The sequence below is a fragment of the Chitinophaga agrisoli genome, from assembly GCF_008386695.1.
Classification (GTDB): domain Bacteria; phylum Bacteroidota; class Bacteroidia; order Chitinophagales; family Chitinophagaceae; genus Chitinophaga; species Chitinophaga agrisoli.
On the sequence record NZ_VUOC01000004.1, the window covers coordinates 1,712,629 to 1,827,971 of the forward strand.

Annotated in this window: 98 protein-coding genes (2 of these 98 only partly in view); 35 read left to right on the plus strand and 63 right to left on the minus strand. The window is 48.7% G+C overall.

What is annotated here, in order from left to right; translation table 11 throughout:
- From F0L74_RS25940 to F0L74_RS25975, 8 genes are all read left to right on the plus strand, one after another.
- Positions 1 to 2,240, plus strand: partial view of a TonB-dependent receptor gene (locus F0L74_RS25940; protein ID WP_149840814.1) — the 3' portion only. Its footprint begins 142 nt before the window's first position; only the last 2,240 of its 2,382 coding nucleotides appear in the window; the start codon falls outside the window, past its left edge; the stop codon is at positions 2,238 to 2,240.
- Between the two features lie 24 nt (positions 2,241 to 2,264).
- Positions 2,265 to 3,134: a DUF4249 family protein gene (locus F0L74_RS25945; protein WP_149840815.1), complete on the plus strand. Its 870-nt coding sequence runs from the start codon at positions 2,265 to 2,267 to the stop codon at positions 3,132 to 3,134.
- Between the two features lie 123 nt (positions 3,135 to 3,257).
- Positions 3,258 to 3,908 carry an outer membrane beta-barrel protein gene (locus tag F0L74_RS25950; RefSeq protein WP_149840816.1) on the plus strand — a complete coding sequence of 217 codons (651 nt, stop codon included), beginning with the start codon at positions 3,258 to 3,260 and terminating at the stop codon, positions 3,906 to 3,908.
- Between the two features lie 103 nt (positions 3,909 to 4,011).
- Positions 4,012 to 4,881 carry a sterol desaturase family protein gene (locus F0L74_RS25955; protein WP_149840817.1) on the plus strand — a complete coding sequence of 290 codons (870 nt, stop codon included), beginning with the start codon at positions 4,012 to 4,014 and terminating at the stop codon, positions 4,879 to 4,881.
- Positions 4,882 to 4,959: 78 nt separating this feature from the next.
- Positions 4,960 to 5,919, plus strand: a complete 960-nt coding sequence (locus F0L74_RS25960) for a DUF5996 family protein (protein WP_149840818.1) — start codon at positions 4,960 to 4,962, stop codon at positions 5,917 to 5,919.
- Between the two features lie 450 nt (positions 5,920 to 6,369).
- Positions 6,370 to 6,762 (plus strand): BlaI/MecI/CopY family transcriptional regulator, encoded by a 393-nt coding sequence (locus tag F0L74_RS25965; protein WP_149840819.1) that lies wholly within the window; start codon positions 6,370 to 6,372, stop codon positions 6,760 to 6,762.
- Between the two features lie 49 nt (positions 6,763 to 6,811).
- Complete coding sequence (locus tag F0L74_RS25970) at positions 6,812 to 8,908, plus strand: M56 family metallopeptidase (protein WP_149840820.1); 2,097 nt, start codon at positions 6,812 to 6,814, stop codon at positions 8,906 to 8,908.
- A gap of 109 nt (positions 8,909 to 9,017) precedes the next feature.
- On the plus strand, positions 9,018 to 10,130 hold the full coding sequence (locus F0L74_RS25975; protein ID WP_149840821.1) for a C1 family peptidase: 1,113 nt from the start codon (positions 9,018 to 9,020) through the stop codon (positions 10,128 to 10,130).
- A 95-nt stretch (positions 10,131 to 10,225) separates the two neighbouring features.
- Here the strand turns inward: F0L74_RS25975 and F0L74_RS25980 are convergent, their stop codons facing one another.
- The 16 genes from F0L74_RS25980 to F0L74_RS26055 form a co-directional block, all read right to left on the minus strand.
- The gene (locus F0L74_RS25980; protein ID WP_149840822.1) at positions 10,226 to 10,501 is read right to left on the minus strand and encodes an acylphosphatase; all 276 of its coding nucleotides are present in this window, start codon (positions 10,499 to 10,501) and stop codon (positions 10,226 to 10,228) included.
- A gap of 376 nt (positions 10,502 to 10,877) precedes the next feature.
- Positions 10,878 to 12,029, minus strand: a complete 1,152-nt coding sequence (locus F0L74_RS25985) for a serine hydrolase domain-containing protein (protein ID WP_149840823.1) — start codon at positions 12,027 to 12,029, stop codon at positions 10,878 to 10,880.
- Positions 12,030 to 12,073: 44 nt separating this feature from the next.
- Positions 12,074 to 12,874 carry a 3-keto-disaccharide hydrolase gene (locus F0L74_RS25990; protein ID WP_149840824.1) on the minus strand — a complete coding sequence of 267 codons (801 nt, stop codon included), beginning with the start codon at positions 12,872 to 12,874 and terminating at the stop codon, positions 12,074 to 12,076.
- 1,075 nt (positions 12,875 to 13,949) lie between these two features.
- A complete protein-coding gene (locus F0L74_RS25995) occupies positions 13,950 to 14,555 on the minus strand; it encodes a 2'-5' RNA ligase family protein (RefSeq protein WP_149840825.1) in 606 nt (201 codons plus the stop codon).
- 125 nt (positions 14,556 to 14,680) lie between these two features.
- On the minus strand, positions 14,681 to 15,442 hold the full coding sequence (gene tpiA / locus F0L74_RS26000) for a triose-phosphate isomerase (protein WP_149840826.1): 762 nt from the start codon (positions 15,440 to 15,442) through the stop codon (positions 14,681 to 14,683).
- A 63-nt stretch (positions 15,443 to 15,505) separates the two neighbouring features.
- Complete coding sequence (locus F0L74_RS26005; protein ID WP_149840827.1) at positions 15,506 to 16,702, minus strand: putative sugar nucleotidyl transferase; 1,197 nt, start codon at positions 16,700 to 16,702, stop codon at positions 15,506 to 15,508.
- Between the two features lie 70 nt (positions 16,703 to 16,772).
- Positions 16,773 to 17,027 (minus strand): type B 50S ribosomal protein L31, encoded by a 255-nt coding sequence (locus F0L74_RS26010; RefSeq protein WP_149840828.1) that lies wholly within the window; start codon positions 17,025 to 17,027, stop codon positions 16,773 to 16,775.
- A 180-nt stretch (positions 17,028 to 17,207) separates the two neighbouring features.
- Entirely contained in the window at positions 17,208 to 17,699 is a 492-nt protein-coding gene (locus F0L74_RS26015; RefSeq protein ID WP_149840829.1) for a YajQ family cyclic di-GMP-binding protein, read from the minus strand.
- 155 nt (positions 17,700 to 17,854) lie between these two features.
- Entirely contained in the window at positions 17,855 to 18,580 is a 726-nt protein-coding gene (locus F0L74_RS26020; RefSeq protein ID WP_149840830.1) for a head GIN domain-containing protein, read from the minus strand.
- Positions 18,581 to 18,649: 69 nt separating this feature from the next.
- Positions 18,650 to 19,741, minus strand: coding sequence for a hypothetical protein (locus tag F0L74_RS26025; protein WP_149840831.1), 1,092 nt, complete (start codon positions 19,739 to 19,741; stop codon positions 18,650 to 18,652).
- Positions 19,725 to 20,282: a hypothetical protein gene (locus tag F0L74_RS26030; protein ID WP_149840832.1), complete on the minus strand. Its 558-nt coding sequence runs from the start codon at positions 20,280 to 20,282 to the stop codon at positions 19,725 to 19,727. Before F0L74_RS26030 ends, F0L74_RS26025 begins: the two co-directional genes overlap by 17 nt.
- Positions 20,283 to 20,293: 11 nt before the next feature.
- Complete coding sequence (locus F0L74_RS26035) at positions 20,294 to 20,830, minus strand: RNA polymerase sigma factor (RefSeq protein ID WP_188316164.1); 537 nt, start codon at positions 20,828 to 20,830, stop codon at positions 20,294 to 20,296.
- A gap of 212 nt (positions 20,831 to 21,042) precedes the next feature.
- Positions 21,043 to 23,514, minus strand: coding sequence for a TonB-dependent receptor (locus F0L74_RS26040; RefSeq protein ID WP_149840834.1), 2,472 nt, complete (start codon positions 23,512 to 23,514; stop codon positions 21,043 to 21,045).
- A gap of 546 nt (positions 23,515 to 24,060) precedes the next feature.
- Positions 24,061 to 24,489: a hemerythrin domain-containing protein gene (locus F0L74_RS26045; RefSeq protein WP_149840835.1), complete on the minus strand. Its 429-nt coding sequence runs from the start codon at positions 24,487 to 24,489 to the stop codon at positions 24,061 to 24,063.
- A 6-nt stretch (positions 24,490 to 24,495) separates the two neighbouring features.
- Positions 24,496 to 25,656 carry a prolipoprotein diacylglyceryl transferase gene (locus tag F0L74_RS26050; RefSeq protein WP_149840836.1) on the minus strand — a complete coding sequence of 387 codons (1,161 nt, stop codon included), beginning with the start codon at positions 25,654 to 25,656 and terminating at the stop codon, positions 24,496 to 24,498.
- A gap of 135 nt (positions 25,657 to 25,791) precedes the next feature.
- Positions 25,792 to 26,205, minus strand: coding sequence for a BrxA/BrxB family bacilliredoxin (locus tag F0L74_RS26055; protein WP_149840837.1), 414 nt, complete (start codon positions 26,203 to 26,205; stop codon positions 25,792 to 25,794).
- Positions 26,206 to 26,461: 256 nt separating this feature from the next.
- On the opposite strand from F0L74_RS26055, the gene F0L74_RS26060 reads away from it, so the two are divergent.
- From F0L74_RS26060 to F0L74_RS26070, 3 genes are all read left to right on the plus strand, one after another.
- The gene (locus F0L74_RS26060; protein WP_149840838.1) at positions 26,462 to 26,911 is read left to right on the plus strand and encodes an Hsp20/alpha crystallin family protein; all 450 of its coding nucleotides are present in this window, start codon (positions 26,462 to 26,464) and stop codon (positions 26,909 to 26,911) included.
- Positions 26,912 to 27,072: 161 nt separating this feature from the next.
- Positions 27,073 to 27,933, plus strand: coding sequence for a hypothetical protein (locus tag F0L74_RS26065; protein ID WP_149840839.1), 861 nt, complete (start codon positions 27,073 to 27,075; stop codon positions 27,931 to 27,933).
- Between the two features lie 171 nt (positions 27,934 to 28,104).
- The gene (locus F0L74_RS26070) at positions 28,105 to 28,584 is read left to right on the plus strand and encodes a nuclear transport factor 2 family protein (protein WP_149840840.1); all 480 of its coding nucleotides are present in this window, start codon (positions 28,105 to 28,107) and stop codon (positions 28,582 to 28,584) included.
- A gap of 158 nt (positions 28,585 to 28,742) precedes the next feature.
- Here F0L74_RS26070 and F0L74_RS26075 read toward each other — a convergent pair whose 3' ends face one another.
- Together F0L74_RS26075 and F0L74_RS26080 are read right to left on the minus strand one after the other, a co-directional pair.
- The gene (locus F0L74_RS26075) at positions 28,743 to 30,140 is read right to left on the minus strand and encodes a type III PLP-dependent enzyme domain-containing protein (protein ID WP_149840841.1); all 1,398 of its coding nucleotides are present in this window, start codon (positions 30,138 to 30,140) and stop codon (positions 28,743 to 28,745) included.
- Between the two features lie 591 nt (positions 30,141 to 30,731).
- Positions 30,732 to 31,382 (minus strand): WbqC family protein, encoded by a 651-nt coding sequence (locus F0L74_RS26080; RefSeq protein WP_149840842.1) that lies wholly within the window; start codon positions 31,380 to 31,382, stop codon positions 30,732 to 30,734.
- Between the two features lie 1,426 nt (positions 31,383 to 32,808).
- Between F0L74_RS26080 and F0L74_RS26085 the strand changes: the two genes are divergently transcribed.
- On the plus strand, positions 32,809 to 33,267 hold the full coding sequence (locus F0L74_RS26085) for an LEA/WHy family protein (RefSeq protein WP_149840843.1): 459 nt from the start codon (positions 32,809 to 32,811) through the stop codon (positions 33,265 to 33,267).
- 200 nt (positions 33,268 to 33,467) lie between these two features.
- Here the strand turns inward: F0L74_RS26085 and F0L74_RS26090 are convergent, their stop codons facing one another.
- The 3 genes from F0L74_RS26090 to pyrE all read right to left on the minus strand — a co-directional run bounded on the left by F0L74_RS26090 (position 33,468) and on the right by pyrE (position 35,328).
- Complete coding sequence (locus tag F0L74_RS26090; RefSeq protein WP_149840844.1) at positions 33,468 to 34,034, minus strand: hypothetical protein; 567 nt, start codon at positions 34,032 to 34,034, stop codon at positions 33,468 to 33,470.
- A gap of 200 nt (positions 34,035 to 34,234) precedes the next feature.
- Complete coding sequence (locus tag F0L74_RS26095; protein ID WP_149840845.1) at positions 34,235 to 34,606, minus strand: heavy-metal-associated domain-containing protein; 372 nt, start codon at positions 34,604 to 34,606, stop codon at positions 34,235 to 34,237.
- An 86-nt stretch (positions 34,607 to 34,692) separates the two neighbouring features.
- Positions 34,693 to 35,328, minus strand: coding sequence for an orotate phosphoribosyltransferase (gene pyrE, locus F0L74_RS26100; RefSeq protein ID WP_149840846.1), 636 nt, complete (start codon positions 35,326 to 35,328; stop codon positions 34,693 to 34,695).
- Between the two features lie 675 nt (positions 35,329 to 36,003).
- Between pyrE and F0L74_RS26105 the strand changes: the two genes are divergently transcribed.
- Positions 36,004 to 36,630 (plus strand): NUDIX hydrolase, encoded by a 627-nt coding sequence (locus F0L74_RS26105; protein ID WP_149840847.1) that lies wholly within the window; start codon positions 36,004 to 36,006, stop codon positions 36,628 to 36,630.
- A gap of 50 nt (positions 36,631 to 36,680) precedes the next feature.
- On the opposite strand, the gene F0L74_RS26110 is transcribed toward F0L74_RS26105, so the two are convergent.
- The 9 genes from F0L74_RS26110 to F0L74_RS26150 all read right to left on the minus strand — a co-directional run bounded on the left by F0L74_RS26110 (position 36,681) and on the right by F0L74_RS26150 (position 44,179).
- Positions 36,681 to 37,115: a hotdog fold thioesterase gene (locus tag F0L74_RS26110; RefSeq protein WP_149840848.1), complete on the minus strand. Its 435-nt coding sequence runs from the start codon at positions 37,113 to 37,115 to the stop codon at positions 36,681 to 36,683.
- Positions 37,116 to 37,243: 128 nt separating this feature from the next.
- Complete coding sequence (coaD, locus tag F0L74_RS26115) at positions 37,244 to 37,735, minus strand: pantetheine-phosphate adenylyltransferase (RefSeq protein WP_188316165.1); 492 nt, start codon at positions 37,733 to 37,735, stop codon at positions 37,244 to 37,246.
- Positions 37,736 to 37,789: 54 nt separating this feature from the next.
- A complete protein-coding gene (locus F0L74_RS26120) occupies positions 37,790 to 38,350 on the minus strand; it encodes an RsmD family RNA methyltransferase (RefSeq protein WP_149840850.1) in 561 nt (186 codons plus the stop codon).
- Positions 38,341 to 39,219: a DUF3822 family protein gene (locus F0L74_RS26125; RefSeq protein ID WP_149840851.1), complete on the minus strand. Its 879-nt coding sequence runs from the start codon at positions 39,217 to 39,219 to the stop codon at positions 38,341 to 38,343. Before F0L74_RS26125 ends, F0L74_RS26120 begins: the two co-directional genes overlap by 10 nt.
- Positions 39,220 to 39,281: 62 nt before the next feature.
- A complete protein-coding gene (locus F0L74_RS26130; protein ID WP_149840852.1) occupies positions 39,282 to 40,040 on the minus strand; it encodes a tetratricopeptide repeat protein in 759 nt (252 codons plus the stop codon).
- Between the two features lie 465 nt (positions 40,041 to 40,505).
- Positions 40,506 to 40,856, minus strand: coding sequence for a dihydroneopterin aldolase (folB, locus tag F0L74_RS26135; RefSeq protein ID WP_149840853.1), 351 nt, complete (start codon positions 40,854 to 40,856; stop codon positions 40,506 to 40,508).
- A gap of 394 nt (positions 40,857 to 41,250) precedes the next feature.
- A complete protein-coding gene (gene trxB, locus F0L74_RS26140; protein WP_149840854.1) occupies positions 41,251 to 42,225 on the minus strand; it encodes a thioredoxin-disulfide reductase in 975 nt (324 codons plus the stop codon).
- A gap of 110 nt (positions 42,226 to 42,335) precedes the next feature.
- Entirely contained in the window at positions 42,336 to 43,208 is an 873-nt protein-coding gene (locus F0L74_RS26145) for a DUF4249 domain-containing protein (RefSeq protein WP_188316166.1), read from the minus strand.
- Positions 43,209 to 43,321: 113 nt separating this feature from the next.
- A complete protein-coding gene (locus F0L74_RS26150; protein ID WP_089914758.1) occupies positions 43,322 to 44,179 on the minus strand; it encodes a sigma-70 family RNA polymerase sigma factor in 858 nt (285 codons plus the stop codon).
- A 313-nt stretch (positions 44,180 to 44,492) separates the two neighbouring features.
- On the opposite strand from F0L74_RS26150, the gene F0L74_RS26155 reads away from it, so the two are divergent.
- Positions 44,493 to 45,515: a threonine aldolase family protein gene (locus F0L74_RS26155; RefSeq protein WP_149840856.1), complete on the plus strand. Its 1,023-nt coding sequence runs from the start codon at positions 44,493 to 44,495 to the stop codon at positions 45,513 to 45,515.
- Positions 45,516 to 46,069: 554 nt separating this feature from the next.
- Here the strand turns inward: F0L74_RS26155 and F0L74_RS26160 are convergent.
- Together F0L74_RS26160 and F0L74_RS26165 are read right to left on the minus strand one after the other, a co-directional pair.
- Entirely contained in the window at positions 46,070 to 48,184 is a 2,115-nt protein-coding gene (locus tag F0L74_RS26160) for a M64 family metallopeptidase (protein ID WP_149840857.1), read from the minus strand.
- 150 nt (positions 48,185 to 48,334) lie between these two features.
- A complete protein-coding gene (locus tag F0L74_RS26165) occupies positions 48,335 to 49,624 on the minus strand; it encodes a hypothetical protein (protein ID WP_149840858.1) in 1,290 nt (429 codons plus the stop codon).
- Positions 49,625 to 49,902: 278 nt separating this feature from the next.
- Here F0L74_RS26165 and F0L74_RS26170 point away from each other — a divergent pair, with 278 nt between their 5' ends.
- From F0L74_RS26170 to F0L74_RS26180, 3 genes are all read left to right on the plus strand, one after another.
- Complete coding sequence (locus tag F0L74_RS26170; RefSeq protein WP_149840859.1) at positions 49,903 to 52,551, plus strand: valine--tRNA ligase; 2,649 nt, start codon at positions 49,903 to 49,905, stop codon at positions 52,549 to 52,551.
- A gap of 199 nt (positions 52,552 to 52,750) precedes the next feature.
- Entirely contained in the window at positions 52,751 to 53,221 is a 471-nt protein-coding gene (locus F0L74_RS26175) for a hypothetical protein (RefSeq protein ID WP_149840860.1), read from the plus strand.
- Between the two features lie 84 nt (positions 53,222 to 53,305).
- Positions 53,306 to 54,238 carry an Abi family protein gene (locus F0L74_RS26180; RefSeq protein ID WP_149840861.1) on the plus strand — a complete coding sequence of 311 codons (933 nt, stop codon included), beginning with the start codon at positions 53,306 to 53,308 and terminating at the stop codon, positions 54,236 to 54,238.
- A 2-nt stretch (positions 54,239 to 54,240) separates the two neighbouring features.
- Here the strand turns inward: F0L74_RS26180 and F0L74_RS26185 are convergent, their stop codons facing one another.
- The 5 genes from F0L74_RS26185 to F0L74_RS26205 form a co-directional block, all read right to left on the minus strand.
- Positions 54,241 to 57,183: a TolB-like translocation protein gene (locus F0L74_RS26185; protein ID WP_149840862.1), complete on the minus strand. Its 2,943-nt coding sequence runs from the start codon at positions 57,181 to 57,183 to the stop codon at positions 54,241 to 54,243.
- Between the two features lie 72 nt (positions 57,184 to 57,255).
- Positions 57,256 to 58,686, minus strand: coding sequence for an L-serine ammonia-lyase (locus F0L74_RS26190; RefSeq protein WP_149840863.1), 1,431 nt, complete (start codon positions 58,684 to 58,686; stop codon positions 57,256 to 57,258).
- A 43-nt stretch (positions 58,687 to 58,729) separates the two neighbouring features.
- Positions 58,730 to 59,230 carry an FKBP-type peptidyl-prolyl cis-trans isomerase gene (locus tag F0L74_RS26195; protein WP_149840864.1) on the minus strand — a complete coding sequence of 167 codons (501 nt, stop codon included), beginning with the start codon at positions 59,228 to 59,230 and terminating at the stop codon, positions 58,730 to 58,732.
- Positions 59,231 to 59,381: 151 nt separating this feature from the next.
- The gene (gene groL / locus F0L74_RS26200) at positions 59,382 to 61,019 is read right to left on the minus strand and encodes a chaperonin GroEL (RefSeq protein ID WP_149840865.1); all 1,638 of its coding nucleotides are present in this window, start codon (positions 61,017 to 61,019) and stop codon (positions 59,382 to 59,384) included.
- 135 nt (positions 61,020 to 61,154) lie between these two features.
- Entirely contained in the window at positions 61,155 to 61,436 is a 282-nt protein-coding gene (locus tag F0L74_RS26205) for a co-chaperone GroES (protein WP_089915754.1), read from the minus strand.
- A 412-nt stretch (positions 61,437 to 61,848) separates the two neighbouring features.
- Here F0L74_RS26205 and nusB point away from each other — a divergent pair, with 412 nt between their 5' ends.
- From nusB to F0L74_RS26235, 6 genes are all read left to right on the plus strand, one after another.
- On the plus strand, positions 61,849 to 62,778 hold the full coding sequence (gene nusB, locus F0L74_RS26210; RefSeq protein WP_149840866.1) for a transcription antitermination factor NusB: 930 nt from the start codon (positions 61,849 to 61,851) through the stop codon (positions 62,776 to 62,778).
- A 54-nt stretch (positions 62,779 to 62,832) separates the two neighbouring features.
- A complete protein-coding gene (locus F0L74_RS26215) occupies positions 62,833 to 63,270 on the plus strand; it encodes a DUF1573 domain-containing protein (protein WP_149840867.1) in 438 nt (145 codons plus the stop codon).
- 61 nt (positions 63,271 to 63,331) lie between these two features.
- Complete coding sequence (gene yajC, locus F0L74_RS26220) at positions 63,332 to 63,679, plus strand: preprotein translocase subunit YajC (RefSeq protein WP_149840868.1); 348 nt, start codon at positions 63,332 to 63,334, stop codon at positions 63,677 to 63,679.
- Between the two features lie 137 nt (positions 63,680 to 63,816).
- Complete coding sequence (gene coaE / locus F0L74_RS26225) at positions 63,817 to 64,437, plus strand: dephospho-CoA kinase (protein ID WP_149840869.1); 621 nt, start codon at positions 63,817 to 63,819, stop codon at positions 64,435 to 64,437.
- A gap of 12 nt (positions 64,438 to 64,449) precedes the next feature.
- Positions 64,450 to 67,347 (plus strand): DEAD/DEAH box helicase, encoded by a 2,898-nt coding sequence (locus F0L74_RS26230; RefSeq protein WP_149840870.1) that lies wholly within the window; start codon positions 64,450 to 64,452, stop codon positions 67,345 to 67,347.
- A gap of 278 nt (positions 67,348 to 67,625) precedes the next feature.
- Complete coding sequence (locus F0L74_RS26235) at positions 67,626 to 68,738, plus strand: glycoside hydrolase family 5 protein (RefSeq protein WP_213087083.1); 1,113 nt, start codon at positions 67,626 to 67,628, stop codon at positions 68,736 to 68,738.
- Positions 68,739 to 68,828: 90 nt separating this feature from the next.
- On the opposite strand, the gene F0L74_RS26240 is transcribed toward F0L74_RS26235, so the two are convergent.
- From F0L74_RS26240 to secDF, 4 genes are all read right to left on the minus strand, one after another.
- On the minus strand, positions 68,829 to 69,266 hold the full coding sequence (locus F0L74_RS26240) for a DUF4890 domain-containing protein (protein WP_149840871.1): 438 nt from the start codon (positions 69,264 to 69,266) through the stop codon (positions 68,829 to 68,831).
- A gap of 286 nt (positions 69,267 to 69,552) precedes the next feature.
- Entirely contained in the window at positions 69,553 to 70,326 is a 774-nt protein-coding gene (locus F0L74_RS26245; protein WP_188316167.1) for a LytR/AlgR family response regulator transcription factor, read from the minus strand.
- 39 nt (positions 70,327 to 70,365) lie between these two features.
- Positions 70,366 to 71,412, minus strand: a complete 1,047-nt coding sequence (locus F0L74_RS26250; protein WP_149840873.1) for a sensor histidine kinase — start codon at positions 71,410 to 71,412, stop codon at positions 70,366 to 70,368.
- A gap of 144 nt (positions 71,413 to 71,556) precedes the next feature.
- Positions 71,557 to 74,772 carry a protein translocase subunit SecDF gene (secDF, locus tag F0L74_RS26255; protein ID WP_149840874.1) on the minus strand — a complete coding sequence of 1,072 codons (3,216 nt, stop codon included), beginning with the start codon at positions 74,770 to 74,772 and terminating at the stop codon, positions 71,557 to 71,559.
- A 179-nt stretch (positions 74,773 to 74,951) separates the two neighbouring features.
- Here secDF and F0L74_RS26260 point away from each other — a divergent pair, with 179 nt between their 5' ends.
- The 4 genes from F0L74_RS26260 (at position 74,952) to F0L74_RS26275 (ending at position 78,853) form a co-directional block, all read left to right on the plus strand.
- Positions 74,952 to 76,154, plus strand: a complete 1,203-nt coding sequence (locus F0L74_RS26260; RefSeq protein WP_188316168.1) for a serine hydrolase — start codon at positions 74,952 to 74,954, stop codon at positions 76,152 to 76,154.
- Positions 76,155 to 76,197: 43 nt separating this feature from the next.
- A complete protein-coding gene (locus F0L74_RS26265; protein WP_246197914.1) occupies positions 76,198 to 76,905 on the plus strand; it encodes a DUF4397 domain-containing protein in 708 nt (235 codons plus the stop codon).
- A 216-nt stretch (positions 76,906 to 77,121) separates the two neighbouring features.
- Complete coding sequence (locus F0L74_RS26270) at positions 77,122 to 78,261, plus strand: pyridoxal phosphate-dependent aminotransferase (RefSeq protein WP_213087084.1); 1,140 nt, start codon at positions 77,122 to 77,124, stop codon at positions 78,259 to 78,261.
- Positions 78,262 to 78,322: 61 nt separating this feature from the next.
- Complete coding sequence (locus F0L74_RS26275; RefSeq protein WP_149840878.1) at positions 78,323 to 78,853, plus strand: DUF7935 family protein; 531 nt, start codon at positions 78,323 to 78,325, stop codon at positions 78,851 to 78,853.
- Between the two features lie 173 nt (positions 78,854 to 79,026).
- On the opposite strand, the gene F0L74_RS26280 is transcribed toward F0L74_RS26275, so the two are convergent.
- The gene (locus F0L74_RS26280) at positions 79,027 to 79,899 is read right to left on the minus strand and encodes a M23 family metallopeptidase (RefSeq protein WP_188316169.1); all 873 of its coding nucleotides are present in this window, start codon (positions 79,897 to 79,899) and stop codon (positions 79,027 to 79,029) included.
- A 223-nt stretch (positions 79,900 to 80,122) separates the two neighbouring features.
- On the opposite strand from F0L74_RS26280, the gene F0L74_RS26285 reads away from it, so the two are divergent.
- Entirely contained in the window at positions 80,123 to 81,667 is a 1,545-nt protein-coding gene (locus F0L74_RS26285; protein ID WP_149840880.1) for an acyl-CoA mutase large subunit family protein, read from the plus strand.
- A gap of 148 nt (positions 81,668 to 81,815) precedes the next feature.
- Positions 81,816 to 82,715, plus strand: coding sequence for a class I SAM-dependent methyltransferase (locus F0L74_RS26290; RefSeq protein ID WP_149840881.1), 900 nt, complete (start codon positions 81,816 to 81,818; stop codon positions 82,713 to 82,715).
- Positions 82,716 to 82,794: 79 nt separating this feature from the next.
- Here F0L74_RS26290 and F0L74_RS26295 read toward each other — a convergent pair whose 3' ends face one another.
- The gene (locus tag F0L74_RS26295) at positions 82,795 to 83,634 is read right to left on the minus strand and encodes a M57 family metalloprotease (RefSeq protein ID WP_149840882.1); all 840 of its coding nucleotides are present in this window, start codon (positions 83,632 to 83,634) and stop codon (positions 82,795 to 82,797) included.
- A 473-nt stretch (positions 83,635 to 84,107) separates the two neighbouring features.
- Here F0L74_RS26295 and F0L74_RS26300 point away from each other — a divergent pair, with 473 nt between their 5' ends.
- Positions 84,108 to 86,930, plus strand: coding sequence for a S8 family peptidase (locus F0L74_RS26300; protein ID WP_188316170.1), 2,823 nt, complete (start codon positions 84,108 to 84,110; stop codon positions 86,928 to 86,930).
- 141 nt (positions 86,931 to 87,071) lie between these two features.
- Here F0L74_RS26300 and lpdA read toward each other — a convergent pair whose 3' ends face one another.
- From lpdA to F0L74_RS26335, 7 genes are all read right to left on the minus strand, one after another.
- Positions 87,072 to 88,478, minus strand: a complete 1,407-nt coding sequence (lpdA, locus tag F0L74_RS26305) for a dihydrolipoyl dehydrogenase (RefSeq protein ID WP_149840884.1) — start codon at positions 88,476 to 88,478, stop codon at positions 87,072 to 87,074.
- A 187-nt stretch (positions 88,479 to 88,665) separates the two neighbouring features.
- Positions 88,666 to 89,334 carry an outer membrane lipoprotein periplasmic chaperone LolA1 gene (gene lolA1 / locus F0L74_RS26310; RefSeq protein ID WP_149840885.1) on the minus strand — a complete coding sequence of 223 codons (669 nt, stop codon included), beginning with the start codon at positions 89,332 to 89,334 and terminating at the stop codon, positions 88,666 to 88,668.
- Between the two features lie 129 nt (positions 89,335 to 89,463).
- Positions 89,464 to 92,052, minus strand: a complete 2,589-nt coding sequence (locus F0L74_RS26315; protein WP_149840886.1) for an FtsK/SpoIIIE family DNA translocase — start codon at positions 92,050 to 92,052, stop codon at positions 89,464 to 89,466.
- 255 nt (positions 92,053 to 92,307) lie between these two features.
- The gene (locus F0L74_RS26320) at positions 92,308 to 93,747 is read right to left on the minus strand and encodes an alpha/beta hydrolase family protein (RefSeq protein WP_149840887.1); all 1,440 of its coding nucleotides are present in this window, start codon (positions 93,745 to 93,747) and stop codon (positions 92,308 to 92,310) included.
- A gap of 34 nt (positions 93,748 to 93,781) precedes the next feature.
- Positions 93,782 to 94,168 (minus strand): DUF423 domain-containing protein, encoded by a 387-nt coding sequence (locus F0L74_RS26325; RefSeq protein ID WP_149840888.1) that lies wholly within the window; start codon positions 94,166 to 94,168, stop codon positions 93,782 to 93,784.
- The gene (locus F0L74_RS26330; RefSeq protein WP_149840889.1) at positions 94,161 to 94,664 is read right to left on the minus strand and encodes a shikimate kinase; all 504 of its coding nucleotides are present in this window, start codon (positions 94,662 to 94,664) and stop codon (positions 94,161 to 94,163) included. The genes F0L74_RS26325 and F0L74_RS26330 overlap by 8 nt, the downstream gene beginning before the upstream one ends.
- Before the next feature lie 148 nt (positions 94,665 to 94,812).
- The gene (locus F0L74_RS26335) at positions 94,813 to 95,433 is read right to left on the minus strand and encodes a 4'-phosphopantetheinyl transferase family protein (protein ID WP_188316171.1); all 621 of its coding nucleotides are present in this window, start codon (positions 95,431 to 95,433) and stop codon (positions 94,813 to 94,815) included.
- A 147-nt stretch (positions 95,434 to 95,580) separates the two neighbouring features.
- Between F0L74_RS26335 and dcd the strand changes: the two genes are divergently transcribed.
- Positions 95,581 to 96,117 (plus strand): dCTP deaminase, encoded by a 537-nt coding sequence (gene dcd / locus F0L74_RS26340; RefSeq protein WP_149840891.1) that lies wholly within the window; start codon positions 95,581 to 95,583, stop codon positions 96,115 to 96,117.
- Here the strand turns inward: dcd and F0L74_RS26345 are convergent.
- From F0L74_RS26345 to F0L74_RS26395, 11 genes are all read right to left on the minus strand, one after another.
- On the minus strand, positions 96,114 to 96,503 hold the full coding sequence (locus F0L74_RS26345; protein ID WP_149840892.1) for a VOC family protein: 390 nt from the start codon (positions 96,501 to 96,503) through the stop codon (positions 96,114 to 96,116). The genes dcd and F0L74_RS26345 overlap by 4 nt on opposite strands.
- Positions 96,504 to 96,615: 112 nt before the next feature.
- The gene (locus tag F0L74_RS26350) at positions 96,616 to 97,542 is read right to left on the minus strand and encodes a hypothetical protein (protein WP_149840893.1); all 927 of its coding nucleotides are present in this window, start codon (positions 97,540 to 97,542) and stop codon (positions 96,616 to 96,618) included.
- 294 nt (positions 97,543 to 97,836) lie between these two features.
- The gene (locus F0L74_RS26355) at positions 97,837 to 98,778 is read right to left on the minus strand and encodes a glycerophosphodiester phosphodiesterase family protein (RefSeq protein WP_149840894.1); all 942 of its coding nucleotides are present in this window, start codon (positions 98,776 to 98,778) and stop codon (positions 97,837 to 97,839) included.
- A 63-nt stretch (positions 98,779 to 98,841) separates the two neighbouring features.
- On the minus strand, positions 98,842 to 99,339 hold the full coding sequence (locus F0L74_RS26360) for a hypothetical protein (RefSeq protein ID WP_149840895.1): 498 nt from the start codon (positions 99,337 to 99,339) through the stop codon (positions 98,842 to 98,844).
- Positions 99,340 to 99,360: 21 nt separating this feature from the next.
- Positions 99,361 to 102,675, minus strand: a complete 3,315-nt coding sequence (locus F0L74_RS26365; protein ID WP_149840896.1) for a TonB-dependent receptor — start codon at positions 102,673 to 102,675, stop codon at positions 99,361 to 99,363.
- A gap of 260 nt (positions 102,676 to 102,935) precedes the next feature.
- Positions 102,936 to 103,520 (minus strand): Crp/Fnr family transcriptional regulator, encoded by a 585-nt coding sequence (locus tag F0L74_RS26370; RefSeq protein ID WP_149840897.1) that lies wholly within the window; start codon positions 103,518 to 103,520, stop codon positions 102,936 to 102,938.
- Between the two features lie 87 nt (positions 103,521 to 103,607).
- The gene (locus F0L74_RS26375; protein ID WP_149840898.1) at positions 103,608 to 104,294 is read right to left on the minus strand and encodes an RloB family protein; all 687 of its coding nucleotides are present in this window, start codon (positions 104,292 to 104,294) and stop codon (positions 103,608 to 103,610) included.
- 2 nt (positions 104,295 to 104,296) lie between these two features.
- Entirely contained in the window at positions 104,297 to 105,559 is a 1,263-nt protein-coding gene (locus F0L74_RS26380) for an AAA family ATPase (protein ID WP_149840899.1), read from the minus strand.
- Between the two features lie 121 nt (positions 105,560 to 105,680).
- Positions 105,681 to 105,884, minus strand: a complete 204-nt coding sequence (xseB, locus tag F0L74_RS26385) for an exodeoxyribonuclease VII small subunit (protein ID WP_149840900.1) — start codon at positions 105,882 to 105,884, stop codon at positions 105,681 to 105,683.
- The gene (xseA, locus tag F0L74_RS26390; protein ID WP_149840901.1) at positions 105,862 to 107,301 is read right to left on the minus strand and encodes an exodeoxyribonuclease VII large subunit; all 1,440 of its coding nucleotides are present in this window, start codon (positions 107,299 to 107,301) and stop codon (positions 105,862 to 105,864) included. Before xseA ends, xseB begins: the two co-directional genes overlap by 23 nt.
- A 45-nt stretch (positions 107,302 to 107,346) precedes the next feature.
- Complete coding sequence (locus F0L74_RS26395) at positions 107,347 to 107,718, minus strand: LexA family protein (protein ID WP_149840902.1); 372 nt, start codon at positions 107,716 to 107,718, stop codon at positions 107,347 to 107,349.
- A gap of 581 nt (positions 107,719 to 108,299) precedes the next feature.
- Here F0L74_RS26395 and F0L74_RS26400 point away from each other — a divergent pair.
- The 4 genes from F0L74_RS26400 (at position 108,300) to F0L74_RS26420 (ending at position 113,738) form a co-directional block, all read left to right on the plus strand.
- Positions 108,300 to 108,863 (plus strand): hypothetical protein, encoded by a 564-nt coding sequence (locus tag F0L74_RS26400; protein WP_149840903.1) that lies wholly within the window; start codon positions 108,300 to 108,302, stop codon positions 108,861 to 108,863.
- A gap of 627 nt (positions 108,864 to 109,490) precedes the next feature.
- Entirely contained in the window at positions 109,491 to 109,892 is a 402-nt protein-coding gene (locus F0L74_RS26405) for a helix-turn-helix transcriptional regulator (RefSeq protein ID WP_149840904.1), read from the plus strand.
- 567 nt (positions 109,893 to 110,459) lie between these two features.
- Positions 110,460 to 111,236, plus strand: a complete 777-nt coding sequence (locus tag F0L74_RS26410) for a hypothetical protein (RefSeq protein WP_149840905.1) — start codon at positions 110,460 to 110,462, stop codon at positions 111,234 to 111,236.
- 351 nt (positions 111,237 to 111,587) lie between these two features.
- Complete coding sequence (locus tag F0L74_RS26420) at positions 111,588 to 113,738, plus strand: lanthionine synthetase LanC family protein (protein ID WP_149840907.1); 2,151 nt, start codon at positions 111,588 to 111,590, stop codon at positions 113,736 to 113,738.
- Positions 113,739 to 113,985: 247 nt separating this feature from the next.
- Here the strand turns inward: F0L74_RS26420 and F0L74_RS26425 are convergent, their stop codons facing one another.
- Together F0L74_RS26425 and F0L74_RS26430 are read right to left on the minus strand one after the other, a co-directional pair.
- A complete protein-coding gene (locus tag F0L74_RS26425) occupies positions 113,986 to 114,900 on the minus strand; it encodes a metallophosphoesterase (RefSeq protein ID WP_149840908.1) in 915 nt (304 codons plus the stop codon).
- 61 nt (positions 114,901 to 114,961) lie between these two features.
- On the minus strand, positions 114,962 to 115,343 hold the 3' portion of the coding sequence (locus F0L74_RS26430) for a hypothetical protein (RefSeq protein ID WP_149840909.1). The gene runs 170 nt beyond the window's last position; 382 of the gene's 552 nt are visible here — the last part of the coding sequence; its start codon lies off the right edge, out of view — the gene reads right to left on this strand; the stop codon is at positions 114,962 to 114,964.

Genomic DNA, 115,343 nt, shown 5'->3' on the forward strand with positions numbered 1-115,343 from the left:
CCAAAGCGGGTACCAGTCTGGGAACCGTTACCAATGAATATGGCTTTTATTCCCTTACCCTGCCGGCCGGGGAGCACGAGATCCAGTTCTCCTACATCGGCTATACACCCATCAAACAAACGGTGAAGCTGACCAGCAACCAGCACCTGGATATTAAGCTGGAAAAATCCAGCAGCCAGCTGAGCGAAGTAGTGGTAAGCGGCAAGCAGGAGAAAGCAGTTAACACATTAAATACCAGCATCAATCGCCTGGATATCGCACAAATGAAGAAATTGCCCACTTTCCTGGGCGAGGTGGATGTGCTGCGCTCTATACAGACCTTACCCGGCGTAACCACCGTAGGCGAGGGCGCCAATGGTTTTAACGTACGCGGTGGCGCTACAGACGAAAACCTCATTCTGCTGGATGAAGCCCCCCTGTACAACTCTACGCATATGCTGGGTTTCTTCTCCGTATTTAACCCGGATGCCGTAAAAAGCCTCAACCTTATCAAAGGCGGCTTTCCGGCAGAATACGGCGGCCGTACCTCCTCCGTGCTGGATATCCGCATGAAAGACGGTGATAACCAACGGCTGGGCGCTACCGGTGGTATCGGTAACATCTTCAGCCGCCTGGCGATAGAAGGGCCTATTAAAAAAGATGAATCCTCTTTTATAATAGCAGGCCGCAGATCTTACGTAGACGTATTGGCGAAACCCTTCCTGAAAGGAGACAATGCGGATACCAAGCTGTATTTCTATGACCTCACAGCCAAAGCTAACTTCAAACTCAATAAGAATAATACCATCTTCCTGAGCGGTTACCTGGGTCGTGATGTGTTTGGATTTGGGGGCGATGTGAACATGAGCTGGGGCAACTCCACCGGTACGGTACGTTGGAACCACGTGTTTACGAACCGCCTGTTCATGAACCTGACCACCTTCTATAGCAAATATGATTACAGCCTGGATTTTACCAATGAATCAGATAAGGATAAAGACCCAACTGCGCCTACGCAGAATTCCAACTGGTCATCCAATATCATCAACTACGGCGTAAAACCCTCCTTCACTTACTACCTCAGTGCCAAAAACAGCCTGCACTTTGGTGTACAGGGGATCTACTACACCTTTAAGCCTGGTAAGGGCGTAGGCAACCAGGATGGCGAAAAAAGCGAGATCGTCCTGAACGACCAGCACGCACTGGAATCCGCCGTGTACCTGGATCATGAATATAAACCCAGCAGCAAATTTGGTATACAGTATGGCCTCCGCTTCTCTGCCTATCAATACCTGGGTAAAGGCACCGCTTATTACTATGCCGATACCGTTCCAGGCATCCGCAAAAGGCTGGCCGGTTCAAAGGAATATGAAAACAATGCGGTGATCAAAGCCTACCCTTACTTAGAGCCCAGGGTCAGCGCCAAATATAGCATCACTGACAACCATGCCGTAAAAGTAGCTTATGCACGTACTACCCAGTTCATGCACCAGCTATCCAATACCGCCTCTCCCACCCCGCTGGATATCTGGACGCCCAGCACCAATAACATAAAACCGCAGGTGGCAGATCAATATACATTAGGGTATTTCTATGATTCGCCCTCTGGTATCCTGGAGTTATCCGGTGAACTGTTCTACAAAAAGATGAATAACCAGGTGGATTACATTGATAACGCCAACCTGCAGCTGAACCAATACATAGAGGCTGACCTGCTGCCCTCCAAAGGACGCGCCTACGGTGTGGAACTGATGGCTAAGAAAGAAGTGGGTAGCACCACCGGCTGGGTTAGCTATACGCTGTCCCGCACAGAAAGGAAAACAGACGGTATCAGCAATAACGAATGGTTCCTGAACCGCTACGACCGTACCCACAACCTGAACGTAGTGGTAACTCACGACTTTACGAAACGCAGCACGCTTTCTGCCAACTTCGTTTATGCATCCGGTACACCGGGCACTTTTGCAGATAGCCGCCTGGAATTCCAGGACTGGGACATCCCGTACAACAGCACCGGCGATCGTAACAACTACCGCTTACCGGCCTTCCATCGCCTGGACCTGTCCTTTACCCGTAAAGGCAAACAGCATAAACGCTGGCAGGGCGAATGGGTATTCTCACTGTACAACGTGTATGCCCGCAGGAATGCCTATACCATCTATTTCCAGCAGAACGAAGATGACCGTACCCAGCGGGAAGCCAAACGTTTATCTATCATAGGCTCCATTCTGCCCGGTATCACTTACAACTTCAAATTCTGATCTTAACAGCAAAAAGAACAACTCATGAAAAATATACGACTCGGCATATTGATAGGCATTGTGGCCGGTTTCAGCGCCTGTGAAGATACTATAGACCTGAAGGTGCCGGATGGAAAGGTATACCCGGTGCTGGACGCCTGGATCACCAACCAGGCAGGCCCGCAGCAGTTCCGCCTCACCCAGTCAGTACCTTCCTATACAGACAATACGCCCGCCAGCGTGATCTCCGATGCACAGATCACCCTGCAGGACATGACCGCGAATAAAACTTATGACTTTGCCTTCAGCAACGGCGCCTACTCCTACGATCCGGGCGACGATCAGACCATAGGTGTTATCGGCCACGTATACAAGCTTACGGTACAATATAAAGGCGAAACCTTTGAAGCCACAGACACCATTAAGAGAGTGCCGCAGATCGATTCTATCTCCTACGAGTTTAAGACCAAGGAAGATGCACGTAGCGGCAAGGAAGGTTATTATGCAAGGATGCATGCCACGGACATCGCAGGTGCAGACGATTATTACTGGATCCGCTCTTACCGTAATGACATGGCCCACTACAACATGGACCAGTATGCCATCAACGGTGCTTTCAATGAAGGTGTGGCAGATGGATGGGTATTCATAGATCCGCTGCAGGAAAATATCACAGACTACGACAAGCCTTATCAGAAAGGCGAGAAGGTGATCGCGCGGATCTACTCCCTCTCCCACACCAGCTACTACTTTATTCAGCAGGTGATAGACCAGCTGGAAGCCGGCGGCCTCTTTGCCAAAGTACTGGAGAACGTAAGGCCTAACCTGGTGAACGTAACGCCCAATGGTAAACAGAAGATACTAGGCTGGTTTGGCGCTTCCGCTGCCAGCTTCAAAGAAAGGACCATCGAATAAAAGCATTCATGAAGAATGAATAATTAATTATTCATTCTTCATCCCTGATATTTTTTTACTCCTCATAAACCAACAGTCTTACATAAATTCTTCCGGACTGTAAAGATTTAAAACCTTAATAAGATGAAAAAAATAGTACTGGCGCTGCTGGTGCTGATTACAGCACAGCAGGCATGGGCGCAGCATGCCCAGATGGAAACACTCTTCAGCCCTAAAACGGCAGGAGAAAAAAAAGGTGTCAGCGTAGGCGGTTATGGTACCGCAGTAGGTAAACTTACCCCGCTGAATGGTAAATTGGGCGTGCTTACCGGCCTGCAGGGCGGTGTGCTGCTGAACCACAAATGGATGCTGGGCGCCGGCGGATATGGCCTGGTGAACAGGATAGATGCCCCGCGGCCCAATGTAGCGAATGATAATGATCAATCCCTTCAAATGTGGTATACTGGCCTGATGACCGAATATACCCATAACCCGCAGAAGCTAATCCACTGGTCTGTAGGCGCACTGGTAGGCGGTGGCGGCGTAGGCAGGGATAATTGGCACGACCGCTGGCATGATGACGACGACAACGACCGTGACCACGGCTGGCATGATGGCAGTGGCTTTTTTGTAGCAGAGCCTTTTGCCGGCGTAGAAATGAACATCACCCGTTTCCTCCGGCTGAACCTGAGCGGCAGCTACCGCTTCATCCACGGCTCCGGCACCCCAGGTATCTCAGACAGTGACCTCAGCGGCGCTACCTTTAGCCTGGGTATTAAAGCCGGGTGCTTCTAACAACCTCTTCGTCCGCCGTAAGCTTGCAGACCTGCCAGGTGTAAAACCAGGCAGGTCTGCGGGCGTGTAAGGCCAATTGCGTTTTTTTACTTAAATTAGGTACATGCTCCCTAACCTCATTCATTACGCAATTCCTGGCTTCGTACTGCTCCTGCTGGCAGAGGTGATCTTTGCCACCATCGAAAAAAAGGACCTCTACGAAACAAAAGACGCCTTTAGCAGCATTGCCATGGGATTGGGGAATGTGTTCCTGGGACTGTTCACCAAGGCCGTTATTTTTGGCGTATATACCTTTGTATACCAGTTCCGCCTGTTTACGCTGGGTTTTGTATGGTGGGCCTGGGTGCTTTGTTTTTTTGCCGATGATCTTAGCTATTACTGGTTCCACCGCATTAGCCATACGATCCGCTTTTTCTGGGCCTCACATGTCATCCACCACTCTTCCCGCAAATACAACCTGGCCACCGCCCTCCGTCAAAACTGGACCGGTAATTTTACCGGCACCTTCCTGTTCTGGGCCTGGATGCCATTCCTGGGCTTCCATCCTGCCATGATCCTGAGCATGCAGGCCATCAGCCTCATTTACCAGTTCTGGATCCATACAGAGGCCATCCACAAACTGCCGGGTTGGGTAGAAGCCGTATTCAATACCCCCTCCCATCACCGTGTACACCACGCCTCAGATATCAAATACCTGGACCGGAACCATGCCGGCGTACTCATTATATGGGACCGCCTCTTCGGCACCTTTACCCCGGAAACAGAGCGGCCCATCTATGGCCTTACCTCAAACATCCACACCTATAATCCCCTCCGCATTGCTACCCACGAATGGGTTGATATCTGGAAAGACCTTCGCCGCAGCCGCTCCTTTAAGGACGCCTGGCACTATCTCTTTGACGCCCCCGGCTGGAGCCACGACGGCAGCCGCAAAACTACCCGCCAGCTAAGGAAAGAAGGCCTGCAGGGCTAATAAACTTAAGGGATCAACCCTGACTCGCTCATTTTTGTTATATTACTATTCGATTCCTTATTATTTCAATCGCTAGCCATGCCTGATACTATCTCAAAACAAGCCTCCTGGCCTGTAATAAAATTTAATGACTGGAAAGATACACTGGCCACCGTTCATCTATGGACGCAGATCGTAGGCAAGATCCGTTTACGGAAAATGCCCTGGCTAAATCATTCCTGGCATGTTACACTCTACATAAGCCCTTATGGGCTAAGCACCGGCAGTATGCCTTACCAGCATGGCATTTTCCAGATAGACTTTGACTTTATACGCCATCAATTGCTGATCACCACTAGTAACGGAGGCAAAGAAATACTGGAGCTACGGCCCATGTCAGTATCCGACTTCTATAAAGCCCTATTCGAAAAATTGCAGCTGTTAGACATTGATGTAGCCATTTATACAGTACCAAGCGAGATGGAAGCCGCTATTCGTTTTGAGGATGACCAGATCCATAAATCTTATGATCCACAGCAGATTGAGAATTTCTGGCAGGCGCTCATAAAGATCCACAATGTATTTATCCGTTTCAGGGCCCGCTTTATAGGAAAATGCAGCCCTGTCCATTTCTTCTGGGGCGCCTTTGACCTGGCGGTTACCCGGTTCTCCGGAAGGGATGCCCCCAAACATCCGGGGACTGCTCCTAATATGCCGGCCATTGTTATGCAGGAGGCGTACTCCAAGGAAGTTAGCTCCTGCGGTTTCTGGCCGGGCAACGAACAATATCCGCACGCCTCTTTTTATGCCTATTGTTATCCGGCTTCGCCCGCTTTCGGCGAGCAAAAAGTTCAGCCCGATAGCGCTTTCTACAGCCCTGAAATGGGCGAGTTCCTGCTGCCCTATGACTTAGTACAACAGGCCGCTAACCCGGAGGAAACATTGTTAGCTTTTCTGCAGTCCACCTATGAAGCCGCTGCCAATACCGGTAATTGGGACCGCAAAGCATTAGAATGTGATCTTTCTTTGTATGAGAATGAATATGGGTGTTTTAAGTAAGCGATAGCCTGGTCATCATTCCAATAGCACGATGCTTTAGGAAACATCAAGGGATCATGCAACACTTCACCTACCCCTCCCCGGACATCATGCTAGACGCTGTGGTGTGGCGGCGGTATCGTAATTCCCCTGATATAAAACGGATAATACTGGTCATGCACATCCTTACAACCTCAATGAGCAAATGGCTTTGTTCTTTATTGTAGCTTCTCCACAACCCTTTATCCCTAACTTTCTCCTTACCATCTATGTCTTTATAATACACCGCCTTATCCCCGTCAGCAATTCTCTTTCCACTTTTCCCTCCCCAACCATTCATCCTTTTCCTCTCCTGTTCCAAACCACAAATCAACCGCCCTACCGCTCCATCTCAACTTTTATTTTTCATTTACGAAAACTATCGTACATTTGTTTACGAAGGTATTCGTATATTCATTGAAAGCATTGATTATGAGCGCAACAGGCAAGCATATTAAACCTACAGAAAGTGAATTAGAGATATTGCGCGTACTCTGGGAAAAAGGCCCCAGCACGGTGCGCGAAGTGCACGAAATATTGGAACAAAGCAAAGACGCGGGCTACACCACCACCCTTAAACTCATGCAGATCATGCACGAGAAAGGGCTGCTGCAAAGGGATGCCAGTAGCAAAACGCATATATATGCGTCTGCTGTCTCCCAGGAAAACACCCAGCGTCAGTTGTTGGATAAAATGATAGATACCGTATTCAATGGCTCTGCCTCACAGCTGGTGCTGCAGGCATTGGGTAATCATAAATCTTCAAAGGAAGAGCTGGAGAAGATCAAACAGTATCTGGATGAGATCGAAAAACAACAAAGATAATTGATCATTTGAGGCGGCTTTATGCCTCTATTTTCAAACAGAAATTATCATGGCTCCAATGTTCCTGCCCTACACTACGGATCTGGTTACAGCCCTCGGCTGGACGATCCTGCACTCTCTCTGGCAAGCCCTGGTGGTATTTGCCTGCCTGCGCATTGTTCTTAAGCTGTGGCCCGGCGCTACTGCCAGCACAAAATATAATCTTTCATTCCTTTCGCTGGCGGGTATCTTCGGCTGGTTTGTAGTAACACTATATCAACAGCTGGACGCGATGAAACAGCTACACGCAGCGCCTTCCCTGCTTATTACGGGAAACGGTGCAAATGCCATGATCATCGACATGCCGGTAGTATACCAAAACCAGCAGGAATTAACAGGTATGTTCCCCAGTCTGGAAATATGCTTCCCCGTACTCGTAGGGCTCTATGTAGCCGGTGTAGGGGTGATGTGTATCAAACTGGTGGCAGACCTGGCACAACTGCAACAGATCAGGAAAAAACAGGTTCTCCCTGTAGATCCTGCCTGGGAGCAGTACCTGATGAAACTGGCACAGCAACTACACGTGCCTGCCCGGGTAAAACTGCTGATATCACAGCATATCCAGGTGCCCGTCATGATGGGCTTTCTGAAACCTATTATCCTGTTGCCTATCGCCATGTTCAATAACCTGAGCGCAGAACAGCTGGAGGCCATCCTCCTGCACGAACTGGCCCATGTCAAACGCAATGATTACATACTGAATATCTTCCAATCCATTGTGGAAACAGCCCTCTTCTTTAACCCATTTGTATGGTGGATCTCTAAGTATATCCGCCTCGAAAGGGAACATTGCTGCGACGATATGGTAATAGCCCATACCGCCCAGCCTCTGCACTATGCCAAAGCACTGGTAGTATTGGAGGAATACCGGTTCACCAACAATCCCATGGCGATGGCAGCGGCAGATAACAAACAACATTTGTTTTACCGCATTAAACGAATTATGGAAATGAAGACCTCCCATCTTAATTATAGTCAGAAGTTCATGGCCGTTGTCATTATCGCTACCGGCCTGACAGCTATCGCCTGGATCACTCCTTCCGCCAAGCAGGGTAATGCGGGCATAGCCACAGAGGAAACAGCTGCGCCATCGCTGGTCGCTATCAACGCCGCAGCTCCGCAGCCTGCGCCTTCCGCTAACCCCAGTCCTTTAGACACTGTTCCGCCTGACACCACGCCTGCAGCGCAGCCCAGCGGCGACAAATTTGAAAACAAGGAGGCCGATCCGGGCACAGCCACTCAGGATGACAAATACACTGACGAAGAAAAATCATCCCAGGACCAATGGAAATCGGCAGACCAGGATCAATGGAAGTCAATGAAAGAGGCCCAAAAGCAGGCGAAAGTTGCCCAGGAAGCCGCCCAAAAAGCCATGAAGGAAGCGATGAAAAATATAGACTGGAAAGCCATTAACGAGCAAACGGCCAAAGCCCTTAAAGCCGTTGACTGGAACCAGATCAATAAAGAGATCAGCGCGTCCATGAAGGCCATTGACTGGAACCAGATCAATAAGGATGTGGAAAATGGCCTGAAAGAAAGCAAAAACCAGGTAGACCCTGAAATGATCAGACAAAGCGTGGAAATGGGCCTCAAAAGCGCCCAGACCGCCCTGGCGAACATCGATATCCAGAACATCATCCAGCAGAGCATGATGCAGGCACAACGCGGCCTGAATGGCGAAGAGCGCGAAGCTATGCGTAAGGATATGGTGAAAGCCCGTGAAGAACAGCGCAAAGCCATGGCAGAAACCCGGGACCAAATACGGATAGCACAGAAACAGGCGCGCGATGCCCAGCAGGAAGCTATGGCACAGGCCCGGGATAAAGCGCGGGAATCTGCCACACAAGCCCGCGATGCCCAGCGCAAAGTGGAAGAACAGTCACGCGCCAGCAACGACAAATACCAGCGGCTTATCAAGCAACTCCAGGAAGATAAGCTGATTGAAGCCGGTAAGCCGTTCACCATTGAAAAGAAAAACAACGATCTGTATATCAATGGTACTAAACAACCTGCTGCTATAATGGATAAATACCGCTCCTACCTGGATGGAAAGACTATAACCATTAAGGGAGGGAACGATAACCTGGATGTAAACGTAAACAATTAAACCGCTACCATTACCCGCCCATATTAGCCGCTACTGCCGTTCATACAGCAGTAGCGGTTTTGTTTTAGAGTTCCTGTATCTTTAGGTATAAACCAATCCCGTTTCTCACATGCGTGTATACGTGCTCATTCTGGCCATACTGTGTATAGTAAAAGCAAATGCCCAGACCAATGAAATAGCCATTCAAAAGAAGAATGCGGCCACCCCGGTAAAGAACCAGGCGCAAACAGGTACCTGCTGGTGTTTCTCCGTTACCTCCCTGGTAGAATCGGAGTGTGAGCGCAAAGGAGGCGCCGGTCCCGATATTTCGGAGATGTTTACCGTTCGCAATATTTACATGGAAAAGGCCCAAAACTATATCCGCCGCCAGGGCGCCGCACGCTTTGACGAGGGCGGACTGGGCCACGATGCCATCCATGCCATGGCTGCCTATGGCATTATGCCGGAGAGCGCCTACAGTGGCCTTACCGGCGGCCGTACCCAGCATAATCATTCGCAGCTGGTAAGCGAACTACGAAGCTATCTGGACAGCCTCTTGAAGGCCCCCCGTCCCCTGCCGGATAACTGGGAACAACATGTCACCGCCCTGCTGGACCAATACCTGGGCAAGCCACCGGCTACCTTTGAGTACGATGGGCGCTCTTATACCCCGCAGACCTTTGCCCGGGATGTTATCAAGTTCAGTCCGTCAGACTATGTATATTTCACCTCCTTCACACACCACCCTTTTTACCAGTCATTTGTAGTAGAGGTGCCGGATAACTTCTCCAATGGGGCATACTACAATATCCCCATCAATGAGCTGATCGCCATCACCAAAACGGCTGTACAGAACGGATATACCGTAATGTGGGATACCGACGTAAGCAATAGTGGCTGGATGCCCGCTACCGGCTATGCCCTGGCCCCAGCAAACGACGGTCCGGCTGCTGCTCCTGGTATTGATCCTGATCTGCAGGAAAAACCAAACTCCCAGGATTACCGGCAGCGTTTGTACGAGGAGCTGGTTACGCAGGATGATCACCTGATGCACATCACCGGCCTGGGTAAAAGCAAAAAAGGGAAAGAATTCTTTGTTGTTAAAAATTCATGGGGCGCCCGCGGGCCTTTTGAAGGCTATGTAAATGTATCAGAATCTTACTTTGCCATCAATACTATTACTATCGTGGTACCCAAGGCTGCACTGGAAAAATCCGTAAAGGATAAGCTGGCGAAAAATTGAGTGAAGACGTTATCTGATTCAATGAGAATATAAATAGAACAGCCCTGGTTTAAACAAAACCAGGGCTGTTGTGCTTAACAATAATATTTTCTCCGTTACCGGACCACTTCAAAGCCCTCATAATGTTCTAATGGGGCATCTTTCAGCTGTAATTCACTTACCTCTGCCCTGGATGGCCCTTGCCTGCACCACGCTATAAACGCTTCCATCGTTGTCTCGTCGCCTTCTGCAGCTATCCATACGCTTCCGTCTGGCAGGTTCCTGACTTGCCCGGCAATACCAAGCGCATCTGCCGCTTGTTTGGTACTGGCCCTGAAGAAAACACCCTGTACCTTCCCTTTTACGATGATCTCTTTATGAACTTTAACCATAAGATTGCTTTTTACAATCAACTAAGCCTAATATACCAATACACTTCCTTCATAAAGGATTCATTCTACTCCTATCCTTGCCTATACACACCATTCTGCCTAAGACCCTCGCGCCTACAGCTACGAGCTTCATTTATCACGTTATCAAATCTACAACAACCCGATGGAATATAAAACCAGGTACGTACTCTCCCTTCACAGCAGCAGCAGCGGCTTGCAGGATGCGAACCTGCCACAGTACCCTCCAAAACGGCGGGTGGAGATGCGCCACGTATAACCCCATTCCACATTAGCTCCAAACTTACATTTTTCCTACCTTCACTACACTTGTCGTTAAACAAGCCGGATAAAGTCATAGTTTACGGAAAGTTTGTTATTAGCTATGTTTTATTAGCCCTGCGGATATGAGCGCTTCAAATATTTTATCTGCCGTACCCACAAGTTCACCTTGTGAAGTCATATCAAACTCATTGGAAAGTAATATAATACCTGTGTTAAAATCCGGATAAAGAACGCAGTAACTCGAAAAACCGAAAGTACCACCTGTATGCCAGATTTTCCGGATTGAAGGCGTTATCCTGTTTATTCGCCAGAATAAACCAATAGCTGTACTATCTGTATAAACTTGCGTAGCAGTATGTGAAAACCTCACCAGGCCATTTTCTTCTTTTAGCTGAAACCGGACATAGCGTAGCATGTCAGACAACGATGAATAAATACCACCGGAAGGTCCCATTAGCGCGGGCATATAGGGCATAATAACTCCATTGGCGTCATAGCCCTTCGCTAGTTCCGCAAACCCAGCTTTATTGACAGCGTGTGTTCGCTTCATGTCCAAAGGAGCAGTTATGTATTCTTGTACCAGCTGCTCAAAAGTTTTATGATAAACATTCTCTAAAATAAAGCCGAGCAACTGACCTCCTGTGTTAGAATACTTGTATTTAAACCCTGGGATTGTATCGGGCCGTATGCCGTGAAGATCCTTAAGAAATTGCTCTTTTGTATAACTTTTGTGGAGATCGGCAAGCAAAAATGGAATTGAATCTTTGGAATGTTGAAATATATCCGGCCTGTCGGGCAAAAACGGTGGCAATCCAGACGTATGATTGGCGAGGTGAATGATCTTTACTGGCTGGCCTTTGTAGTCCAGGTTAGGATATGGAGCCTGAAGATACTTAGTAACATCATCGTCCAGGCTTATTTTTTTATCGGCTATTGCCTTGGCGAGCAACAAGCCAGTAAACGTTTTTGAGATGGAGCCAATTTCGTAAATTGTATTATCCGTAGGTCGGGAGTCTTTACCTTTTTGGCTGGAACCGTAGTGAAACGTATAGGCTCTACCATCATGATATATTCCTATTGAGAGCCCAACCCTTGCGCTATCTTTCATAAAGTCCAAAGCGGCGCTTTGGACAATTGAATTTATTAAAGTTGTCGGATAAGGAGCTGTTCCGGTTGGTTGACTAGTTTGTGCCCCCGCCGTGAATGAAAAGCACAAAATCAGTGACACTGTGAATAAACCTTTCATCTTTTGTAAAAGTTATTTTGCTGTTCTATCCGGATACTTTCCGGCTATTTCCCCATCCTATCCTCCAGGTTCAATATCATTATATTTCTGAAATCTACAGGCTGCCCTTCGCTCTGCAGCGCTATATACCCTTTTGACAACAACTTGCCATCCTGCTTCTGCTTTGGATCAAACCCGTTTACCACAGGCCCTCCTATTTGAGGTTTAGAATACCGGAGAACGGTATCGCCGTTGATAATATGCGTGATCAGTGAATCTCCCAATACGATCAACTCTGCCTGTACCCATTCATCCTTACCATAGGTTTTAGAGCTGGAATTAATACAATGGCGGGTATCCAGTTTACCTTCATACACAATATGCGTACCCGGAGAGCACATGTTACCGGTAGGACGGGGCTTCCCATCTCCTAAACCTGCCAGCAGCTGCATTTCAATAGAAATAGGCCAGTCCTGCTCTTTAGGCATGGTACGAGGATCCTGCGAATGATACATTACGCCGCTGTTGAGTATTGTATAGGAAGGCGCTGTTTTACACCATTCTCCCACAAAACGGTATTCGAACTTAAGATGGTAATAAGAAAAGGGTATTTTATAATACAAATGACCAAACTGGTCGTTAAAATCGCCGTATTGATCATATCGGACCTGAATAATGCTATCCTGTACCCGGAAAGTATTGCCGAAGTTATCGCCAACATCATGATGGTGAATCTTTACGAACCAGTCATTAATATCCTTTCCATTAAACAGTGGTATCCATTGCCCCTGAGCCCGGGCTGAATGCTGGAGAGTAACGGCCAGCAACAATATTGCCAGCGCTCGTAGAAAGTATTTGTTTGCCATAACGTTGAATAAGTGATCAGCTTAAATATAGCTAGAAATTATTGCTTTTTTCTTTCCGTCTGGCATCTTCCTCCGCCGCTCTAATCTCAGGACAATCAAAGCGGTGTATATCGTTAACAGTTTATTGGTTCAGGTACAATTATTTGGGGTTGCCCAAGAAGCCTATCTTCTTTATTAGGAGTTACCAAAGAAGTTTACCTCTTTTGTCAATGAAAAGCCTGCCGGCCAAACCAGGTAACCATTTTCTACTGCCACCCAGGCTTTGCTTTACATGCAATAGTATCACCTTCACATGGTAGTTGCAAAACACAGCGGCAGCTGCCTACACAGCGGCGGACCGTGAGACATTGTAATGTGTTACCTGGTATTGACTGCTTATTACGCGGCAAGCAGGGTTAACGAAACAGGGTTAACAGGGGACACTAATTATTCTGGTTACACTCATTTTAGGTCACTTTTTATAGAGGGTTTTCAACTATTCTCTTATTAACTGTTTGATAAAATTTATACATGGCACCCGAGAGGATCATCACGAAGTAATCAATAACTTTTCACGAATCATTCAACCAGCGTTCATAAGACATTCAATAGTTCTTCACGAAATCATTTAGCTAGTCTAAGTGAAATCATTCGACCAGTTCTTTACGAAGCCATTCAACCAATTTTAATAGAACCATCGACAAACCTACACAAGCTACCCTCCAACTTTCATGAAGCATCCAACAAACTTCCGCAAAATCTTCCTCCAACTTTCATAAGAACATCCAACAGGCCGGTACCAATTACTCACAGATCTTTATGAACCAGCCAACAGGTCAATATAAGCCATCCTCCAACTTTCATAAGAACATCCAACAGGCCGGTACCAATTACTCACAGATCTTTATGAACCAGCCAACAGGTCAACACAGACCATCCTCACTTCTATGAACGATCCAACAGGTCCATACCAATCATCCACTCAGCTTTTATAAACTATCTAAAAGGCGATCCATCTCCTATCCCACCCTTCATTCATCATCGCACCGTTCGAATTATACCTCACCTGGCCATTGCTCATCCACGCCTCCAGATCTTACGCAGCATAATTGAACAGCGATTTTTCATAACGTACCTCACTGCCAAACGTAAACTCCCTCACAACTTCATACGATCCACCGGTAGCCGGTTTGCGCAACAGTGAAAAACCCCGGCAGCTAAAACTACGTACGAACAACTGGTTATCAAATTGTGGATACACTTTATCAAACTCACTGGTACTGATAGCCCTTGCTACGGTAATATGCGGTTTAAAACTACCCTGCTTCACCCCAAACAGATCCAGGATCCTTCTTTGCAACTCCACAACAGGCTTGGGGTTGGCTACATTTACATAGATCGTGCGCTTAATGGCCCCATGAACGAAATGATCGAACTTGGAGGTATATACTGTAAAGGCGGCCTGTTTGCGGGCTATCTCTTCCAGCAATGCAACACAATCGCTCTGAAACTTCTCTGGGAATACAGAACGGAATAAAGAAATATGCGCCTGCGAATAACGGCTGGGATACATACCCAGATCCTGGGCTATTTTCTCTTTAAAACGCCTTACATCACCGGCGGTTTGGGCGTCTGGGTTAATGACTATCAGGTAATCATATAACGCCGTTTCTTCTGCTGTAAATAGGATATTTGTTTGCATAACCAACAATTTATTCTACCATGATTGTTGACCACACAAATATACAACTTCTTTTCAGATTTACTAACTTTTTTAGCATTTTGTACTAAAAAAATGCGCAGCTGGTGCTACGCATATTTTTATGATTATGCCAGTTTTCCTATAATAGCTGTAAAGTCAGCCGCCACCAGGGATGCGCCGCCAATAAGGCCGCCATCTACGTCCGGACAGGCGCACAACTCCCCTGCATTGCTGGGTTTTGCACTACCACCATACAGGATCGTCAGGCCCAAAGCTATTTCTTTACCGTATTTATTAGCGATCTGCGCACGAATATAAGCGTGCATATCCTGCGCCTGTGCGGCAGATGCGGTTAAACCTGTGCCAATAGCCCAGATAGGCTCATAAGCGATCACCACCTGCTGCATCTGCTCTGCGGTAAGATGATACAGGCTTTCTTCCAGCTGCCTGGCTACATACTCATTCTGCGTTTCTGCCTTCCTTATCTCCAGCGGCTCCCCGCAGCAAAAGATAGGCTTTAAACCGTTGGCCAGCGCCAGATCTATCTTTTTCGCCAGCATGGCATTGCTTTCCTGGAAATACTCCCTTCTTTCGGAGTGGCCCAGTACTACAAAGTCTACACCTATGGATTGCAGCATCTCTGCGGATACTTCACCTGTGAAAGCGCCGGATTTCTCTGAATAACAATTCTGCGCGGCCACATAAAAACCGGGGTAATTCTTCACCAGCGCCTTTGCCCTCATTAAGTAGGGAAACGGTACGGCGAACACCACCTCGTGCCCTTCCGGTAATTTAATACCGGCCTGGAGCACGTCATTGATCAACTGCTCGCCCTGCGCCAGGGTAAGGTTCATTTTCCAGTTTGCCGCTGCAATTTTTTTTCTCATGATAATGATGCTTGTGTATTATGTTTGAATGTTGACGAGTTACTATTTTAGCTGCGAAAATTATTAAATTATTTGCTCATCCTCATCATTTTTAACAACCAGGTCATAAACGGCGGCCAATATCTTACGGTCGGCTTCCGCTAACTCCCTCCCCTTAAAGCCCATCCAGGCGGCGGCATCCCGCATAGCCTCCTTTATCCGGTACACGGCAGGCTTTTCACCGCCACCCCAGGAAAAGGAAGGCAGGAACTTGGGTGGAAAATCGCCGCCAAATACATTACAGGACACGCCTATGACCGTTCCGGTGTTTAGCATGGTATTGATGCCACAGCGGCTGTAATCCCCCATTAAAACGCCGCATTTGCGGCCTGCAGGCCAGGCTTCCTTCCGCGCTTCCATCCATACCTTCACCTCTCCTGCATTATTCTTTAGATTAGAGCAGCTTGTATTGGCGCCCAGGTTACACCACTCGCCCAGCACAGCATCACCCAGGTAACCGTCATGGCCCTTATTGGAATAACCAAACATCAATATGTTCTTGATCTCCCCGCCACCGGTACAACCCGGCCCCAGAGAGGTAGCGCCATATACTTTTGTGCCCATTTTCAGCACAGCGCCCTCACCCAGGGCCAGCGGCCCCCTTATAAGGCAACCTTCCATCACCTGCGCATCTTTGCCAATGTAAATAGGGCCAGTGCCGGCATTCAGCACGCTATGCTCTACCACGGCGCCTGGCTCCAGGAATATGTTTTCCGGGGCGGTTACCTGGTTAGAGGCAGGTATGGGCGCGCTGCTGCGGCCCCGGGTCAGCAGGGCAAAATCATCCCTTATAGCTTTATCGTTATAGGCAAACAGGTGCCAGGGCATGTCTATAGTGGTAACCGGCCCCGTATAATTCTTACGGTCCTCTGCCGGCAGGGTAAGATCGGTACCAGGTACTACCTTCACCATCAGATGATTGTTCTTATAAAGTTCCTGTCCGGGTTTAAGTTCGTTAATGGTAGCTACTAAGGCCTCATCGGGTAGGATATGTCCACTGATCAGTACATGTACCACTTGTGCTTTTCCCAGTCGTAGGGGATATTTCTCCTGGAGATAAGACATGGTAAAATGGCTCACATTGGTTGTCCCAAACCATTGTTCCCATTTCTCCTGTATGGTAAGAATGCCTACCCTGCAGGCAGCTACAGGTCTTGTGTAGGTAAAAGGATATAAAAGATCGCGGGCGGGCGTGTCAAAAAGGATAAAGTTACGCTCCATAAAGGGCTAAAAATAAAAAAATCCCACCAACATTCGCTGGTGGGATATGGAAAAATATTTGTTAAATAGCCTATTGGGCTTTTTTCGCGTAACGCTTGTTGAACTTGTCGATACGGCCGGCAGTGTCTACCAGTACATTCTTCCCTGTGTAAAAGGGATGAGAGGTGTTGGAAATTTCCAGTTTGATCACCGGATATTCGTTACCGTCTTCCCATTTGATGGTTTCGCGGGAAGGAGCAGTAGAACGGCTTAAGAAGCTCACTCCGTTAGACATATCTTTGAATACTACAAACCTGTAACTTTCTGGATGGATACCCTGTTTCATTGCTGATTTTTTTTGAGCCAGCCGAACCCTGGTTCAGCTGATTGTTATTTGTTTTTTTATCTGATGTTTACCCGGTTTTTTACCCCGGTTCCCACCAAAACGTAAATACGGATGGCAAAGGTAAGAAAAATTCACTAATTGGTAAATATTTACTAAATAGATAATTCCCCCTCCTCCATTTTATGATTTCATATTCACATATTGCAGGGGAATGCCCAGGTTAGCCTCCTTACATTTCTGTATAACTTCCTGTAAATCATCTATTTTCTTCCCAGTCACCCGCACAATATCGTCCATAATGGCAACCTGTACCTTAAGCCCGGAGTCCTTGATCATCTTCACGATCTTTTTGGCGTCTTCCTGCTTGATACCGTTCCTTACCGGTACTTCCTTCTTTACTACCTTACCACTCTGGTAGGGCTCCTTGCTAAGGTCGTATATGGCGGCGTCCAGCCCCTGCCGCATGGTACGGCTAATGAGCACATCCACTACCTGGGTAAGCTTCATATCCGTCTCTACGGCCAGGTTCAGCACCAGATCCTTTTTATTCAGGTCTATATCCACATGGGAATCCTTAAAATCAAAACGGGTGGTGATCTCTTTCTTTACCGTATTAAGGGCATTGTCCAGCGTCTGTAAATCTATTTTGCTAACAATATCAAAGGATGGCATAATTGAATGCTTTTTAATATTAAGTTCCGGCAAAGATAAAAAAATTCCCGCCACAGTTCCTCCACTTGAAGGAGGCCGGGCGGGAACTAACCTTTAAATATTAAACTTGTTATCCAACGGCTCTGCCGGTTAAAACCAACGGAGGACTAACGTCTTTATCCTTCTTTGGATACTTTACCCATTCCGGAAACAGACTGGGAAACGGAAGGATTACCTTTATACTTTACATTGCCCATCCCGGACACGCCGATCTCAAGTTTCTTCTGGGCATTTACACTGGCATTAGCGCTGCCGGAGATCCCTACCTTCACATCATTGGACTGCAGGTCAAAGGCCGCGATATCTGCCTTGCCGGATACGGCGTAGTCCGCTTCGGAAGCGCTGCCTTTCAGCTTTACATTGGCTGCGCCGGAAACAGATACTTTCACCTCCCGGGCATCCACATCCAGGTCAGCATCTGCTGCGCCGCTTACCGCCAGCTCCAGCTCATCGGTCTTGAGCTTGCTTCTGCTGTAAAAACCACCGGCGCCACTGGCAGCCAGTTCATTGATCTCCTGCATGGTTACATAGATATTGATAGGTTTGGTGCCTTTGATCTCATATCCTTTCTTCACGCGTACTTCCAGTTCGTCGCCGTCTATCTTGGTCTCGATATAAGGTAACAGGTTGCTCTCAGCCTCTACCTTTATAGTGTGCGTATTGCCCTGCGTGATGTATACTTTAAATTCACCAGAGGTACCAATATCTTTGAACTTGCCGGCTTGACGGTCTTCCTGCTTCACATCGCCATTACCCTTGATGCGCTCGTGCTGGATAAAGGAGGATAACACCAGGATGGAGGCCAGTAACGGAATGTATAGGTACCATGCATTTTTTTTCATGACGTTAGATTTTTAGAGTCTGTAATTAATGTTGTTGTATAAGAAAAGTTTTAGAATGGCCGTTCGTTATTAATTATCATGCGCTTCCAGATCCACATCACTCTGCTTACCATTGATCGTAAGCTGTGGCGATTGATCGTTCCCACTGGCAGTAGTGGCAGTGTATGATAAGCTTGTGTTCTTTTTGATGGACATCACATTCTTCACCGGCAGCCCATCTATTTCCAGATCACCGTTATTTAAATTCACCATGATGCGTAACGCCGTTTTAGGAGAGATAGGCAGCTTCAGATCACTATAGGTCAGATCCACCTTTCCGCCCTTATATCCAACCGCTACTTCTTTGGCTTTAAAATCCCCATACACCAGCCTCAGATCCGTGCTTTCACTCAAATTGGTCACGTTGAAATCGCTGTAATTGGAGTTTGTTTCAATACTGCCCAACTGCCTTATTTTATAATCGCTGTAGTTCGATTTTGCTACCAGCGAACCCAGGGAGCCCAGTGTATAGTCTGAGTAATTTGACTTCACATCCATACTCGTTGCTTCATCGCAGCGTATATCAGAGTAGTTGGCTTTTATGATCAGATTACCGGCCTTATCTATCTTGCCTTTGCTGCAATAGTTCATATCCAGCTCCAGCGTTTTGGCCGCTTCGCGGATAGCGTAGAAACAGTAGTTCAGGCGCATCTTGGCAGCAAATGGCAGTGCATCTGTTATCACATCGCCAAAGTTGTTTTCCAGCGTAAGCAGCTCCAGGCTGCTGGGCACATACAACTCATAATCTATGTTCACATAATCCTTGGAATCCTTGCGGTTGCTTCCCCAGGGAAACCATTTACTACCGCCGCTGGCACTGTAATTGGTCTGCATGGTCACATTACCAGCATCGGCATTGCTTTGTATATCTACTCCATTGGCTATTTCCTGTGCTTCAGAATTGTTCTTACCAAATCCTGTAATAATAACGGTAGCCTTTATCCGGTTCTTGGGCCAGGTGTGTACGATGATCTTGCCGTATTTGTTAGATACCGTAAAATTAGCTTTGTTGTTCACTGTAAACTCCTTCGTTACCGTACGTTTGAACTCGGAATCTCCCTGGTGGGCAAAGGCCCACACAGGCAATAATAAAAGGAGTAGAAGGTTAGATTTCACGCTCATGATGATTGAATGTTTTGGTTGCGGGCTGCTTTGCCTGCAGTTCTTCCAATATTTTGTCTAATAGGTCCAGCTTTAGCTGGTAATAACGGACCATAGCGGAGCGGATACGTTCGTTGCCGGGATTGGCCTGCAGCTCCTTTTCCAGCATATCGTAGGTATCGTTGCGCAATTCCAGCTCTTTACGGGCGGTGCTGTCCAGCCCCAGGGCTTCTGGCGGATACTTGCGTATATCATCCAGCCGCTGTTCTATTTGGGAGGTATAATACACCCTGGCCTCCTGTAATTCCGGCGCTATCGTTCCCAGGTCCTGCTGCTGCTTTTTAAATTGCAGGAACTGATATATCATTACACTGTTCACTACCAACACTAATACGGCAGCTGCTTTGAGCCAATGGCGCTTCAGCATGTGCACCACACCAGCCGGGCGCTGCTGGGCCTTCAGCTGCTGCTCGAGGCCTTTCCACACCCGGGGGCTGGGCCCCTCCTCCTCAAAACCGGCCCGGTGCTGCCGGATAAAATCTTCCAGGTTCTTTTCAGACATCGATACGTTTTTTATATCCTTTCCTTTACCATTTGTCTTACCTTTTCCTTTGCCCGCATATACTGGGTCTTTACGGTAGACTCCGAAATATCCAGCATGTTGGCGATCTCCCTATGGGAGTATTCTTCAAACAGGTAGAGGTTCAATACCGTCTTATACCCTACCGGTAATGCTGCAATAGCTTCCTTTACAGCTTGCACGGTACCGCTGAAACCTGCCTCATCTACGCTCTGCTCCTCCTCTACCTCTATTTCCTCCACTTCTTCAAAGTATACTTTCTTGCGGCGCAGGTGGCTTAAACAATGGTTCACCACGATACGCTTGATCCAGGCAGTTATACTGCCTGCCTGCTCTAACCGCTGAATATTACCGAACACCTGTATAAAGGCCTCCTGCAGGGTATCTTCCGCATCGCTTACATTACCTGTCATTCTCAGACAGATATTATACATCGCGGTGGAATAAGCATCGTACAACTCGCGAAAAGCGCGTACGTCTCCCTTTTTACAGCGGGCCACCAGTTGGTCTGTTACGGGCGTTGGATTCAAGTTATTGGTTAATGCTTGCATTATAAAGACGATAAGGTGTGAAAAGGTTGCATGCTTTTCTAAAAAAATCCTGAAAAGAGAAACGCGGCCTACTGAGCCGCGCTTCTTCCATCCTTATATATACCTAAAAAACCAGTAGGCTTTGATAGCTGACAGCGGGCAGTTGGGGGTGGATGAAAGGCCGGAACCACTGACTGTCAACCAATTATTTATTAGTTCCCTCCCTGCTTCACGCGGTTCTGCTCGTCTTCAAGACCGGTTTTACGGGCGCGGGCGGCTTTTACGTTGGTGTTACCAAAGCGATACGTGAAATTGAGGCGCACCTGCTGGCTTTCCCATTTGCTCATTACCCGGGTATAATAGCCGGCATTGTCAAATGTGCCCTGAAAACGTTGATTATTAAACACATCGCTCATGCTCAGCTTGATAGTGCCCTTTTTGTTCAGTATCTGCTTCTGAATACCCAGGTCCAGGCCATACATCGCTTTCATCTTAAACAGGCCTTCCTGGGAGATCTGGGGAGATACATAGAAGAACACCGCTTCTGTTGAGAAGCCTTTGGGCAGGGTAAAGGTGTGCTGGGTGCGGCCAAAGAAACCAAATGCATCCAGGTTTACCTGGCTGTTGTTCACCACGGTCTGGTACTTGCTATAGTTGCCGGACAGGTTGGTGAAGCTGCTCCACCACTTTGTAATGGGTAGCGGCATGGAGATGTTCAGGTTAAAATTGTCGGACTTGGCCACGTTCAGGAACTTATACCGCAGCACGGTGCTGTCGCCGGTAACCGGGTCCTTACCTGCCTCCACGATACGGGTGATCATATTGGTGGTATGGGCATATCCTAAGGAAGTGATCAGGAACTGCTTAAACGTATGTGTGATCTCGAAGTTGTTGGAATACTGGGGGCGCAGGTACGGGTTGCCGGCAGCGATCGTATAACGGTCCAGATAGTATTCGAACGGGTTCAGGTCTTCGTAACTGGGGCGCTGGATCCTGCGGCTGTAGGAGAAGCCCAGCTGGTGGTTCTTACTGGCAGCGTAGCTCACGAATACACTGGGAAACAGGTTAAAATAAGTAGTATCTGTAACCCGGTCCAGCGTAAGGGAATTGCCTTTTACATGGCTTTGCTCACCACGCAGGCCCGCTTGGATACCTATTTTCTTGAACTGTTTATGGAAGTTGATATAACCCGCATTGATATTCTCCTTATATATAAAGTGATTGGAGCGGTTAACATCATACACCCATTTGGTCTGGCGCAGGGAGTCAAAACGGGCGTCATTATCCGTTTCCACAAAGCTGATCTTAAAGCCGGCTTCAAACTTAGCCTGGTTTTTCAGCGGATGGGTATAATCTGCCTTGATGGTCTTAATATCAATGGTAGAGGGTGTAAGGTTGCGGGAAGTATCGCCGCGCAGGTACTCCTTACCGGTGCTGGCCCAGGTGGAGGCAAAGATATTAGACTCCTGGCTAGACCTGTTCCTGGCATAGTCCAGGTCTATATTCAGCTCCTTACCGGTGGTATCCAGTACTCCTTTATAGTTGATATTATAGGCCACCCTGTTCCAGTCGGAAGCGTTCTCTGTGCGGGTGATCAGTGTTGAATCGATCTTTTTGCCATCGCCAATGGAGGTAGTGGCGGTACCGGGGCTGCCCCAGTTATTGAAAGAGGCATCCACCATTACGCCTATTGTGTGGTTTTTGCTGAGGAAGTAATCCAGGCCTGCTTTAGCGGAGTGGTAATCTGACTTGTTCTTCATCAGGTTATACTGGTCGAACACGTTGAGTTTACCGTCAGTATTACCGGTGCGGTAGATCCCCAGGCGCTCATCATTCTCACGGTGGTTGTAGTTATAATTACCAAACAGGTTCACTTTACCATTGCGGTGGTTCAGGGTCAACCCTCCATTATAGATGGGGGAACGGCCATGACCGGCGCCCAGGTTAATACTACCGTTAGTACCGTAGTTCTTGTTCTTTTTCAGTTTGATGTTAATGATCCCGGCGTTGCCCGCTGCGTCGTACTTGGCGGAAGGATTGGCGATGAGCTCTATCTGCTCAACGTTGTTACTTGACATATTTTTCAGCAGCTGGGCAACATCCTGGGGACTCATATTGGTAGGCTTGCCATCTAACATGATGATCACGCCGTTTTTTCCTTTCAGGGAGATGTTATCATCTTTATCTACGGTAACGCCGGGAGATTTCTGCAGCACTTCCATGGCAGTTCCGCCGGCGGCTACTATACTGTTCTCCACATTCACCACCATTTTATCTGCACGTTGTTCTATAAAGGGCTTCTTGGCGGTTACGTTCACTTCTTTCAGATTTTTGGCGTCTACGGCCAGTGTAACGGGCGCTACTTCCATTGTAGCGTTAGCGCCGGTTACTTCAAACGGTTTGCTGAATTCCCGGGTCATGCCAACATATGCGGCGGCAACCAGGTACCGGCCCTGTTTAATATTCTCAAACTCATAGCGGCCATTCACATCAGCAATGGCGCCTTTTACTAAAGAGGAATCTTTTGCCTTTAACAGGGTAACAGTGGCAAATTCTACCGGTTTATTGCCGGCCTGCGTTACCTGCCCGTTTAATTTAACCGGTAACGAATTTTGTGCAAAAGCTGGTTTCAGGGCACTGACGGTGATGCTACAGAAGGTAAACAGTGCGATTAACTGTTTCATATAAGGACGGATTTATAAGTGTAAATTTCTTTCGAACAATAGTTTGTTTAGATATATAGAACCTTTCTTTGACAACTACAGTGTAAAGGTAGGTATTATGCATTGCATAGTACATAGTTTTACACAAACGGTAGCTAAATGGGGACGATTGGTAAAAAAACTGATCCGGAACATTTAAAAAGACGATTGAACACTACATAAGTTGCAAGGTTTCTGCTTTACGCTCTGGCTGATCAACTGATCCCGTTAATCATTGGCTACTGTTTGGCAATTCTTTTTCCTGTTATTGACGAGTCAAAGGTATCCCTGCCCTCCCTGAGGGACAAAGCATTTTAGGTGAAATGGAGGTTTTAGCCGGTAAGTGGCGGCAAATTGGTAGGTTCCGGTAAAAATAACCGGTGAAAACGGGTACGAACGTGTTATTACGCTGATCAGCGCAGGCTTACAGCCTCCTCAATAGGCCCTGTACACCGGTAAATACCTCACAAGGCAATTATATCAATGACGGCTAAATAAGGACTTCATCTGCGCACACGCATGAGCACATTAGTTTTCCCAGCTAATGCGATCCAGCCACCCGGCCTGTTTCTGCTGCAACAGCTCAAACAGTAGGCGTTCTTCCTTACGGATATGCTCTTCCAGGCTGCGGGCCAGTTGGTCCATGGCATCCTCGAGGTCTGTATTTTCCGTAAGCGCGCTGTACATGCGGGAGATCTGCTGGTGCTCCGCGGTAAGCTCCTGTATAAGGGCATCCAGTTCGGCGTCTTTACCAGCGCAGGACTCAAAGAGATATTCTTCTTTCTGGATATGCGGCACCATTACTTCCTGGAAAACTTTTACGATATACGCCAGTTTAGCCTGCGTTTCCAGTGGAAAACCTTCATAAGCCGCCGCATCTTTTTTCAGGTAACGGCATACAAATAACAGGCGCTGATGTTCATGCGACAATGGCACTAAAGCAGGATGTCGATACATAGGAGATCAGGAAGTGGTTTTTGCAGAATAGACTTTACGGCTGTACCAGATGAGCACTGCCCCTCCTATTACCATCAGGGAGGAAATGATCTCTGCCTGTGTAGGATGGAAACCGAAAATACTATACCGGGTGTTCACCCTTATTTTTTCAATAAAGAATCTTTCAATACCGTTAAGCATCAGGTAGATGCCGAAGATAACGCCCGGGATGGTGATCTTCTTACGGATGCTCCATAATACAAGGAACAATAAAATGCAGACAATGATCTCATATAACGCCGTAGGATATACGGGTACCGCCAGCATATGGCAATACTTACCATCACAGCCTGGAATAGGAATACCCTCGTTCACTACGTTATGAGGATAGTTATAGGCCCAGGCCCAGTTGGGCAGCCAGGAAAAAGGATTAGGACGGGGGTTATTAATACCCCAGTCACCGTCGCCGGCAAAGTGGCACCCCATACGACCTACGCCATAGGCCAGCATCAGTGCGGGAGCCGCGCTATCTATCAGGTGAAAAGTGTTGATGTGTTTTTTATTAGCGTATCTTATAATAACAATAGCCGCCACTATTAACCCGCCATAAAACGTAAGACCGCTGAAAGAGATCAGGGAGCCCCAGGGATCCTGGACAAAATCGTTCCAGTTCTCCAGGTTATGGAATATTTTGGCGCCTATCAAACCGGCTATCGCCGCCATAACGGTAAAATCCGGTACCCGCTGATGAGGCATTACCACGATCGTCTCTTTTTTAGGAGCGGCGGTGGCTTTCTTCTTCTTATCATTATATTTCAACCAAACCAGCCCCGCGCCCAGTACAATACCGGCAATCCAGTTACCCTGGCCGGACATCACAAATCCCTGTACATCCTGGGATACTGTGCCCCAATCCAATAAAGCGCCTATGACCTTAAATCCCAGGAGAAAACCCAGCACGCCATTCCATACCAGTTCAGGAGCAGTAGCCGCCTTCCCGGTCTCAATGGTTTCCTGTACGCCTTGTAACCAGCCCAGGCGCTCCCGTCTCCTCAATTCAACGGTCAATACGTAGGCAGCCGCCAGGAAAGCGATTGCTACGAAGAAACCAAATGTCTGGAAGATTTTCAGGAAAGGGAGTTCAGCGCCGAACAGGTCTTTAAACGCGTAATATAAATTAGGATACATAATGGCTATAAAAAATTTGGTGATCTGAGTTTTCCTATGAACAAAGCCGAATTAATCAAAAGGAAAATCAAACCACCAAAGTAAGCTGTAAAAATCGCAATTTCCAAATTCCCCCTGTTAAGAGGAAGGGAATTTTTAGCAGTACTGCTCAAAAGCGTCTGCAAGATTAGCGGCAATCATCTGCGCAGGACGGCCTTCTATCATGTGACGCTCAATGAAATGTACCAGCTCGCCGTTCTTAAATAGTGCGATAGAGGGAGAAGAGGGCGGGTAAGGTAACAGGTGCGAACGGAGCTGTTGTACAGCCGCCATATCAAAACCTGCAAAACTGGTGGCAAGACGATCAGGTTTCTTTTCGCTGTGCGCTACAGCCAGCAATACACCCGGACGGGCAGTGCCAGCGGAGCAGCCGCATACAGAATTGATCACTACCAGCGTAGTACCTTCTTTCTTCAATGTGTCATCTACTGCCTGAGGGGTCAGCAGTTCTTCAAAGCCATTATCTGTTAACTCTGCCTTCATTGGCATTACTAATTCCGCAGGATACATATCTCTATAATTTTTACTTGTTTTTTAGGAATTTTTGATCCCACAAAGTTAATTATATCGCTCCACTTTTTAAAACAATCATTCCAAAAAGACTTTTTGTCATATAAATCAGTTAAAATAAGACATAGTGTCACGACCCCTAGGGCAAATACTGGCAATTTTTCTCTTTTTATGCCATGGTATTCCATTTGATTATGTTCAGGCGTTGACGAACAAAAACAAATAACTCAGTCAAACCAAAAAAACTTTATAAGCTATGACACTCGTAAAATTTAATCATCACCCTGCACACAGAACATTTGGCGGCTTAATCGACGAAGTATTTAATAATACCGCCCGCGTATGGAAAGACGATGTGCTGACCAACGATTTCTTTGGTACCTATCCCCCGGTAAACATCCAGGAATCCAAAGAAACTTATGCACTGGATATATTAGTGCCCGGCTGGTCTAAGGAAGACTTCAAAATTAACCTGGAGAACAACGTGCTGACCATCAGCGCCGAAAAGAAAGCAGAACAGAAAAATGAAGACCAGAAGCAGATCCGTCGTGAATTCAGCTTCCGCTCCTTCAAACGCTCTTTTAGCCTTGACGAAACAGTAGATGCTGAAAAGATCCAGGCTAAATATGAAAATGGAGTGCTGCAGGTACAACTGCCTAAGAAAGAGCAGGATTTACCTAAAAGCAAGTCCATCACAGTTGCTTAAGTGTTAAGGATCAATAGATTTAGTGGATTTTGTCAAGTCCTGGAGGTTATCTTCCGGGACTTTTTTCATTTATACCCCGTCAAATACTATTATATAATTCACACAAACGTTTAACGGCTATGCTATTTTAATATGATAATTTGCCTTCTAACCAAACTAATATGGCACGCAAAGCCAAATACAGGTGGGCAATAGCCGGAAAACTCTATAACGCAGTTGAGAAAGCTGTGATAGGCACTGCGTTACGAAAAAGCGCGGACAGCCGGGAGCATCAAAATATCAAGCTGATATTTGACTATGTCTTCTTTCACATCCTGCTTATCCTGCCGGAGATCTTCTTTACGCTATACTATCAAAATACCACACAATTACTACTTTATCCCTTTTTCCTGCTTATGTGCCTGCTGTGCATGGCCATGCTGAAAAAGCGGGTACCCACGCAAACCACCGGTGCGGTGGCGGCATTAAGCACGCTTTCGTTTTCTATAATGTCCTCGTTCCTTAATAATCAGGACATTTCCCTGCTGTACGCCATTATCTGGATCTTGAGCATCTTCTTTTGCTATCTCACCACCAACCTGACTACCACCCTGTTACTGGGCAGTCTGTTGTGTGGTTACCTGGGACTGGCAGCTTTTATTAAGAGCAGCCACCTGGTGCTATTCCCTTCCCCTGCATACACCACGGAGAACATTTACGGGGCGGCGCCTGTGCTAACAGCCTTATTTATCCTGTTCATTATCCGGGTACTGGGGCGCCATTACCATAATATTATGATCCTGGAGCAGCGGCGCACTATGCAGCAGCAGAAACAACATTCCGCCCTGATCCGCCAGAACCTTACCAAACAGTTCATCCTGGTAAAGGGCCTTTCCCGCTCCGGTAAGACCCGTTACCTGGAAGGTGATCTGGAACTGCTGGAGGCCTGCTTTACGGAGATAGAGAAACAATGCGAAACAGCCATCGGCCTGCTGCAGCACTCCAATCTTGAAGAGGGTACAAATAAAAAAGCTCCCCAGTAATGCTGAAGAGCCTATTCCATGGCATGGGTTAAGGAAAAAATTTCAAAGGCGTTAGGGAAAAATAAGACGGATGAATTCTGGAGACCACAAAGATATGTCACCCCTTCCCTATTCCGTAATACCAAAAAGTTGTAATTTTTAACATTCCTTTCACTTATTATTTACTTTAATATGTTACTGATTTCTTCTCTGCGCCCCTTGTTCCTTTTATTGCTTTGCTGGAGCACCAACACTACGCCGAAGGCAGCCCCATTGCAGGATGGCGAGGAGGCAGCCGTTAAAAAGACCATTGGACAATTGTTTGAAGGCATGCATAAGGGCGATAGCAGTCTGGTAAAGGGCGCGTTCGCCCCGGGCGCCGTACTGCAGACCATCAGCAGTCCGGCTGGCAAACCGGTTGCGGTACGGACTGAACCATTACAGGAGTTCCTTAATGCGGTAGGTAAGCCTCACACGGACGTGTGGGATGAACGTATCGAATACGGGCATATCGCTATTGATGATAAGCTGGCCAGTGTATGGACGCCCTATAAATTTTACTTGGGACAGCAGTTCAGCCATTGCGGAGTAAACTCCTTTCAACTGGTAAAACTCGAGGAAGGCTGGAAGATCGTGTACGTGATAGATACCCGGAGAAAGCAGTGTAACTGATAGTATTTTCACCATTTAGGCGCAAGTATATCTTAAGCGAACCTCAAGCGAACCTAAACCGAAGGAGCGCCCTTCCTGGAACTTGTTAAAATACTATTACAAAAAGTAAACCCCTCCAAAAATGGAGGGGTTTTCAGGTGGATTACTAACCCATTTTTTTAATAACCCAAAATCTTTAACATACTCTGGGCGCTCTGCTCTTTGGCATACAGCCAATCCTTGAGCTGCCCGTTTTTGTCGTATCCTACAATTACGTGTTTCGGTGATGGGATGAGGCAGTGTTTAATACCTCCATAGCCGCTTAGCTGATCCTGGTAGGCGCCTGTATGGAAGAAGCCGATGTACAACGGCTCCCCATTACTTAGCTTGGGCAGGAACACCGCGTTGATATGCTCTTCCGAAGTATAGAAGTCATACCCATCGCAGGTAAGCCCTCCCAGGTGCACCTCCTGGTACTCCTGGTCCCATTTGTTGATGGGCAGCATCAGGAACTTTTCCCCTATGCCCCAGGTATCCGGCAGTGTAGTAATAAAAGAGCTGTCAATCATATACCAGTTCTCACGGTCGTTCTGCATCTTCTCGCCTATTACACTGTATATCACTGCGCCGCTTTCGCCTACTGTATAAGAACCAAATTCTGTGTAGATGTCCGGTACGGGTACCTTGTTCTTCTTACACACATTCTTGATAGTGGCTACGATCTCGTTTACAATGTAGTTATAATCGTAGTCAAAACCGAGGGAATGTTTAATCGGAAAACCTCCTCCTATATTAATACTATCCAGTTCCGGGCAGATCTTCTTCAATTGGCAGTAAAGGTTCAGCACCCTGTTGAACTGGCTCCAGTAGTAAATATCGTCCTTAATACCTTTGTTCATGAAAAAGTGCAGCATTTTCAGCTCGAACTTATCATTGCCTTTTAACTTATCAACATAGAACTCCAGTATATCACGGGAGCGGATGCCTAAGCGGGACGTATAAAAGTCAAAGGTGGGCTCCTCTTCAGCTGCTATCCGGAGGCCGAGTTTAACCGGCTCCTTAGGGCGTACATGCTTCTGGTACTCCTCCAGCTCTTCCTTATTATCCAGCACGGGTATCACATTCTTGAAGCCGCTGTTAATAAGGCGGGATATTGCCCGGGTATATGATTTGGTCTTATATCCGTTGCAAATTACAAAGGTCTCTTTACTTATCTTCTTCCGTTCGTATAATTTATTGATAATATCAATATCGTATGCGAAAGATGTTTCGATATGCACACCATGCTTCAACGTTTCCTCCATAATAAAGGAGAAGTGAGAGCTCTTGGTGCAGTAACAATAATAATAATTCCCGTCGTACCGGTTCTTTTTAATGGCATCCTGGAACATCTTTTTGGCCTTGTTCACCTGCATTCCAATTTTGGGCAGGTAGGTCAACTTGAACGGCGTGCCATATTTATCGATCAACGCCTTAATATCCAGTCCATTAAACTCCAGGTAGTTATCCTTCACCTCAAATCCATCCTGGGGGAATTCAAAGGTTTGATTCACGAGATCCGTGTAGGTGTTGTTCATCTAAATCTGTGAATGAATTTTAGGTTAATAATAAAATTTAAACTCAGGCTTAGCTGGAAAACTCCTGGTTTACACACCTACGTCAGTTCGAAACCCAGCAAAATTGGTTGCAAAGCTAAATATTTTGTTCTATTGCCGGGACAAAAAATTTTCATCTTTTTGGGGGGAACGGTCATATAAGAGTAAATAATTACGAATCAACATATTAAGTAGGTAACAGGGAATTTAACGCGGGGAGATTGACTGGCGCATTATTGAGCCAACCAGATATTAACTATCTGTATATCAAATAGTTATTGATTCCCACAGCTACCTCCTGACCCCGGTAGCAATTAACCGGCTCATGTTCAAATGGTTAGTAAGATCAAAAGGCCGGCTTCCGGGTGCTTACGACAGTACATAAGGTATAGGTAAACCCACCTTTGGCGTCTGGCAGTGGATGGCTAAACAGCATGCATTCGCTGCCAGATACCCAATAACCATCCATTGCCCTTTTTCCACCGGTAAATACCAGGCCTGGCCCCTGCCGGTCGTCAATACATAATACCGGCCGCAGCTGTATTTACACTGGTAACAACTGCCTTGTCTGCTTTAGCGTAACGGATTCTGCTGCAGCATGGCCAGGCTGTGTTTGCCTTCGCAGAAGATCAGGTCCAGTATACTCAGGTTGGGTATAAACCCCGTTCTCTCCTGGAACACCTGGGTGTATTCCGGACCCTGCCATTGCGCTTCCCGGGCAGCCGGTTTTAGAAAGTCCCGGCTATCAGTAATGCCGGTAGCTGGGTCATACTTCTTTTCATACTTGTCGGTAAAAGTTATCTCACCATCATACCCCAATATCCGGTTAGCCCATTCGAAGCATGCCATATTCCAATCCAACAGGAATTCGAACGGCTTTTCATAAAGTCCCTGGAGATCGTCTTCATAATATTCGAACCAGGGGGAACGGCGGTAAGCAGACACCAGGGTCTTCCAATGGAGGTCTTGCCATTTTTCTTCATTGCTGATCCGGACATCCTTCATGACGGTCCGCTGGTTTTTTCCTTTGGCCAGGGGAACGCTCAAAAGGATAGGACCATTAGGCCCTGCAATGTAGCAACGGTTGCGATAACTGAGCTTTTGATAGTGCTCATATCTCTCTATCTGTAATATGTGGTGTTTAATTAAAGTTGTATAGTAAGAAATTACTGGAAAGTATTGTGATTCAATGATTAATGTTGTGTTATTTGCTAGTTCTGTCATAATGTCAAAATTTGTAACGAACGATGTAAAAACCTATGATATCAGTTGTTGAGCATTCTAAGATTATCCAATTAATAATTCACTTTAAGTACCTGTAAAACAGTTCATAGAAAAATAAAAAATATGCTATAAAAGTTAGCAAAATGGCTGTTAAAGCAAAATTTTAGATGAATGCAAAAATACTAAAGTAATTAGTACCTTTTTTATTCATTTTCAAGCTGTTTTAAAGCTTTAAGTGAAACATGAGGCGGAGGGTTAAGGAAGCGGAATTAAGTGTAAATCTGGAGAAAAACGATACGGCTGGGGTTGGTATGCTCCTGCCCCGGCAGTTAAAAAATGGTCCTACACTCGATAAGGATGGGGCTGGTTAATTTGGATTCTGGTTGTCGTAATTGATAAACCTTGAGATGAGAAATTCAATTTTATAACCGGGTTCTATCGGTAACAACAGAGAAGATATTGATCCCAAAAACAGGTAAACTGGCAGCGGCGCGATCGTCTAAAATCGGCATTAAACGATTTAATATGACTGAAAATCGAACTGATTTAACGCCGGAAAATATGAAAATCGACCAGTTAATAGATTGGAATTTGCCGATTTCGATGAGGGAAAAACAGGGTTAGATTGGTTCAAAAATAGTCGAAGTTGACTGATTATTGTTGATGGTAATCGACAATTCCCGATATTAAGTGCCAAATATTGCGTTAAGATTTGCCGATAAATGGGAAGAAAATTGATCCCCCTGAGGTAGGATAAATCGGAATTTGTCGATATTAAAGCAGGATATTGCCTTAATATCTGTTGGTAATTGGGAAGAAAATCGATCCATCTGTGGCGATATAAATCGGCTTTTGTCGATATTAAACGACAAATATTGCGTTAAAATTTGCTGGTAAATGGAGAGGAAATCGATCCATCAGCGGCGACAAAAATCTGCATCGCTGGCATCACAAATCGGCCTTTATCGATATTAAACGTCAGATACTGTGTTTACCTTGCCGTCAAATGGGAGGAAAATCAATCCCTATTATTAGCGATATAAATCGGCATTTGTCGATTTGAAGTACCAAATGCTGCGTTTAATTTGCCCCATGAATAGAAAAATCGATCCATTATTGGCAACATAATTTGCAGAAAATGCATTGAGAATATGGTTTGCAATGATAATAAATGGGATAAAATGTAACTCCCAGATCGGATTTTAGCGATACCGGATGATGTCAATGCGAAGCCTGAGCGTCACGTAAAAAAGCCGGCTACCGAGCATAAACTACAAAAAAGGTATCATTCCCCTACTTTTTCACTTGGTAAAATAGTATCAGTTCTTCCCTTTCATCTTTCGTTTACCATTCCATATTTGTTTAGATTTTGTGAATTTTATGAGGCTGCTTTCGGGGCTACCGGTATTTCGGTTAATTTTGGCGCATGAAGAAAAGTCTCCGTCTTATTCTAGTGATATTAGCCGTTTGGGGCATGGCCAGTTCCTGCGAGAAAGTTAAAGATCTGCAGTTTGTGCGGGTAGCCGGTATAGCCCTTGATAACCTTGGTTTTAGCAAAAGTATTGTACGGATGACTCTGGCTTATTATAACCCTAATAACTTCAATCTGCAGCTAAAGGATGCGGATTTTGATCTTTTCTTCGATGATACCCAGGTAGGCCACTCCATACAGGATACTGTGATCCGCATACCGGCAAAGGACACTTTTTACTTCCCGGTAAAGCTGGAAGTAAATATGGAGAACGTCTTCAAAAATGCCTGGAGCGCTTTGGCCAATAAAGAGGTTACTATCAGGGCCACCGGGAATTGTAAGGTAGGCAAAGGAGGCATTTATTTTCCATTCCCTATTAAATGTGAAACCACCCAGCCGTTAAAATTCTTCTAATCAGCGCCAAGAGGTTTTCCGCACCGTGATGAGGTTACCATTGCTATTTATGCAGGGGCAATGATTGTCTTCAACGGTATTTAGAGATTGTCTTCAGCGTTATTTATACGCTCATTCCATCATGCATAGGCTTGATAATCCGCAGATTGCAACGATGTCGATCTGATATTGGTCCGCAGGTCTGCTTATAACTTTATCCGTTAATCCCTCTGCCCGTTAACCGATTTCAGGATATCAATAATTTGCAGGATATGCTTGCTTTCAGCCAGTTCTTTTATAGGGGATAGATCCAATACCTCCCTGCGTACCCGGTTCAGGGTGGCGAGATCAATGGTGGTGATCAACTCATGTTTCAGGTAAATCCATAAGGCAATAGCCGTTTTCAGGACGGTGGCTTTTACGCGTACGCTATCCGGGGAATAGCGTCCGGGATGCAGGTGGATGTACCGCTCCTCCTCCTTCCCTGCCCGTAAGATCCATGCGGAATGATCCGATAGGATGATAGTACGGTAACCGTGATGGTCCTGCAGCCAGCTGGCGTATTGAGTGTGCGAGGTAATGCCGTTTGCTGCTAATGCCAGGATGGTCTCCCGGGCAATGTCTGTTTCACTTAGCCGCCCCAGGTAGAGGTCCATTTGTGAATTGCCCAGCACTTTTAGCCGCTGCGGCAGCTCCGCCACCGGACAAGAGGCTATTAAATGACCGATGGCCCCCAGGTGGTGTTTCAGGGCGTTGAATAATACGTTATGCGTGCCGGGAATTGACATATTGCGCTGGGAATTGGAATTTTAAGCCAGATCTCTAAACCAGAGATTGGATTTAAAGCCGGGAATTGGAATTTAGCCAGGAATTGGAATTTAGCCAGGGATTGACTAATAAAGTCTGTGTTGACATGTCCCCCTGGTTGACATAAAAAAATCCCGTTCCAGTGTTACCGGAACGGGATCCATATCTCTTGTTTGATAAACTACTTATGTTTGGGATGCCCACCACCGTCTTCCGGTTTCTTGCAGCAGGTAGGCAGCCTGTTATAGGCCTCTGTATCAGCAGTTACGTTGTCCGCATCAAAGCCGGCATTGGCAATGGCAGTTTTCACGTTCTCGATATTGGTGCGGTCAGAGTAAAATTTAACCGTAGCGAGCTGTTTCTTAAAGTCCACTTTGGTGGAAGCAACGCCTTCTTCGCGCAACATGTACTTTTCAATAATGTCTTTGGCTTCCTGGCATTGTACGGTAGGTGTACTGATCTTAGCGGTAACGAGTGTGCCTTTCTTGGATTGCGCCATGGCAGTGCCTGCGAAAGCAATCAGCATTACCATTACTAACTTGATGATACGCATAAAAAAAAATGTTTTAACACCGAAAGTTAAGGAAAAATATCACCACCTGCACAATTGCGTACCGGTACATCTGCACAATTATTTTATCATCTTCCCCATTGGTCGGGACCGGTGCGCCAGGCTTCCAGGGTGCGTTGCTCGTCCGCGGATACTGTTCCTTTTTCTACTGCCAGCTCTATCAATGCGTTATAATTACTGAGGGAGCGGAAAGGCACGCCCGCTTCGGCAAATGCCTGCACGGCTATATCAAAACCATAATTGAAGATGGATACCATACCAATTACTTCCCCTCCTGCCTCCCGGATGGCCTGTACGGCTTCCAGGCTGCTTTTGCCGGTAGAGATCAGGTCTTCTACCACTACAACCGGCTGGCCGGGCTGCAATACGCCTTCGATACGGTTGCCCATACCGTGTTCCTTGGGTTTGGAGCGTACATAGATAAAGGGCAGCTTCAGCTGGTCTGCCACCAGGGCGCCATGCGGTATACCTGCAGTGGCTACACCGGCAATAACGGCGGCATCCGGGTACTCGCTGAACACTACGTTGCACAGCTCGGACTTAATATAGTCGCGTACGTAAGGGAATGATAACAATTTACGGTTATCGCAGTAAATGGGCGATTTCCAGCCGGAGGCCCAGGTAAAGGGCTCAGCCGGGCGCAGTTTTACCGCCTGCACCTGGAGCAGCTTTTCGGCTACCTGTTTTTCACTGATATTACTCATATGGGGGGCAAAATTATGGCATCGCGCCATTTTTTGCGGTTTTTATTTGGAAATTGATGGAGTTTGCTGGTGTTCTTTACCTGCTGCAGGCCGCAGCCCTGATGCCAGCGCTGTTCCGGCGGAGCCGGAATGCTAAAGGACATACAGCTTCGTAATCAAAAACTGCCAGACCGGGCCGTCCTCCAGTGGAGCCCGCTAACTCTTCACTGCCATCACAACTGACCTGATAAAAACCGCTAGCTCTCAGGCGCCCTCCCAATGGAGCCCGCTAATCTCACTGCCATCACAACTGACCTGATAAAAACCGCTAGCTCTCAGGCGCCCTCCCAATGGAGCCCGCTAATCTCACTGCCGTCACCACGGCCCTGGTAAGCACCGCTAGCCCCACGTACCCTCCCCGTGGAGCCCGCTACTTCTCCACTGCCACCAACCACCAACCTGGTAACTACCTGCCTGCCCTGGCAACTGTCCCGTTCCCTGCCGGCCATCCACCGTTAATAATTTATTGTAATCTTTACACAGATTCTTATCACATTTAGCGGTGAATCTACGTATATAGTATACGTATTTTATACGCAGTCCTTGCCCTGTGGGTGACACGCAATCTTGCCCACGCGGGTACGGATTTGCAATCAGGCATTGCAGACTTTGTAGACATATAACTATTTTTGTCCTATGGAAAAGACTATTACAATCTATCTAAACGAAAGACCTTTGATCGTATCGGCCAACCAGAAAGATATCCCTGCGGAATACCTGGAAGCGCCTGTTTGTCCTAAACCGGATGCAGCGGCCATCAGCCAGACGCTGCAAGCCCTGGAAAGTGGGGAGATCTCAGCGGCGGTCTTCGTGCAGACAGACACGCAACGGCTGCTGGAGTCTATTAAAGGCCATTTTACAGTGCTGGTGGCGGCGGGAGGATTGATCACCAATGCAGCGGGCGAAATATTGCTGATGTTCCGCCGGGGCAAATGGGACCTGCCCAAGGGTAAACTGGATGAGGGTGAAAGCCTGGAGGAATGCGCAGTACGGGAAGTAAAGGAAGAAACCGGCCTGCACAGCATTACACTGGGGGAAAAGATCACGGAAACCTTTCACTACTATCCCACCAAGAGTAAAAAAGTGCTGAAACACGTATACTGGTACAGGATGCAATTCACTGGTACAGAGCTAACAATACCGCAGATCGAGGAGGATATTGTGGATATACAATGGATCAAGCCGGAAAATCTGGGCAAGTACCTGAAATTCTCCTATCAAAATATACAGGACGTATTTACGAAAGCAGGCTTTAGCTTTTAGCAGTACACTTCTGCCAACATGCCGGTGGCTATTGCTAACGGCTGTTTTTATTAATCCCTTTTTGGTAATATGGCCACCGTCAGCCGGCTGATGCAGACCAGTTTATGGTGGTCATCTGTTATGCGGATATCCCATACATGGGTGGTGGCGCCCAGGTGCAGGGGCTTTGCAAGGGCATGTACATACCCTTCCCGTACGCCTTTTATATGATTGGCATTGATCTCCAATCCAACACAGATACTTTTCTGGGGGTCGATGACCAGGCTGGAAGCTACGCTGCCTACCGTTTCTGCCAGCGCTGCGGAAGCGCCGCCATGCAATAACCCATATGGCTGTATGGTGCGGTGATCCACCGGCATCATTGCGCGCAGGCAATCCGGCCCTATCTCTGTAAACTCCATACCCAGGTAATGCGCCATAGTGCCTGCGGACCATTCATTCAGCTGATCCAGTGATACATCCAGGGAATGCCAGATAGGCTTCATAAAAATTAGCTTTAGTGATGAGCAGGTTAGCTTTTAGCTATTGCTGCGTATGTATATATTGACTATCAGCATGTTCTTAAGCTGTTAACTATCAACATAAGCAAACATTGATAGCTGACAGTCATAGTCTACGGGCGGGGTTCCGGCGCCTCCAGTTTCTCCAGTGAGGCCAGCACTTCTGCCGGCAGGAACTGGGATACATTGCCTTTGTTGCGGATAATATCCCGCACCAGGGTGGAAGCAATGCTGGTATACTGGGGCGTGCAGGTGAGGAAGATGGTTTCCAGCTTGTCATCCATGGCCCGGTTCACATCTGCGATCGCTTTTTCGTATTCAAAATCATTTACATAGCGGATACCCCTCAGGATATACCGGGCATTGTTCTCCTTACAGAAATCCACGGTAAGACCCTGGTAGGAGGCGGCTTTTATCCGCGGCTCGTCCTTATAGATATCGCGGATCCATTGCAGGCGTTGTTCCAGGGCGAACATAGGCACCTTGCTGGAATTAACGCCTATGGCGATGATCAACTCATCGAACAGATCGAGGGCCCGGTCTATTACGTCTTTATGGCCAAGCGTGATAGGGTCAAAAGTGCCCGGAAATACGCATATACGCATGATAATCAGTTTGTATGAACAGCGGCAATGATGGCCGTAGGCTGCATTGCCTGCTTATGACTGCCGGATCAGTTCTTCCCGGTTAATAAAGATCGAAAATATGGTAGTACCGTAGTTGCGCTCCGTGCGATAATAATTATAGTGTTTATAATTATTACGGGGGGTATGCTCCAGCACAAACCAGCCCTCCGGGTTTAACAGCTGCCGTTCAAAGATGAGCAGCGGCAGCTGGTCAATGGTGGTGAGGGCATACGGCGGACCGGCAAATATGAAATCGAACTTCTCTGTGCATTGCTGCAGGAATTTGAACACGTCCATCCGGAACAGCTTTAGCCCCGTCACATTAAGGGCGTCTGCTGTTTTCTGGATAAAAGCGGCCATGTCCGGGTCTTTTTCCACGATCGTCAGGTTGGCGGCCCCGCGGGAGGCCAGCTCGTAGCTAATGCTACCCGTTCCACCAAAAACATCCAGGGTTTTAAGCGCAGGGATATCCAGGTTATTTTCTATGATATTAAAAAGCCCACCCTTGGCAATATCCGTGGTAGGCCGGGTATGCGGCATATGGGCCGGTGGCTGAAACCTTCTTCCTCCATATGCCCCTCCTATTATACGCATAGGGCCAGGGCATACAGGTTATGGAAATAGTGGCCCGGCATTTCCAGCATTTTGCCGATATACTGGAATTCCGGCAGGCGCTGCATCCATTCCAGGTTGGGGAGGAATTTGTGCAGCTCCCGGTGAATATCAGAATCGTTTGGCAGCACGCCGCCCAGCTTCACCTTCACCCGTTGCTCGTCCAGGCCAAGTAGGCGCAGGGCATTCACCAGGTGGTATACCACATCCAGGCCGGTTTGCCAGGGCAGCTCCTGCTGGTTCAGCAGTTTGCCGCCCATATAAATGGTGAGCGTAAAGCGGTTACGTTGTACCGCCACATAGGCCACGCCATCATAGTTACGGAAGTCAAAATCATATGGGTAAGCCTGCAGCAGGGCTGAATGGGCATGTACGATACGGTCTGTAGAGAATTCCTTACGCAGAAATCCCAGCAGGTCCTTATCCACGGAGTAGATATTCACGATAGACACGGGGGGCGGCAAAATATCCGCCATTACCACTTCCTGTAATTTCTCCGGGTATGCCAGGTGCAGATAATCCTTTTTCAGCTGGGAATTATATTGCTTTTCCGGTACCAGGGTACCGTCAGCGCCGTCAAAGGCGATGAGCACGGAGCGGAAAGCGGTGAACAGCAGCCTGTCGGCGTCAAACACCTGCTCAATCATCTCCAGATCGGCAACAGCCAGCTTCTGCGGTTGGAAATTATAGGATTTCAGCGCCAGGAATTTTCCTCCTACGGGGTCAAATACGACATAGCTGAAGGTGCCCTGGCCTACCATCACCAGCAGGTGACAGGTGGTAAGGTCCGTTTCGAGCAAAGAGGCATCATCTACTGCAAATGCCGGCTGCATGTTATAAGTTACGGACATATTTGTACTTGTGAATAAAGCAGCAAGTTAAAGCGAAAAGCTGAAAGCAGAAAGGGGAAACCTTATTGCATCTCCTCCAGCATCTTCTTACAGTCTGCTTTTATGGCCGGATCGTCCTGGTAAATGGCGCGCAGCGCAACGGCTTTACGCAATACTTCCATGGCCTGGGTCTGCTGGTCATTCTTATTATAGGCGCGGGCCAGCTCATAATAATTGAGTATAAAACCGGGATCCAGCTTTTTGCATTTTTCATAATTATCGATGGCCTGCTGCAGGGTGCCATCCGGTAACCCGCCAAAAAGGGCCTTGGCGGCGTTCTTTTCGATAAAGTTCAGGTTGGCCACTTCGTAGTTCCATTTTCCCAGCACGTGGTAAGCCTGGGCGTAGTTGGGATTGAACTTAATGGCCAATTCCGCATATTTCTTTACCTCCCGGGAGGCGGCCACTTTATCCTTGGCGCCGGAGATAAGGGCCAGCCTTCCCATAGCCACTGCCATGGCATAGTTGGCATCAGCATTATTGGGAGCCTGGTTCAGCGCTTCCTGGGCGTAGTCTTTGGCCTCGTTGAAATAACGGGTCTTATCGTCTTTTTCCTTTTGACGGTTGCCCTCACGGGAGCTGAGCTCACTGGCTTCTACCAGCGCCGACAGCTGAGCGGGCTCCACTTTGAGCACTTCTTTGTATTTGGCCAGGGCATCAGCCTCTTTCATCTGCTTTTCCAGCTGTTTGGCCTGATCTATCATTTCATCCACGCTTTGGGCGTTCAGGGCGCCGGTGCTTACGAGTAACGCAAAAACGGCAGCCAATATCTTGTGTGCCATAGGATGGGCGGGTTAGTTAGTGATAATGTAAATATAATAAATATGTTATATAAACGGTAGATATAGTTGGCGGCCGGTGTTACCGGTGAAAAATCCGGTGGTTTGGAGCAGCCAGGTGGCCTAAGTATCTGGTATATTACCACTACCAGATAATTGTTGTAACGTCTAATACACCTCTGGATACCTTAGCGTCGCTGACCAGAATTTGCCAGGCCTGCAAAAACAGCCATCACGGCTTTTACGACATCAAAAGATTTCGCGGTTCGGTATCGGACAGGCTAACCTGGGTATTAGCCGCGATGATGACAGGCTCTTTCGGAAGCAGTCGTCACCAATAGTCTGGTTGGATCTGCGATGATAAACCGGCCTGTTCGAAGCAGTCATCACCAGTAACCTGGTTGTATCTGCGATGGCAACAGGCACATTCCAAAGTATCATGACCAGCAATTATATACTCTCCTTCAATTAATATGCCCTTTCCAACGACACCATCGAGTTCCGGATCTCCGCCCCCATGGGCGGATTGAGTTTTTTCAAGGTAACCACTGTTTTCTTTATCCGCGGGTATCTTTCCCGGATGGTTTGGCTGATGTCCTCCACCACCTGCTCCAGCAGGGGTTGCGGCACCGCCATTACGGCTTTTACGACCGTGAAAATATCCTGGTAATTCACCGTATCCGACAGGTCATCGACTGGGGTGGTATCTGCGATGGTAACATATACATCCAGGAGGAAGTCATTACCAATCACCTGTTCTTCCGGGTAAAGACCATGGAAGGCGCGGAAACGGATCTGTTCTAAGGCTATTGTTAACATGGCAGTGCGAATGTGCTGGCTAATGTGCTAATGTGCCGGTATGCTGATCTGGTGCTATTCTGATGTGCAGCTATCTGATGTGCAAACGTGCAGCTATGCAAATTTGCAGATGTGCAGATGTATAAATGCACAGATGTGTAAATATGCAGATTGTGCTGGCCCACTAATGTACTAATGTGCAATGTGCTGATCTGCAAATTGCCTGCTGAAGCAATCCCCTCCCTTCGCGCCCTCCGTGATATTTTACAACACCGGACAGGCGCAAGAAGCAACATAGGCTTCCGTTTCCGCAGCACAGCATACCTGTGCCACTGCATGGGAAGTATCATTCGTACCTCATCTGCACAGCTGCAAATTTGCATATCTGCACATCAGATGGCAGCACATCCGCACATTAATTCGCGGCTGCAGCTACCGGCTGCTGATGCTCTACAGCAGAGAGATAACGCTCTGCATCCAGGGCGGCCATACAGCCGCTGCCGGCGGCGGTCACTGCCTGGCGGTAGATCTTATCCTGTACGTCGCCACAGGCGAAAACGCCTTCAACGTTGGTGCAGGAGGTACCGGGAATGGTTTTGATATATCCTTGTTCGTCCATTTCCAGGAATCCGTTAAAGATCCCGGAGTTAGGCTGGTGGCCGATAGCTACGAAGAAAGCGCTAACGGGGATAACGGTTTCGGCGTTTGTCTGATTATTCAGCAGCTTCACGGCTTCCACCTTGTGATCGCCCATTACTTCCACGGTCTCGGAGTTCCAGTATATGATGATGTTAGAGGTCTTCATTACCCTGTCCTGCATCACTTTGGAAGCGCGCATTTCACCGCGGCGCACCACCATATGCACGGTAGAGCACATTTTAGACAGGTACAGCGCTTCTTCAGCGGCAGTATCCCCCGCGCCAACGATCGCTACTTCCTTTCCACGGAAAAAGAAGCCGTCGCACACGGCGCAGGCGCTTACGCCGCTGCCGTTCAGGCGCTGTTCAGAGGGAAGGCCCAGCCATTTGGCGGAAGCGCCGGTGGCGATGATCACGGCATCGGCGGTGATCACTTTTTCTTCCTCGATGATCACCTTATAGGGGCGCACGGAGAAATCAACTCCGGTGGCCATGCCATAGCGGATATCGGCGCCCATGCGGGCGGCTTGCTTTTCAAAATCCACCATCATCTCAGGGCCCTGGATGCCCTGGGGATAGCCGGGATAATTTTCTACTTCGGTAGTTATAGTGAGCTGTCCGCCAGGCTGTATACCCTGGTACAGGACCGGTTTAAGGTTGGCGCGGGCTGCATAGATAGCAGCCGTGTAACCGGCGGGACCGGAACCTATGATCAGTACATGCACATGTTCCTGTTGATGTTTGTTTTCCATACTAAATCTATAATTATTTCATCTCAATCAATATTGTTGTCCGGCACTGATAACAAGCACTGTAATCCGTGTGCCGGAGATATTGCCCGTTCCCCTTCATGGCGCCTCTCCTACTTCCTGATCTTCACATTCAGGCGCCTGGCGCCATAACCGCCCCAGTAGCCCAGTGCTCCGGAGATATTGCCCCTTACCTGTATGGGGGAGGCGAAAACATTGCCGTTGCTGGCGTAGGCCAGGTCCAGCGAGCGCCAGAAATCGAAAGTGGCTTTATCTATATTACTGAACTCCACGTTTACGCTGTCGCCGCGTTTAAAATAGCCATAGGTATCAAAGTTGATCTCCTGTGTCCTGTCGTGCCCTGCATCCAGCTGTGTATTAAAACTGGTGCCGTTCACGATCTGGTCGTCAATAGTGGAGTTAATACCCGGGCGGTAAACGCCGCCGTTACGTGCTGTCCTGTAGCGTACATAATTGCCCCTTTCCTGCGGATCGGTGATCCTTGCCCACAAACGGGCAAGGGTAGGATCCTTTGAATAGATGGTAGACCAGGTAGAGTCTATCACCATTCCGGCGCCGGGGATGGTGGTGACGGCGTTAAACGTCTGGTCATCCACGGCTACACGCAATGTATAACTTTTATTCAATTTTCCCTTAAAGGCGGCCGGCTGTGTGGTGTCTGCGGTATAGTAATACCATTTCACACGGTTGGTCGTGTCTTTGGAGAATTCTTTGAGCTGCATGGTGCTGTTTCCGTCCGATACGGTGATGACAGCATTATGCACAAAGGCATCTTTAAGCTGATCAACAGAGATATGGCTAAAATAGCTGAAGCTGCGTGTGAGGATCACTTCCGGGTACTCATCATTCACTATCGTTCCTTCAATCACTGTTTGCGGCTCGCCCTGTGGCAGGTCTACAGTGATATCTTTTTCACAGCTCATCCATGCGCAGCAACAGACCAATAAGATAGTTTGTATACGCATATAGCTTACAAAAATACGGTTACCTAAGGACAATAAAAAACACCGGCTATGTTCAGACATACAGCCGGTGTTTTATTGAGATCATTGATCTTTAAAGCATTCAGTATCATTGCTTATCCCAGGTAGGACTTCAATGAGCCGCTGTAGCGGGCTTTCTGCAGCCTTTTAATGGCGCGTTCCTTGATCTGGCGGATCCTTTCCTTTGTCAGATCATACTTTTGTCCGATCTGTTCGATCGTTGCTCCGTTTTCACCATCCAGACCAAAATAAGCGTTCACTATCTCTGCTTCCCGCGGGCTCAAGGATTTCAATACCCGGCGAATCTCTTCGCGCAGTGAATCACGCATTACATCATCATCGGTAATGTCTCCACCTTCCAGCAAATCGCCCATAGCCACATCCTCTGCTTCATGTACCGGTGCATCCAATGACATGTGACGTGTATTGCTTTGAAAGATGTTATTGATTTCCGATTCGGACATTTCCAGGATCTCTGCCAGCTCCTCAGTAGACGGTTCTCTCTCGTTCTCCTGTTCAAATGCCATGTAAGCCTTGTTCGCTTTATTATAGGTGCCAATTTTGTTTTGCGGTAAGCGGACTAACCTGCCCTGCTCTGCCAACGCCTGTAAAATGGACTGGCGGATCCACCATACTGCGTAAGAGATAAATTTAAAACCTTTCGTTTCATCGAATCTTTGTGCAGCCTTGATCAAGCCCAAATTGCCTTCATTGATAAGGTCACTGAGGCTAAGCCCCTGGTGCTGATATTGCTTGGCTACAGAAACCACGAAACGTAAGTTTCCTGTTGTAAGTCTTTCAAGAGCCTTCTGGTCACCCATTTTAATACGTTGTGCCAAAACGGTCTCTTCCTCAGGTGTTAACAAAGGGATCTTTGAAATTTCCTGCAGGTATTTTTCTACCGCCTGCGAATCACGGTTTGTGATCTGGGTGGCAATTTTAAGTTGCCTCATATTAAAAGTGAATTGGTTTACAAAATAATAACAGCTTAGTAATAATTTTGTTGCAAATGATATTTTTTATATCTTACAAAATTTCTCACTTGCTAAATTAGCCTGCAAAGATCGTGCTAATACTTCACTCTTCCAAATTCCTTACAGGCATTACCTTGCTATTAACAAAATACTCTATTATAACGGATTTTAATAGCCCTTTAGTGGATAAATTACACCAGTTTATACAATTTTTAACAATTGATAATAAATCATCTTTAAATTAGTTTCTTAACTAATTTATACTGAATACCGTTGCAAACTATTTAACAAAATGACCATAGATTACAGAAGCGACACCTTCACCAAACCCACTCCCGGCATGCTGCAGGCCATGTTAGCCGCAGAAACCGGCGATGATGTATTTGGCGAAGACCCAAGCATCAACAGATTGGAAGCCATGATGGCAGAGTTTTTTGGCAAAGCGGCAGGTTTGTACTGCCCTTCCGGCACAATGAGCAACCAGATCGCTATAAAAGCCCATACCCTCCCGGGCGATGAGGTGATCTGCAGCCACCAGGCGCATGTATACATCTACGAAGGCGGCGGTATCGCTTTTAACGCCGGCGCGCAGGTTCGTCCGCTTACCGGCGACAGGGGCATGATCAACGCCGCAGAAGTGGCCGCTGCTATTAACCCGGATGATGTGCATAAAGCGCGCACGTCGCTGGTATGCCTGGAAAATACCTCCAACCGTGGCGGCGGCTGCTGCTATGACTGGGATGAAATACTGAAGATCAAGGCTGTTTGCCAGGAGCATAAACTGGCCCTGCACCTGGATGGCGCCCGGCTGTTCAACGCCCTGGTAGCTACCCGTCAGGATCCCAAAGCTTACGGCGCTACTTTTGACAGCATTTCCGTATGCCTGAACAAAGGCATGGGTTGCCCCATGGGATCTGTGCTGCTGGGCAGCGAAGCCTTTATCCGCGAAGCCCGCCGTATCCGTAAAAAGCTGGGCGGTGGCCTGCGCCAGGCGGGTTATATGGCGGCCACCGGTATCTATGCCATGGAAAACCACCTGCAAAGGCTGGAAGAGGATCATCAGCATGCGAAAATGATCGCGAATGCCCTGCTGGAGAAGAGTTTTACCGGGCATATGCTGCCGGTAGAGACGAATATCCTCATCTTTGAGCTGGAGGCGGATTGGACGCCGGTGGCGTTTGCGGAGTATCTGAGGCGGGAAGGGATACGCGTAATGGCGATCTCGCCTACGCAGATCAGGATCGTGACGCATCTGGATGTGACGCCGGAGATGGTGGAGAAGACGGTGCGGGTGATTTATGAGATGAAAGAGTAGTTAGGGGGGCAGGTAGTGCCTGTTAATAATACCTATTGAATAGTAGCCATTGGATAATACACGATAGATACATTGTATAATACTTATCAAATCTTACCCATTGGATAAGATCCGCCGGATAATTGTTTAACTCTCATCTTACCGCTAGATCCGCCGGGTATAGCCAATGCGCGGCACGTTCAAAGACGGCCTGCGCCTGCCGCGGGTGTTTCGCTTAGGAAGCTGGCTGCAAGAGCCGCGCCAGCCAAGGGCCGCTTTGAATCCTGCCGCGCAAGGCAGACGCCATTAGTGCCAGAGGGGATAACAGGAATGGTGGATAACGCTTACTGGTTGAATGGTGGGGCTTTACCTGGCTGTTGTGCATGTATTAACACGGTTTTATATTACTTATGCTATATGCTATTACCTTATTAATACAATCAGCTTATTCAATACTATTACTTATCCAATACAGTTAGCTTATCCAATACCAATCAAGCAAAGGGCCAGATCATTACGATCCGGCCCTTTTTGTATTGATGGTTTCTACAGGATGGTGTGAGTGAACGTTCGGCTCACCACCAGCCCAGTTTATGATACTTGAAATTGTGGATGTAGTTGGGGCTCATATATACCTGCGAAAGGCTGGTAGTGTTGGAACGTAACATGCCAAACCAGCCGGCGTTGTAGATAAAGAGGTCGTCCCAGCCGGAGCCACCGTTGAAATTGGCTACTGCCAGCTTATCTACACTGCCCAGGTTCCAGCTGCCGATCCAGTCCTTTTGCCAGGTGCCGTTCAGGTTATTGCCGGTGGAGGTAAGGACGCCCAGGTATTCCTTATCCCAGTTGCCGGTGTTATAGATATAGAGGTCTTTTTTACCGTCGCCGTTAGCGTCTGCTATATAGAGGCGGTCGCTGGGAGCCATTTCCCAGCCGGGTATTATGCCGTCAAAACGTTTTACGTATGACAGGTTGTTGCCGGTTGATTTTACCATCAGCAGGTATTCCGGGTTCCAGTTGGTACCGTTGAACACGTACATATCGGCCTTGCCATCGCCATCAAAATCGCCTACCAGGTGCTGGTCGTTATCGGCCATGGTCCAGCCGGGCAAGGTATTGCTGAATATGCGGATGCAGTTAAGCGCATTGCCGCCGGAGCGGATCATGCCTACATAGTTGGTGGTCCAGTCTTTCAGGTTGGCCATGTACAGATCGGCTTTTTTATCGCCGTCGAAATCGCCTACATAGAACTTATCGTTTTTACCCATGATCCAGTAGCCGGGCGCCCCCAGGTTATTGTCATACCGTTTGATAAAGCTTAGCTTATTGCCGGCGGCCTTCATCATGCCTACGTATTTGGTAGACCAGCTGGTGGTATTTACGATATAACAATCATCTTTGCCGTCGCCGTCAAAATCGCCTACGTAGAAATCGTCACCAGCGGACATTTGCCAGCCTTCCAGCAGTTTATCGTAACGTTTCACACAGTCAAAACCGTTACCGTTAGACCGCAGCATGGCGAAATAAGGGCCAAAGGAGCCCCAGTCGCCGCCGTTGAACACGTATAGGTCCTTTTTGCCATCGCCGTCAAAATCGCCTACATAGAATTTATCGCCGGGTTTGAACTGCCAGCTGGAACCGCCGGTGTTCACTCTTTCTGTGCCGGTGAACACATGGTTCATCTTTACGCCGTCAGAGCTGTACATAGAGATGCTGTTGCCGTAGTGTACTACCAGGTCTCCTTTGCCGTCGCCGGTGAAGTCGCCTGCATAGGAGTTATTGAAATTATAGCTGCGGTAAGGTTTTACGCGGGCCTGCATTTCATTATAACATACGGGGCAGAACAGCGGGGAATTGCCTCTCATACGGCAGTTGTAGGCCGGGCGGAACTTTCCCTGGCCGGTATATTGCGCGCCTTCGAACAGGCCGGCGTCTTCATCGGTATCAATACCGGCGGGCACGGGTTGGCTGCAGCCGGAGATAGTGGGCACGGCGCGGGCGGCGGGAATAAAGTTCTTCCACTCCCCTTTCAGGGTATTGCGGTTAGTGTTTTTGGTAACGTTGATCTGTGCCGGCTCGTCGCTGGTGTACTGATCACAGTTGACGGTATATTCGTCGGCCAGCAGGCCTACCATATGGCCCATCTCATGCGCCGCTACGGCCCATCCCGGGTCATTATCATCCGTGCCCCTGGTGATGGCCAGCCTGCCGCCGCCGGCGCAGCCGCCAAAACCGGTTTCGTTGAGGATGATGAATACATAATTATACTGCGGCACCAGGGTGGTGAGCAGATTATTAAGACGGGTGGCGGTGTTAGGGCCGGGCTCCATCCAGCAACGGTCCCAGATGCCGCTGTAGCGGTAGTCCAGGGCGGTATTGCGGGCAGCGGTCACGGTACCGGCGGCATTTACTTTTGTAACGCCGGACTGGGTGGAGTTTACGTTGATGCGGTAAATATTGTAGGCGTCCATGGTCTCATCATAAAGATCCTTGCTGAAAAGGTTCTTCACCAGGTTAGCTACATGGGTGTTATACGCGGCCTGGTCTGCGGCGGTAAAGCCATCGCCTACGATCACGAGGTTCAATTTGGCGCCATTGGAGCCGTTGCGCAAGACCTCTGTAACGGTTTGCGCATTTGTTACTGCGCTTATAGCGCAGCAAAGGAGTATGCTGAAAAGTATTTTTTTCATGGGAGTTTTCTTTTTGGGGGTGTTTTTTAGGGTACCGCCTGGTACTTTCTACTGGTATTTTTTATGCGTACTCCTCTATGAGTGCCTGTTTAGGTACGTCACATCTGTACTTTTATGGGTACTTCTTTTGAGGATGTTTGATGTTATAGGTTATCTGGGCATCACCTTCCGGAGTGCGTCTGCGCTGATCACTCCTTTGCGTTGCAATGCGCCGGCCTGCAGCCTTTTTATGTTGCGGTTATCCTGTACGGCTTCGCCGCGTAATTTGGAGAATTCCAGGGAGGGCGCCTGTACCGCGTTTTTATCCAGTACCTGTTTGGGCAGGGTGATGCTGATATAATTTTCTTTGGCCTGCAGCACCTTATGGTTGCCATCCTGGGAATAGGCGTGCAGCTCCAGCGGGTCCTGGAAGGAGCCGGTATATACTTCGCGGCCGTTATCTTTCAGCTGGTATACAAAATCGCCGGTGGCGGTGCTGTCTTCCACCAGATCACCCTGGATCCTGGTATAACTTACCGGCTCATACCCGTTAGGCGTTACTTTCACTACCACTTTTACATAGTAGTCGTCTGCCTGTTGTACAGTTACGGGCTGGGCCAGGTTCTGTGCGCGGATGCTGGTAGTTGCCAGCTTTACGGGCATATTACCTGCCGGACTGGCCACCATGGCCATGCGGGCTACTCTTTTTTCCGTAACGGCCGCCTCTGTGGGTTTGATATCCATGGCTGCCGGTTGCGCTTTTAACCGGGCTTTCTGAATGGCAGGGGCCACCGCGGCGCGGGACCGCACCTGCAGGGCAGCGGGTTTACGGTCTTCCAGCTCTTCGTCTGCCTTGTTAAAGCGGTAAAAGAAACGGGCGGTGGCGGGTAAGGCCTCGCGCAGGGCATCATCAATGAATTGCTCTTTTACATCGCAGGTCACTTTAGTGTCCATATCTACGTCCATTACAAACAGGTGGATCTGGTAGGCGGCTTCCAGTTTGGCTACCAGCTCTGTTACAGTAGCGTCTGTAGCCTTAATGGACATTTTGCCGCTTTTACTATCAAAACGGATGTTGAGCTCCGCATCGGAGGCAGCGTGTATGGCGGACCGGTTATCCGTGCGGGCAAAGCTCAGCACGGGTGATAACAGCGCTATACAAAGAGCGGCGCCCAGCAGGCATTTTAAACGTGTTAACCCGCTTTGGTTGGTGGCGTTTGCTGACCGTAAAGGGTTTGCCATACCATTGCCGGTGGTGCTTCTTAACAGTACAGGATCAGCGAAACCGCTTTGATTGCTGGCGGCGTGTCCTGACCGTACGGGCTTAATAAAACCGTTTGGACCGTTCGCAGCGTTTCTTAAAGGGTCAGCAAAATCATTTTGATTGTTGGGAATGTTTCCAGAGGTGGTGTACGTCCGGTTCCTGCCTTTGGCAGCAGGGTTTTCCATTAATTGTTGCATACAATGCTTTTTTGGGGGTCATGAAATAAAACAGTACATATAGTTAACTTCCTGAGGCGTATTCATTTATAACTATCCAGGGTTATTAAACTTTTAAAGATATATGCAATATTAGCATATCAATTAATCCTGGAGAACCGGGAGTTCACGTACGGCTAGAAAACTTTAATAACTGGCGTTTTTACCGGGATAAATGCTCAAAAAGCCTTTTTGGCAGGCCGGCCGATTTCCATCTATGGTTAATGTACTTTATTTTTGCAGACTTATATCTGAATTGCATGGAACTATCAAAGAATTATCTGCCCTCGGCTACGGAAGAGAAGTGGTATCAGCACTGGATGGACAAGGGTTATTTCAGGAGCCAGCCAGATGGCCGCCCCTCCTTTACGGTAGTAATACCGCCTCCCAATGTGACCGGGGTGTTACATATGGGCCATACCCTGAACGAGACCGTACAGGATATACTGGTGCGCCGCGCCCGTATGACCGGGTTTAACGCCTGCTGGGTGCCGGGCTCTGACCATGCCTCCATTGCGACCGAAGCCAAAGTGGTAGATATGCTGAAACGGGAAAAAGGCATCGAGAAATCGCAGCTCACCCGGGATGAGTTCCTGAAATACGCCTATGAGTGGAAGGATAAATACGGCGGCATTATCTACAGCCAGATCAAAAAACTGGGCTGTTCCTGCGACTGGGACCGGGTATCCTTTACCATGGACGACCACTATTACGAGGCTGTTATAAAAGTATTCGTAGACCTGTACGGCAAAGGCAAGATCTACCGGGGCGCCCGTATGATCAACTGGGACCCCAAGGCCAAAACAGCCCTGAGCGATGAGGAAGTAGACTACAAGGATATACAGGGTAAGCTGTACTATGTGAACTATGCCATCGTAGACAGCGAAAACAACCCTACCGGCGAATACATCACCATTGCCACCCAGCGCCCGGAAACTATTATGGGCGATACCGCCATCTGCGTAAACCCCAACGATGAGCGTTATGCCCATCTGAAAGGTCATTTTGCCGTAGTGCCCCTGGTGAACCGTAAAGTGCCCGTTATATTTGACGAATACGTAGACCCGGCCTTTGGTACCGGCGCGCTGAAGGTAACGCCGGCACACGATATCAATGACTACAACCTGGGCCTGAAACATAACCTGGAGATCGTAGATACCCTGAACGAAGACGGCACCCTGAGCGCTGCCGCCGGCGTATTTATTGGGATGGACCGCTTTGCGGCCCGTAAAAAGACCATCTCCACCCTGCAGGAACAAGGTTTACTGGTAAGGGAACAGGAATATACCACCCGCCTGGGCTACAGTCAGCGTAACCCGGATACCGTGGTAGAGCCCCGCATCAGCACCCAATGGTTCGTGAAGATGGCAGAAATGGCCAAACCGGCCCTGGATGCCGTAGTGAACGGCGATGTACGCATCCACCCCGGCGACCGTTTCATGGCTACCTATAAATATTGGATGGAGAATGTGAAGGACTGGTGTATCTCCCGCCAGCTGTGGTGGGGACAGCGTATACCGGCTTTCTACGCCCCGGACGGCAGCTTTGAAGTAGCAGAAACCGTGGAGCAGGCCATTCAGCAGTTTGCCGCCAAAGGCGCCACTTATACCGCCGCAGACCTGAAACAGGACGAAGACGTACTGGATACCTGGTTCTCCTCCTGGTTATGGCCGGTAGAGGTGTTCCATGGCATCACCAAACCCGGTAACCCGGATATCAATTACTACTACCCTACCTCCGTACTGGTAACCGGACAGGATATTATCTTCTTCTGGGTGGCCCGTATGATCATGGCAGGGTTGGAGTACAAACAGGAAAAACCTTTCAGCGACGTATACTTCACCGGTATGGTGCGTGATAAGCAGGGCCGTAAGATGAGTAAGTCTTTAGGCAACTCGCCGGACCTGCTGGAACTGATCCACCAGTTTGGCGCAGATGCGGTACGCTGTGGTATCATGATCTCCTCTCCTGCCGGTAACGACCTGCTGTTTGATGAGGCCAGCTGTGATCAAGGTCAGAAATTCTGTAATAAAATATGGAATGCCTTGAAGCTGGTGAAGATGTGGGAAGGCCGGCTGGAAGCCAACAGCACGCCTACTGCCAGCGATTTTGCCGTAAGATGGTTTGAAAGCCGCTTGCGCGAAGTACAACTGCAGGTAGACGGCCTGTTCAAGGATTTCCGCCTGAGCGAAGCATTGAAGGCTATCTACAGCCTGATATGGGACGATTTCTGCAGCTATTACCTGGAATGGGTAAAACCCGGCTTTGAACAGCCCATGGATGCGGCTGTGTTTAACCAGACAGTGCTCTTTTTTGACCAGCTGATGCAACTGCTGCACCCCTTTATGCCGTTTGTAACAGAAGAGGTTTATCACCTGCTGAGCGAGCGCCCGGCCGGCGACGACCTGCTCGTAAAACAGTTCCAGACTACCGCGGCGCCCAGCCATCCTACGCTGGTAGAAGGCGCCCTGGCAATAGAGGTGATCACCAGCATCCGCGATGCCCGTAATAAACATCAGATCAAACCTAAGGATACTATCACCCTGCATATAGATACGCATCACGAGAATGCTTTCCACCAGATAGAAAGCATACTGGCTAAACAGGTGAACGCTAAAGCTATTGTGTATACGAAAACGCCGGTGCCTGGCAGCATTACACTGGTAGTGCAGAAAGATAAGTTCTACCTGGAAACGGAAGCCACCACCGTAGATACCGGTGCGCAGAAGAAACAACTGGAAGAGGACCTGGTGTACCAACAGGGCTTCCTGGCCTCTGTAGAGAAAAAGCTGAGCAATGAGCGCTTTGTACAGAACGCCAAACCAGAAGTGATAGCGATAGAGCGTAAGAAAAAGGCGGATGCGGAAGAGAAGATCAAAGCGATCACGGAGAGCTTGAAGCAGCTGTAAAACAGCGATAAGCTATTGGCGGTTAGCGGTTAGCTGATCACCGTGGAACCGTTTGCTATGACTTACATAATTACTTGATTATAAAAGCCGGCCGCTGTCAGCAATCACCTGCTGGCAGGGCCGGTGTAATTTTTAGCACGGAAAGGCGTTATTAGTAAGTTGATAAGGGGCCTTCAACCGCCTCACTGTAAACTTGTCTATGAAAAGAACCTCCATTATATTATGTAGTTTATTGCTGATAGCCGGCGCACCCCTATATGCGCAATCCGGTAAAAGCAAACAGCCGGCGGCTCCTGCCAAAACAGCGCTCCGGTTCCGCACCACCTGGGGCATTTTCCTGAGCGATACGCTGCCACGGCCGGAAGTGCTGAAACTACTGGATTCTGCACTGGTAGTAAGAGATCAGCAGAACCATACCTTCCCCGTAGTATCTTTTGATTTCACTTACGAAAAAGCAGAGCCTTACCTGAATGATACCACCGGGCAACCCGGCATCTATAAAGATTTTGTGGGCGATAGCTTTAGCGCTAATAAACTATCCCCACTTTGGGCAAATCGTTTAAAAGAAGTATTGCAGAAGGGTGAGATCTTGTATTTTGATAACATCGTTATCAAGTATACGGGAGATAAATATTATAAAGTACCGGATCTGAAATTTGTGGTGAGATAGCGGAAAAAATTTTTTTTCTATTACCAGAAAAGCATACTTTTGCTATGACACAGTCTGCCACCCCTCTGTTTTACATGGGCAAATTTGGCAGGCTATTTTTTTTTGTCCACGCCACGAAAAACCATGTTGAAGTTTACGGCCCCACCACTAACCATATCAGAGCAGATTTTGCTGCTTAAAGAAAAAGGGCTCATAATCGCGGAAGAAGAGAATGCCGCACGCTGGTTGTCACATGTGAGTTACTTCAGACTGAAGAATTATACAAATAAGTTTAAGGACGCGCAAACCGGCAATTTTGTAGCCAATAGCAATTTTGAACAACTGATCAAACTTTACCTGTTTGACCGGAATCTCAAATTCATACTGTTTGATGCCATCGAAACTATTGAAGTAGCTATAAAAACACTGCTTTCCAATACTATGGCCCAGGCCCACGGCGCTCACTGGTATATGGAGCGGGAGCACTTTTTACCGTCATTTGATTTTGATGAATTTATGGCGATAGCTGAGAAGGAGGCCGCAGACGCAGACGAGCTTTCCGTGCGGCAATACCGGCGACGCTATAATGATCCTTGCTTACCGCCTTGTTGGATGATTGTTGAACTATTGTCTTTTGGCGCGATCTCTAAAATGTTTCAGCATCTGGCTGCAAGAGATGTAAAGCTGGACATTTGCTGGAAATATGCTTTACCGGATAATATATTTGGTAACTGGCTACATTGTATCACACAACTAAGGAACAGATGCGCCCACCATGGCCGCATTGTTTATAGGTCCATGGCCAAAACCATTATTTTACCTTCCCGTTCAAAACACCGGTTTCTGGCCGCAGCAGAGGAAATAGATCTAAACAGTCTGTACGCCACTTTATGTTGTATGCAACACCTTATTCTTAAGATCCAGCCAACCTCTCTTTTCAAAACAAATCTTATCACACTTATTAATAACAATCCCCACATCAATTACGACCATATGGGCTTTACGCCTCACTGGCGTGATGAAGCCATCTGGAAATAACCTCAATAACTAAACAACTGCTGCAGCGGCAATATAAAATCCACCCTGTTCCGCGCCGCCCCTGCCGGATCCTGATCCAGCAAATGACTAAACCTTACCCCAAAACTAAACGGTATCGTATTCCCCACTTTGGTATCAAAGAACAGCTCTCCGCCGGTAGATGCATACGTTGTATACGCCTGGTTCCGGAAATCATACGCCCGGCTGTAATCATAGAATACATTGCCCCGCAGGCGCAACAGGTATAGCAGCTGTGCAAAACCCCAGTCCGGGTACGCGATAGGGAAATGATAATTAGCGCCCAGTTTATAAATACGGCTATAGAACGGCTCATTATACCCCCTGGCATACACGAAATTATCAGAGAAGGAATACCGGAACATAGTATCCCGCTGCTGGTAGGCCCCTTGCAGCACCAGGCTGTGATTAGGGAACAATCCAGGCAGGTAAAGATCAAAGCGGCCATAGAACTGCTCTGCCGGTACATTGCCAATGGAATGCGTGTATTGCAGGTACAGGTATTGCCCAAAATGGCTGTAGATGTTCTGGAGGGCCTTAATACGCTGGTTATTGAATACGAGGGTATTGTTCAGGTACTGTATGCCGTCATCCACAAACTTAAATCCTTGCGGGAACGTCTTAAGGTAATGATAGGTAGAAGCTAATGATAAGCTCCTGCCATATTTACCGGAGGAGAACAGCAGCGGCACCTGTATGCCGCCATGCCAGTCCAGCTCGTTCCAGTATAACCGGCGGCGGTTCTGGGTAAGGGCAGAGCGGTCAAAAGTATAATCCACGCCGGCTGTCAGGTACGGGAACCACCCACCGAAAAGAAAATCTGCACCCAGGGCAGAGCTGCCTTCATTACGGTTGTATGTGTATCCTATGGCGGTAGAAGTGGTGTTCAAAATATTATTCCCGTAAAGGGTAAGACTGTAATCCGGATCATCAAAAGTAGGGACCCAGATGTGCAGGTTAAAGGGATGCGAGAACAGCGGGTATTTCTTTACTGGGTAATCGTGGTGCGGGGCGATGGTCAGCACATCCTCCCCTTCTTTCAGGTCTGGCCGCAGCCAGGCGCTGTGGGCATTGGCGGCGGTATCTACCGGTAACCAGCGGCCGGCCTGCAGGGGCGCGCGGTACAATTTGTAGCCGCCGGCGGTGAACTCGCTAAAGACCAGCTGTTGTTGCTGTGGGTCTATGGCAGCATGCAGGGCGCTGTTGGGCCGGTCTGTTACCTGGAACAGCTGTTTGCTGGCTAAGGGCAGGGCGTATATGTTGTTAACGTCTTTCCAGGAGCCGGAAAAATAAGCGGTATCATTGGCCAGTACCGGCGCACCCATCACATTAAAGCTAAAAGGCGTGAGGAAGGTCACTGCGCCGGTGCTGATATTCTGCTGTATCAGCGCCATCTGGCCATGGGCATTGCGTACGGGGCTGATCACTTCCTGTTCGTTGGCGCTGAAACGCGGATAGGTATAATACCAGTTCTCCGGGTTGGGCAGCGCTTTAGTGATGGCGCCGGTGTGCGCGTTCAGTACATGCAGGCCGTATTGCTGCTGTGGACTGGTAAAGGCGGCTACTATATATTGTCCGTCGGAGCTGATGTCCGGGGAGAAGTATTTGGTATGATGGGTAATGGTGCTGGTATGTCCGCTGGCGCGGTCATAAAGTTTGATAACGGAATAATCCTTCCAGATCCAGCGGGGATCATAGCGGGCTTCTGTCCATAAAATGCGGCCATTGCGGTAGCTGAAGAAATCGTCAAAACCGCCGCCGGGACGGGTGATCAGCTCTTCCTTGCCGGTACTGTCTACCAGGTAAAAGGCCGGAATGCGCTGGTAGCTGCTTTTAAGGGCGATCCATTGTCCGGGGCCGGCATTATATACATAGCGGTAATTGGTCACCACTTTGGCCGGCGCCTGTAAAGGCGTGGCTGGGGTGATCTCCGGACGGGTAGCATTCTCTTTCCAGTAGGACTCATACTCCTGCATGGTGGCGTTGTAAAAACCGGTGATGTTCTGCCCCGTACGCCGTTTTATACTTTGTGACAGCGGATAGAACACCCCACGGAAACGTACCGCATCCGTGGTCACATCCCGCCAGAAAGTTTGGCCATAGTGATTGCGGCCGTATACGCTCATGAGATAACCCAGCTCATAATGGTCCGGCACATAGTCGCGGTAAGAGCCGTTGCGGATCTTCATATAGGAGTAGTTGCGCTGATCCAGCATCAGGCCGCGGAACCCGTCAAAAAAAGCGGGCAGCCTGCCCCGGCCCTGGTGGCTCAGGGCGGTTTCCATGGTCACGGCGTCGCCTTCCCAGAACCAGTTGGGCACGGCGATATTGGTCACAGCGGCTTGTCCCAGCTGACCGCCCAGGATAGAGAATACTTTGGAGATCCCCTGCCGGAAGTTCATGTTCTGCAATACGTGGCGGTACTCATGCAGGGCCAGCTGCTCCTCCCATTTCAATGATCCCAGCTCCAGGGAAGAAGGCGGGGGCGAAAGGTAGAATTCAGAGCGGAAAGGGCCCAGCATCACATAACCATTGGACTCCAGGGTCTGGTTCTGCAGCACGATATCTACTTTTTGCTGACGGTTGCCAATGGAGTTGCGGGTATTATGGTTCAGGTAGTGGACTATATTGGCAACGCGCTGGCCTTGCATTTCCAGGCCAGCGGGAAAAATAATACGGACGGTATCGGTATTGATCTGACGCCATTTGAGGGAGGGCGGATTACCGCCAAAATGCTGGGCATGTAATGCCACCGGCGACAGCAGGAATAGCAGGAAGACCATACGGACAGACATCCACCAACCAGCGGTTATCTGCGGTCTTGTCACGGTGCGCGAACACAGCTCACCCAGCCGGGCTATTGCGCGGATAAAGGGATTCATATACCAATAGAAGGGAAAATGTAACCGTTGCAGGAATGATCTCATAAGTGCCGGTGTGCTAATACGCTAATATAATATATTAACGTTATTCACTACCGGCATATTCTGCCGTCACCGCTAACATTCCGGCAAACTGATCGGAATATTCACCGCCAGCCCGCCGTCAGACGTCTCTTTATACTTGGAGTTCATATCCAGGGCGGTATCCCACATGGTCTTTACCACTGCATCCAGGGATACTTTGGCCAGTTCCGGGTTACTTTGCATGGCCAGCTGGGAGGCCGTAATGGCCTTAATAGCGCCCATGGTGTTCCTTTCAATACAGGGCACCTGTACCAGGCCGCCAATGGGGTCGCAGGTAAGGCCCAGGTGATGCTCCATGGCTATTTCCGCGGCCATCAGCACCTGGCGTTGCGAGGCGCCCATACATTCCGTAAGGGCTGCCGCCGCCATGGCGGATGAAACGCCTATTTCCGCCTGACAACCGCCCATGGCGGCAGAAATGGTGGAACGTTTCTTAAATATGCTGCCTATTTCAGATGCTGTTAACAGGAACTGGAGGATGCGGGCAGGTTGATAACCATCACAGAAAGTAATAAAATACTGCAGTACGGCAGGTATTACGCCAGCCGCGCCATTAGTGGGGGCGGTCACTACGCGGCCAAAAGAGGCATTCTCCTCATTCACGGCCAGCGCAAAACAGCTTACCCAATCCAGGGTATAGGCAAAATGGCTGCCGCCTGCGCGGATGGCTTCGATCCAGGAATCATAATCGTGATAGCTGCGGCCTTTTAACAGCTTCTTATTCAGTGCTGCCGCCCTGCGCGCTACGCGCAGCCCGCCGGGTAATTCTCCGGTGGCATGACATCCGCGGTAAATACATTCCTGCATCACCTTCCAGATATTGAGCACGCCATCGCGGGTAGCGGCTTCCGTGCGCCAGGCCAGCTCGTTCTCCATCACCACTTCTGAAATGGAATAACCGGTCTTGATACACCACTGCAGCAGCTGCCGGGCGGTGTCTATGGGAAAAGGCAGCTCTACCTGCGGACCGCTGCCGCCGGACTGCTCTCCTTCCCGTACCACAAAACCGCCGCCTATGGAGTAAAAGGTAAATGCCTGCTGCTCATCACCCATAAAGGATACCAGGAAAGTAAGCGCATTGGGATGGTAAGGCAGGGTTTCTTCGTAGAGGAAATCAATATCTTCCAGGGGATCAAAATCTATTTCAAACCGGCCGGCCAGCAAGAGCTTTTTGGAACGGCGGATCCCGTCTATTTTACTATGGATGCGGTTTACGTCAAAAGTAACCGGGTCGTCGCCGGAGAGGCCCAGCTGCACGGCAATATCTGTTCCGTGGCCATGGCCGGTTTTGGCCAGCGAGCCGTATAAGAGCACGCTTACGCGGCTAACATCCTGCAGCCGGCCGGTAGTCTCCAGGACTTCCAGGAAACGTAATGCCGCCCGCCAGGGGCCAAGGGTGTGGGAACTGGAGGGACCTATCCCTATCTTAAATATATCAAAAACGGAAATGCATTCCTGTGCCACTGTTTTGGTGTTTGGTCGTCAAAGATAGTGTAAAAAAAGCGCGCTATTTGAAATCGACCAGCTGTAATTCGCATACGAGGATGGCATTGGAGGGAACGCCATTGATGCTGGCATTACCAAAGGCCAGCATAGAAGGGATGATCAGGAAGATCTTACCGCCTTTGGTGATCTTTTGCAGGCCTATCTGCCAGCCTACAATGTGGTCCTTTAGCTTACGGCCGTCAAAACTGGTGGGGGTGCCCAGGGAGGCGTCTATAGCGGTGCCATTCAGCAGGCGGCGGGTATAGATCAGTGAAGGTACATTGTCCAGGCCAATGCGGTGAACGCTATCCCCGTATTGGATAATCTGGTAGTAGAGGCCGGAGGCATCGCGCGTGGCCTTGATATTATTGGTCTGGAGATAGTTGATGATGGCCGCGTCCTCTGTATTATCAGGAGAGCTATCGAAGCCAAGCCGATCATTGCTTCCTTCTTTCTTAACGCAGCCTGCCAGCAGCAGGACGGCCATTACGCAATAAAAAACAGTGTGTAGATGCAGCTTCATGATATTTAAACGGGGCAGCAGACGCGAAAGTTACATTAAAAAATTGTTAGTTGCGATAGTTCCCTGGCATAAAATAGCCCGTAGTTCCCTGTCGCAAAAAGAAAAGCCCCGGGTAGTCCCAGGGCTTTCTTTTTTATTGATAAGCTGGATATTAATAATCCATACCCATACCGTGGCTGTGACCGCCCGGCATGCCGGCTGCAGCTTTCGGCTCAGGTTTGTCAGCTACCACACATTCAGTGGTCAGCAGCATACCAGCGATAGAAGCAGCGTTTTCGAGGGCAATACGGGTTACTTTAGTAGGGTCAATTACACCAGCAGAGAGCAGTTTTTCGAAAGTCTCTGTACGGGCATTGAAACCAAAGTCGCCTTTGCCTTCTTTTACTTTCTGTACGATGATGGAACCTTCCAGGCCTGCGTTAGCAGTGATCTGGCGCAGGGGCTCTTCGATAGCGCGTTTTACGATAGCGATACCGGTTTGCTCATCTTCGTTTTCACCTTTCAGGGAATCCAGACCTTCAATAGCGCGGATATAAGCTACGCCGCCACCGGGAACGATACCTTCTTCCACTGCAGCGCGGGTAGCGTGCAGGGCGTCGTCTACGCGGTCTTTCTTCTCTTTCATTTCTACTTCTGTAGCAGCGCCTACGTACAGTACAGCTACGCCACCGCTTAATTTAGCCAGGCGTTCCTGTAATTTTTCGCGGTCATAATCAGAAGTGGTTACTTCGATCTGTGCACGGATCTGGCTGATACGGGCAGTGATCTCCTTTTTCTCGCCTTTACCGCCAACAACAGTAGTGTTGTCTTTATCGATAGTTACAGATTCTGCTTTACCCAGGTAAGTCAGGTCAGCATTCTCCAGTCTGTAACCCTGGTCTTCGCTGATCACGATACCACCGGTCAGGGTAGCGATGTCAGTCAGCATTTCCTTTCTTCTGTCGCCAAAGCCGGGAGCTTTAACAGCAGCAACTTTCAGGGTACCGCGCAGTTTGTTCACTACCAGGGTAGCCAGTGCTTCGCCTTCCAGGTCTTCAGAAATGATCACCAGGGGAGCGCCTTGCTGGGCTACTTTCTCCAGGATGTGCAGGATATCCTTCATAGTGCTGATCTTCTTGTCGTAGATCAGGATGTAAGGGTTCTGCAGTTCAGCCTGCATTTTTTCGCTGTTGGTGATGAAGTAAGGAGACAGGTAACCACGGTCAAACTGCATACCTTCTACTACTTCTACGGTAGTATCGGTGCCTTTTGCTTCTTCAACGGTGATAACGCCGTCTTTGGTTACTTTATTCATTGCTTCAGCGATCAGTTTACCGATCTCGCCGTCGTTGTTAGCGGAGATAGCAGCTACCTGCTCGATCTTTTTGTTATCGCTGCCTACAGTTTCGGATTGTTTCCTCAGGTTCTCCACTACGGCTTTAACAGCTTTGTCGATACCGCGTTTCAGATCCATAGGGTTAGCGCCGGCGGCTACGTTCTTTAAGCCTTCGCCAATGATAGCCTGGGCCAGTACGGTAGCAGTGGTAGTACCATCACCTGCAATATCAGCAGTTTTGGAAGCTACTTCTTTCACCATCTGTGCGCCCATGTTCTCGATAGCGTCTTCCAGCTCGATTTCTTTAGCTACAGTCACACCATCTTTGGTCACGCTGGGAGCGCCGAATTTCTTTTCAATAACTACGTTGCGGCCTTTAGGACCCAGGGTCACTTTCACAGCATCGGCCAGCACGTCAACGCCCTTTTTCATTTTGTTGCGGGCATCGGTGTTAAAGAATATTTGTTTTGCCATAATTGTTAGAGATTTTTAAAGTTTTTGAGAGTGGAACTAGCAACAGCAGTTGGCAGTTGGCTTTTAGCTTTTAGCGTGAGGCTTTTAGTTCCAGACAACGGCTAAAAGCTATCAGCTAAAGACTAATAGCTGCTTTTATACTATCGCCAAAATGTCTGATTCACGCATGATTAAGTAATCGTCGCCTTCAAAGCTGATCTCTGTACCGGAATATTTGCCATACAGTACGGTATCGCCCACTTTAACGGTAACGGGTTCGTCCTTTTTACCAGGACCGGCGGCTACCACGGTACCTTTCTGCGGTTTTTCTTTGGCAGTATCGGGGATGATGATGCCACCAGCGGTTTTTTCTTCAGCAGCTGCGGGTTTCACAATTACCCTGTCAGCTAAAGGTTTAATACTTAAATTCTTGGCCATAATATGTACATTTTATTTAGTAAAAGGTAAGTACGATTTTGACGTCTCTTCCGCCCACCAGAATAATGCCAATGGGTATTTCGGGTCAAATTTTCAGTCAGTTGGGATGGCAAATATAATCAGGAACTGACAGAAATGTCAATTTTTCCGGATTTACTGCCAAAAGCTGGTTAAACGGGGGTTTTGCAAGGAGCAGGCCGGTGGCAGTGATAGGAAAAAAGGGCGGCCGGCGCCTCCTATGTTACAACAAACGTCCATAAGCGGCGCTCCTGCTGCCTCTCCTGCCCTTACCCTACTGCGGGCTGCCCACAGGCGGCCCCTCCCTACCCGCCTGCCGGTAAACTGCTTTTGCCATTGTGAACAAATTCCTCTAGCTTTGCGCCCTTATTAGTTCTTGTTATAGTTATAAAAGATGATCAGTAGAAGAAACATCCGGGTAAAGGTAATGCAGACCCTTTACGCCCTGGAAACAATGGAACCAGGCACTATTAAACCAGGTACGGCTACCAGTCTGTTAAAAGATAAACTGGACCAAACCTGTCAGATCTTTACTTACTTACTCTACTCCATGGTACGTGTGGCGCAATATGCAGAGATAGATGCGCAGGCCCGTGCTTCAAAACACCTGCCTACCGCAGAAGACCTGCGTGTAAGCACCAAGATAACAGGAAATGAATTCATAGACCAGATCAACAATGACAAAGGTTTCCAGGTAAACCTTGAACAGTGGAAAATGAAATACCTGCCCGACCAGGACCTTCTACGGAAACTTTACAATACCCTGGCCGCTTCCGACAATTATAAGACCTATATAAATACACAGGAGCGCTCCAAAGCAACGGAGAAAGAGATCATAGAATACATCTATAAACAGATCCTTATCGGCAACGAATCCTTTGTGCAGCACATGGAAGACCATTTCCTGCACTGGGGCGATGACGCGGATATGATGTCCATCCTGATCAACAATTACCTTAATAAACCGCATCTGTTCAATTTCCTGCAGCTCATCAGCCAGGAAAAGCTGGAATATGCCCGCGAACTGCTGCTGACCGTGATCGATAAAAAGGACTACTGCCTGGAGCTTATCAAGCCCAAGCTGCAGAACTGGGACCCGGAGCGTATTGCAGCCGTGGACATGCTGCTCATGGAAATGGGCGTATGCGAATTCCTGTTCTTCCCCACCATTCCCACCAAGGTGACCATCAATGAATATATAGACCTGGCCAAAGCATACAGCACGCCGCAAAGCGGGCAGTTTGTGAACGGTATACTGGATAATATCCTGAAAGACCTGGAACAGGCCCAGCAGATACAGAAAATTGACCGTACAAAAAAATAATTACTTTTGTGCAGTAGCCCCCAGGCCTTTACGCCCTGGGCTGTAAAAATTGCTATGAAACGACTGTTTTATATCCTTATCAGCGCCGGTTTATTCATAACTGCCTGTAACACACAGGCCGCCAAAGATAACAGCCAGCAAACTGCCAGTGCTGCCCCCGGCGACAGCACACAGGTGTATCCTGAGATGACGTTTGAGCAAACCGTACACAATTTCGGCACGATCAAACAGGGAGAGAAAGTAGAATATGCCTTTAAATTCACCAACACCGGCAAAAAAGACCTGATCATACAGGATGCTATCGCCAGTTGCGGCTGTACGGTGCCTGAATGGCCCAAAGAGCCCATCAAACCAGGCGAAAGCGCATTTATGAAGGTAGTGTTCGACAGCCACGGCAAACAGGGTTTCACGGAAAAGGAGATCAGCATAAAAGCAAATACCAATCCTCCTTTCCTGCAGGGCCCCAAGATCCAGTGCACGATTGAACAGTAGTGGATATAAACAAATGCAATTAAACCAATAAACTAATAATTAGAATTACAACATGAACAACATGCTGAACATTTTACTGATGGGATCACCGGCAGGCGGCCAGGGTGGCGGCTCTCCAATGGTGTCTTTACTGTTCTTTGCGGGTATGATAGTAGTTATGTGGCTATTTATGATCCGCCCGCAGACTAAAAAAGCTAAACTGCAGAAACAATTCGGCGAAGGACTGCGCGAAGGAGATAAAATCGTAACAATCGCCGGTATCCACGGTAAGATAAAAAGGATCAATGCGGACAATACTATCCAGCTGGAAGTAAGCCCCGGCACCTTCTTCGTGATCGAACGCTCTGCTGTGAGCATGGAGTACACCCAGGCCCACCAGAAACCCGCTGCTGCTGAAGAGAAAAAATAATGTGCAAATATGCGAATGTGCAGATGCGGGAATGATTTGAAGTGATAGCTGCCATTTGATCAAGCGCAAAAATTATAATTGTCCCGTTCCGGTAAGCCGGGCGGGATTTTTTTTATGGTTTTCGTTAACTTGGCAACATGTTAAAGATCGGCATTACAGGCGGTATTGGCTCCGGTAAAAGCACCGTAGCCAGGATTTTTGAACTGCTGGGCATACCTGTATATTATGCAGATACAGCCGCCAAAGATATCATGAACCGCGACCCGGCGCTTAAAGCGCAGGTACAGGAGCATTTTGGCGCCGGTGTATATGATGAACACGGGCAGCTGATACGCCAACGCCTGGGCAATATCGTTTTTAACGACCAGGAAAAGCTGCAGCTCCTTAACTCCCTGGTGCACCCGGCCACTATCCGCGATTCTGAACAATGGGCGGCCCGGCAAACATCGCCCTATGTGCTCAAAGAGGCCGCGCTGCTTTTTGAATCAGAAGCTTTTCATTACCTCGATAAGATCATTGGCGTATCCGCGCCTGAGCACCTGCGTATACACCGCGTTATGCAGCGCGATAAAGTAAGCCGCAACGACGTGTTTGCACGCATGCATAAACAGATGGATGAGACCATTAAAATGCGTTTGTGCGATTATCTAATTTTTAATGATGAACAGCAGATGGTCATACCCCAGGTACTGGCGCTGCATGAACAACTGCTGGCGCTCAGTGAACAGGCTTCCGGAGCGCTAACAGCTAAAAGCTAACCACCATCTTCCATGTCTACCGGTAAAAAAGATCCAACAGGAAAAACCGTTATCGTAACAGAAGCAGGCAAACAGGCTACTACCCCGGTGCTGTTGCTGGAGCTGGACAATGATGTTGATCCGTCCGTAAAGATCAGCGCAGGGCTGGTAAAATATGTGGATGGCGACCGCAGGTGCCAGCGTATGCCCCTGCTCGACAAAAAATCACTGGCTATCTTTAATAAACTGCCTCCCGGCGTACAGCACCTGTTACTGCCCTGTACCCAGGAAGCCATGGTGCATAAGGAACTGCAGCTGAAAGACAAATTCCTGGCCTCCCCGGTCAAACATCAAACCCTGCAGCAATATGTACAGGAGGGTATGCAGTTATACCTGTATCATACCCTGCAGCAATTGCGGCCTTTAGCCCCCCTCCTGCCCTGGTTTTGCCAGGTGGTGGAGCATGGGATCGATAAGAAGATCCGGCCGGTAACGGTCAATAACTATAACCCGCTGCTCTCCTTTGAGCTGGTGCGTACCGGCGGCGGTACCCTGCGCCTCATGGCCTTTGTAACGGTAAACGGGCAGTCCTATCCCCTCTCTGATTTTGAGCAATACGGTTTTCTGCTCCGCAGCCGGGGCGAGCTGTTTATATTGCCTCCGGCAGATGGGCAGGCGCTGGCGCAGTTCAACATGGGTTTTATGGATGTACCGCGCAACCAGGAAGGCCCTTTCCTGCAACATACGCTGCCCGCGCTGGAAGCCCGTTACCCGGTGAATAAGAACATCCTCCTGCAAAAAGAGGCCGTTGATACGCCCCCGCAGTGTAATATCTGGTTTAGTGAGCTGAATAACAGCTTCCTCATGCTGCGGATCCAATGGCAATACGACCGCTTTCCGCTGGATGCCGCCGTAAAAGAGCCGCTGGTATGGATCACGGAAGGCGATGTACAGTACGAGATCAAACGGCATACAGATGCGGAGAAAGAGATGACGGCCTTTGTACGCGGCCTGCATGCGCGTTTTAGTCAGCAAAATAACGGTTACTTCTACCTGCCCTTTGCCGAAGCAGAGAAAAGCCAATGGCTGGTAAAATGTTACCGCAAGCTGATGGACCGCAATATTGGCGTATATGGCATGGACGAGCTGAAACATTTCCGCTACAATACCCATATACCGGAAATGGATATCCGCTGGCACAGCGATAATAAAGACACATTTGACCTGCAGGTAAAAGTACAATACGGCGATCAGGCGGTAGCCCTGGCAGATATCCAGAAAGCCTTGCTGCACCGTCAGCCCCACCTGCTGCTAAAGGATGGCACCATCGGTATCATCCCGGAAGAATGGCAGCAGAAATATGCCATGCTCTGGAAACTGGGCCAGGTACAGAAAGACCAGCTACGCCTGTCTAACCTGCACTTTACCGTAGCGCAGAACGTGCTGGATAACCCGGCAGATCCTAAAAAAGAAGCCATTCACCAGAAATGGGAACGCCTGCAACAGCAGCATTTTGCCGTACCTGGCGCCATACAGGCCCAGCTGCGCGATTACCAGAAAGCCGGTTTTGACTGGATGTGCCTGTTGGATGAAATGCAATGGGGCGGCTGCCTGGCAGATGATATGGGTCTTGGCAAGACCCTGCAGACCATCACCTTCCTGCAACACGTAAGCGAAAAATACCCGGGCGAGACCCAGCTGGTCGTATGTCCTACCTCCCTTATCTATAACTGGGAACATGAGCTGCAGAAGTTTGCGCCCAACCTGCGTTATGCCATCTACCACGGCCCCGGCCGTCAGTTTGACGAAGCCCAGTGGCGTTCCCAACAGCTTATCATCACCAGCTATGGCACCGTGCGCAGCGATATGGAGATCTTTTCCCGCTACGTATTTGGCTATGTAGTGCTGGACGAAAGCCAGGTGATCAAGAACCCCAGCTCGCAGACCACCCGCGCCTTACAGGTGCTGCAATGCAGGAACCGCCTCATCCTGAGCGGTACGCCCATCCAGAACAATACTATGGACCTGTTTGCCCAGATGAACTTTGCCAACCCCGGACTGCTAGGCAGTCAGACCTTCTTTAAAACAGAATTTGCCCACCCTATCGATAAATTTTCCGACGGCGCCAAAGCCGCGGACCTGCGCCGCCTCATCTATCCCTTTATGCTGCGCCGTACCAAGGAGCAGATCGCCAAGGACCTGCCGGACAAAACAGAGATCATTATGTGGTGCGAGATGGGCGATGAACAACGCCAGGTCTACGACCAGGTAAAAAAACTGTATAAGGAAAAGCTGTTAAACCGCATCCAGGCAGATGGCGTGGCCGCCAGCGCTATTTACATCCTCGAAGGCCTGACCCGGTTACGGCAGATCTGTAATGCGCCCCAGCTGGTAGAAGAACATGCCGGCGGCATTACCAGCTCCGTAAAACTGGATGAGCTGATGCGCGAGATAAGCGAGAATACCGGCTCGCATAAAGTACTGGTGTTTTCCCAGTTCACGGGCATGCTGCAATTGATTGCACAGGCCATGAACACCCAGGAGGTCCCCTTCCTGTACCTGGATGGCAGCACCAAAGCGGAAACCCGCCAGCAGCTGGTAAGCCAGTTCCAGCAGGACGAGCGCCAGCGCGTTTTCCTAATCAGCCTCAAGGCCGGCGGCGTGGGCCTTACCCTTACCGCCGCGGACTATGTATACCTGGTAGATCCCTGGTGGAACCCGGCGGCAGAACAGCAGGCCATTGACCGTACGCACCGTATTGGCCAGCAGAATAAAGTATTTGCCTATAAGATGATCTGTAAGGATAGCGTGGAGGAAAAGATCCTGGCGCTGCAGCAGCGTAAACAGATGATCGCGGATGATCTTATCAGTGAAGAGACCGGGTTTATGAAGAAACTTACGGAAGACGATATCGCCTTCCTCTTTAGCTAAAAAAAATATACGGATGAAAGAACAGGCAGATACACAATGGATTACTTTTAGGGTTACCTGCACATCTGGCTGTTCTCATCCGTATATCATCTCTCTGCACAATTTCCTATCATTCACATACCAGGTATATAGAAAAATACGTGCCAGCCTATACGCCGTATACGCAGGTTGTCCATAACCGTAGCAAGTGTTTATATGTTGCAACAGGATGATGAAATTTTGCTACGCATCCATTATACCGTTTATTTGTAGTAAATTATAAGAACAAATTATTCCCTATGTTACCCGTAAAAGTGGTTGCATACATGTTATTGCTGACTGTTGTGAGCTGGCAGTCAGCCTTTTGCAGTGAACAGCCTGCCCCCTTGCAGGACACTGGCGCCCTGCGTTTAAAACGTGGTACCAATATCAGCCATTGGCTATCGCAAAGCCGGCAGCGGGGTAAGGAACGGGCTGCCTTTTTCACAGAAAAGGACGTCAGCTTTATTACGGAGCATGGCTTTGATCACATCCGTATACCCGTAGACGAAGAGCAGCTTTGGGCAGAGGACCTTACAAAGGTAAAAGAGGCCTTTAACCTGCTGCACCAGGCCTTGCAATGGTGCTACCTGCATCACCTGAACGTAGTGATAGACCTGCACATCCTCCGCAGCCATTATTTCGACGCCAAATACAAGCCGTTATGGACCCAGCCCGAGGCGCAGGAACGTTTCCTGCGATGCTGGCAGGATCTAAGCGATGAGCTGAAAAGATACCCTACCTCCATGCTGGCCTATGAGCTCATGAACGAGCCGGTGGCCGATAGCGCCGCCCAGTGGAATGAGCTCCTGACCCGTGGCGTAGCTACCATACGCGCCAGGGAGCCCAAACGGATGATCGTGATAGGCAGTAACCGCTGGCAGTCTCTCACCAGTTTCCCGGAACTAAAGGTGCCGGAAAACGATCCTAATATTATCCTGAGCTTTCATTTCTATCAGCCCTTTACTTTAACGCATCATATGGCCAGCTGGACCAAGATCGCGGACTATGAAGGGCCGGTGCATTACCCGGGGCCTACTATCACTAAAAAGGAACTGGAAAGCCTGCCGGCGTCTATCCGTAACCTGCTGCCAGGCGCCGAACAGGCCTTTGATGCCAAAGTGATAGCGGCGCAGCTGCAGCCCGCTTTACAGCTGGCGCAGCGCCTGCATTTGCCGTTATATTGCGGGGAATGGGGGTGTTTGAATACCGTGCCGCGTAAAGACCGCCTGAACTGGTATAAGGATGTACGGAAGGTATTGGAGCAAAATAATATAGCCTGGAGCAACTGGGGTTATAAGGGTAAAGGATTTGGGATCGTGGGGGAAGATGGGGAAGCGGACAAGGGGTTGTTGAAGGCGTTGGTGAAATAACGATTTTAATGTTCTATGATGAATAACTGGCAAGAAAGGATCACATAATACCAAAACGGCCCGCACTTCCTAAAGCGCGGGCCGTTTCTATTACTTAGCCGCCGGAGCTGCCACAGGCGCGCTTGCCGGCGCTGCTGCTTCGCTCTTGCGTTTTTCCTTCATCTTATCACGCAGTTCCTTCTTTATCTGATCATATTGTTTTATCTGATCAGGCGTCAGTATTGCCTTATACTCCGCTTCCTTATCCTGGTTCAGTTTTCTTGCGCTTTTCAGTTTCGAGATCCTTGTTCCATTGCCTTTCATCACGCCGTCCATTTGCTTGGAATACTTCAGGTTAATGGCGTTGACCTTTTCCCGCTGGGCATCATTCAGTTGCAGCTGTGTACCCAGGAATTCGGACTGTTTCTCCGCCCTTTGCTCCGGTGTTGAGTTTTTAAAGTTCTGCTTGGCCTGGGCAGATACTGCTGCCGGCGCCAATGCCAGGAGCAGCATGAAAAACGAGATGACTTTGATGAGCGATCTTGTCATAGGTGAATGTGTTTTAATGCTTTATTAATAAAAATAGGGTTTGCCATCGCTTTATGCGTATGACAAACTTAATATATTACCACTGAATATCATACGTCATTTCCCCACGGAACGTCAGCGGGGGCATTTTACCGGCAAATACCGGCCGGGCGGTGATGGGTTGTACTGGCATAACTAAATGTTTTACACTGCAATATTGCGATGTTACCGGCAGCTGGCATAGAACGGAATGGGCGAAACGGAAAAGATGGGGGGTGAAGGGGTAGCCGGGGCATATAAAGCCCCCTCAGGCATTCATCCAGGCCTTAAACGCAGGTACCCGCGCCTTGCTGATCAGCATCTTATCATGCGTAGGCGGCAAGGTTTTTACCAGCAGGCGGCTGTTAAAGAAAAAATCTACCTCCTGGATGGCTTTCCGCTGTACGATAAACTGGCGGTTGGCCCGGAAAAACAGCTGCGGGTCCAGCTGCTGCTGCAATTGTTCCAGGGTTAGATCAATCGTATATAATTTATGTTCCAGGGTGCAGGCCTGCACTACTTCATTGGTGGTATAGAACCAGGCAATATCCCCGGCTTTTACGGGCAGCAGTTTTTCCCGGAAATGCACCAGGAAGGATTGACGGTAGGCCGGCTGCTCCTGCAGGCCTTTTAACAGCTGCAACAGCTGATCCTGCGGCAGGGCATTTTTTGCAGCGCCTGCGCCGGTTAGCTGCCGGTATTTCTGCAAGGCACGGCCAATCTCTTCTGCATCATAGGGCTTTAGCACATAGTCAATACCGTTGCGTTTAAATGCTTGCAGCGCATAGTCGTTGTAAGCTGTTACAAAGATCACTGGCTGCGCTATGGGTGTTTGTTCAAATATTTCGAAGGACAGGCCATCAGCCAGCCGGATATCCATAAAAATAAGGTCGCAGTCATGCGGATGCTGCTGCAGCCAGCTTACGGAGGCGGCTACCCCGGGTAATATAGTGGCTACAGTAATGGCAGTATCTATGTCCTGCAACATATGCTGCAGGTTACGGGCCGTAACGGGTTCGTCTTCTATGATCAGTACTTGCATGAAAATTAGCTTTTGCCTTTAGCGGTTGGCTTTTAGCGATTAATATCCTCCTCCCTTCCCTCCTTCCAGCGGCAATTTCACCAGGAAATACTCCAATGTTCTTATGATCGTAATTTCCTTCTTCAGCAGTATCCGGAAGCGCTCGTTCAGGTTAGCCAACCCCAGCCCGGCAGAGGCCTGCGGCACAGCAATAGCCTGCAGGTTATTCTTTACGCACAACTCGTTATCCTGCACATATACCCGCACCTGCAACGGCTGCGATGCCAGCGCCCGGTTATGTTTAGCGGCATTTTCTACCAGCAGCTGTAAAGACAGATGCGGCAATAACTGCTGATGGTATAACGGCGGCACCTCTACGCTGATAACGATTCCCTCTTCAAAACGCATCTGCAGCAGCTCCGTAAAGGAATGCAACTGTTGCAGCTCCTCTTTCAGGGTGATGAGTTGCTGCTGTTCCTGCAGCAGGTTCCTGAAAATGCGGGACAGATGCCCTATGAACTGCTGGGCCTTTCCCGGGTTCTCCCTTATCATACCGGAGAGGGTGCTCAGTGAGTTAAAGAAAAAATGCGGGTTCAGGTGCTGTTTCATCAGCTCCAGCTCCGCATACAGGTACTGGCTTTTGATCTGTTCTGTTTCCAGGTCTTTGGCCTGGGCCTGCCGAAGCAGGTAAATGATGCGGATCACCAGTATTTCCAGCAGCCAGCAAAGGCTTAACCGCGCAAAATATACCACCCGGAAAAAGCGCAGGGGCAGGTGATGCGCATCGCTGAACAGGTTGCCCTGTACCACAATGCCTACGGTACTGCATAACAGCAGCAACAGGATATTCGATAACGGATAGATAGCAAAATCAGTGGCCAGTCCGCCCTTCCGCCAGCGGGGAAACCAGTGCAGGTTCAATTCGAATACTAACCAGCAATAGAGATAGGTAAAACAGAACTGAAAACAGAGCTCCGCCACGTTAAAGGTGCTGAACTGGCTTACCCAGCCATCGCTACGCGCCTGCAGCAGCTTGGGCAGGTTTACCAGCAGCGCTACCAGCAGGGAGCTGTATAAAACGATCTTTTTTTCGATGGCAAGTCTCATAAGCGGGCTTCAGGCATCAAAAATGGCGAAAATCAGGGAGATAATGGGGCCAGGGAGGGTGAAGCGGTAAAATTGAGGGGGGAATTTCAAAAAAAAGGTCCGGCATAACGCCGGACCTTTTATATCAAACATTCAGGCTGAATTCTATTTCTTCAGATCCGCAGTCTTAACATCTGCTGCACCGGCGGCTACCTTCTTGGCAGGCAGGGCTTCGCTTTCGTTAGACAGCTCATTCTTATGGTCAAAGTCAACCAGTACCGGTGCTGCCACAAAGATGGAAGAGTAAGTACCGGTCAGTACGCCTATCAGCATCGCGAATGCGAAACCGCGGGTTACTTCACCGCCAAAGATGAACAGGATCAGGATGGTCAGGAACACCGTCAGGGAGGTCATAATGGTACGGCTCAGCGTATCATTGATCGCGCGGTTGATGGTAGTATTCCTGTCCGCGCCTTTATTGGTGCGGAAGTACTCACGGATACGGTCAAATACGATCACCGTATCGTTCATGGAGAAGCCTATCACCGTTAATATCGCCGCAATAAAGTGCTGGTCAATTTCCAGGGTGAAGGGCACAATATCCTTGCAATAAGAGAACACGGCCAATGTTACCATCACGTCATGCAGCAGGGAGAAGATAGTACCGATAGAGTACTGCCATTTGCTGAACCGGACCAGGATGTACAGGAAGATCACTACCAGCGACAGGACCGTGGCCTTGATAGCGCCGGCGCGTAAGTCATCAGAGATAGTGGGCGATACTGTCTGTGACCCTACAATGTACTTGGCAGAGTTAAATGCCTCATAGGTCACGGAGCCGTCGTAGTATTTCTTCAGGCCTTCGAACAGTTTCTGGGTCACTTCCTTGTCAACTGCGATGCTTTGTTCTTCTACTTTATAAGAGGTAGTGATGTTCAGCTGGTTATTGCTGCCGCCTACTGTTTTCACATAAGGCTCAGCGCCAAATACTTTATGCAGGTCTTCGCGTACTTCGTTCTCGTTCACCGGTTTTTCAAAACGGATGGTGAAGCTACGGCCACCCTGGAAGTCAATACCGTGGTGGAAACCGTGGAAGAAGGAAGAAGCGCCCAGTACCATTACAAAGGCAGAGATCACATAGGCGATCTTACGTTTGCCTACGAAGTCAAAATTGGCGTGTTTGAAGATCTTACGGGAAACCGGCGTAAAGTATTCGAAGTGTCTTTTCTTGTTAGTCCACCAGTCGGTTACGATACGGGATACCAGGATACCGCAGAACAGGGACAGCAACAGACCGATGATCTGTGTGGTAGCAAAACCCAGTACCGGGCCCAGACCAAAGTAGAACAGGATGATAGCGGTCAGCAGGGAGGTAATGTGACCATCCAGCACCGGCGCATAAGAACGTTTATAACCGTCCTCTATCGCCTGCTGGTAGCTTTTACCGCGGCTCAGCTCATCCTTGATACGTTCAAAGATAATTACGTTCGTATCCACCGCCATACCGATGGTCAGTACCAGACCGGCAATACCAGGCATGGTCAGCGTAGCGCCCAGGGATGCCAGGATACCTACGGTGAACAGCAGGTTCAGGATCAGGGCGATGTTGGCTACCCAGCCGCCGGTGTTATAATACACCAGCATCAGTACGAATATGATAATGAAGGAGATGATAAAGGATATAGCGCCTGCCCGGATGGATTCTGCACCCAGGGTAGGACCAACGATCTGTTCCTGCACGATCTGTGCGGGCGCCGGCATTTTACCGGATTTCAGGATGTTGGCCATATCGGTGGCTTCTTCTACGGTAAAGCTACCGGAGATGGAAGAACGGCCGCCGGCGATCTCGCCTAAGATAGAAGGAGCAGAATATACGATACCGTCCAGTACGATGGCTACATAGTTAAAAGTAGAACGGTCGTCCGGGTTAGAAGGGGCCAGCTGGCCGGTGAGCTTACGCCAGTCGCGGGCGCCGGTGTTATCCATGGTCATGCTGATCTCGGGGCTACCGTTCTGGTCATAATCCTGGCGGGCGTCCACTACCCTTTCGCCGCTAACGGGCGGTGTGGGGTTGGCCGGGTTCACTTTCAGGGCATATACTTCTAATACACCGTTGCGGTCATTCTTATTTTCCTGTCCGTAGGCAAATACTACGTCTTTGGGCAGCACGCTCTTAAGGGCGGGCATCTGCAGGTAACGGCGGAAAGTACCGGTATCCTTAGGCAGGATCATACCTACGATCGGGCCCGGAACGATCTGCCCGTCCTGGGATATATAAGGACGCAGTACGGAGAACAGCGGGTTTGCTTTTGCAAAATCCCTTTCTGCCTGCGCCTGGTTTTGCAGGGAATCGCCTTTTTTACCTTTAGCAGCGCTGTCTTTAGCCAGGTAGTTATCCAGGCTGGCAGTTTTGCTGGTATCTGCGCTTGCTTTAGCAGTATCTGCTGCGGCGGAAGCCAGTAAAGCGGAATCAACTTGGGTGCTGTCTTCTGCTTTAGCCGTTTTACCGCCCAGGGCATTTTTCAGCGCTTCGTTGGCGGGTTGCAGTACGCCTACTACAAATTCCTGGCTGTTTTTATAGGTTTCGCGGAATTCCAGGTTAGCGCTGGCCTGCAGGTAGCGTCTAACACGGTCCGGGTTATCAACACCGGCCAGTTCCACAGAGATAATACCTTTATTCTGATCCAGGCTGATGTTAGGCTGTGCTACCCCGAACTTATCGATACGTTTCTGTAGTACCAGGTAAGTATTTTTGATGGCGGCGTTGGCCTCGCGGCGGATCACCGTCAGCACCTGCTGGTTGGTAGAGTTATAATTAATATCTTTTTCGTAGGCATTGGCGAAGATGCTGGCCAGGCGGCCGTTGGATTGTACTTCTTCATATGCCTGCCCAAACAGCGTTACGAAATCAGACTGGCTGCTTTTCTTACGGTCACGGGCCAGGTCCAGCGCCTTGTTAAAGGCCGGGTCCTTGGATTGGCCGCTGAGTGCGCGGATCACTTCTTCTACGCTTACATCCAGTACCACGTTCATACCGCCCTGAAGGTCAAGACCCAGGTTCAGTTCCCTTTCCTTTGCTTTTGTATAGGTTACATACCAGGGGAAACCTACGATCTGTTTGTTGCCAACACTGTCGAGGATCTCCTGCCTTCTTAACTTAACAAGGTCGTTGAGGGTGTCCTGGTAAAACGCACGCAGATTTGATTCCGTAGCGCCGGGATACTTCTGTTCAGGTGTAGGGTTTGTTTTGGTCACATCGTTCTGGGCCTGTGCTACGACCTTTTTTTCGTAGTTACGTACCAGGAACGTAAAGGACAATTGGTACAGCGATATGATGATCAGCGCCGCCGCAAAGATTCTAACCAGTCCCTTTAATTGCATATGCTTTCGGGTTTATAAATTTTTTTTAAGAGTTGCAAAGATAAAATTAAAATTGATATATTAAAGTCCTGCCCGGAATGGGCATTTTGTGCTATTTTTTGGCTGATCCAATCTGTCTTTGTATGCGCTATACCTGTTTCCTATTGATGCTACTATCCGCCTGCAACACCGACAAATATATGCAAACCCGGACGTATCCCGCAACAGATAATTTTTTAAGCGCCCTTTTGCACCGGAATTCCGCACGGCTGGGACCGGTATTTACGTACCCGGATTCCTTTCAATTACAGATCATTTATACCCGGATAGACCGGGACGCCCAAAACCAGCCCCATTTCCGGGATTATTATTACCGGGTGGATACTGGTCACTATTTTTATCCAGCGTCCACCGTAAAGCTCCCGGGGGCCATCCTGGCCCTGGAAAAGCTGAACGATCTCCATATCCCCGGCCTGGACCGCAACACGCCCATGTTCACGGAATGCCTCCACGGTATCACCAACAGCGTATTACGGGACCCTTCCGCTCCCGACAGTCTGCCCAGCATAGGCCATTATATAAATAAGGTGTTCCTGGTCAGCGATAACGACGCCTTTAACCGTTTGTACGAATTCATTGGACAACAGGCATTTAACGAGCGTTTATGGCAAATGGGCTATTCCCGGGCGCAGATCCGGACCCGCACCGGCACCGGGTACCTGCCCCCGGACAGCGGCCGGCATACCAATACCATCTGGTTTGCCCGTAACGGGCAGGAGCTGTACCGGCAACCGGCCGTTTACAGCCACCTGGCGTTTGCCCCCCGGCACGACAGCGCGGGGCGGTCTCATTTCCGCCGCCATCCCAATATACCGGACGAGCTGGTGCCCGGCGCCATGGACTTTTCCGAGAAAAACCGCCTCACCCTCCCGGACGTTCATATGATCCTCAAAAGCATAATTTTTCCGGATGCTGTAACAAAAAGTCATCAGTTCCGTTTAACGGAGGACGATTACCGGTTTTTATACCACAGCCTCTCCCGGCTGCCTACGGAAACCAGGTATCCCGCCTACGATACCTCAGAATTTTATCCTGCATATGTAAAATTCCTGCTGTTCGGAGGCGAGCGGGGTGCGGAAATGCCGCCTTACATCCGGATTTTTAATAAACCAGGATGGGCTTATGGATATTTAACCGATGTAGCCTATATTGCGGACTTCGCCCACAACATAGAGTTCATGCTTTCGGCTACCGTATACGTAAATAAAGGCGGGAATATAGACGGCCGGTATGAATTCAATGAGACAGGCAAACCATTTATGAAGGCACTGGGCCAGGTGATCTATGAGTATGAGCTTAAACGTAAAAGAAAATACCCTGCCAACCTGGCGCGTTATAAATAAAGAGCAGAAACTATATCAAATCAAATAAAAACTATCAGTTGTGATGAGGACTAAAAAGTATCGTTTTTTCTGGGCGGCAGCTGCCCTGATCGCTATTACCGGGTTTTCCGCGTGTTTGAAAGACGACAATACGCAGCCCCAAAGACAAGCGGCTAACATCCTGTTTGTTAATGGTTTAGTAGGCACAGACCTGGATATCTATGACGGCACGCAGAAACTGAACCAGTCTGCCTTCTCCTTAACCAAACTCCTGTTGCACCAACCCTACGCCGGCGCTTACATGTTTGATTTCAAGAAAGCAGGCGGAGACAGCCTCGTAGGCAGCACCAGCGCTTTCCAGTACGATTCACTGAACTACTATACCATCGTAGTATATGGCCAGACCCCGGCAAGGGTAACTGCCTTAAAAGATGATTTTACAGACGCCAAGGGCGATAAGATCAACTACCGTTTCTTCCACATGAGCCCCAATACAGACGCAGTAGATCTGTACCTGAATGATACCAGGATAGATAGCAACGTAGTATTTGGCGGCGGCTTCCGCAACGGGTTTACCGCGCTGACCTCCTCCCTGAGCAACCCTAAGCTGGTTGTAAAGCTGGCAGGCACCAATACCGTAATAGCTGAAAACGATGATCCTGCCTTTACCGTAGGCGCAGGCGGCGTATTTACCTTCCTCCTTACCGGCTTAAAAGGTAGCAGCGACGATAAAGTGAAACTGAGGATAGACGATACCGTGAGCTACTATTAATGATATTTTTTTCCAGATAAAGAGCTGTCCCGCTTACGGGGCAGCTCTTTTTTTATACAGTATCCAGCCCCTTCGCGGATGTATGCCTGCATTTTTATATACGGCCTTGCATTTCGGGATTTTAACTGTAGGTTTGCCGCGGTCAACCTACATTTTAATCTTATGACACAACTCGCTGAAAGGTTATCACGGATATCCGAGCCAGAAACTATCAAGATGGCAAAACTAACCCGGGAGCTGAAAGCCAAGGGTATAGACATTGTAGACCTGAGTATAGGGGAGCCTGATTTTGATACGCCCCCGCATATCAGGGAAGCCGCCAAAAAGGCGATTGACGAAGGGTTTACCCACTATACGCCGGTAGCCGGTTATGCGGACCTGCGGCAGGCAGTGGTACATAAACTCAAACGGGATAATAACCTGGAATATGCACCGGAGCAGATCATTGTATCCACCGGCGCAAAACAAAGCATTGCCAACGCAGTGCTGAGCATTGTAGACCCAGGCGATGAAGTGATCATCCCCACCCCCTACTGGGTCACCTACTCAGAACTGGTAAAACTGTGCCAGGGCGAAGTAAAATTTGTACCCTGCAGCATAGAAAATAAATATAAGATAACACCGGACCAGCTGGAAGCCGCTATTACGCCCAAAACAAAGCTGTTCATGTTCTCCAGCCCCTGCAACCCTACCGGCGCCGTATACTCCAAAGAGGAGCTGGCCGCGCTGGCAGAGGTATTTGCCCGGCACCCGCAGATCTTTATCATTGCAGATGAGATCTATGAGTACATCAACTATGTAGGCAAACATGAAAGCATTGCGCAGTTTGGCGATCTGAAAGAGCGTACTGTCCTCATCAACGGCCTCAGTAAAGGTTTTGCCATGACGGGCTGGCGCCTGGGCTACCTGGCTGCGCCGACGGCCCTGGCCAAGGCAGCAGATAAGATCCAGAGCCAGTTCACCTCCGCTACCTGCTCCATTACCCAACGGGCCGCTATTACCGCCCTTACCGGCGATCTTAGCTCCGCTATGGCCATGGTGGCAGCGTTCAAAAAACGCCGGGCGTTCATCTATGGCGCGCTCTCCAACATCACCGGCCTGAAGGTAATAGAACCGGAAGGCGCTTTTTATATGTTCCCGGATGTAAGCGCGTTCTTTGGCAAGTCCTTCGAAGGCGCCACCATCAACAATGCGGACGATCTGTGTATGTATCTGTTACACAAAGCCCATCTGTCCGTGGTGACCGGGGCTGCGTTCCAGCAACGGAACTGTATCCGTATCTCCTATGCCAATTCCATGGAAAAACTGGAAGAAGGCATGAAAAGGATGGCGCAGGGCCTGGGACAGCTGCAATAGTCTATCTCTTACATACCTGCATTAAAATTTATATATATTTGTGTGAAAATATAGAAGATAGATGAGCACCCAGCAAATGCTTTACATTGTAATTACGATTGGCGCTATTGCGCTGGTGTATATGACCATCAAGGACCTGATGGGCAAAAAGGGCAAAAAAGAAGAGGAAACCGGCAATTCCGGCCCCGCCACCGGCAACAGCGCCGCCGTACTGCCCCTGCAACTGCAGGCCTACGAGCGCCTGGTGCTGCTGGTAGACCGTATCAACCCGCAAAGCCTTATCAGCCGCCTGTATGCGCCGGAGATGACAGTGGTGGATATGCAGATCTCCCTGGTACACACCATCAAAGCGGAATTTGATCATAACATCGCCCAACAGATCTATGTATCCCCCGCTGCCTGGGAAACCGTAAAAACGTTGAAGGAGCAGATCATCACCCTCATCAACCAGCTGTCTGCCCAGCTGCCGCAGGACGCCCCGGCGCGCGAGCTGAATGTAAAGATCCTGGAAATCTTCCTCCAGGCAGGCGAATCGCCTTCTGAGCTGGCCGCCCAGATCCTGAATGCAGAAGCAAAGAAGATCATGAAATAAACGTCAAACCAATAAATAATAAAGCCGGATACGTCATGTACCCGGCTTTATTATTTATTGCTATTGCAACCGTGGTTATCTTATATGCAACCCGTGTGCAATCCGTATTAAAAGCGTTCACTACCCGTATTAAAAGCGTTCAAACCCGGGGTAAAAGCGTTCAATTCATTCCCCTACTCCACCATTTCTACCCGTTTAGGCCGGATCACCTCATACAACAGGTAGCTTTTCCCGTTAAAGGAGATATACAGCGGCGGGCACATGTACCAGGGCACATCCGGACCGCTTTTGGCATGGGCCTGTATATGCAGGTGGGGCTCTGAGCTGAAACCGGAGTTGCCTACGCAACCCAGGGCCTGCCCTTGTACCACCCATTGGCCCTCATGCACCACTACGCTCCCTTTTTTCATATGCGCCAGGAAAATATAGCTGGAATCTGTTTCCAGCAGCACCTGGTTGGTATTTTGTGGCCCCCGGTCCATATTGGGAGGGATGTTATCCGGGTTATCGCTATACGCCCGCAACACCCGTCCCGCGCAGGGGCTATAGATAGTATCGTTAAAGATCTCGTAATCCTCCAGCCGCTGGCTAAAGACCTTATCGGCCCTGCCGCCCCAGCTGTTCAGTTTCACAATATCCATGGCGTAGATAGCGCCGCGCAGGCTATAATGGAACAGGTTTGTGGGCAGCCCCTTACCGCCCTGCAGCACAAAGTATTGCCCGGTCTTTAGCGGAAAGGCCAACTCCACCTTTTTTTGCTCCAGCCCGGTAGTACCGGTAAAATAGGTGATACACAGTACAATAAAGATCCCGGACCATAACAGGGAAAGGAACCTGGCCCATGGCTTTGGCGCTTTTGCCGTGCCGCGCCGCTTGCGGAAAAAGGCGGACAACAGGCATAACAGCAAACAGATCCCAAACACATACTTGGCATATACCGTAAGGTATACCCACGTGCCATAGAGGTACACAAAAACGCCCATGGTCAGGGCTAACAGGCAGCGGGACCAGCCATAACGGAAGGGCTTACCGGTGGCTGTGAACATGAGAAACAGGCTAAATAACGCAATTGCCAGTGCTAATGATAAGATGCCGTAAATAAACATAAGATAATGTTCTGATGTGCTAATGTGCTGATATGCTGATGGAATTGATGATTGATGTGATGAAGACGATCGCTGCATTAGTCATCAGCACATTAGCACATCAGCATATTAGCACATTAGAACGATTCCGTTTACAAAAGAACAAAATTATGTAACATTGTTTATGGAAAAACACGTTACAGATGCCGGCATCTCCATACAACCGGTATATACGCAGCCGGTACCTATGCAGGAGTTACCAGGGCAATTCCCTTTCACCCGCGGCATCCACGCCTCCATGTACCGCGATAAACTCTGGACCATGCGGCAGTACGCCGGGTTCAGCACCGCGGAAGCATCCAACCAGCGATATCATTACCTGTTACAGCAGGGCGTAATGGGCTTAAGCGTTGCTTTTGACCTGCCCACGCAGATCGGTTACGACTCTGACCATCCCATGGCAGAGGGCGAAGTAGGCAAAGTAGGCGTAGCCATCGACTCCATAGAAGATATGGAACGCCTGTTCCATGGTATTACGCTGGAGCAGATCTCCACTTCCATGACCATCAACGCCACCGGGTTCATCCTGCTGGCTTTATACATAGCCCTGGCCAAACGGCAGGGCGCTAACCTGAAACAACTCTCCGGCACCATCCAGAACGATATCCTCAAGGAATATGCTGCCAGGGGCACGTTCATCTACCCGCCCCAGCCCTCCATGCGGCTTATCACGGATATCTTTGCCTATTGCAGCCGGGAAGTACCCAAATGGAACACCATCTCCATCAGCGGTTACCATATCCGCGAGGCAGGGGCCAATGCCGTGCAGGAGCTGGCCTTTACCCTCTCTAACGGTAAGGCATATCTGCAGGCCGCCATTGCCCAGGGGCTGGATATAAACGTGTTTGCACAACGCCTTTCCTTTTTCTTTAATGCCCATAACCATTTGTTTGAGGAAGTGGCCAAATTCCGCGCCGCGCGGCGTATGTGGGCACAGATCACCAAATCCCTGGGCGCTACGGATACCAAGGCACAGATGCTGCGTTTCCATACGCAGACCGGCGGCAGCACCCTTACCGCCCAGCAACCGCATAACAATATTGTACGGGTGGCCGTGCAAACGCTGGCCGCTACCATGGGCGGCACCCAGTCCTTACATACCAACGGTTTTGACGAGGCGCTGTCACTGCCCACAGAAGAAGCGGCCCGTATAGCCCTGCGCACGCAGCAGATCATTGGTTATGAAAGCGGTGTAGCCGATACCGTAGACCCTCTGGCAGGCTCCTATTACGTAGAAGCCCTTACTAATGAAATGGAAACCCGCGCCTGGGAGCTGATAGGGAAGATAGACGCCATGGGCGGCGCAGTAAGCGCTATAGAGCAGGGTTTTGTACAGGAGGAGATCGCCCGCAGCGCCTACCGCTACCAGCAACAGGTAGAGAACGGCGAAAAGATCATTGTAGGCGTAAACAAGTTCGCCATGGAAGAACAGGGCGGCACAGAGATCTTCCGGATAGACGATAGCATCCGCAAAGTACAGACAGAGCGTCTGCAGGCATTACGCGCCAAAAGGGACAACCAGCAGGTGCAGGCCTTATTGCAGCAGCTGGAGGCGCAGGCCCGTACCACAGAGAACCTGATGCCGCTGGTAGTGACCGCCGTGGAAAACTATTGCACCCTGGGGGAGATAGCAGATGCACTGCGTAAGGTATGGGGAGAACACCGGTAATGTGCTAATATGCTGATGTGCTAATGTGCTGATGGCTTGGTACGATTTTAAAACATTTTGCCATTGCCACATTCATCCATCAAATCATTCACACATCAGCACATCAGCACATTAGCACATCAGCACATTATTTTACTATTTTTACACCATGCGCTTAATTTATTACAACAGTTGCCCGCTCTGCGGGTCGTCCAATATCCGGGAAGTACTAACAGCACAGGATTACACCGTATCCGGGGAGAAGTTCGATATATGGCACTGCGGCCATTGCGCCGGGCGTTTTACGCAGAATGTGCCCAGCAGCGGCCGTATTGGCCGGTATTACCAGTCGCAGGAATACATTAGCCATTCTGAGACCCGCAAGGGACTTATTAACCGTTTATATCACAGCGTACGCAAGATCACCCTGCGTTCCAAACATAACTGGGTAAAGGCCGCCACCGGTCTTAAAAACGGCAGTGTGCTCGATATTGGCTCCGGCACCGGCGCTTTCCTGCATTATATGCAACAGAACGGCTGGAAGGCCACCGGCCTGGAACCGGACGAGCAGGCCCGCCGCAATGCCCTGAGCCTCTATAAGGTAGAAGCGCAACCGGTAGAGCAGCTGTTCTCCCTGCCCGCAGGCAGCTATGACGCCATTACCATGTGGCATGTGCTGGAGCATGTGCACGAAGTACATGCTTATCTGCAGCAGATCAATACCCTTTTAAAAACAGACGGCGCCCTGCTGATAGCGGTGCCTAACTATACCTCTCCGGATGCGGAGCATTATGGCGCTTATTGGGCCGCCTATGATGTGCCCCGCCATCTCTACCACTTCTCTCCCACCGCTATGGAGCAGCTGCTGGAACAACATCATCTTAAGATCGTAAAAAAACACCCCATGGTGTTTGACGCATTCTATGTAAGCCTGCTGAGCGAGAAATACAAGACCGGCCGCAGCCGCATGCTGATGGGCGCCATCAATGGTTTCCGCTCCTACCGTAAAGGCTTAAAGGACACAGACCGTTGCAGCTCTATCGTCTACGAGATAAAAAAGAAAAACTAATAAGTAAGTAATAAAAAGAAAAAGCTGATCGCCACACATATAAAAGACGATCAGCTTTTTTCATTGTATGCTTTGGTGCTTAATACAGATAGTTCAGTGCAATGATATCATTGGCATTGAACGTACGGTTCCCACCGTTAGAACAGGCCAGCATCCAGGAGGCTGCATCCGGACCGGTAGGCGTACCGGGGATGGGCACAGCGCCTATACCGGCAGAACCTTCGTTACCAGCGCCGGCGGAGCCGCAGCTGAATGCGCGGTTCATATAATCCGTATGACGGAAGCCAATGCAATGGCCTATTTCATGCTGAATTACAGAGCCTACATAGTTTACGTTCGGGTTAGAGCCGTATGCCTGCGGGTGCGTGTTCATGCTTACAGAACTGTAAGGATTACCGCTGCTGGTGGGGAATCCGGAAGAGCCCAGGGTAATGAAACCACCGCTGGGGCCCTGATAGAAACCGCTGATGGTAATGTTGGCAGTGCCGCTGGTCACGCGCTGGAAAGTGATGCGCAGGCCCAGGTTGTTGTAACGTTGAATAGCCAGGTCTGTGCCTTGTACAAAAGCGGTACCTAAGCCTGTTACGCGTACGCGGATCACGCGGGGCAGGCCGGTTACCAGGTTATTGGTGCGGTACTGCTCTACTTCCGCAATGCGCAGGTTAGGCGTGGTAGGCACATCTGCCAGGTCCTGTGTAGAAAGCAGGATATCGCCTTCTACCAGGTAACCGCCGTCTACCTTACGGGCGCCGGCAATGTTAAATCCTTTGTTAGTGATCTGCTGTAATACTTCCTGAGGAACAGTTGACGCCTGTGCCGGTTGTTGCTGTACGGCGTCATTGTTTTCTTTCTGACAGGCTGTGAAGCAGGCGCCAGCTACGAGACAGCCTGCAATCGTGCGGGTTACTTGTCTGAACATAGATGTGGATTTTGGGTTTTGAATTGATTTGATTTGCTCATGCATAGTTTATATGTGTGTTATAGGATCATAAAGGCCATAGATAACGTGGTAGCGCACGGCATACCGGCGCATACGAATAGTAGTGATCTTTACGTTGATATGTGTGCGTGAAAAATGAATGGTGAAGTACAGTAAATGACGGCTTAGTGCTCACCAGGATAGCTTCAATTTCCACTGAAAGATTGATGTCCGGGATATGGTTCAGGGCATACGGATTCGCTCTTAAAAGTTTGTGCTAAAACGGATCAATTCAGATTTTGTTGTGCTCGACGATTTAGATTTTGGTCTGATGTATCGCTGAAATTTTTCTGCGTTTCAATATTACAACATTCGCATAATTTAAAAAAAACATTTTTGCCACTCTCAATAAAAATTGAATGGTACCGCTAATTGCATTAGCTTTAATAAACGCACTGCGATACATTATCAGCATGAGACACATCGTCGCCAGATCACTATTGGTGCTGCTGTTGCTGTTTTTACACCTGCAGCTTTCCGCCCGCCAACAACCGGGAACAGATACGCTTTTAAAACGATATGCTAATTTAATTAATACAAAAGCCGTTAAAGACAGCGGAGATAACGCCGTGTTTTACCTGGTCAGATTCCGCGTGTATCCCGGTACGGGAGCGCTTAACCGCTATGGTATCGTAAAGGTCCTCAACCGTTTATATTTTATCCTGCAGCAACCTGTCACAGATACTACGCTGCTGCATAATGTAGTATATACTTATCCCGCTAACAACAACTGGAAGAGCAGCGATCAATTACTGCGGCAATTGGAAAAGCTAAAGGACCACGACAGCCTGCGTTTGCAGCTAACGCTGGATACCAGCCTGGCCCTGCCGGAATGGTGCCATATACAGCGCATCCAGGCTAAACGTTTTGCCATAGCCCGGGTGCGTAAACAGGACTGGCCGCAGTTTATCGCCCAGGCCGCGGTACGCTCCGCAGACGCTATCCGTCAGCCAAAAACAGAGATCATCATCAGCGGCAATGATATGACGTTGAACCGCGTAAGTACCGTACAACAGCTGTATCCAAACCTGCAGGGCGCTAACATGACGGTATCCCTGAAAGAGAACCTGTTTGACACCGCAGATACAGACCTTACCGGCCGGTATGCCGATGCCGGTCTGGCATCCGATATCATCGATTCACACGCCACCATTATGGGCACCCTCATCGCCGGCGCCGGCAACAGCGGCCCGGAAGGAAAAGGCGCTGCTCCACAGGCCCGCCTCAGCTCTTCCGATTTTGCGAACCTGTTACCGGATGATGCCACCGTATACGGACGGCTGGGCATCCGCCTCCAGAACCACTCCTATGGCACCGGTATCGAGAACTACTATGGCGCGGAAGCCATGGCCTATGACCAGCAGATCGTAGCCATGGATACCATGATGCACGTATTCTCCTCCGGTAATGATGGCGACCAGGCCGCACCGGATGGCATTTACAGCGGTATACCCGGCTGGGCCAACCTCTCCGGCACTTACAAACAAGCCAAGAATGTGCTGGTAGCCGGCGGTACAGACGGCGGCAACCTGCTGCCCGTGGGTAGCGCCAAAGGCCCCGCCTACGACGGACGGGTAAAACCGGAGCTGGCAGCCTATGGGCTGGATGGCACTTCCAATGCCAGCGCCCTCACCAGCGGCATCAGCACCCTGGTACAGGACGCCTACCGCCAGCAATTTGGCCAAACCCCACCGGCCGTTTTAGTCAAGACCATCCTCATTAACAGCGCAGACGATATAGGTAACGCCCATGTAGATTATAGCAGCGGATATGGGGCTGTAAACGCCCTGCTGGCCATCAATGCCGTACGGGAACAACGTTTCCGCAGCGGCAGCGCTGCCAATGGCAGCGGCCAGGATATTGCCCTTACCGTGCCCGCAGGCACCGGGCAGGTAAAGATCACCCTGGGTTGGCCAGACCCGCCCGCCGCAGAAAATGCGCCCAAGGCCCTGGTAAATGACCTGGACCTATGGGTAACAAACGCAGCGGGCAACCGGTACGAGCCCTGGATCCTCAGCAGCTTCCCGGATGCAGACTCCCTGCAGGCACCCGCCCGCCGCGGCCGGGATACGCTGAACAATACGGAACAGGTGACCATCGATAACCCTTCCGGCGTGATCCGCGTGCACATCAGCGGCGCCAGCGTACCACAGGGCCCGCAGCCTTTTTATATCTCGTACCAGTATACGCCCCGCTCCTATTTCCGCTGGGATAACCCGGCCCCCGGCTCCAAACTGGCCGCCGGCAGCACCATCCCCCTCCGCTGGGCCACCTCCCGCACCGGTACCGGCACCCTGTATTATAGCCTGGACAGCGTTCGCTGGAATACCATCATCCTGGGGCAATCCCTGGCAGAAGGTACTTACAGCTGGCAGGTACCGGATGTGTTTTCGAAAGTATGGCTGCGCATGCTGCTGAATGATACAGCCTATGTAAGCCAGGCGTTCTACGTATCCCCCGCCCCGGAACTGCATGTTGGCTTTGACTGCACAGATTCCGCCATGCTGTACTGGCCCGCCATTCCCAATGCCAGTGGTTATGAAGTGTATGCCCTTACCGGCACTCACCTGAGCGTATATACCCGTACCAATAATACTTCCGTCATTATTCCCAAAGCCACTGTGGGTGGTACCTGGTTTACGATCAGCGCCATCCACCGCGATGGCTGGACCGGCGTACAGGCCAATGGCCTCGACTACCGCAACCAGGGCCTTAGCTGTTATGTAAGCGCCCTGCTGGCAGACCCGCAGGATAACCAGCGCGTAGTACTTGCCCTCAGCCTGGGCAGCCTGTATAACCTGCGCACCATCTGGTGGGAACGTCTCTCCGCAGGCAGCTTTACGCCCTTACAATCCACGCCCGTCAGCAGTGGCGTAACGGATTACACCATTACAGACGATAGCCCGCAACAGGGCATCAACCTGTACCGCGTGCGGCTGGAAACCACGGATGGGCGTATGATCCTCTCTGATACCGCATCCGCCGTGATACTGACAGACGAAAATGCCTTCTTCCTATATCCGAATCCCGTACCGAATACCCTGCAGCTCTTAAGCCGCTCATCAACAGAAAGATTATGCCGTATTGTAGACATCAGCGGGCGCGAAGTACGCCGGCTGATCGTGACCAACACCCAGGAATCGATAGATGTAGCCGGGCTGGCGCCAGGCGTGTATGTGCTGGCGTTGTATGAAGGAGGTAAGGAAGTGTTTGTGCGGAAATGGGTGAAGTTGTAGCGGTTAGCTTTTAGCTGTTCTACGCGGAAAATATGACACAAAAAAGGGGCCTGTTTATTCAACAGACCCCTTCTTAATTTAATCTTACTATTCTATCAACAGCCACAACTAAAAGCTAAAAGCTAATAGCTAACCGCTGTTTTACAGGTGTATCGCTTCGCCGTATGCCACTTCGATCGCGTCCTTCACGGATTCGCTCATAGTGGGGTGCGGGTGGATGGAGTTCAGCACTTCCTGGTAAGTAGTTTCCAGGGTACGTGCGGTAACTGTTTGTACAATGATCTCTGTTACGTTGGCGCCGATCATGTGGGTGCCCAGCCATTCGCCGTATTTGGCGTCAAAGATCACTTTTACGAAGCCTTCGGTCGTACCGGCAGCAGTTGCCTTACCGGAAGCACTGAAGGGGAATTTGCCCACTTTAACTTCGTAACCGGCTTCTTTGGCAGCTTTCTCAGTATAACCTACAGAGGCAATCTCCGGAGAGCAGTAAGTACAGCCAGGAATGTTGTTGTAATCGATAGGCGTAGGCTGGTGTGCGTACTTCTTCTCGTTATGAGCGATGGCTTCCACGCAAACGATGGCTTCTTTGGAAGCTACGTGCGCCAGGGCCGGACCAGGCACCATATCACCGATAGCGTATACGTTCGGGATATTGGTCTGGTAGTATTTATCCACTAATACCTTTCCTTTGTCAGTTTTGATGCCCAGGGCTTCCAGACCCAGGTTCTCGATGTTGGCAGTGATACCTACCGCGCTTAATACCACGTCTGCTTCCAGGGTGATCTCGCCGGTCTGGGTCTTCACTTTTGCCTTTACGCCGTTACCGGCACTTTCTACCGCTTCTACAGAGGCGTTGGTCATTACTTCAATGCCTTTCTTCTTGTAGATCTTTTCCAGCTCTTTGGAGATGTCTTCGTCCTCTACCGGTACAATACGCGGCATGAACTCAACGATGGTCACTTTAGTGCCCAGCGCAGCGTAGAAATAAGCGAATTCCACGCCTATTGCGCCGGAACCTACCACGATCATGGATTTAGGCTGCTGAGGCAGTACCATCGCTTCGCGGTAGCCGATCACTTTCTTACCATCTATTTTCAGGTTAGGCAGCTCGCGGGAGCGGGCGCCGGTAGCCAGGATGATATGTTTTGCTTCGTGTTTGGCAGTTTTGCCGTCTTTATCAGTTACTTCGATCTGACCTTTGCCGGTTACTTTAGCGTTGCCCAGGATCACATCGATCTTGTTTTTCTTCATCAGGAACTGCACGCCTTTGCTCATCTTGTCAGCAGAGCCGCGGCTGCGTTTGATCACGGCTGCGAAATCGGCTTCTGCGCCGCTCGTAGAGATACCGTAATCCTTAGAGTGTTGTATATATTCGAAAATCTGCGCCGATTTCAGCAATGCCTTGGTAGGGATACATCCCCAGTTCAAACAGATACCGCCTAAATTCTCCCGCTCTACCACGGCCGTTTTAAATCCCAGCTGTGAAGCCCGGATAGCAGCCACATATCCGCCGGGGCCGCTACCAATTACGATTACGTCGTATGCCATATTGCTTTCATTTTGATTAAAAAACTTGCCAAAGATAGGCATTAATGTGTTGATATGCTAATATGATGATGCGCTAATGTATTAATAAATTTGCTGATATACTAACCCTTGATGTTTGGGCAAAAAAAATGTGCTAACAGATTATTATCAACCTGTTAGCACATATATATCTATAGGAGACGGTATATTATCGTAAGTCTACTACCTCAACACCCGGATATTTCTTGGCATCGAAGGTAAAGGTGGCGTCTGTTACGGCTGCATTAGGCGTAAAGCTGGTCACCTCGTAGGTATACTGGTTGCCGTTTTTCTCAAACATCTTGATCCGGGCTACACTCTGGCTCTTTTTGTCTACAGACAGGATCACTTTAAAGAAGTTCTTGGATTTATCTGTAGGCGTCAGCTCAATGTTCTGGTAGGTCTTGCCTTTTTCCGTGGTTTCCCCATCCAGGCGGTAAAGGAAGTCCTTATCATAGAAATTGGTGAACAGTTTTGCCGGCGTAATTGCGCCTGCGTTCTGGTCTACATTGTTGATAGTCACCTCGTTCACGTCCTTGGCATATGTCCAGGAAGTTTTATTATCGCTGATGATATCCTGGCCGTTCAGGCTCACCTTATATTTAGCGCCTTTCATATATACAGTGCCTTTCTGGGAGTCGTTCACGCTGTTATTGCCGCCCTGTACCTTCAGCACAAAATTCACCACGGCGGATTTAAAGGATTGGAATTTCTTGCTTACATTATCCAGAATAGATTTTGCTTTTGGGTCGTTCTGTCCCTGACCGGCGCGGGTCTGAGCCATGCCGTTCAATGCCACAGCACCTATCAACATACCTATTAATACAATTTTCTTCATTATAGCTTGTTTAAGTTTTCCAGTCAAATGTTGTGCAAGTTAGCAGTTCGCTGACTTAAAATTATGTTAATAATTAGCCTGGGCCCTCTGCAACCCGGCTATCTATTAGACTGTGATACGTGTCAAAAGTTAAAAGCTGTTGAGTATCTCCTCCAGGTCTGCCTCCGTTTTTACCAGTACATCGCGGGCTTTGGAGCCCATATTGCCGCCTACGATACCGGCGGCTTCCAGCTGGTCCATTAAACGGCCGGCGCGGTTATAGCCCAGTTTCATACGGCGTTGCAACAGGGAGGTTGAGCCCTGCTGGTTCTGTACTATAATGCGGGCGGCTTCCTCAAACAGGGGATCGCGGTCCTGCAGGTTAAATTCCTTGCCTTCCAGTTCCTTTTCATCCACATACTCCGGCAGCATAAAGGCTTCCGGGTAGCCGCGCTGGTCGCCAATGTACTCTGCCACTTTTTCCACTTCGGGCGTGTCCACAAAGGCGCATTGCAGGCGCACCAGCTCCCCGTTAAAGGATACCAGCATATCCCCCTGCCCTATCAGCTGCTCAGCGCCGCCAATATCCAGGATGGTGCGGGAATCTATCTTGGAAGATACCTTAAACGCAATACGTGCCGGGAAGTTGGCTTTAATGGTACCGGTGATGATATTTACGGAAGGGCGCTGGGTAGCAATGATCAGGTGTATACCTACGGCGCGGGCCAGCTGTGCCAGACGGGCAATAGGCATTTCCACCTCTTTGCCGGCGGTCATGATCAGATCCGCAAACTCATCGATCACCAGCACTATAAAGGGCAGGTAACGATGGCCTTTGAGCGGGTTTAGCTTACGCTGGCCAAATTTGTTGTTATACTCGCGGATGTTGCGGGTGCCGGCTTCCTTGAGCAGGTCATAACGCACATCCATCTCAATACACAGGGCATTGAGGGTATGGATCACTTTTTTGGTATCGGTGATGATAGCATCTTCCTCGCCCGGCAGCTTGGCCAGGAAATGTTTCTCTATCAGCTTGTACAGGCTTAGCTCCACTTTTTTGGGATCCACCAGTACAAACTTAAGCTGGGAAGGATGTTTTTTATACAGCAGGGAGACCAGCAGGGTGTTGATGCCCACGGATTTACCCTGACCGGTAGCGCCGGCCATCAGCAGGTGCGGCATTTTGGCCAGGTCTGCGATAAAGTTCTCGTTATCGATCTTTTTACCGATGGCGATGGGCAGGTCCATATTATTCTGCTGGAACTTTTCAGAGGCCAGCAGGGCCTTGAGGGACACGATGCTCTTTTTCACATTGGGCACTTCTATACCAATGGTGCCTTTACCCGGGATGGGCGCAATGATACGGATACCCAGCGCGGAGAGGCTCAGGGCAATATCATCTTCCAGGTTCTTGATACGGGAGATGCGCACGCCGGCGGCGGGCACTATTTCGTATAGGGTTACCGTAGGGCCTACGGTAGCGCTGATCTTCTGGATAGAGATATCGTAGTTCTTAAGCGTGTCAATGATCTGGTTCTTGTTCTTTTCCAGCTCAGAGGCGTCCTGCACCACTTTTTCGTGGTTGTGGGTATCCAGCAGGTCCAGGGTGGGATACAGGTAATCCCGCAGGTCCAGCATGGGGTCGTAGGGATCTGCATGCACGGGGTCCCGCACCATTTCCACATCATCTACGATATCCTCTTCCGGTTCGCCGATACCGCCTTTTATCTCAAAGGCCACTTCTTCCGGCGCACCGCGTTTGCCGCGTTTATTGGTAGATGGCTCTACGGTTTCCTCTATATACAACAGCGGCCCCGGATCTTCTTCTTCCTCCTCTTCCAGTTCTTCTTCCAGCTCTTCCTCTTCTTCCACTTCCGGCACATTCATTACCGGCGGTATATAGGTAATGCCGGGGCGCACCGCGGGGCGTTCCACCAGCTGCATATCCTCTTCTTCCGTTGTTTCTGCGGGCGGTATCACCATAACGCCGGCATCGCCTTTTACGGCGTTCTTGCGTTTGCCCTTACCCGTTACCGGGGGCGCAGGTACGGTTTCTTCCGGTACCGGCACAGGAACCGGGCGGGCCGGTTTAGGCTTACGTTCCGGCAGTTTAAACTCAAAGTTAAATTTCCATACCAGCCAGGAAAGGCCTACCACCAGCAGGGCCAGGGCGGTACCGGTCTTGCCTATGAAGCCATTGCTCCAGCGGCTGATCGAATCGCCTACGGCGCCTCCCCAGGGGAAGCCGTCATGAATGGCAATAAAGGCCAGCGTAGTACTGATGAACAGCAATCCGAACAGGATATGCTTCACATTGCGCCATATGCGGAATACGCGGCGGCCTACGATAAAGTTGATACCCAGTATAAAAAAGAGGTAGCAGAAAAAGTAGGAGGCAGTACCAAAGCCCTGGTAAAAGAACCAGTGTGATATGAAGGCGCCAAACCTGCCCAGCAGGTTATCTACATCGATACCGTTCATGAACAGTACGCCGAAGGAGTACCGGAACACCTTATCCTGATCCTCCTCCCAGGTGAACAGGTAAGAGGTGAAAGCGGTGAACAGGCAAACTGCCAGCAGTAAACAGATCATTCCCAGTACCTTGTGCGTGCGCTCGTCCCTCACCAACTCTTTTACCTTTACTTCCGCTTCCTTATCCTTTTTCAACACGTTCGCATCAGGCTTGTTCTGCGGTTTCTTAGTATCCGGTTTTTCGGATTTTAGCTTGTTTCTTGACATAGTGTAGTTCGGGGTCAAAAATAGGAAAGAATTCTTTAATGTGCGGATCTGCTAATGTGCTGATGTGCTGAGGGATGTGCAGATGCTGCGCTGTCAGGGGATTAGACTAACGGATTGATTTATTGTACGGTAGTGGAAAATTTACCGGAAACCCCGGCCGGCAGCGCGCTGTTGGCCTGCTGCCGGCCGGTTATTACACGGTTAGTTTATTGATAACCAGGTACGTAAGGGGATGTTATTGCCGGTCGTTTCCGGTCAATTGGCGCGGTTTACGATCACCACTACCCAGCGGGTCAGGAACTCTAGCACAGCCGGGTCGATGGTTTGATCAAGCGTGCCGTATTCGCTCACTACGCAGGTCTTACATTGCTGAAAGAGGTGGTTTACCCCTTCAAAACTGCGTACGGTCACCTGCTGGTTGCCGCCTTTGAGCAGGGCGTTCTGGATGGCGGTCAGGTTCAGGTCAGCATCCACCGCCAGGTCTTTAGCGCCGTTCAGGGCCAGTACCGGACATTTAACACGCGCCAGCCAGGCAGGCGGATCAAACCGGAAAGTAGACAACATATTGGGCGTGGTTTGCACGGCCAGCATACCGTCTACAAAAACCTGCTCCGGCATACGGAGCGATAAGGTGCTGAACTGGCGGTAAAGCGCCTGCAGGTAAGGTTTGCCCTGCTCCTGCAGCTTATCTTCATCCTTTTCCGTGGCCAGCAGGTTAAACCAGGGCTGGGCCGCTTTCAGGAAACGTTGTACGGTGCTATCCGGGATACCCGGTTGTATGGCGGCCAGCGTTTGTACCAGGTAACCCTCCTGCTGCTGGCGGAGTGGCAGGCCGGAACCTGCCATAGATACCATGAAGGCCACGCTGTCATTATCCGCGGCGGCTATAGCTGCCACGGCCATGCCTTTACCATGGCCCAGCAGGCCTATCTGGGCAGGGTCTACATCTTTGCGTTGCTGCAGGTAGCTGATGGCTGCCCGCACGTCATTGGCCTGGTCTTCCAGGGTAGCATCGTCATAATTACCGCCACTGCCGCCCACGCCGCGGTCATCGCAACGCAATACGGCTATCCCCGCTTTGGTCAACTGGTCTGCGATCACGGAAAAAGGACGGTGGCCAACCATCTCGCTGTTACGGTCCTGGGGGCCGCCATCGCTCAGGAGGATCACCACCGGGTAGCGCTGCGTGCTATCTGCCGGACGCGTAAAAGTGCCTGCCAGAGCAATATCCTGGTCGCGGGTGCTGAAGATCACATCTTCCTGGCGGTAGTTAAAAGGAGGCTGCGGGTCCTGCGGATGGCGGTACAGCGCCTCCTTTGAGATCTCATCCTTGGAGATATTCAGCGGCACCTGGTCTCCGCTCTGCAGCAGGAAGCCGTTAAAACGTTTATTGGCGGCATCCCAGCCGCCTTTATAGGAAAGCCCTATCTCGTTTACCCGGAACCGTAATACGCCCGCCGTATAGTCCACGCTGTCCAGCGTAAGGGAGGCCTGGGTCTTATCCGGGCTTTTAAGCTGCCCAACATACCCGCGTTTGTTCCGTTCCAGCACTATCAGCAGGCGTTGTTTTTCGCCCATATAGTTGCTGAAAACGCCGTACCAGGCGCCGGAGATATCGTGTGTATTATCGTTCTGGGCGTAACCGGTGATTGAAATAATAAGACAGCAAAAAATACTGAGAAGGTGCTTCTGCATTTCGGTGTATAGATTTGTTTGGCGCGGATGCGCATTATTTTTTCAGTACTGCCAGTAGTAATGCTATCCAGCCCACAATGAACACCAATCCGCCGATAGGCGTAATAATACCTACGCCGCGCAGGCCAACGGTATTGGTCATTTTGAGGATGGTAAGCAGGTACAGGGAGCCGGAAAACAGCAGCACGCCTATAATAAAGCAGCGGCCGGCCCAGATCAGCTGCGGGCCCGGGATGTGGGCGTATAAAATACCCACGGCCAGCAAGGCAAATACATGATAGAACTGGTAAGTAACGCCTGTCTGGAAAGTGCTTACGGTTTCCGGCGGCACCAGCTCCTTTAGCTTATGGGCGCCAAAAGCCCCTAACATGACGGCCAGGGCGCCCAATACGGCAGCCCATACTAAAAAACCCTTATGCATTCTTTAATTCTTTTTCAAATGTGTCCAGTGAAATATGATCCGATGCGATGATATGCTGTGATTGCTGGTAAAACGGCTGGCGCTCTGCCAGCTTTTTTTCGATAAAGGCGGTCAGGTCTTCATCTGCCAGATCCTGTATGAGCGGACGTTTATACTTTTTACGTTGCAGGCGCTCTACCATTACTGCCACAGAGGGATTGAGCCAGATGGTAACGCCGTTCTCGTTCATAAAGTCCATATTATCCTGGAAACAGGGGGTACCGCCGCCGCAGGATACCAGGAATTTATCCTGCTGTACCAGTCCGCGCAGCAAGGCGCTTTCCCTTTCGCGGAAATAATCTTCCCCTTTGGTGGCAAATATATCGCTGACGGCCATCTCCTCCTCTGCTACGATCACCTCGTCCAGGTCGTAATAGGGTAAGTTCCAGTGCTCTGCCAGTTGTTTTCCCCAGTATGATTTTCCGGCTCCCATAAAGCCGATCAGGAATATTTTCAAGGTCGTTTAGTTTAGGCGTCCCTTTATTTGACACTAACCGGCTCCGGGGCGATGCTAAGGTCGCCGGGCGGCGGTTACATGCAAAAAAAGTTACAGGTTATTAGTCGATAGTTGATAGCTTTTCCTGGTTATTCCTGTTTTTCCAGCCTCACAGGCTGCCGGCTTCCTCCTCCCGGGCAGTCCACGCGAGGCAGAGCTCCCCATCCACTACATATTGCAAATATAGCTTTGCCAATTTATCTGACTTGTTAAAATTACAGGTAATGAATCCCGCGGTGCGGAAATCGAAGGGCTCCAGCTGCATATTTTCCCGGAAATCCACTTTACCCAGGCCATACCATTTATATACGGCCTCTTTGGCGCTCCAGCATACGGTTTGATGGGGCAGGGAATGCTCCGCGTCAATGAAAGCCTGTTCTGCCGGCCCCAGGAACTTATGGGCCACCTTGGCAATTTTGGGCTGCATGGCCTCTATATCAATACCCACGGCCGTTTTTTTGCTCACGATCACAGCGATGTGATCCCGGCAATGGGAAATGGAGAAATAAAAGCTGTTGGATGGCAGGTAGGGCTTGCGGCTGTCCATAATACGGATCTCCTCTACGGGAAAATCGGGATATAACTCCTTAAGCAGGTACCGCCCGGCAAAATGCTGCAGGCGTTTATGAGGGTGATGCACCAGCGGTGATATACTTACCCGGTCACGAAAGAACGCCTCCTCCTCTTGTTCACCTATTTTCCACACTCCCAGCCGGGTTGACTGATCCATTTGTATGGTACGTATTAAAGGCATATCTTGCAAAAATAGTTATTAGTTATTAGTTGTTAGTCCGTTAGTGATAGAAGCGCCCTATATTTGCTTCTCAGACTACCTATATAACTTATAACCAACGACACTAACAACCACAAACAGCTTATGATCCTCTCCGATACCCGCATCCTGGAAGAAATTGAGAAAGGCACGATCGTGATCTCACCGTATGACCGCAAGTACCTGGGCACCAATTCTTATGATGTGCACCTGGGCAAATACCTGGCTACTTATAAGGACCGTGTACTGGATGCCCGTACCCATAATGAGATCGATCATTTTGAGATCCCTGCGGAAGGGTATGTGCTGCAACCCGGCACTTTGTACCTGGGGGTAACGGAAGAATATACAGAAACACATGCCCATGTGCCTTTCCTGGAGGGCAAGAGCAGCACCGGCCGCCTGGGTATAGATATACATGCCACTGCCGGCAAGGGCGATGTAGGCTTTTGCAATACCTGGACGCTGGAGATCTCCTGCGCGCAACCCGTAAGGATATACGCCGGTATGCCCATTGGCCAGCTGATCTATTTTGTGGTGGAAGGCGAAGTGGCGACATTGTATAACAAAAAGGGCAACGCTAAATATAATAACCGGACCATCAAGCCGGTAGAAAGCATGATGTGGCGGAATGAGTTCTAATCCTCTTTTTCGTACCACAACTCTACCTCATACCCATCCGGGTCTTTAAAAAAGATATACGGCTCGCCGGGCACAAACTCGCCTTGCTGTGTAATAACGCCGCCTGCCTCTTGTACGCGGGCGGCCATCATGGGCAAGTCTTCCGGCCGTTGCAGGCGGAAGCCAAAATGCAGGATGCCGCCCGTAGTACCAATCTCCCCTAAGCGCTCCGGCGCCTCTTCAAACACGATAATATCATTGGAGCCCACAGTCTGGATCTGCGCAAAATGCGGCTGCCGGTACATGACCCGCGCGTCAAAAACGGCGGTGTAGAAGCGGACAGCCGTATCAATGTCTTTTACCAGTAAGGCGATATGTGTAAGGCCGTATGTTGTATGGGCGGACATAACGGTGCAGGATTTAATACAAACTGAATGTACGAAATCCTGTACAAAAGTGTATTGCTGTAAAAAAGGCCGGAGCAAATGCCCCGGCCTCTTTGCATGTATAAAACGCTATTTATTTCATGATACTTTTTACCTCTTCCACAAACCGGTCGATGTGTCTGGTATTACGGAAGCTGGTTAACAGCATAGACTTAGCTTTCCCGCTGCTCTTTTCCAGAAAATACATCTGCACATCTGTACCTGCATAGATGCCGTTATACGTTTTGCGGATGGTTTGAAAGTGGGAGAACTCGTTAAAAGAAAAACGGTGATTACCCAGCATGATCGGGCTCTTTCTTTCCACGATGCGGGCGCTGGTATCAAAAGTGATCTTTGTGAAAGCCGCCGCTGTGAAGATAACGCCAAACAATATTGGCACCACACACATCATCAACTTACCTATCGTAGTGGTTTCGGTGACCCAGGCTGCCGGCGTGCATTCGTGGATGCCGATGAACAGGAAACCCAGTCCAAAGACCAGGAGGCCTATTTTTTTGATCTTTAGCGTATACACGCTACCGTCTGCCGTAAAATGCTGGTAATCAGTAATCGCTTCCGCCTGTTTAGCAGGCGCCAGGGGCGCTACGGCGTCCAGGAACCGGTGAATGGCGGGGACCACCTCGTTGTTAAACGCCACCGCGTTGCGATCTGTATCCTTGCTATAGCCGCAGGAGATCAGGGTACCTCTTCCGTACTGGTTATCCTTTTTAAACACCCGGTAGTTAAAGCTGCCTGGCCGCTGGGTAACGATGTTTACTCCCTGCAGCTGGTCGAACGGGATACGTTTTGCCGGGATAAAACCAAGCAGCAATTTCGTCATGGTACCGGTATTGCGGTCAAAGACAATGTACGTAAAGCCGCTCAGGGCTAATATCCCCAGTATCAATAACATGAAAACGGCCATACCTGCCGAACCGAAGTTTGTTTGGCCAAGCACTTTTGTAACAATGAACAGGCCAAGGAAAATAACGCCTAACACACCAGCGAGAATGAATTGCATTCCAAAGGGTTGGATGGTGATCCTATCGGATTCAATTTTCCATCTTGTTTTTAAAATAGACATAAGGAAGGTTTAAACGAACAATCGTTAAAGATAATGTTATTGATTGATAAACGCTAACGGATACCCGGCAGGGCATTTTTTTGTTAATAATAATTTAACGGTCATGTAAATACGAAGGCCGCCCCTTTTTCCGGAGCGGCCTTGCTTTCATGGTATACATAGCGGGAGGATAATAACCTAACGCATCAGGATCTTCGTCATTACCGGCAGGTGGTCGCATCTGTCAGTGTATTATTGTTTTTGATCTTCAGGCATTTTCCATTGTGGCAGCCCGTGCTGCCGGATATAATCCTCTAATGCCTGTGCGGCCGTTACCGGGGCATCTGTGGACAGGATATCCGCGCCACGGTCTACCAGGTCATAATACACCTGCGGACCGCGGGCAGCCGCCTGGCGGTCCAGGTTACCCATTACGCCCAGTATACATTGGATGCCATGTTCATGCAGCAGGCGGTATAATTCAGGGTCCGCCTCGCTCACGCCAACAAATGCCAGCAGGCGATTGTCCGGTACGCCGCCGGTATGCAGACGCTCCAGGTCTTCCTTATTCCGGATGGAAGCGGAGATCATAAGCTCTGGCGCCAGCTGGTGCACTTCTGCCGCCTGTGCAGCGTTGTAGGTGATGATAACAGCGCAGGCTTCCGCATGGCAGCGGTGCACCGCATCGATCACCATAGCATAAGGTACCCCGCGTTTTACATCCAGGGTAAAGATCACTTTGCCCCTGCCCCAGCGGAGCACATCATCCAGCTGCGGTATGTGATATGGCGTGGTATCGCCCTGGTTATCTTTTAGCTGCAAGGTGGTAAGCTCCGCATAGGTACGGTCACGTAAGGGCCCGGTACCGGTGCTGGTCCTGTCGAGGCGATCGTCGTGCATAAGCACCAGTACGGAATCCTTGCTGAGGGTGATATCACATTCAATGATGACCGGCTGCAGGCGGATGCTGTTTGCAAAAGTTTCCAGGGCATTTTCCGGGAAACCCGCCTGTGGCCCGCCTCTGTGAGCGCTTACCATTGGTATGCGCTTAGGGCTATAGGCCAGGAACTGCTGCAGCTCCTGCACGGTCCTGAAATCTACGCCGGCGGCAACCTGTTGCGCTGTTGCGGTAGCTGCCACGGACAATAGTAATGCGGCAGCGGCGATTATTGTGTTAAAGCGTTTTATATACATGGGATCCGTTTAAAAAAAGTATGCACCGGCACAAGGTCCGGTGCATACATACAGGATAAAGGGTCAATTAACAGTGATGAGTTTAGAAACAGATACGGTAGCCATCGTTGGTTTATCGCCGCCGGTACGCGCATACACCTTTAAGGTATAGGATTTACCGCCACCGGTAAGGCTGGCCAGTTTGATCACCAGGTTTCCGGTAAAAGCCTGCGTGTTGGCATAGCTGGTAGGCAGCAGGTCTGTAGTGATGGACTGGTTGGCGGTAGCCGCGGTGGCTTTTTCTGTCCAGGTGGGGAAATGCACACTGTCTGCCAGGGTGTTCCCATCATACCAGGCATAATCAAACGTACCCGGCTTCGCATTGGTAATAGCGCCGCCAAAGGTTACCTGTATAGCGCTGGCGGTGGTAAAAGGGCCGGTTTGCTGTTGCAATCCCAGGCTGGACACTTCGATAACGGGCAATGCTTTTTCCAGCGTATCCTTTACAAAGTCGTTCTCCTTTGTGCAGGCGGTAAAGGACATGGCCACTATAGATGCGGATAGATAAATGATCTTCTTCATACGGTTTTCTAAGTTCAGGCATTAAAAACTATAACGTAATCCCAGTTGCAGCGACCAGGTGCTGGAAGCGCTGATAACATCCTGGTAAGGTTTGGTATACAGTACACCGCCCTGGTTCTGCATACGGTAAATGGGAGCGCCATTTGCATCATACTTGCTGAAGGTCAGCGGCTGGGTGGTGGTAGTGCCTTTCTGTATGCCCCAATACTTGTTCAGCAGGTTAGGCAGGTTCAGGATATCTGCGCTGAACTGCAGTGTGTGCTGCTGGTTGCGGGTGCGGATAAAGAAATCCTGCAGGAACCTGGCGGACAGGTTGCTATACCAGGGCATCAGCGCGGAGTTCCTTTCTGTATACTGACCGCGGCGTTTGCTCAGGTAAGGAGAGTTATTGATAAACTTGTCAAAAGCAGCTGCCTGCTGTTCCGGCGTATAAGTGTAGGTAACGCCGCCTACAGTAGCGGTGTATGATTCAAAGGTGAGCTCCCTGGCGGTTTTAGGCACATACAGGAGGTCCTGGTTATTGCCATCGCCATTCATATCGCCATTGAGACGGTAGGTCACCGTGCCGCTGGGTGCGCCCTGGTATACCAGCGATAGCGTGGTAGCGCCATGGTTCACGTACTCAATACGGTAAGACAGCACACTCACGATCCGGTGCGGGATAGCAGAAGAGGAGTTATACAGCTCCTGTGTGTTGCTGGTACCTACGGTAGCATTGGAGTTCCATATGGAGAATGCCTGGGAACCGCCATTCGCCGTTACATCCTTTGCTTTGGTATAGGTATAGGCGATAGAGCCATAGAACCCTTTAGCGAAGTTTTTAGACAAGATACCGGTGAAGGCATAGGAATAACCTTTGCTGGTATTTTCCAGTACGATAGCGGAGCTGATACCGGGATAGAGGTATCTGTCTGCCGGCGCCGCAGAGATATACCGCGGGCGGTTATCCGGGCCATTGGCCAGACCGGTAGCGTCTTTCAGGTTAGCGTTCCGCATCCAGATGGCGTTGATATCCTTCGTGACCATCCCTTCCACCGTTACGTTAAAACCATTGCCCAGGCTCTTATCCACCGCAAAATCTGTACGGAACACCTGCGGAAATTTAAAATTAGGATCCACCACCACGATATTGGTAGGCACAGACGTACCAGCCACCGGCGGGAATTTACCGGCATAAGCGTCAATGTTAGGATTGAAGGTCATACCAGCCAGTACCTTGGCATCGTCCGGGTTGGTATTCTTCAGCGCTACGCTGTTCTGGTACATGCCGGAGTTGGTAGGCATATTGGTGAGCCATACAAAAGGCGCGATACCATTAAAGATGCCCATGCTACCACGGAGGATGAGGGACTTATCGCCCAGCACATCCCAACGGGCGCCTACACGGGGAGACATTACAAAACGGGAGTTAGGCCACTGCCCATTGTAATGGGTAAAGTTACCATCTGCATCAGGCAGGGAGAGCGCGGTAATAGCCGGGTTCTCCAATGCCTTCTCGATATATACAGGCCTATCCGCACGCAGGCCTACTGTTACTTTCAATTTAGGCGTTACATTGATCTCATCCTGCGCATAAAAGCCCAGCTGGCCATATTTCAGCTCTGCGGAGTAAACGGCTTTCTGACCGGGCACCAGGGAGTAGGCATAAGAGTAATAGACAGGCGCCTGCTGGGTGATGAAATCATTCAGCGAATTATAGGCATAATAACTTTGCGCGCCGGGCATAAACATATTGCCCACCAGCTGGTACTCATAGTTAACACCGGCTGTGAGGGTATGTTTGCCTGTATAGTAGGTGAAGTTATCCGTAACGCTGTATACGTTATTGATCACATCATTATTATAAGAGAACGGCTCATAACCAAAGCTCATGTAGTTATTGGGCGTGCTGCCACCATCAAAGATATCTACAAACGGGAAGGGCGAGCTGTTGGTGATACGGGTATCACGGACCTTACTGGCGGTCAGCAACAGGCTGTTAGAGATACGGCCGTAGTTGCTGTTCAGCTCCAGGGTACCGGTACGTACGGTATGTTTGAAACCATATACGGAGTTAGCAAACGTAGCCGCTTTCTGGCTTAACCTGTTATTAGGCAGGGTAGATATTGAGTTAGTGGAACCGATGATGGAGAAACCACCACCGCCAATGATAGAATTACCATTAATGGAAGAAGGATCTTCATTGCTCACAAAATCACTGAACTTGGCGGTGAGCTTGTTATGATTGTTGATGTTCCAGTCCAGCTTTACCAGGTATTTATAGTTATACCTATCCGCCGCCGGATAACCATCAAAAGCGCCCGGATCATAATGATACGTATCTTTCAGGAACTGCGCCAGCTTAGCCAGGGAATCCAGAGACACATCAGAATGGTTGCCATCATGCGTACTGTTGGCAGGCACAAAATTGCTGATCTGCTGGCCGGAGTTCTTTTCATATTCGCCGTTTACAAAAAAGAATAGTTTGTTCTTGATGATAGGCCCACCCAGGCTGGCGCCAAAGTTGGTACGGGAAGACTTGGCCGCTTCATCCAGCCTTACATCGCCCACATTACGGCCATTGAAAGACTGGTTACGGTAGTAACCGAAAGCGGAGCCATGGAACTCATTGGTGCCGCTTTTAGTAACAGCGTTGATACCGGCGCCGGTAAAACCGGACTGCCGCACATCCACCGGGGCGATGTTTACGGAGATCTCATCAAACGCATCCAGGGAGATAGGCTGTGCGCCGCCACCCGGTAAGGGATCCGTGCTAAGACCGAAGTTGTTATTTAGGTTAGCGCCATCTACTTTCAGGTTATTATAATACCCGCTACGGCCGGCAAAAGAGTTGCCGCCGTTAGACTGCGGCGTTAACCGCGTAAAGTCCGTGATACTACGGTTATAAGAAGGCAGCGTAGCAAGCATGCGGGAATTAAACGTAGTGGAAGCACCGCTTTTTTCTGTAGCGCCTTTGCGCGCGGCAGATCTCACCTCTACGCCTTCGAGCATTTTTATATCTTCTTCGCCCAGGGTAACGGTAATATTATAGGCATCGCCCAGGGAGATACTAAAACCTTCCACTGTTTGCGGTTTGTAGCCCACATACTGTACCAGTAAGGTATAGGGGCCGCCTACGCGCAGGCCCGCTAATGTAAATGCGCCATTCTTGCGGGACACGTTTGAGTAACGCGTACCGGAAGGCGTGTGTGTAACGATCACCGTAGCGCCATCCATGCCTTTGCCATCGGGCGCTTTAACGGTACCGGTCACCGATCCTGTTGTAACCTGTGCATGCATTGCCAGCGGCAATAACAACAGATACAATAAATAGAGCAGATCTTTTTTCTTTAACATAAGAATAGTGGATGTGAGTTTAATATTTAAAGGTTGATCAGTTTGTTGGCAAGTTTGGGCAAAAGAAGCCCTGTACTTATTTCATAAGTATTTTGTTGGCCATGTCCCACGAGTATAATAACGGGGCAAATTTATACCGCGAATTTGCAGTGCGGGTTTAACAAAGTATTACCGATGTAAGATTCTAACACGGCATGCAATCAGGCATACAGCGGGGAGGTTAAGAAAATATTACGATTGTAAGATTCTAACAAACTGCGTTATTTGATCGTATCTGCCACGAGCTGGCGGGTGGTAGCGGTGAGGTCTGCGAGGTCTTTATTAGTAAGTAATTTATTGAGCGTGATCTCCCTGTTACCGGGAATGATTATACGCTTATCCATGGTATTATACATATACTGGATCCTTTCGCGGGGCTCAAAAGCGCGGATGCAGGCCAATACAGATTCTGTTTTATTCCAGCGGGATACCACTTTGGAGATGAACCATTCTGCAACAGAAGGATCGTGTGTGGTGAGGTGTTTAAAGAATGCCAGATCGTAGGTGCGTAGCTGTGTGGCGCATAATGCTTTACACAGCTCGGAGAAGTCATCACCCAACAGCGCCAGGTTACCAAAGAACTCTCCCGGCACCAGGATCTCGTAGATATACTCCTCTCCTTTTGGCGAGATATCGCCCAGTTTTACAGCGCCGGTAATGATCTCATAGATATCTGTATGCCGCTGCGGAGGGCCGTATAGTTGGTGACCTTTTTTTAAAGTGATGTGTTTCACTTTGTCTTTGTAACCTGGTATTTTTTGCTCTGTCAGGTATTCGTATAAACCTGCCGACGGAATGGTGCGCATGCGAAGCGGCTCGTTTGAGTGCGCAAGATAGAAATAATGTGCGGATATGGGGAAGGGTTAGACGCAGATTTAACATGGGGGTTAGCCCTATTTCCGGAGGTATTTATTTAGTTCAGTTACCAGTTGATATACAAGGGTAACGGGGTTCTGGTGATGATATGGTTTGCTTCGGTGCTGGTTAAACAGTTTTTCTGCATGCGCGATCGCTTTTTCCTGGTTGGATTGTTTATCTTCCTGCAAACGGTTGTAAATGCTTTTGGAAAATGCTTTTACCTTTCCGTGCCGTTCGTAGTTCATATCCCAATACTTGCTGAGTAATTCATAGAATTTTTTCCGGCGGTGTTGTTGCTCAAGATATTGGTAATGTAGCACGAACCATAGCTCAAAGGCATCGTTGGAATAGGCACATTTGAAGCTCAGATCGGCACAACGCCGGATGGCAGTATTAAATTCTTCGATTTCTCCGTCCTTATCCCCGTCATAGTCCATGTCAAATACGCACCAAACCTCATCATATGTTTCGTTCTCACAAAGGGCCTCCGTACACTCCACTAATCTCATCTTCGTGGATGTTCCCAGCGGCACCAACTTAATGGTAGCAGTAACTACAGGAAATGCCCTGAAATATTGCTCCTCTGTTTGTCCTTCGCAAACAATGAGGAAAGTCTTTCGTTTGTTTTTCGTCTCGATGTTATAAACGGATTCTATTTTCTTCAGCCATGGCTTCTCTCCTCTCTTATCCGTTACTTTGATCGCTTTGGTAGCTTTGCCCATAATTAATCTTCAAATGCTGAGATAAATTCATTGAGGAATGGGATGGCGCCGTATTTACCCTGCATATAGTCTTTATCAAAGGAAGCATCGTTGCGGATGCCTTTGAAATCGACAAGGGAGTACATGCTGGTACAACCGTATTTATCTTTTTCTACAAAGGATATCTGGTCCCTGCGGAGGAGTTTTGCGGAGAGCAGGTTGATATCGTGGGTAACGAATATGAGTTGAGCGTTTTTGTTGTTAACGGTGTTGAAGAGCTCTAAAATTTTACGGGTGAGCAACGGATGGAGGCGGGCATCAAACTCGTCGATAAATACCGGATAACCTTCCTCTAAAGCAACCAATAACAGCGGGCTGATCTCAAATATCTTCTTTGTACCATCGGATTCCGTAACATCCCAGAGCATATGCACGGGTGCTACTTCTTCATTTAATTCGTTATACCGCGTATGCCAGGATAAAATAACTTTGTTTTTCTCCGATTTAGCAGGATTGCTTATTGCCCATTCTCCTGTATCGAGATCCAATACATTTATATCCTCAATACCGGTATCTGCCAGTTTTAATATCCCGGCAATCTTTTCCCGCATTTCATCCTGCCCAAGCGCGGCTTTAGCTAAATCATACAATCGCGCGTCAGTCATTCCGGATATTATCGCAATGTTCATTATATAATCTGTCAACCGTTTCGATAGCTTTCCGTTGAATGATCTAACTACTGTAAGAAATAGGGCATTGCTGCGAACTATTCCATTCTTTCCACCCAAATCACTTATTTTACTACCTTCTGGAAATTTAGCCGCGTTTACCTTCATCTTATCTTTCTCCCTGGTAAAAAAGAATACCTCCTTTTTGCCGGGCGTTCCAAACAGCCATTCCGCCGTTATTTCTTTCCGCGTTGCCTCAAAGCCATATCTGTAGGTTATGCCATCTACGACAAAAATCAGTTGAAAAAAAGACGGTAGCTGCAGTGCCGTCTCATTCAGGTAAAATGGCTCTATAAAAAGGCCGAGCGTTGTCTCTTCCTTAACAGAACGGTCAACAAGTATCTTAAATGCCAGCAGGGCTTTTATAAAATTGCTTTTACCACTTGCATTGGCGCCGTAGATAGCTTTACTCTTCAAAAGGGACATCTTATCTGACACTTTACTGACGTTACTTTCGTCCGTTTCGCTGTATTTGGACGTAATACTAGCTGCCGCTAAGTTGATGGTTTGAAGGTCTTTTATAGAGCGAAAGTTTCCGACGCTGAATTCTACAATCATAGCATCTTTGTTTAAAACCCATAAATTACGGATTTTTCACAAAATAACACTTTTAATGGACAAAACTGAGTTTATAAATCAATAATTTAGCTGTATGAGCGTAAATAGAGGATCTGCGGTATCAGGTGTTCTGCTCCATTTGTTTAATGATGTTTGTCACCTCCGCTTCGGTTGCACGCAGTTTCTTCTGACAGAATTCTATCAGAAAAGACGCACGCTTTACCTTCTCCGCCAGGATATCCACCGGTACTGATTCATTTTCAATCTCTGCGGCAATGGTCTTCAGTTCTGTATAAGCTGCTTCATATGTTAAATTCTGTTCCATCGGTGGTGTTTTTAGCAATAACGGTGGCGTTGATCTCTGTATCTGTTAACAATACTTTAATGTTGCTGCCTGGCGTGATAGCATCCGGACTGGCTGTCACTTTTCCATTGTGGTATACGATCGCAAATCCCCGTTTGAGGATATTGACCGGGCTTACCAGCCGGAACACCGTTTCGTGGTGCGCAATATAAGCCTGTTTCTTTTGAAAATAGATCCTGCTGAAGGCCTGCAGGTTACCCACCAGGTTTTGCAGGTCATTGCGGCGGTTGGCCACCATGATCTTAGGCTTGGAAAGCACCTGGCCGGATACCGCCAACAGCTCCCGTTGTTTATTGTACAATATAGCCCTTGCTTCATTGACCACTAACTGGTTGTAGCCCGTGAGCTCATCCTTATGCGTAGCGATCATGGTGCGGGCCTGGTTGATAATAGCAGTATTCAACGCAGACAATGCCTGGAAATGCGTAGAGAACAGTTGCTGCGATTTGATGAGCACTGTTTTTTGCAGGTTGATGATCTTTTCTTCAAAACCGCGGTTGTGCGCAATGATGAACTCCGCCGCTTTAGTAGGCGTTTTGGTAGGGCTGTGCGCCATCAGATCAACGATCGTTTCGTTCTTCTGGTGACCGATCCCCGTGATCACGGGGATGGGAAACCTGGCTACGGCCCGGCCTAACTTATACGTATCAAAAAGCAGGAAATCTGTTTGCGCGCCACCGCCCCGGATGATGATCACCGCGTCATAGGCGATGCCGGCGTTAAAGATATCTATCAACCGCTGCAGGATACCTTCTGCATTTGTTTCGCCCTGCACGGCTGTAAAATAGTTATGCATGATGAACTGGTAACCGAAGGGGTTATTATCCAGCGTATGCACAAAGTCCTGGTAGCCGGCAGAGTTATTAGAACTGATCACCGCCAGTTTTTGTATGACCGGGTTTAATGGCAGGCGGCTGTTCTTTGTATAATATTGCTCCCCTATCTTCTGGATGGTGTCCGGGTTCTCTGCCAGCAGCTTCAGTAAGGTTTCCTGTTTCTGCTGCTCCAGCCGGCCAATGGTGAAGCTCACATCAATATCCTGTACGCTGATCTGCAGGCCATAGATCTGGTGATAGCTAACGGCTACTTTTACGAGCACATTGATATCATTCCTGAACTGCTGCCCGGTAACAAACTCAAACTCCCGGATACGCGTAGTACCCACGCCCCAGGCCATTGCCGGCACACGGGCAACGATATCGCCCGCGCCCTCCTTTTTCTCCACGAGGTCGAAATAATGGTAGCCCTTCTCCCGGTAGAACGAGTGATTGGTAACATCTGCGATGATCCAATAGGTCTGGCCGGCAAAAGCGTCCGTAATGACCTGTTGGATCCGCGTGGTGAGATCAGAGAGTTTTATGGGTTGCGTGATGAGCATTCTTTGTCAGCGAACATTCCAGGTTACAAAGAACGTTATTTTTTGCTACTTACGTAAGTCTACGATCACATGGGTGACTACGCCCAATACCCTGAACTCCATTTCTTCCGTAATGAGCAGCGGCTTATGGAATGCGTTCTCCGGGTGTAATACCCAGTTACGGCCGGCTTTTACCAATCGTTTTACGGTGATCTCATTATCGAGCATCGCTACGACAATAGCGCCGGAAACCGGCTTTGCGGTGCGTTCTACTACAGCCAGGCTGCCAATAGGCATATTAGCATCCTGCATGCTGCTGTCTGCAATGCGGATGAGAAAGGTGCTACCAGGATGGGGTTGTAAGACTTTGAGCAGGTCAATGTTCTCTGTGGGTGGCTCGTAGGCCGTTGGCAAGGTTGTTCCTATCGTATCGTCCATTATACTAATATTTTTAGCAATTTATACTAATTCTGTTGGCTTGGCAAGGGGATTAACAAATCAAAAATGTTGCCATTATTTGTAAATTGATGATTTACAGGGAAGAGGTGTAGGGGGATGGGGAGGAAGAAATTTTTTGGGCGGAGAGGCGCGTTAACATTTGCGGGGGTGGTGTTTGTTTGCTCTATACTGTTAGCATACTTTCTTTTTCTGGATGATCTCTCAGGCATTCGGATTTTATCCAAATATTTCTTCGTACAAATCATCAGATGTTTGTCTATTTTTCTTCTTCAACTTCGTTTTTTCAGGATTTCTCCGCGATCAAAAGTGACCAAAAATGCCAAAAAGTGATAAAATGGTATGAAATGACCACCGATATTTTTTTTCTTTAAAACGCCGTCCTATTATTGCATCACGATACCCCAAAAACAAAAATCCTTTCAGGATACCAGCGCTGAAAACAAGTTCTGTAAAGGATTTCGTCATGATGAGGGCTTTAATGGTTTGTGCCCAAAACATCCTACTGTAACGCAGTCATGTATCGTTGACCGCATTGTTGTTAACTTCAAAAATTCAAAAAAATGAAGCAAAGACGTAACACCATCATGCGTGGGGCCAGTGGCGCCTTCGGTGATGAGTTGGTTTTCCGGCAAAGGGCAGGCGAAACGGTTATCGCCAAGCCTAGTATTCTGGGGCCTGATAGCCCCACAGAAAAACAAGTGGCCGTCCGGACACGGTTTAGGGCAGCAGCAGCGTATGCTAAAGCGATCCTTGCCGATCCTGCGATGAAAGCGGCCTACCAGGCTAAAACAAGACGGGGCGCCTCTCCGTATAATACGGCCATCCAGGACTATTTCCAGCCCCCCGAGATCCGGTTTATCGACAATACCGCTTATAGCGGCGCTATAGGCACCGCCATTAAGGTGATCGCTACGGACGATTTCAGGGTAAACGCGGTAACGGTGGCCATCCACAATGCTGCCGGCGCAGTACTGGAAGAAGGCCCTGCCATTGCCGATCCGGCAGGCGGCGATACCTGGACGTATGTTGCTACTATTGAGAATGCCGCACCTGCAGGCGGCAAAGTGGTAGTACAAGCGAAAGATCTGCCTGGGAATACGACCACAGAAGAACTGGCCTTGTAATCCATGTTTGTTAACGAAAAAGGCGTCTCCGTTTTGGAGGCGTCTTTTTTTTATAGAATTGTTGTATGATGTTAGTTATGGGCGTTCGTTGTTTTCTCCATGATGTGTATTATTGAGGGTTGCAAGATGCTGCTCGTTTCGTGAGATGTCCCTTGTCATGATATTGGATTTGTTATCTCTCTCCCTATTGGCATATGTTCATCAACTAATATATTCATCTCATGACACGACTATTTATTTATCATTTGGGAGATCATCACGTTGTCATCTTAGACAGAAAATTAAGAAATTATTAAGTCTCCTCCATTGCTATGGTATTACAGTAGGGCTAGTTTAAATTTATACGTTATACCATCCGTATCCTCAAATAACTATAAAGAACATGACTGAGGTTTGCCCCATCCTATTCTCTGAACGCCCTCCTGCCCACCGGTTGTACAGGAATGCGACGATCCGTTTACAGTTACCATGATGAAGGCATTTCCAAAACATTATAAGGATATGGCGCCCGTGTTCCATAGTACGTCCAGCACCAAGAAAGCGTATTATGAACAACCTATGCCGGATGGAAACCTATGCTAGTACCATTGAGCAACCTATATAATTGAGCAACCTAAATTTTGACTGATGGAATTTCAAGCGGACCACACGGAGGACGACGACCAGTCACGCCAGTCAGACGATATGCAGCAACGGATCGTATTCAATCGCGTTGAAATGCAGAAACTGCATAGCGTAAAAACTTATATTGACAATAACCTGGATCTCGAACTCACCATTCCTTTACTTGCCCGGAAATTCATGATCAGCACCACTTATCTGAAGCTGGGATTCAAACAACTATGTGGTAGCCCTATATACCAATATGTGCTGCAGCAACGCATGGAAAGAGCTAAACTGCTGCTTAGTAGCGGCGAACGAGTACGCTTGGTGGCAGCAGATATCGGTTATTCGCTAACCGGCTTCTCTAAAGTGTTTAAAAGTTACACGGGCCTCTCCCCTATTGCGTTCCGTAACCTGCATAAATAAATTGTGCTTGTGTTTGTACATTAACAAAAATATTTGTCCGATAGAATAAATAATTGTTAATTCTTTATTCTAATTTTAATACAGACGCGACAAGTATCAGCACCGGTTCCCTCATATACCATTGCTGGACCAGTATCTTTTTTAACCTTATTTAGCCCTCAAATTTTGGACTATGCCAAAGAGAAGATATATACCCGTAGTTGAGCATTAGTTACATTAGTACATAGCAAATAACCCATTCGACTGCAGGCCTGCGGACGAGGAAGAATTCTATTCTATCAATTTAAAAATTATATGCCAAATTGGTGGCGGTTGCGCGAAGTGACCGGCGATTAGCAGTATTTTGCCTGTTCTATATAGCTGACAGGTGACTTTTACAGCTTGCATTTCTAATATGCGGTTATGCCGTTTGTGTACACATGCGTGATACGCAGTATGGGAGTAGTTTGTGCGCCCTCTTACCGGCTTAACCCTTTCATAATGCTTCTGTTATTACTGCTTCGCTGTCCTCCTTGGCTTTCAATAGACCTTAGGCGGAGCCGTTACCTGGTTTAATCCTGGAACACCATGAATATCCTAACGATAGCCGATGGCTTTGTCGGCTTGTTTCCCAAAAAGATCTCCGTGACTCTTATTCATGAAACGGAAGGACGGCTTGTAGGGACATATAAAATGTCTCGGGAGAGTCTGCCTGAGGCATTTAATAGACCTACGGTGGTGACTATTGATGGGCAATATTGGAGGGTGACCCGGGCGGAGCCGTTTCATTCCAACGTGTATGCGAAAAAGAAAAAGCTGGTGCTGCATGTTGAGGATGTGGCTAAGTTTAAAGCGGTTAATAATAAGCTTATGGTGCCAACAATAGCTAATCCGCCGGCGGTGGTACCGGTCTTTCCTTTGCCCCATGACTTGACATTAACTATTACGGCTGAAGCCTGGCGGCAGATAGAGTTTTTGCCTTTGGTCTTGGTGGATGATGTAGAGAAAGAACGGGATATCGTGGAAGAGTTGAAGGTTGCTGTGCCAGGGGATAATGGATTGCGCGGGTATGATGCAGTGCATGTACGCCGGGAGTTTGATGTATTGGATATTTCTTTCGAGGCCTTTTATGAATTAGTGCAGGGGATGGAAAAGGGGAATTTGCAGTGGGAGGATAAAGGAATGGTGGTGGATGGGTTTTATGTAAGATCTGCCAGGGGGTGGGTGTATTATGGGGTAGTTGTTGAAGAGAGGATACAGCGGCTGGGGATGCTGGAGTTTGATAGTTTGGAAGAAGAGGTGAAAGAGGTGCTGGATGGGTTTGAGCTGGTGTTGGTGGATTGGTGTGGGGGGAGAGTGGTGTGAGACTATCACACGTTTCAGACGAGTATTTTTCAGCGAATTCTAAACAAATATGCCATGACAAGAGATGCACTTAGCCGCTTGCAAAGGATCGATTACCTAATTCAGATAAAAGGTACGGGAACTCCCGCACAATTAGCCCAAAAGCTCGGTATGTCCAAAAGAAGCATTTTCGATTATCTGAATTTAATGAAAGAGTTCGGAGCACCAATAAAATTCTGCAATTTCAGACAGAGTTATTACTATGACGAGGATGGAAGCTTTAAGATAACTTTTGCATTTAAGAGGAGCATGTCTGAGTATGCTAAATGAGATTTTGCTAAATACTTTCATTAACAAATAATTCATCCCAAAATGAAACCTGCCGAAAATATTAAACCGGACCTGATACTGGAGGAAACACAAATTCCCTTGGAGGAAGGGAGTAAAGGGAAAGTAGAAAAAATTGGAGGAAAAAGAATCGGCTATTATTACATCATCATCAAAAGTCTCAAAGAGAGTAAAAAAAATGATGTCGTTAGATGCGTATATATAAAGGGAATGTTCAATTTCGGGATTTGCGTAATTAAAGAAGGTACATATGGTGACACAAAAGACAAACATGGAAGAGATATAATAGACAGATTACAGTGGCAAAAAAAACTACACCAATTACTTCACGGAAAAATAAGATTACCAAAACTACTGGGGAGCTTTGAGGAAAATGGCAACTATTACCTTGTACTGGAAAGAATAAAGGGAGTCTCATTAGCCAAAGCTATAAGAGCTGCAAAGGGAGAACTACGGGATGCTATAATCACAGGCAATAAACTTGGGATCACTTTCATAAAACATCTTATCGAACTAATAAGAACATTGAATACACTTCATCAACACCAAATAGTCCACCGCGATGTAACACCCGCTAATTTTATGATTACGCCTAGTGGGAAAGTGTCGCTCATTGACATGGAACTTAGCTACTTAATTACCACTAACACGCCTAATCCTCCTTTCACGTTGGGCACTTACGGCTACATGTCACCAGAGCAACAGGCAGTGGATCCAAATCCAACAATTAAAGAAGACATCTTCTCTGTAGGTGCTATAATTCTATATATATGGAGTGGCATACATCCCCTGAAACTCGTCTATGGCACACCTGAAGATATCGCGTCAAAGGTGCAATTTTTTATACCAGAAAAGACTATGGCATCTCTGGTAACGCAATCTCTAATGTCTCCTCCCTCTATTCGTCCGTCCTTAAAAAACATCGAGCAAGCACTACTAAAGTATAAGGATTCAGTACAGAAAACAAAAAAAAATACCACCGCGGATATAATATCGAAGGAACAGGTACTCCCTACATTACAAGAGGCTATCCATACATTAGGAAGCCCTCTGTTAGCAGACGAACAAGGGTGGTTCTCTGCCAATGTAAATCACCCCTTTGATGCCGACACACAAAAAATTATAAAAGCCAAATATGCCAGCTTTACTGGCGGAGACAGCGGAATTCTATATTTATTAGCGTGTGCAAAAAAAACAGGACTTGATGTCAGTCATTCACTTCAATGTGTGGACAAGAGCCTAACACTTATAGAAAAAAAGTATATAAATAGATTAAATAAAGCCGTACCCGGATTATATTATGGTGCTGATGGCATAGCAGTCTGCCTTTCCACAGCCATCGATCACGGCCTTATAAATTGCGAACCGATGTATCAAGAATGGATTAATAAACTATTAGGAAAAAAAAGCCAAACTAATAACTTAATGTATGGCATTTCTGGGCAAGGTATTGCCAACATTCTATGCGAGGACTTTATACCATCGAATTTACTACAGAAAAGATTAACTGAATATGTACAACATTTAATAGACCACCAGGAAAAAGACGGTTCATGGGTCCGTGCAATTTCCGGGAACAAGAAACGAATCACCCGCGGCCTCGCAACCGGCGTTGCAGGCATTAGCTATTTCCTATTATCGGTCGCCCAAAAATACAACTCTTCAGATGCACTCAAAGCTGGTCAACTCGGGTTAGGCTGGTTAATGAAGAAGTCGATACATAAGGATAATATGGTGCAATGGCTATCATCAACAAATGATCCAATTATGCCATGGTGGAACGACGGAGCACCAGGAATTGCTATTGCTTTCCTAAAAGCCTATGAATTAACTCAAAATAAGGACTACAGAAAGTATGCCATAGGTGCGCTATCGACACAGAAGCCTCATGTTGTTTATGACAATTTAAGTCAACATCAAGGACTAAGTGGACTAGGAGAAGTATACTTGGAAGCTTATAAAATTCTGAAAGATGATGTCTGGTACGAACGAGCAAGCTGGATAGCCCAGATAGTAATGCTACTCCGGAGAACACATCCTCAATTCGGTCCGTATTGGCTGGTCGAAGATGAAAAGACACCCGTGGCGGGATTTATGCTTGGGAATAGCGGCGTCCTTCATTTTCTCCTCCGCTATTGTAATCCAACATTAGTCAACGGCCCCCTGATGACATAATCCCCATTTCGCTTCACTAAAATAAACGGTTCATCGAGTTCAAGGGGATGCTGAGATGGCTATAATATGGCCAGATTTTCTACTGATTCTCACCGAAATAAAAAGATCCCTACATACGGGATCTTTAAAACAACAAAGGAGAATATATTCTGTTTGTTAAACCATAGAAAAAACACTCAGATTTTTATGCTCGATTCTCTTCCAGTTCTGCTACATTACTACACAGAGACGTATTATCGATAGTAAATTATCTAATTCTCCGGCGTGTCCCTTCCATACGCACGTGAAAAAAAATTCCATTTCTTATCAGTATCCATTCAGTTATATCGACAGAGTCTCCAGCATTTACGTTAATCACTCTTCCATCAAATATCGACAAAACGGTCTTTATCGCTGTATGGCTGGTAATCATAGTATTTACCCCAAATGATGCTAATAATTTTTCAACTTCTCGCTTCGATGGTCCACTAAAAGAGATTTCTCCAGTTGGATCAACCAAATTCCCCAGTTCACTTAAATGCTTGGACATTGAATTCATGCCTATTCCGCTTTTTCTTATATATTGAGACCTTGCAATCTCATTTATACACTCCACATTACCACCAGGCCCGTCAGACAACCTCGCTACTCCCCCGTATGTAAATAACACATCCCCTATTCGCTCAGCAACGTTTTTAGTTTGTAACCAACGCCAAAGCTCATTATTACCATCATACAGTACAGCGTATGGTATTGACGATTTCCACGGAACCTTTGCGTACCTTGGCTGCCTAAATCTCCATTCCCCCTCAAGCCCCTTTAGCTCATAATCTCCTAGCAGAAAATGAACATGCCCTCCCTTCCTCATCGCTCTCTCTTCTAACGAATAAATAAGCCAAAGACATTCAACACTTTGTTCATCTTTATCAAAGCAATTTCCAAGGATAACGAGATGACCATTTCCAAAAGTCCATCTATAGTATTTATCAATCACCTTTTCTTTCAATAATAACCGGCGTAGGCTCCTGAAACGACCCGCAACGTCCGCGACGACCACAACCCTATCAGGCATAACGTAGGTAGACGGCTCAACACTAAGAGTCTCCTTTATCCTAAATGAAAAGTGCCCTCTTCCACTCTTAGTACCAGGTGCCCTAAGAGATATCTTGAATTTTTGATTCATATACAAATATCTAAGCCATTTTTTACATCCCCTCTCCTTTGAAGTCTTCAGAATTCACATGTCAATCTCCATCAACTTTCAGCCTAAAGAATTTAGCTAGCTCACCTTTTATATTAGTTGGTACACATGATATCTTCTCGAAGACCCTACGACGGTGCGCATAATAAATTTCCGGTCTTGTAAAACTAAGATCATTTATAAATGCTTGGTGCGTAGAATCAATAAATATATTGTGCGCGCCAATCGGCAACTCACAGCCCTGTTCATTAAAAAACGACTCAATAATCCGACGTCCACTCCCCGTTATAATTATAAAGTGCTGATCATCGATCTGATCTTTATACTTCACAATGCTGTCTATAGTCTTCTTCCTACAAGACGGACAAGCTGCCTCAACGGGTAATATCAGAAAAAAAAGAGAATCCTCTTTCATACTTTCAATA

Coding starts and splice junctions, on each gene's coding strand:
- F0L74_RS26320 (WP_149840887.1), bottom strand. CDS start 93,747: ATGCAGAAGCACCTTCTCAGTATTTTTTGCTGTCTTATTATTTCAATC.
- coaE (WP_149840869.1), top strand. CDS start 63,817: ATGTTAAAGATCGGCATTACAGGCGGTATTGGCTCCGGTAAAAGCACC.
- lpdA (WP_149840884.1), bottom strand. CDS start 88,478: ATGGCATACGACGTAATCGTAATTGGTAGCGGCCCCGGCGGATATGTG.
- trxB (WP_149840854.1), bottom strand. CDS start 42,225: ATGGAAAACAAACATCAACAGGAACATGTGCATGTACTGATCATAGGT.
- F0L74_RS26085 (WP_149840843.1), top strand. CDS start 32,809: ATGAAGAAAAGTCTCCGTCTTATTCTAGTGATATTAGCCGTTTGGGGC.
- F0L74_RS26060 (WP_149840838.1), top strand. CDS start 26,462: ATGACACTCGTAAAATTTAATCATCACCCTGCACACAGAACATTTGGC.
- F0L74_RS26325 (WP_149840888.1), bottom strand. CDS start 94,168: ATGCATAAGGGTTTTTTAGTATGGGCTGCCGTATTGGGCGCCCTGGCC.
- F0L74_RS26090 (WP_149840844.1), bottom strand. CDS start 34,034: ATGTCAATTCCCGGCACGCATAACGTATTATTCAACGCCCTGAAACAC.
- F0L74_RS26120 (WP_149840850.1), bottom strand. CDS start 38,350: ATGCGTATAATAGGAGGGGCATATGGAGGAAGAAGGTTTCAGCCACCG.
- F0L74_RS26160 (WP_149840857.1), bottom strand. CDS start 48,184: ATGAAAAAAATACTTTTCAGCATACTCCTTTGCTGCGCTATAAGCGCA.
- F0L74_RS26335 (WP_188316171.1), bottom strand. CDS start 95,433: ATGGATCAGTCAACCCGGCTGGGAGTGTGGAAAATAGGTGAACAAGAG.
- yajC (WP_149840868.1), top strand. CDS start 63,332: ATGCTGAACATTTTACTGATGGGATCACCGGCAGGCGGCCAGGGTGGC.
- F0L74_RS26395 (WP_149840902.1), bottom strand. CDS start 107,718: ATGGACGATACGATAGGAACAACCTTGCCAACGGCCTACGAGCCACCC.
- F0L74_RS26360 (WP_149840895.1), bottom strand. CDS start 99,339: ATGAAGAAGATCATTTATCTATCCGCATCTATAGTGGCCATGTCCTTT.
- F0L74_RS26070 (WP_149840840.1), top strand. CDS start 28,105: ATGTTACTGATTTCTTCTCTGCGCCCCTTGTTCCTTTTATTGCTTTGC.
- xseA (WP_149840901.1), bottom strand. CDS start 107,301: ATGCTCATCACGCAACCCATAAAACTCTCTGATCTCACCACGCGGATC.
- xseB (WP_149840900.1), bottom strand. CDS start 105,884: ATGGAACAGAATTTAACATATGAAGCAGCTTATACAGAACTGAAGACC.
- F0L74_RS25985 (WP_149840823.1), bottom strand. CDS start 12,029: ATGAAAGGTTTATTCACAGTGTCACTGATTTTGTGCTTTTCATTCACG.
- F0L74_RS26345 (WP_149840892.1), bottom strand. CDS start 96,503: ATGTCCGCCCATACAACATACGGCCTTACACATATCGCCTTACTGGTA.
- F0L74_RS26055 (WP_149840837.1), bottom strand. CDS start 26,205: ATGTATCCTGCGGAATTAGTAATGCCAATGAAGGCAGAGTTAACAGAT.
- F0L74_RS26230 (WP_149840870.1), top strand. CDS start 64,450: ATGTCTACCGGTAAAAAAGATCCAACAGGAAAAACCGTTATCGTAACA.
- F0L74_RS26020 (WP_149840830.1), bottom strand. CDS start 18,580: ATGAAAAAAAATGCATGGTACCTATACATTCCGTTACTGGCCTCCATC.
- F0L74_RS26265 (WP_246197914.1), top strand. CDS start 76,198: ATGAGGACTAAAAAGTATCGTTTTTTCTGGGCGGCAGCTGCCCTGATC.
- F0L74_RS26025 (WP_149840831.1), bottom strand. CDS start 19,741: ATGAGCGTGAAATCTAACCTTCTACTCCTTTTATTATTGCCTGTGTGG.
- F0L74_RS26275 (WP_149840878.1), top strand. CDS start 78,323: ATGAGCACCCAGCAAATGCTTTACATTGTAATTACGATTGGCGCTATT.
- F0L74_RS26005 (WP_149840827.1), bottom strand. CDS start 16,702: ATGGAGCGTAACTTTATCCTTTTTGACACGCCCGCCCGCGATCTTTTA.
- folB (WP_149840853.1), bottom strand. CDS start 40,856: ATGTTAACAATAGCCTTAGAACAGATCCGTTTCCGCGCCTTCCATGGT.
- F0L74_RS26050 (WP_149840836.1), bottom strand. CDS start 25,656: ATGTATCCTAATTTATATTACGCGTTTAAAGACCTGTTCGGCGCTGAA.
- F0L74_RS26145 (WP_188316166.1), bottom strand. CDS start 43,208: ATGCGTATACAAACTATCTTATTGGTCTGTTGCTGCGCATGGATGAGC.
- F0L74_RS26405 (WP_149840904.1), top strand. CDS start 109,491: ATGGAATTTCAAGCGGACCACACGGAGGACGACGACCAGTCACGCCAG.
- F0L74_RS26155 (WP_149840856.1), top strand. CDS start 44,493: ATGACCATAGATTACAGAAGCGACACCTTCACCAAACCCACTCCCGGC.
- F0L74_RS26250 (WP_149840873.1), bottom strand. CDS start 71,412: ATGAGACTTGCCATCGAAAAAAAGATCGTTTTATACAGCTCCCTGCTG.
- F0L74_RS26425 (WP_149840908.1), bottom strand. CDS start 114,900: ATGAATCAAAAATTCAAGATATCTCTTAGGGCACCTGGTACTAAGAGT.
- F0L74_RS26010 (WP_149840828.1), bottom strand. CDS start 17,027: ATGAAACAGGGTATCCATCCAGAAAGTTACAGGTTTGTAGTATTCAAA.
- dcd (WP_149840891.1), top strand. CDS start 95,581: ATGATCCTCTCCGATACCCGCATCCTGGAAGAAATTGAGAAAGGCACG.
- F0L74_RS26280 (WP_188316169.1), bottom strand. CDS start 79,899: ATGTTCACAGCCACCGGTAAGCCCTTCCGTTATGGCTGGTCCCGCTGC.
- F0L74_RS26235 (WP_213087083.1), top strand. CDS start 67,626: ATGTTACCCGTAAAAGTGGTTGCATACATGTTATTGCTGACTGTTGTG.
- F0L74_RS26370 (WP_149840897.1), bottom strand. CDS start 103,520: ATGCGCACCATTCCGTCGGCAGGTTTATACGAATACCTGACAGAGCAA.
- F0L74_RS26105 (WP_149840847.1), top strand. CDS start 36,004: ATGGAAAAGACTATTACAATCTATCTAAACGAAAGACCTTTGATCGTA.
- F0L74_RS26175 (WP_149840860.1), top strand. CDS start 52,751: ATGAAAAGAACCTCCATTATATTATGTAGTTTATTGCTGATAGCCGGC.
- F0L74_RS26065 (WP_149840839.1), top strand. CDS start 27,073: ATGGCACGCAAAGCCAAATACAGGTGGGCAATAGCCGGAAAACTCTAT.
- F0L74_RS26205 (WP_089915754.1), bottom strand. CDS start 61,436: ATGGCCAAGAATTTAAGTATTAAACCTTTAGCTGACAGGGTAATTGTG.
- F0L74_RS26165 (WP_149840858.1), bottom strand. CDS start 49,624: ATGCAACAATTAATGGAAAACCCTGCTGCCAAAGGCAGGAACCGGACG.
- F0L74_RS26300 (WP_188316170.1), top strand. CDS start 84,108: ATGAGACACATCGTCGCCAGATCACTATTGGTGCTGCTGTTGCTGTTT.
- F0L74_RS26080 (WP_149840842.1), bottom strand. CDS start 31,382: ATGACAGAACTAGCAAATAACACAACATTAATCATTGAATCACAATAC.
- F0L74_RS26350 (WP_149840893.1), bottom strand. CDS start 97,542: ATGCAATTCATTCTCGCTGGTGTGTTAGGCGTTATTTTCCTTGGCCTG.
- F0L74_RS25970 (WP_149840820.1), top strand. CDS start 6,812: ATGGCTCCAATGTTCCTGCCCTACACTACGGATCTGGTTACAGCCCTC.
- F0L74_RS26400 (WP_149840903.1), top strand. CDS start 108,300: ATGAAGCAAAGACGTAACACCATCATGCGTGGGGCCAGTGGCGCCTTC.
- F0L74_RS26215 (WP_149840867.1), top strand. CDS start 62,833: ATGAAACGACTGTTTTATATCCTTATCAGCGCCGGTTTATTCATAACT.
- F0L74_RS26260 (WP_188316168.1), top strand. CDS start 74,952: ATGCAAACCCGGACGTATCCCGCAACAGATAATTTTTTAAGCGCCCTT.
- F0L74_RS26015 (WP_149840829.1), bottom strand. CDS start 17,699: ATGCCATCCTTTGATATTGTTAGCAAAATAGATTTACAGACGCTGGAC.
- F0L74_RS25960 (WP_149840818.1), top strand. CDS start 4,960: ATGCCTGATACTATCTCAAAACAAGCCTCCTGGCCTGTAATAAAATTT.
- groL (WP_149840865.1), bottom strand. CDS start 61,019: ATGGCAAAACAAATATTCTTTAACACCGATGCCCGCAACAAAATGAAA.
- F0L74_RS26380 (WP_149840899.1), bottom strand. CDS start 105,559: ATGATTGTAGAATTCAGCGTCGGAAACTTTCGCTCTATAAAAGACCTT.
- F0L74_RS25945 (WP_149840815.1), top strand. CDS start 2,265: ATGAAAAATATACGACTCGGCATATTGATAGGCATTGTGGCCGGTTTC.
- pyrE (WP_149840846.1), bottom strand. CDS start 35,328: ATGAGTAATATCAGTGAAAAACAGGTAGCCGAAAAGCTGCTCCAGGTG.
- F0L74_RS26365 (WP_149840896.1), bottom strand. CDS start 102,675: ATGTTAAAGAAAAAAGATCTGCTCTATTTATTGTATCTGTTGTTATTG.
- F0L74_RS26130 (WP_149840852.1), bottom strand. CDS start 40,040: ATGGCACACAAGATATTGGCTGCCGTTTTTGCGTTACTCGTAAGCACC.
- F0L74_RS26410 (WP_149840905.1), top strand. CDS start 110,460: ATGAATATCCTAACGATAGCCGATGGCTTTGTCGGCTTGTTTCCCAAA.
- F0L74_RS26375 (WP_149840898.1), bottom strand. CDS start 104,294: ATGGGCAAAGCTACCAAAGCGATCAAAGTAACGGATAAGAGAGGAGAG.
- secDF (WP_149840874.1), bottom strand. CDS start 74,772: ATGCAATTAAAGGGACTGGTTAGAATCTTTGCGGCGGCGCTGATCATC.
- F0L74_RS26290 (WP_149840881.1), top strand. CDS start 81,816: ATGCGCTTAATTTATTACAACAGTTGCCCGCTCTGCGGGTCGTCCAAT.
- F0L74_RS26355 (WP_149840894.1), bottom strand. CDS start 98,778: ATGTATATAAAACGCTTTAACACAATAATCGCCGCTGCCGCATTACTA.
- F0L74_RS26030 (WP_149840832.1), bottom strand. CDS start 20,282: ATGTCTGAAAAGAACCTGGAAGATTTTATCCGGCAGCACCGGGCCGGT.
- F0L74_RS26095 (WP_149840845.1), bottom strand. CDS start 34,606: ATGCGTATCATCAAGTTAGTAATGGTAATGCTGATTGCTTTCGCAGGC.
- F0L74_RS26315 (WP_149840886.1), bottom strand. CDS start 92,052: ATGTCAAGAAACAAGCTAAAATCCGAAAAACCGGATACTAAGAAACCG.
- F0L74_RS26040 (WP_149840834.1), bottom strand. CDS start 23,514: ATGAAACAGTTAATCGCACTGTTTACCTTCTGTAGCATCACCGTCAGT.
- lolA1 (WP_149840885.1), bottom strand. CDS start 89,334: ATGAAGAAAATTGTATTAATAGGTATGTTGATAGGTGCTGTGGCATTG.
- F0L74_RS25980 (WP_149840822.1), bottom strand. CDS start 10,501: ATGGTTAAAGTTCATAAAGAGATCATCGTAAAAGGGAAGGTACAGGGT.
- F0L74_RS25955 (WP_149840817.1), top strand. CDS start 4,012: ATGCTCCCTAACCTCATTCATTACGCAATTCCTGGCTTCGTACTGCTC.
- F0L74_RS25995 (WP_149840825.1), bottom strand. CDS start 14,555: ATGCAAACAAATATCCTATTTACAGCAGAAGAAACGGCGTTATATGAT.
- coaD (WP_188316165.1), bottom strand. CDS start 37,735: ATGCGTATATGCGTATTTCCGGGCACTTTTGACCCTATCACGCTTGGC.
- nusB (WP_149840866.1), top strand. CDS start 61,849: ATGATCAGTAGAAGAAACATCCGGGTAAAGGTAATGCAGACCCTTTAC.
- F0L74_RS25990 (WP_149840824.1), bottom strand. CDS start 12,874: ATGGCAAACAAATACTTTCTACGAGCGCTGGCAATATTGTTGCTGGCC.
- F0L74_RS26285 (WP_149840880.1), top strand. CDS start 80,123: ATGGAAAAACACGTTACAGATGCCGGCATCTCCATACAACCGGTATAT.
- F0L74_RS25950 (WP_149840816.1), top strand. CDS start 3,258: ATGAAAAAAATAGTACTGGCGCTGCTGGTGCTGATTACAGCACAGCAG.
- F0L74_RS26075 (WP_149840841.1), bottom strand. CDS start 30,140: ATGAACAACACCTACACGGATCTCGTGAATCAAACCTTTGAATTCCCC.
- F0L74_RS25975 (WP_149840821.1), top strand. CDS start 9,018: ATGCGTGTATACGTGCTCATTCTGGCCATACTGTGTATAGTAAAAGCA.
- F0L74_RS26110 (WP_149840848.1), bottom strand. CDS start 37,115: ATGAAGCCTATCTGGCATTCCCTGGATGTATCACTGGATCAGCTGAAT.
- F0L74_RS26240 (WP_149840871.1), bottom strand. CDS start 69,266: ATGACAAGATCGCTCATCAAAGTCATCTCGTTTTTCATGCTGCTCCTG.
- F0L74_RS26125 (WP_149840851.1), bottom strand. CDS start 39,219: ATGTCCGTAACTTATAACATGCAGCCGGCATTTGCAGTAGATGATGCC.
- F0L74_RS26170 (WP_149840859.1), top strand. CDS start 49,903: ATGGAACTATCAAAGAATTATCTGCCCTCGGCTACGGAAGAGAAGTGG.
- F0L74_RS26195 (WP_149840864.1), bottom strand. CDS start 59,230: ATGAAGCTGCATCTACACACTGTTTTTTATTGCGTAATGGCCGTCCTG.
- F0L74_RS26270 (WP_213087084.1), top strand. CDS start 77,122: ATGGCAAAACTAACCCGGGAGCTGAAAGCCAAGGGTATAGACATTGTA.
- F0L74_RS26245 (WP_188316167.1), bottom strand. CDS start 70,326: ATGCAAGTACTGATCATAGAAGACGAACCCGTTACGGCCCGTAACCTG.
- F0L74_RS26295 (WP_149840882.1), bottom strand. CDS start 83,634: ATGTTCAGACAAGTAACCCGCACGATTGCAGGCTGTCTCGTAGCTGGC.
- F0L74_RS26185 (WP_149840862.1), bottom strand. CDS start 57,183: ATGAGATCATTCCTGCAACGGTTACATTTTCCCTTCTATTGGTATATG.
- F0L74_RS25965 (WP_149840819.1), top strand. CDS start 6,370: ATGAGCGCAACAGGCAAGCATATTAAACCTACAGAAAGTGAATTAGAG.
- F0L74_RS26150 (WP_089914758.1), bottom strand. CDS start 44,179: ATGAGGCAACTTAAAATTGCCACCCAGATCACAAACCGTGATTCGCAG.
- F0L74_RS26420 (WP_149840907.1), top strand. CDS start 111,588: ATGAAACCTGCCGAAAATATTAAACCGGACCTGATACTGGAGGAAACA.
- F0L74_RS26045 (WP_149840835.1), bottom strand. CDS start 24,489: ATGTATCGACATCCTGCTTTAGTGCCATTGTCGCATGAACATCAGCGC.
- tpiA (WP_149840826.1), bottom strand. CDS start 15,442: ATGAGAAAAAAAATTGCAGCGGCAAACTGGAAAATGAACCTTACCCTG.